Source organism: Fibrella arboris, assembly GCF_041321095.1.
In the GTDB taxonomy this organism is placed as follows: domain Bacteria; phylum Bacteroidota; class Bacteroidia; order Cytophagales; family Spirosomataceae; genus Fibrella; species Fibrella arboris.
Genome location: NZ_JBGGWE010000004.1, coordinates 173,015 through 288,357, shown reverse-complemented (window position 1 = coordinate 288,357; position 115,343 = coordinate 173,015). Strand labels below are relative to the sequence as shown.

General features: G+C 52.4%; 97 protein-coding genes, 4 tRNA genes and 1 riboswitch (2 of these 102 running past the window's edge). Of the genes, 48 read left to right on the top strand and 53 right to left on the bottom strand.

Features of this window, described 5'->3' with window-relative positions; translation table 11 throughout:
* A protein-coding gene (locus tag ACAW75_RS08820) for a PAS domain-containing sensor histidine kinase (RefSeq protein WP_370728324.1) crosses the window boundary here: on the top strand, nt 1–1,478 show its 3' portion. It extends 1,333 nt beyond the left edge of the window; the window shows 1,478 of its 2,811 coding nt (coding positions 1,334–2,811); its start codon lies beyond the left edge, outside the window; its stop codon occupies nt 1,476–1,478.
* 67 nt (nt 1,479–1,545) lie between these two features.
* Here the strand turns inward: ACAW75_RS08820 and ACAW75_RS08815 are convergent, their stop codons facing one another.
* From ACAW75_RS08815 to ACAW75_RS08805, 3 genes are all read right to left on the bottom strand, one after another.
* Entirely contained in the window at nt 1,546–2,691 is a 1,146-nt protein-coding gene (locus ACAW75_RS08815; RefSeq protein ID WP_370728538.1) for a glycoside hydrolase family 43 protein, read from the bottom strand.
* Nucleotides 2,692–2,844: 153 nt separating this feature from the next.
* A complete protein-coding gene (locus ACAW75_RS08810; RefSeq protein ID WP_370728323.1) occupies nt 2,845–4,743 on the bottom strand; it encodes an AAA domain-containing protein in 1,899 nt (632 codons plus the stop codon).
* A 113-nt stretch (nt 4,744–4,856) separates the two neighbouring features.
* A tRNA-Leu gene (locus tag ACAW75_RS08805) sits at nt 4,857–4,938 on the bottom strand.
* A 151-nt stretch (nt 4,939–5,089) separates the two neighbouring features.
* On the opposite strand from ACAW75_RS08805, the gene ACAW75_RS08800 reads away from it, so the two are divergent.
* Nucleotides 5,090–5,494: a DUF3127 domain-containing protein gene (locus ACAW75_RS08800; RefSeq protein ID WP_370728322.1), complete on the top strand. Its 405-nt coding sequence runs from the start codon at nt 5,090–5,092 to the stop codon at nt 5,492–5,494.
* Nucleotides 5,495–5,636: 142 nt separating this feature from the next.
* Here the strand turns inward: ACAW75_RS08800 and ACAW75_RS08795 are convergent.
* A tRNA-Lys gene (locus ACAW75_RS08795) sits at nt 5,637–5,709 on the bottom strand.
* A 72-nt stretch (nt 5,710–5,781) separates the two neighbouring features.
* Between ACAW75_RS08795 and ACAW75_RS08790 the strand changes: the two genes are divergently transcribed.
* The 6 genes from ACAW75_RS08790 to ACAW75_RS08765 all read left to right on the top strand — a co-directional run bounded on the left by ACAW75_RS08790 (nt 5,782) and on the right by ACAW75_RS08765 (nt 11,151).
* Nucleotides 5,782–6,525 (top strand): SH3 domain-containing protein, encoded by a 744-nt coding sequence (locus ACAW75_RS08790; protein ID WP_370728321.1) that lies wholly within the window; start codon nt 5,782–5,784, stop codon nt 6,523–6,525.
* Between the two features lie 10 nt (nt 6,526–6,535).
* Nucleotides 6,536–7,852, top strand: coding sequence for an MFS transporter (locus ACAW75_RS08785; protein WP_370728320.1), 1,317 nt, complete (start codon nt 6,536–6,538; stop codon nt 7,850–7,852).
* Nucleotides 7,853–7,898: 46 nt separating this feature from the next.
* A tRNA-Val gene (locus tag ACAW75_RS08780) sits at nt 7,899–7,973 on the top strand.
* A gap of 205 nt (nt 7,974–8,178) precedes the next feature.
* Complete coding sequence (locus tag ACAW75_RS08775; RefSeq protein WP_370728319.1) at nt 8,179–8,376, top strand: zinc-binding dehydrogenase; 198 nt, start codon at nt 8,179–8,181, stop codon at nt 8,374–8,376.
* A 22-nt stretch (nt 8,377–8,398) separates the two neighbouring features.
* Complete coding sequence (locus tag ACAW75_RS08770; protein ID WP_370728318.1) at nt 8,399–9,484, top strand: Gfo/Idh/MocA family protein; 1,086 nt, start codon at nt 8,399–8,401, stop codon at nt 9,482–9,484.
* Nucleotides 9,485–10,176: 692 nt separating this feature from the next.
* A complete protein-coding gene (locus tag ACAW75_RS08765) occupies nt 10,177–11,151 on the top strand; it encodes a YihY/virulence factor BrkB family protein (protein ID WP_370728317.1) in 975 nt (324 codons plus the stop codon).
* 142 nt (nt 11,152–11,293) lie between these two features.
* Here the strand turns inward: ACAW75_RS08765 and ACAW75_RS08760 are convergent, their stop codons facing one another.
* The gene (locus ACAW75_RS08760; RefSeq protein ID WP_370728316.1) at nt 11,294–13,843 is read right to left on the bottom strand and encodes a bifunctional glycoside hydrolase family 9 protein/polysaccharide deacetylase; all 2,550 of its coding nucleotides are present in this window, start codon (nt 13,841–13,843) and stop codon (nt 11,294–11,296) included.
* Between the two features lie 103 nt (nt 13,844–13,946).
* Between ACAW75_RS08760 and ACAW75_RS08755 the strand changes: the two genes are divergently transcribed.
* A complete protein-coding gene (locus ACAW75_RS08755) occupies nt 13,947–14,873 on the top strand; it encodes a S1/P1 nuclease (protein WP_370728315.1) in 927 nt (308 codons plus the stop codon).
* Between the two features lie 12 nt (nt 14,874–14,885).
* On the opposite strand, the gene ACAW75_RS08750 is transcribed toward ACAW75_RS08755, so the two are convergent.
* Nucleotides 14,886–15,386 (bottom strand): PPC domain-containing DNA-binding protein, encoded by a 501-nt coding sequence (locus ACAW75_RS08750; protein WP_370728314.1) that lies wholly within the window; start codon nt 15,384–15,386, stop codon nt 14,886–14,888.
* Nucleotides 15,387–15,418: 32 nt separating this feature from the next.
* Between ACAW75_RS08750 and ACAW75_RS08745 the strand changes: the two genes are divergently transcribed.
* Entirely contained in the window at nt 15,419–16,411 is a 993-nt protein-coding gene (locus tag ACAW75_RS08745) for a transglutaminase domain-containing protein (protein WP_370728313.1), read from the top strand.
* Between the two features lie 167 nt (nt 16,412–16,578).
* On the opposite strand, the gene ACAW75_RS08740 is transcribed toward ACAW75_RS08745, so the two are convergent.
* The 3 genes from ACAW75_RS08740 to ACAW75_RS08730 form a co-directional block, all read right to left on the bottom strand.
* Nucleotides 16,579–18,501: a hypothetical protein gene (locus ACAW75_RS08740; RefSeq protein WP_370728312.1), complete on the bottom strand. Its 1,923-nt coding sequence runs from the start codon at nt 18,499–18,501 to the stop codon at nt 16,579–16,581.
* Between the two features lie 391 nt (nt 18,502–18,892).
* The gene (locus ACAW75_RS08735) at nt 18,893–19,255 is read right to left on the bottom strand and encodes a hypothetical protein (protein WP_370728311.1); all 363 of its coding nucleotides are present in this window, start codon (nt 19,253–19,255) and stop codon (nt 18,893–18,895) included.
* Between the two features lie 56 nt (nt 19,256–19,311).
* Complete coding sequence (locus ACAW75_RS08730) at nt 19,312–20,535, bottom strand: class I SAM-dependent methyltransferase (protein ID WP_370728310.1); 1,224 nt, start codon at nt 20,533–20,535, stop codon at nt 19,312–19,314.
* Nucleotides 20,536–20,844: 309 nt separating this feature from the next.
* Between ACAW75_RS08730 and ACAW75_RS08725 the strand changes: the two genes are divergently transcribed.
* The 5 genes from ACAW75_RS08725 to ACAW75_RS08705 all read left to right on the top strand — a co-directional run bounded on the left by ACAW75_RS08725 (nt 20,845) and on the right by ACAW75_RS08705 (nt 28,627).
* Nucleotides 20,845–22,191, top strand: a complete 1,347-nt coding sequence (locus ACAW75_RS08725; RefSeq protein WP_370728309.1) for a TolC family protein — start codon at nt 20,845–20,847, stop codon at nt 22,189–22,191.
* A gap of 99 nt (nt 22,192–22,290) precedes the next feature.
* The gene (locus ACAW75_RS08720) at nt 22,291–23,379 is read left to right on the top strand and encodes an efflux RND transporter periplasmic adaptor subunit (protein WP_370728308.1); all 1,089 of its coding nucleotides are present in this window, start codon (nt 22,291–22,293) and stop codon (nt 23,377–23,379) included.
* A 131-nt stretch (nt 23,380–23,510) separates the two neighbouring features.
* Nucleotides 23,511–26,711 (top strand): efflux RND transporter permease subunit, encoded by a 3,201-nt coding sequence (locus tag ACAW75_RS08715; RefSeq protein WP_370728307.1) that lies wholly within the window; start codon nt 23,511–23,513, stop codon nt 26,709–26,711.
* A 225-nt stretch (nt 26,712–26,936) separates the two neighbouring features.
* On the top strand, nt 26,937–27,872 hold the full coding sequence (queG, locus tag ACAW75_RS08710; RefSeq protein ID WP_370728306.1) for a tRNA epoxyqueuosine(34) reductase QueG: 936 nt from the start codon (nt 26,937–26,939) through the stop codon (nt 27,870–27,872).
* Nucleotides 27,873–27,928: 56 nt separating this feature from the next.
* On the top strand, nt 27,929–28,627 hold the full coding sequence (locus tag ACAW75_RS08705; RefSeq protein ID WP_370728305.1) for a TetR/AcrR family transcriptional regulator: 699 nt from the start codon (nt 27,929–27,931) through the stop codon (nt 28,625–28,627).
* Here the strand turns inward: ACAW75_RS08705 and kynU are convergent.
* The gene (kynU, locus tag ACAW75_RS08700; protein WP_370728304.1) at nt 28,601–29,872 is read right to left on the bottom strand and encodes a kynureninase; all 1,272 of its coding nucleotides are present in this window, start codon (nt 29,870–29,872) and stop codon (nt 28,601–28,603) included. The genes ACAW75_RS08705 and kynU overlap by 27 nt on opposite strands.
* 183 nt (nt 29,873–30,055) lie before the next feature.
* Between kynU and ACAW75_RS08695 the strand changes: the two genes are divergently transcribed.
* Nucleotides 30,056–31,066, top strand: a complete 1,011-nt coding sequence (locus ACAW75_RS08695) for a nitrilase-related carbon-nitrogen hydrolase (RefSeq protein WP_370728303.1) — start codon at nt 30,056–30,058, stop codon at nt 31,064–31,066.
* Between the two features lie 150 nt (nt 31,067–31,216).
* Here the strand turns inward: ACAW75_RS08695 and ACAW75_RS08690 are convergent, their stop codons facing one another.
* From ACAW75_RS08690 to ACAW75_RS08680, 3 genes are all read right to left on the bottom strand, one after another.
* Complete coding sequence (locus ACAW75_RS08690; RefSeq protein ID WP_370728302.1) at nt 31,217–31,420, bottom strand: hypothetical protein; 204 nt, start codon at nt 31,418–31,420, stop codon at nt 31,217–31,219.
* A gap of 78 nt (nt 31,421–31,498) precedes the next feature.
* Nucleotides 31,499–31,954 carry a GNAT family N-acetyltransferase gene (locus tag ACAW75_RS08685; RefSeq protein ID WP_370728301.1) on the bottom strand — a complete coding sequence of 152 codons (456 nt, stop codon included), beginning with the start codon at nt 31,952–31,954 and terminating at the stop codon, nt 31,499–31,501.
* Nucleotides 31,955–32,082: 128 nt separating this feature from the next.
* On the bottom strand, nt 32,083–32,709 hold the full coding sequence (locus ACAW75_RS08680; protein ID WP_370728300.1) for an NUDIX hydrolase: 627 nt from the start codon (nt 32,707–32,709) through the stop codon (nt 32,083–32,085).
* A gap of 266 nt (nt 32,710–32,975) precedes the next feature.
* Here ACAW75_RS08680 and ACAW75_RS08675 point away from each other — a divergent pair, with 266 nt between their 5' ends.
* Both ACAW75_RS08675 and ACAW75_RS08670 read left to right on the top strand, forming a co-directional pair.
* Complete coding sequence (locus ACAW75_RS08675; protein WP_370728299.1) at nt 32,976–33,476, top strand: GbsR/MarR family transcriptional regulator; 501 nt, start codon at nt 32,976–32,978, stop codon at nt 33,474–33,476.
* A 100-nt stretch (nt 33,477–33,576) separates the two neighbouring features.
* Nucleotides 33,577–34,335 carry a hypothetical protein gene (locus ACAW75_RS08670; RefSeq protein ID WP_370728298.1) on the top strand — a complete coding sequence of 253 codons (759 nt, stop codon included), beginning with the start codon at nt 33,577–33,579 and terminating at the stop codon, nt 34,333–34,335.
* 199 nt (nt 34,336–34,534) lie between these two features.
* Here the strand turns inward: ACAW75_RS08670 and ACAW75_RS08665 are convergent, their stop codons facing one another.
* The 3 genes from ACAW75_RS08665 to ACAW75_RS08655 all read right to left on the bottom strand — a co-directional run bounded on the left by ACAW75_RS08665 (nt 34,535) and on the right by ACAW75_RS08655 (nt 37,836).
* Complete coding sequence (locus tag ACAW75_RS08665) at nt 34,535–35,203, bottom strand: hypothetical protein (RefSeq protein ID WP_370728297.1); 669 nt, start codon at nt 35,201–35,203, stop codon at nt 34,535–34,537.
* A 101-nt stretch (nt 35,204–35,304) separates the two neighbouring features.
* Nucleotides 35,305–36,174: an alpha/beta fold hydrolase gene (locus ACAW75_RS08660; protein ID WP_370728296.1), complete on the bottom strand. Its 870-nt coding sequence runs from the start codon at nt 36,172–36,174 to the stop codon at nt 35,305–35,307.
* 69 nt (nt 36,175–36,243) lie between these two features.
* Nucleotides 36,244–37,836, bottom strand: a complete 1,593-nt coding sequence (locus ACAW75_RS08655) for an NAD(P)/FAD-dependent oxidoreductase (protein ID WP_370728295.1) — start codon at nt 37,834–37,836, stop codon at nt 36,244–36,246.
* Nucleotides 37,837–38,067: 231 nt separating this feature from the next.
* On the opposite strand from ACAW75_RS08655, the gene ACAW75_RS08650 reads away from it, so the two are divergent.
* Complete coding sequence (locus tag ACAW75_RS08650; RefSeq protein ID WP_370728294.1) at nt 38,068–38,298, top strand: hypothetical protein; 231 nt, start codon at nt 38,068–38,070, stop codon at nt 38,296–38,298.
* A 137-nt stretch (nt 38,299–38,435) separates the two neighbouring features.
* Nucleotides 38,436–39,647 (top strand): acyl-CoA dehydrogenase family protein, encoded by a 1,212-nt coding sequence (locus ACAW75_RS08645; protein WP_370728293.1) that lies wholly within the window; start codon nt 38,436–38,438, stop codon nt 39,645–39,647.
* A 4-nt stretch (nt 39,648–39,651) separates the two neighbouring features.
* Here ACAW75_RS08645 and ACAW75_RS08640 read toward each other — a convergent pair whose 3' ends face one another.
* Entirely contained in the window at nt 39,652–40,773 is a 1,122-nt protein-coding gene (locus ACAW75_RS08640) for an acyltransferase family protein (protein WP_370728292.1), read from the bottom strand.
* A gap of 106 nt (nt 40,774–40,879) precedes the next feature.
* On the bottom strand, nt 40,880–41,602 hold the full coding sequence (locus ACAW75_RS08635) for a glucosamine-6-phosphate deaminase (protein ID WP_370728291.1): 723 nt from the start codon (nt 41,600–41,602) through the stop codon (nt 40,880–40,882).
* A 108-nt stretch (nt 41,603–41,710) separates the two neighbouring features.
* On the opposite strand from ACAW75_RS08635, the gene moaC reads away from it, so the two are divergent.
* Together moaC and mobA are read left to right on the top strand one after the other, a co-directional pair.
* A complete protein-coding gene (gene moaC / locus ACAW75_RS08630; protein WP_370728290.1) occupies nt 41,711–42,181 on the top strand; it encodes a cyclic pyranopterin monophosphate synthase MoaC in 471 nt (156 codons plus the stop codon).
* Nucleotides 42,171–42,800, top strand: a complete 630-nt coding sequence (mobA, locus tag ACAW75_RS08625) for a molybdenum cofactor guanylyltransferase (RefSeq protein ID WP_370728289.1) — start codon at nt 42,171–42,173, stop codon at nt 42,798–42,800. Before moaC ends, mobA begins: the two co-directional genes overlap by 11 nt.
* 4 nt (nt 42,801–42,804) lie before the next feature.
* On the opposite strand, the gene ACAW75_RS08620 is transcribed toward mobA, so the two are convergent.
* Nucleotides 42,805–44,094, bottom strand: a complete 1,290-nt coding sequence (locus ACAW75_RS08620) for a hemolysin family protein (RefSeq protein ID WP_370728288.1) — start codon at nt 44,092–44,094, stop codon at nt 42,805–42,807.
* Between the two features lie 113 nt (nt 44,095–44,207).
* Between ACAW75_RS08620 and ACAW75_RS08615 the strand changes: the two genes are divergently transcribed.
* On the top strand, nt 44,208–44,897 hold the full coding sequence (locus ACAW75_RS08615) for an NUDIX hydrolase (RefSeq protein WP_370728287.1): 690 nt from the start codon (nt 44,208–44,210) through the stop codon (nt 44,895–44,897).
* 205 nt (nt 44,898–45,102) lie between these two features.
* Here ACAW75_RS08615 and ACAW75_RS08610 read toward each other — a convergent pair whose 3' ends face one another.
* Entirely contained in the window at nt 45,103–45,489 is a 387-nt protein-coding gene (locus ACAW75_RS08610; RefSeq protein ID WP_370728286.1) for a RidA family protein, read from the bottom strand.
* Nucleotides 45,490–45,624: 135 nt separating this feature from the next.
* Between ACAW75_RS08610 and prmC the strand changes: the two genes are divergently transcribed.
* Together prmC and ACAW75_RS08600 are read left to right on the top strand one after the other, a co-directional pair.
* Entirely contained in the window at nt 45,625–46,482 is an 858-nt protein-coding gene (gene prmC, locus ACAW75_RS08605; RefSeq protein WP_370728285.1) for a peptide chain release factor N(5)-glutamine methyltransferase, read from the top strand.
* Between the two features lie 104 nt (nt 46,483–46,586).
* Nucleotides 46,587–47,543 (top strand): AAA family ATPase, encoded by a 957-nt coding sequence (locus ACAW75_RS08600; protein ID WP_370728284.1) that lies wholly within the window; start codon nt 46,587–46,589, stop codon nt 47,541–47,543.
* Nucleotides 47,544–47,549: 6 nt separating this feature from the next.
* On the opposite strand, the gene ACAW75_RS08595 is transcribed toward ACAW75_RS08600, so the two are convergent.
* The gene (locus ACAW75_RS08595; RefSeq protein WP_370728283.1) at nt 47,550–48,596 is read right to left on the bottom strand and encodes a GNAT family N-acetyltransferase; all 1,047 of its coding nucleotides are present in this window, start codon (nt 48,594–48,596) and stop codon (nt 47,550–47,552) included.
* 94 nt (nt 48,597–48,690) lie between these two features.
* Between ACAW75_RS08595 and ACAW75_RS08590 the strand changes: the two genes are divergently transcribed.
* On the top strand, nt 48,691–51,132 hold the full coding sequence (locus ACAW75_RS08590; protein ID WP_370728282.1) for an SdrD B-like domain-containing protein: 2,442 nt from the start codon (nt 48,691–48,693) through the stop codon (nt 51,130–51,132).
* Between the two features lie 72 nt (nt 51,133–51,204).
* Here ACAW75_RS08590 and ACAW75_RS08585 read toward each other — a convergent pair whose 3' ends face one another.
* Entirely contained in the window at nt 51,205–52,077 is an 873-nt protein-coding gene (locus tag ACAW75_RS08585) for a Ppx/GppA phosphatase family protein (protein WP_370728537.1), read from the bottom strand.
* A 267-nt stretch (nt 52,078–52,344) separates the two neighbouring features.
* On the opposite strand from ACAW75_RS08585, the gene metH reads away from it, so the two are divergent.
* On the top strand, nt 52,345–56,121 hold the full coding sequence (metH, locus tag ACAW75_RS08580) for a methionine synthase (protein ID WP_370728281.1): 3,777 nt from the start codon (nt 52,345–52,347) through the stop codon (nt 56,119–56,121).
* A 192-nt stretch (nt 56,122–56,313) separates the two neighbouring features.
* Nucleotides 56,314–56,580, top strand: coding sequence for a DUF6970 domain-containing protein (locus tag ACAW75_RS08575; RefSeq protein ID WP_370728280.1), 267 nt, complete (start codon nt 56,314–56,316; stop codon nt 56,578–56,580).
* On the opposite strand, the gene ACAW75_RS08570 is transcribed toward ACAW75_RS08575, so the two are convergent.
* From ACAW75_RS08570 to ACAW75_RS08540, 7 genes are read right to left on the bottom strand one after another with little or no spacing between them, the layout of a single operon-like run.
* Nucleotides 56,552–56,881 (bottom strand): hypothetical protein, encoded by a 330-nt coding sequence (locus tag ACAW75_RS08570; protein WP_370728279.1) that lies wholly within the window; start codon nt 56,879–56,881, stop codon nt 56,552–56,554. The genes ACAW75_RS08575 and ACAW75_RS08570 overlap by 29 nt on opposite strands.
* A 14-nt stretch (nt 56,882–56,895) precedes the next feature.
* Nucleotides 56,896–57,858, bottom strand: a complete 963-nt coding sequence (locus ACAW75_RS08565) for a hypothetical protein (RefSeq protein WP_370728278.1) — start codon at nt 57,856–57,858, stop codon at nt 56,896–56,898.
* A 47-nt stretch (nt 57,859–57,905) separates the two neighbouring features.
* Nucleotides 57,906–58,346, bottom strand: a complete 441-nt coding sequence (locus tag ACAW75_RS08560; protein ID WP_370728277.1) for a hypothetical protein — start codon at nt 58,344–58,346, stop codon at nt 57,906–57,908.
* A gap of 29 nt (nt 58,347–58,375) precedes the next feature.
* Complete coding sequence (locus ACAW75_RS08555) at nt 58,376–60,799, bottom strand: hypothetical protein (RefSeq protein ID WP_370728276.1); 2,424 nt, start codon at nt 60,797–60,799, stop codon at nt 58,376–58,378.
* Nucleotides 60,800–60,841: 42 nt separating this feature from the next.
* On the bottom strand, nt 60,842–61,642 hold the full coding sequence (locus tag ACAW75_RS08550) for a sensor histidine kinase (protein WP_370728275.1): 801 nt from the start codon (nt 61,640–61,642) through the stop codon (nt 60,842–60,844).
* Nucleotides 61,632–62,258: a hypothetical protein gene (locus ACAW75_RS08545; RefSeq protein WP_370728274.1), complete on the bottom strand. Its 627-nt coding sequence runs from the start codon at nt 62,256–62,258 to the stop codon at nt 61,632–61,634. The genes ACAW75_RS08550 and ACAW75_RS08545 overlap by 11 nt, the downstream gene beginning before the upstream one ends.
* Nucleotides 62,259–62,260: 2 nt before the next feature.
* Complete coding sequence (locus ACAW75_RS08540; RefSeq protein WP_370728273.1) at nt 62,261–62,911, bottom strand: hypothetical protein; 651 nt, start codon at nt 62,909–62,911, stop codon at nt 62,261–62,263.
* 293 nt (nt 62,912–63,204) lie between these two features.
* Here ACAW75_RS08540 and ACAW75_RS08535 point away from each other — a divergent pair, with 293 nt between their 5' ends.
* A complete protein-coding gene (locus ACAW75_RS08535) occupies nt 63,205–63,840 on the top strand; it encodes a response regulator (RefSeq protein ID WP_370728272.1) in 636 nt (211 codons plus the stop codon).
* Nucleotides 63,841–63,861: 21 nt separating this feature from the next.
* Here the strand turns inward: ACAW75_RS08535 and crtD are convergent, their stop codons facing one another.
* Together crtD and ACAW75_RS08525 are read right to left on the bottom strand one after the other, a co-directional pair.
* Nucleotides 63,862–65,370: a 1-hydroxycarotenoid 3,4-desaturase CrtD gene (gene crtD, locus ACAW75_RS08530; protein ID WP_370728271.1), complete on the bottom strand. Its 1,509-nt coding sequence runs from the start codon at nt 65,368–65,370 to the stop codon at nt 63,862–63,864.
* Nucleotides 65,371–66,237 carry a PE-PGRS family protein gene (locus tag ACAW75_RS08525; protein WP_370728270.1) on the bottom strand — a complete coding sequence of 289 codons (867 nt, stop codon included), beginning with the start codon at nt 66,235–66,237 and terminating at the stop codon, nt 65,371–65,373.
* A 168-nt stretch (nt 66,238–66,405) separates the two neighbouring features.
* On the opposite strand from ACAW75_RS08525, the gene ACAW75_RS08520 reads away from it, so the two are divergent.
* The 3 genes from ACAW75_RS08520 (at nt 66,406) to ACAW75_RS08510 (ending at nt 70,199) form a co-directional block, all read left to right on the top strand.
* A complete protein-coding gene (locus ACAW75_RS08520; RefSeq protein ID WP_370728269.1) occupies nt 66,406–67,032 on the top strand; it encodes a hypothetical protein in 627 nt (208 codons plus the stop codon).
* A 250-nt stretch (nt 67,033–67,282) separates the two neighbouring features.
* A complete protein-coding gene (gene clpB / locus ACAW75_RS08515; protein ID WP_370728268.1) occupies nt 67,283–69,934 on the top strand; it encodes an ATP-dependent chaperone ClpB in 2,652 nt (883 codons plus the stop codon).
* Nucleotides 69,935–70,028: 94 nt separating this feature from the next.
* Nucleotides 70,029–70,199 (top strand): nucleotidyltransferase domain-containing protein, encoded by a 171-nt coding sequence (locus ACAW75_RS08510; RefSeq protein ID WP_370728267.1) that lies wholly within the window; start codon nt 70,029–70,031, stop codon nt 70,197–70,199.
* Between the two features lie 31 nt (nt 70,200–70,230).
* Here the strand turns inward: ACAW75_RS08510 and rlmB are convergent, their stop codons facing one another.
* The 3 genes from rlmB to ACAW75_RS08495 all read right to left on the bottom strand — a co-directional run bounded on the left by rlmB (nt 70,231) and on the right by ACAW75_RS08495 (nt 74,865).
* Complete coding sequence (gene rlmB / locus ACAW75_RS08505; protein WP_370728266.1) at nt 70,231–71,397, bottom strand: 23S rRNA (guanosine(2251)-2'-O)-methyltransferase RlmB; 1,167 nt, start codon at nt 71,395–71,397, stop codon at nt 70,231–70,233.
* Nucleotides 71,370–72,746, bottom strand: a complete 1,377-nt coding sequence (locus ACAW75_RS08500) for a GWxTD domain-containing protein (protein ID WP_370728265.1) — start codon at nt 72,744–72,746, stop codon at nt 71,370–71,372. Before ACAW75_RS08500 ends, rlmB begins: the two co-directional genes overlap by 28 nt.
* Nucleotides 72,747–72,966: 220 nt before the next feature.
* On the bottom strand, nt 72,967–74,865 hold the full coding sequence (locus ACAW75_RS08495) for a YgiQ family radical SAM protein (protein WP_370728536.1): 1,899 nt from the start codon (nt 74,863–74,865) through the stop codon (nt 72,967–72,969).
* A gap of 168 nt (nt 74,866–75,033) precedes the next feature.
* Here ACAW75_RS08495 and ACAW75_RS08490 point away from each other — a divergent pair, with 168 nt between their 5' ends.
* Nucleotides 75,034–75,804 carry a class I SAM-dependent methyltransferase gene (locus tag ACAW75_RS08490; RefSeq protein ID WP_370728264.1) on the top strand — a complete coding sequence of 257 codons (771 nt, stop codon included), beginning with the start codon at nt 75,034–75,036 and terminating at the stop codon, nt 75,802–75,804.
* 83 nt (nt 75,805–75,887) lie between these two features.
* Here the strand turns inward: ACAW75_RS08490 and ACAW75_RS08485 are convergent, their stop codons facing one another.
* Nucleotides 75,888–76,802 (bottom strand): polysaccharide deacetylase family protein, encoded by a 915-nt coding sequence (locus tag ACAW75_RS08485; protein ID WP_370728263.1) that lies wholly within the window; start codon nt 76,800–76,802, stop codon nt 75,888–75,890.
* Nucleotides 76,803–76,919: 117 nt separating this feature from the next.
* Here ACAW75_RS08485 and ACAW75_RS08480 point away from each other — a divergent pair, with 117 nt between their 5' ends.
* The 3 genes from ACAW75_RS08480 to ACAW75_RS08470 all read left to right on the top strand — a co-directional run bounded on the left by ACAW75_RS08480 (nt 76,920) and on the right by ACAW75_RS08470 (nt 79,347).
* Entirely contained in the window at nt 76,920–77,117 is a 198-nt protein-coding gene (locus ACAW75_RS08480; RefSeq protein WP_370728262.1) for a hypothetical protein, read from the top strand.
* Between the two features lie 24 nt (nt 77,118–77,141).
* Entirely contained in the window at nt 77,142–78,116 is a 975-nt protein-coding gene (locus ACAW75_RS08475) for a glycosyltransferase family 2 protein (RefSeq protein WP_370728261.1), read from the top strand.
* A 397-nt stretch (nt 78,117–78,513) separates the two neighbouring features.
* On the top strand, nt 78,514–79,347 hold the full coding sequence (locus ACAW75_RS08470; protein WP_370728260.1) for a YciE/YciF ferroxidase family protein: 834 nt from the start codon (nt 78,514–78,516) through the stop codon (nt 79,345–79,347).
* Between the two features lie 88 nt (nt 79,348–79,435).
* On the opposite strand, the gene ACAW75_RS08465 is transcribed toward ACAW75_RS08470, so the two are convergent.
* The 3 genes from ACAW75_RS08465 to ACAW75_RS08455 form a co-directional block, all read right to left on the bottom strand.
* Entirely contained in the window at nt 79,436–80,719 is a 1,284-nt protein-coding gene (locus ACAW75_RS08465; RefSeq protein ID WP_370728259.1) for an adenylosuccinate synthase, read from the bottom strand.
* Between the two features lie 69 nt (nt 80,720–80,788).
* Complete coding sequence (locus ACAW75_RS08460) at nt 80,789–81,301, bottom strand: Fur family transcriptional regulator (RefSeq protein WP_370728258.1); 513 nt, start codon at nt 81,299–81,301, stop codon at nt 80,789–80,791.
* Nucleotides 81,302–81,406: 105 nt separating this feature from the next.
* Entirely contained in the window at nt 81,407–83,656 is a 2,250-nt protein-coding gene (locus ACAW75_RS08455) for a RelA/SpoT family protein (RefSeq protein WP_370728257.1), read from the bottom strand.
* A gap of 545 nt (nt 83,657–84,201) precedes the next feature.
* Between ACAW75_RS08455 and ACAW75_RS08450 the strand changes: the two genes are divergently transcribed.
* Nucleotides 84,202–84,283: transfer RNA gene (locus tag ACAW75_RS08450), tRNA-Leu, on the top strand.
* A gap of 140 nt (nt 84,284–84,423) precedes the next feature.
* Complete coding sequence (tig, locus tag ACAW75_RS08445; RefSeq protein ID WP_370728256.1) at nt 84,424–85,782, top strand: trigger factor; 1,359 nt, start codon at nt 84,424–84,426, stop codon at nt 85,780–85,782.
* An 85-nt stretch (nt 85,783–85,867) separates the two neighbouring features.
* Here tig and ACAW75_RS08440 read toward each other — a convergent pair whose 3' ends face one another.
* Entirely contained in the window at nt 85,868–86,281 is a 414-nt protein-coding gene (locus tag ACAW75_RS08440) for a helix-turn-helix domain-containing protein (RefSeq protein ID WP_370728255.1), read from the bottom strand.
* A gap of 235 nt (nt 86,282–86,516) precedes the next feature.
* Between ACAW75_RS08440 and ACAW75_RS08435 the strand changes: the two genes are divergently transcribed.
* Nucleotides 86,517–87,221 (top strand): ClpP family protease, encoded by a 705-nt coding sequence (locus ACAW75_RS08435; protein WP_370728254.1) that lies wholly within the window; start codon nt 86,517–86,519, stop codon nt 87,219–87,221.
* A gap of 218 nt (nt 87,222–87,439) precedes the next feature.
* Here ACAW75_RS08435 and ACAW75_RS08430 read toward each other — a convergent pair whose 3' ends face one another.
* Both ACAW75_RS08430 and ACAW75_RS08425 read right to left on the bottom strand, forming a co-directional pair.
* Nucleotides 87,440–88,447, bottom strand: coding sequence for a homoserine O-acetyltransferase family protein (locus ACAW75_RS08430; RefSeq protein WP_370728253.1), 1,008 nt, complete (start codon nt 88,445–88,447; stop codon nt 87,440–87,442).
* A 107-nt stretch (nt 88,448–88,554) separates the two neighbouring features.
* Nucleotides 88,555–89,859, bottom strand: coding sequence for an O-acetylhomoserine aminocarboxypropyltransferase/cysteine synthase family protein (locus ACAW75_RS08425; protein WP_370728252.1), 1,305 nt, complete (start codon nt 89,857–89,859; stop codon nt 88,555–88,557).
* 170 nt (nt 89,860–90,029) lie between these two features.
* Nucleotides 90,030–90,139: riboswitch (SAM riboswitch) on the bottom strand.
* A 191-nt stretch (nt 90,140–90,330) separates the two neighbouring features.
* On the opposite strand from ACAW75_RS08425, the gene ACAW75_RS08420 reads away from it, so the two are divergent.
* The 3 genes from ACAW75_RS08420 (at nt 90,331) to ACAW75_RS08410 (ending at nt 93,521) form a co-directional block, all read left to right on the top strand.
* Nucleotides 90,331–91,158 carry a rhomboid family intramembrane serine protease gene (locus ACAW75_RS08420; RefSeq protein WP_370728251.1) on the top strand — a complete coding sequence of 276 codons (828 nt, stop codon included), beginning with the start codon at nt 90,331–90,333 and terminating at the stop codon, nt 91,156–91,158.
* 292 nt (nt 91,159–91,450) lie between these two features.
* Nucleotides 91,451–91,927 carry a C40 family peptidase gene (locus ACAW75_RS08415; protein WP_370728535.1) on the top strand — a complete coding sequence of 159 codons (477 nt, stop codon included), beginning with the start codon at nt 91,451–91,453 and terminating at the stop codon, nt 91,925–91,927.
* Nucleotides 91,928–92,099: 172 nt separating this feature from the next.
* The gene (locus tag ACAW75_RS08410; RefSeq protein ID WP_370728250.1) at nt 92,100–93,521 is read left to right on the top strand and encodes a glycoside hydrolase family 30 protein; all 1,422 of its coding nucleotides are present in this window, start codon (nt 92,100–92,102) and stop codon (nt 93,519–93,521) included.
* Between the two features lie 9 nt (nt 93,522–93,530).
* On the opposite strand, the gene ACAW75_RS08405 is transcribed toward ACAW75_RS08410, so the two are convergent.
* The 5 genes from ACAW75_RS08405 to ACAW75_RS08385 all read right to left on the bottom strand — a co-directional run bounded on the left by ACAW75_RS08405 (nt 93,531) and on the right by ACAW75_RS08385 (nt 100,681).
* Complete coding sequence (locus tag ACAW75_RS08405; protein ID WP_370728534.1) at nt 93,531–94,097, bottom strand: chemotaxis protein CheB; 567 nt, start codon at nt 94,095–94,097, stop codon at nt 93,531–93,533.
* Between the two features lie 32 nt (nt 94,098–94,129).
* On the bottom strand, nt 94,130–94,939 hold the full coding sequence (locus ACAW75_RS08400) for a CheR family methyltransferase (protein WP_370728249.1): 810 nt from the start codon (nt 94,937–94,939) through the stop codon (nt 94,130–94,132).
* An 8-nt stretch (nt 94,940–94,947) separates the two neighbouring features.
* Entirely contained in the window at nt 94,948–95,313 is a 366-nt protein-coding gene (locus ACAW75_RS08395; RefSeq protein ID WP_370728248.1) for a response regulator, read from the bottom strand.
* Between the two features lie 172 nt (nt 95,314–95,485).
* Nucleotides 95,486–99,073 (bottom strand): response regulator, encoded by a 3,588-nt coding sequence (locus ACAW75_RS08390; RefSeq protein WP_370728247.1) that lies wholly within the window; start codon nt 99,071–99,073, stop codon nt 95,486–95,488.
* An 18-nt stretch (nt 99,074–99,091) separates the two neighbouring features.
* Nucleotides 99,092–100,681 (bottom strand): sensor histidine kinase, encoded by a 1,590-nt coding sequence (locus tag ACAW75_RS08385; protein WP_370728246.1) that lies wholly within the window; start codon nt 100,679–100,681, stop codon nt 99,092–99,094.
* Nucleotides 100,682–101,166: 485 nt separating this feature from the next.
* On the opposite strand from ACAW75_RS08385, the gene ACAW75_RS08380 reads away from it, so the two are divergent.
* From ACAW75_RS08380 to glgP, 6 genes are all read left to right on the top strand, one after another.
* Entirely contained in the window at nt 101,167–102,153 is a 987-nt protein-coding gene (locus tag ACAW75_RS08380) for a YheT family hydrolase (RefSeq protein ID WP_370728245.1), read from the top strand.
* A 97-nt stretch (nt 102,154–102,250) separates the two neighbouring features.
* Nucleotides 102,251–104,158, top strand: a complete 1,908-nt coding sequence (gene serA, locus ACAW75_RS08375) for a phosphoglycerate dehydrogenase (RefSeq protein ID WP_370728244.1) — start codon at nt 102,251–102,253, stop codon at nt 104,156–104,158.
* 113 nt (nt 104,159–104,271) lie between these two features.
* A complete protein-coding gene (locus tag ACAW75_RS08370) occupies nt 104,272–105,354 on the top strand; it encodes an aminotransferase class V-fold PLP-dependent enzyme (RefSeq protein WP_370728243.1) in 1,083 nt (360 codons plus the stop codon).
* Nucleotides 105,355–105,575: 221 nt separating this feature from the next.
* The gene (locus ACAW75_RS08365) at nt 105,576–106,271 is read left to right on the top strand and encodes a hypothetical protein (RefSeq protein WP_370728242.1); all 696 of its coding nucleotides are present in this window, start codon (nt 105,576–105,578) and stop codon (nt 106,269–106,271) included.
* 116 nt (nt 106,272–106,387) lie between these two features.
* Nucleotides 106,388–107,398 (top strand): SDR family NAD(P)-dependent oxidoreductase, encoded by a 1,011-nt coding sequence (locus ACAW75_RS08360; protein WP_370728241.1) that lies wholly within the window; start codon nt 106,388–106,390, stop codon nt 107,396–107,398.
* A 145-nt stretch (nt 107,399–107,543) separates the two neighbouring features.
* Entirely contained in the window at nt 107,544–109,205 is a 1,662-nt protein-coding gene (gene glgP, locus ACAW75_RS08355) for an alpha-glucan family phosphorylase (RefSeq protein WP_370728240.1), read from the top strand.
* Between the two features lie 56 nt (nt 109,206–109,261).
* Here the strand turns inward: glgP and ACAW75_RS08350 are convergent, their stop codons facing one another.
* From ACAW75_RS08350 to ACAW75_RS08320, 7 genes are all read right to left on the bottom strand, one after another.
* Nucleotides 109,262–110,194 (bottom strand): bifunctional riboflavin kinase/FAD synthetase, encoded by a 933-nt coding sequence (locus ACAW75_RS08350; RefSeq protein WP_370728239.1) that lies wholly within the window; start codon nt 110,192–110,194, stop codon nt 109,262–109,264.
* 94 nt (nt 110,195–110,288) lie between these two features.
* Nucleotides 110,289–110,999 carry a tRNA pseudouridine(55) synthase TruB gene (gene truB, locus ACAW75_RS08345; RefSeq protein ID WP_370728238.1) on the bottom strand — a complete coding sequence of 237 codons (711 nt, stop codon included), beginning with the start codon at nt 110,997–110,999 and terminating at the stop codon, nt 110,289–110,291.
* Between the two features lie 107 nt (nt 111,000–111,106).
* Nucleotides 111,107–111,970, bottom strand: a complete 864-nt coding sequence (locus ACAW75_RS08340) for an undecaprenyl-diphosphate phosphatase (protein WP_370728237.1) — start codon at nt 111,968–111,970, stop codon at nt 111,107–111,109.
* A 186-nt stretch (nt 111,971–112,156) separates the two neighbouring features.
* On the bottom strand, nt 112,157–112,453 hold the full coding sequence (locus ACAW75_RS08335; protein ID WP_370728236.1) for a DUF3098 domain-containing protein: 297 nt from the start codon (nt 112,451–112,453) through the stop codon (nt 112,157–112,159).
* Nucleotides 112,454–112,543: 90 nt separating this feature from the next.
* On the bottom strand, nt 112,544–113,425 hold the full coding sequence (locus tag ACAW75_RS08330; protein ID WP_370728235.1) for a cell division protein FtsX: 882 nt from the start codon (nt 113,423–113,425) through the stop codon (nt 112,544–112,546).
* Between the two features lie 146 nt (nt 113,426–113,571).
* Nucleotides 113,572–114,849, bottom strand: a complete 1,278-nt coding sequence (locus tag ACAW75_RS08325; RefSeq protein WP_370728234.1) for a serine hydrolase domain-containing protein — start codon at nt 114,847–114,849, stop codon at nt 113,572–113,574.
* A gap of 50 nt (nt 114,850–114,899) precedes the next feature.
* Nucleotides 114,900–115,343, bottom strand: the 3' portion of a protein-coding gene (locus ACAW75_RS08320; RefSeq protein WP_370728233.1) for a hypothetical protein. Its footprint extends 321 nt past the window's final position; the window shows 444 of its 765 coding nt (coding positions 322–765); its start codon lies beyond the right edge, outside the window; it ends in the stop codon at nt 114,900–114,902.

The following is a 115,343-nucleotide window of genomic DNA, read 5'->3' as shown; positions in this document are numbered from 1 at the left end:
ATGAGGTCTTTATCAGTGGTACGCCGAGTCAATTGTCTGGAGCAGAAGTAAAAACCGTTCTGGAGGGTGTGGCGACGTACAGGTATTACAATGTCACTTATACGCCTGTTTTCAATACGGAAGAGCAGGTATACGCCATTCTCTACATTGCCATCGATGTAACTGAGCAGATGCTGGCGCAGCAGGCACTGGTAGATGTGGAAGTAGAATTGCGGAATGCCATTGAACTGGCTGAACTGGGCACGTGGATGATCGATGTGGCTACGCAACAGATTGTACTCTCGCCCCGGCAGGCTGACTGGCTGGGGCTGGAAGGGCCCAATCATTCAGTATCGGCAGTGCTTGACTGTATAATTGAGGAAGACAGGGAACGGGTCGAAAAAGCCTTGTTCAGCACGATTCTGCCAGCGGCAGACCCCAATTTTAATGAAGAATTCACCGTTGTGAATGCACGGGAAGGCCAATACCTGATCCTGCACGCTGTTGGTCAGGCGTATATCGATACGAACGGGCTGCCCGTTCGGATTGCGGGCACCACGCAAGACATTACAGGCCAGCGCGACCTCGTACTGGCGCTGGCCAACCAGGTGCAGCGCCGCACGGAAGAACTGGCACTGACCAATGAAGAGCTAGCCGCGACTATCGAGGAACTGGCCGCTACCAATGAGGAGTTGACCGCTACCAACGAAGAAATAACGACGAGTAATGAGGAATACATTACCCTCAACGACGAGTTGCAGATAACCATCGGGTTATTGAATCGATCGAACGACAATTTACAGCGCTTCGCTTATGTGGCCAGTCACGACCTACAGGAACCGCTGCGTAAAATTCAACAGTTCGGCAATCTGTTGAAACTGGAACACTCGGCTGCACTTGGGGACGAATTGGTCTATCTGGACAGGATGCAGGTCGCAGCCGAGCGGATGTCTACCCTGATTCACGACCTGCTGAGTTATTCGCGCATCTCAGCTCAGTCAGAGGTTAGAGAAGCCGTTTCACTCAACCACATCATTGAGCAGGTGATGACAGACCTGGAATTGATTATCCAGGAAACAAAGGCACAGATCAAGATCGGAGCTTTGCCAACCATCATCGGTGATGCCTCGCAACTGGGACAGCTATTCCAGAATTTGTTGAGCAATGCCTTAAAATTCCACCGGCCGGGTGTATCACCAATTGTTGACGTGAGCGCCCACATCATTGCCTACACTGATCTACCTGAACACATCAAACCGATCAAAGCCACTCAGCTTTACCATCAGATTGAGGTCTCAGACAACGGCATTGGTTTTGAACCACAGTACGCTGAGCGGATCTTCGAGGTATTTCAACGATTACACCGAAAACACGAGTATGCCGGTACAGGTATTGGGCTGTCTATAAGCGAGCGAGTCGTGACTAACCACGGGGGAGCCATTTCGGCGACGGGGCAACTTGGGCAGGGCGCCACCTTCACGATCTATTTGCCTGTTTAAGCGGTGGAGGGTTTGAAGATTAGCTGAACTGACAAGTGCCCGGCTTAATGACCCAGTGACACGTATGTTAAAGGCCTGACGGGCGTTTTTGGGGCGTGGTTGTGGGCCCCGAAATCGTGATACGTCCGTTCTTTACCTGCATACGGTCAATAAAGACGACACGTTCGTCGCCTGTTTTGTCTGTTCGGCCATGATACACGCAGAACATGTCTTTCCCGTCGGGCGAGTAAGCGATGCTATTGTGCCCGGTACCGGTCACCGAGCCTCCCCGATCGGTATTGCGCTGTAATATCGGGTTGTTGGCGGCTTTTGAGTAGGGGCCCAGCGGCGATTTGGCCGTAGCATACCCAATGGCATAATACCTGCCGCCAAAATGATTGGCCGAATACATGATGTAATAGGTGTTATCCTTCCTGAACGTGACTGAGCCTTCCGTCCAACGGCGGTTGACTTCGTGGGCCGTTACCGATCGGCTTTCCCACTCTGCCTGCTTATCGCTAAGGCTAACCGGCGGCCGGAGCACCAACACCGGATCGCCAATAACACCCGAAAAATCGGGTTTCAGTTCGATACCATACACCCAGCTTTCTTCAATCTCCTTATACCAGCCTTTCTGCCGGGCCATAGCAGCCACGTCGCTGTCGACTGGATGTTTGTAGCAGCAACGCGAGAAGTAGAGGTACGCTTTACCATTTGTATCGACAAACACATTGGCATCAATAACCGGATAGCCAGGGTCAAAAAGCGGTTTGTCGGTCAGATCGATAAATGGACCGGTGGGCTTATCGGCGACGGCTACACCGATACGGAAATTTTCGGTTTCGTGCGTAGGGTTCACGTTCCATTGCGCGCTGTAGAACAGATAGAATTTTCCGTTCATTTCATACACTTCAGGTGCCCAGTAAGCGCCGCCCCAACTTGCTTTTGGATCGCTCCAGCCATTTTTATTGTCGTGGAAATACACCTGCCCTTCTGCTTTCCAGTTCATCATATCTGTTGAGGAGTAAGCCGAAAAACCTTTATTGGCACCGCCTCCAGTACCGTACATAAAGTATTTGCCGCCTGTATACAAAACGTATGGATCGCCGAACTGAACAGGGAGTGGATTGGTATAGGTAGCCTTGGCAGGGGCGTTCTTCAGCGTTGTTTGTGCCCGGCAAGCTGGTGAAAAAAAGGGAGCAGCGAAGGCCAAAAGAAAGAGGAGCTTGTTCATCATAACGATATTTTTCGGGTGAGCTATACGACCCCCATAGTGAGCGCTGAGCTGTGTACAAAAGCGGATGAAGGTAGTCGGTTAATCAGTGATTTTGATGTAAACGTACCCAGACAGTTTGGATAGCCCTTTAGGGACCATCAGCACAGCAACTTATAACCATTCCCAGGCACTCTGGTAGGCACCCAGCCCTTCGGCATGAGTAATGAAACCGGCATAAAAAGGGTCGCTGGCTAACGTACCGCTGTCGCCGATGATAATCAGTTTCTTACGGGCACGTGTCATGGCTACATTCATGCGGCGAATATCGGATAGAAAGCCAATGTCGCCCCTGTCATTACTACGCGTCATGGAGATATACACAATATCCCGTTCTTGCCCCTGGAAACTATCAATGGTATTGACCGAAATAAAAGCCACATAGGGCTGTAGGTCCGGGACGTGGCTAAGTTGCTCGTTTAGCACTGCCAATTGCTGTTTATAGGGAGAAATAACCGCAATACTGGGAAAATTGACGGACGTGTAAAACTGCCCCAGCTGAGTAACCATAGCCGTCAAATGCCTGACTACCAACGCCGCTTCTTCAGGATTAGTCGAACTGGTACCTGCCAGTTTCTCCTCGAACCCACAACCGGCCGTATCGACAAACAGCAGTGCGCTGTCGCCGGGAAAGAGCGAGTGACTGGCTACCGATGGATGGGCCCGTAATTGGTTGTTATAAAAAACAGAAGACGAATAGGCCATAATGTGTTGATGCATTCGGTACTGTTCATCTAATAAAGAAACGGCCTCGGGGTGTAAGGCTATGCCCTTTTCGAGCAGCGTGAGGATAAGGCCGTTCCGAGCCGCTTCGCTGGATTTGATCGTGGGCGATAGCTGACAATGATCACCCGCCAATACGACCTTCTGAGCTTTCAGAATCGGAATCCAGCAGGCTGGTTCCAGGGCCTGTCCAGCTTCATCGATCACCACGGTATGGAAGTTAAGGTTTCGGATCGTATAATGATTGGCCCCCACCAATGTCGCTGTGATGACCTGTGTTCTGCCCACCAGATCATCAATGATATACTGCTCGGTATTGGTTACTTCCTTCATTATCCGATGGGCTTCGTCGAATAGCGCCTTCCGTTGGTCGCGCTCGGCCTTACCAAAACTGCGTTTGTACTTGTGGGCCATATTCTTGAATTCACTGGCTTGCTTCTTCAGCTTTTTAGCTTCACGCATCAAGCTATGTTCAGTCATTTTATGATCCAGTGTCAGGGCTGTTAATCGCTCGGAAATCCGGCTTGGATGACCAATGCGCAGCACAGTCAATCCCTCATTGTATAGTTTTTCGCTTAGTAGATCAACCGCCGCGTTGCTGGGGGCCACCACAAGAATTTGTTTGTTGTCCTGGTTTATCAGCGTCTTAATGGCTTGGACCAACGTAGTTGTCTTGCCCGTGCCGGGCGGACCATGCACAATGGCTAACTCGTTGGCTGCTAGAATAGTATGCACAGCCCGTTGCTGGCTGTCGTTCAGGCGGGGGATAGGTATGGCTGGTAACTCGGAGTTAAACGTTGGCGATGTCGGCCCCGTCAGTATGTCGATAAGCCGATTGTTGCCCGTTTCGGCAAGGGCATTAGCCTGCTTGAGTGCGTTTTGCATCTCGTCATAACTGGTATCATCGAAGAGCATATCAATGCCCAGTTTACCATTACGTGACCAGTCAGGTAGTTCATCGGTAAGGAGCGAGATCTTGAGTCGATTGCCTTGCTGGTACGATATGGTACCCTCTATCCGGTCGGCCTTGGGGTCGTGATGACTGAACAGTAAGGCCGGCATACCCGTCCGGAGTTGGTGGGGCAGATCCTGATGCGTGGTTCGTTCAACCTCAACCGTCAGGTAGTCGCCTCGGCCCAGTTCAGAGCCGCGAATAGCGACAGGATACCAGGTAAGGCCGTTGGTCCGTCGTTCGGCTACGCTGGTAGACTGGGTAAGCTGTTGGTATTGAGCACGGTCTTCTTCCCGTTCCGTTTTCAGTAGTGCCAACAGCTTGGAAAAATACTCCATTTGTAGTCTTTTCGGTAGCTCCTAACTACCCGTGAGAGCCATGTAAAAGGCAAAAAAAAGCCTGAATAGCAGTGTATTCAGGCTTTTTATTACCACAACTATTGTATACGTTGTGACCACGGGGAGACTCGAACTCCCACATCTTGCGAAACCACCCCCTCAAAGTGGCGTGTCTACCAATTTCACCACGTGGCCGTGTTTTATTGTGGATGCAAAAGTAGGCGAACAAGCGGATAATGTCAATGTAACTACTGAAAATCGGCTAAAATTTCGTAATTTAGGGGTATGAACCTGAATGGTATGGCAACGTACCTGAAGGGCTTTTCAAACTGAATCAATTAAGTATATGGCACTTGAATTAGTGGGCAAGCTGATAAAAACGCTGCCGGAAGTGACGGGTCAGGGTAAAAATGGTACCTGGCAGAAGCAGGAGTTTGTAGTGGAAACTACAGATCAGTTTCCCAAGAAAGTATGCGTGTCGCTCTGGGGCGATAAGGTCAATGACCTGAAGCAGTATGCACCCGGCGATATGCTGAAACTTAGCCTGAACTTAGAGTCACGCGAGTATAATGAGCGCTGGTACACAGAAGCACGCGTATGGCGTATTGAAGCCGCCGACGGCGCAGAAAGTGGCTCTGCAGGCCAGGGTCAGTCGGCTCCGGCCGCCAGCAAACCACGGGCTGCTCAGCCAACTGCCGTGCCGTTCAACTCGTCTTTCGACGATGACAACAGCGGGGATCTGCCGTTCTAAAAACAGTTCTTCTGTTTTCAGTCTTCTGTTGCTTCGATACAGCAGCACCACGTGCCTAAGCAGGGCAACAGAAGACTGAAAACAGAAAACTATAACGAAAAAGGGTTGGTAGCAAAAGCTACCAACCCTTTTTCGTTAGTTGTGATCCGGCTGGGATTCGAACCCAGGACCCATACATTAAAAGTGTATTGCTCTACCAGCTGAGCTACCAGATCGGGCTATTTCAGCAGCAGATTAAATGACCGTTTCCTGAATCGCGATGCAAAATTATTGCGTAATTTGGCCCAATGCAAGCCTTCATCGTAAAAATATTCCTATTTCTAGGGGTTTTGCGGGTAGGGTTCTGGCCCTCAGCAGGATTCGCCCAGGTGGTGCCCAAAGAGAATTATATCAGTCTGGCCGATTCGATGTACCGGATTGGGAACTGGACTGATGCCTGCCGTTATTACGAATCGGCCATGGTAGACGGGCAACCAGTTACAGACCCGATGTTGCTTAAACTGGCCAACGCCTATGAACATCAGGGTGATGTGGCTAAAGTACTCTACTATCTTCAGGTGTACTTCAAACGCCATCCCGACGAGGCTGTTCTACGCAAGATGAATGATTTTGCCCGGGCCAATAACCTGACAGGCTACGAGACCAGTGATTTAAACTATTTCTACCTTTTCTACCGCCAGTATGGTGTTTATCTACTACTGGTTATGCTGCTGCTGGGCGTCTACGTATTCAGTGTTTTGTTGATTAAATCAATGCGTCGTGAACCTACATCTGCGCAGCTGAAAACGCTGATCCTGGTGTATTTCGTGGCGCTGCTCATCTTTATCAACCTACCTGAAGGCTACGATGCCGGCATCACAAACAATAATCAGGTTTATTTGCGTCTGGAGCCATCGGCGGCGGCGCCAGTCGTTACTGTACTTGGGCGCGGCAACAAAATGAATATTCTTGGCAGCACCGATATCTGGTGGCGCGTATTCTGGAATAATCAACTTTATTACGTTCGTAAAGACACACTCTGGATCATCTGACCACCTGTTTATGAAGAATAATCCCCGCGTCATACGCGCCTGGACACTCTACGACTGGGCCAACTCGGTGCATTCGCTGGTCATCGTGTCCAGTATCTTTCCCGTTTACTTTTCGGCCACAGCGCTTAACGACGCGGGTGGTCCGGTGATCGACTTTTTGGGAATGAGCATCAAAAATTCGGTACTTTTCTCCTATACCGTGTCAGCTGCTATGTTGCTGGTGGCGCTCATCAGCCCATTTACGACTGCCATTGCCGATTATAGCGGGAGGAAGAAGGCGTTCATGAAATTTTTCTGTTACACAGGTTCTGTTGCCTGCGCATTGCTTTACTTTTTCACGCAGGAAACGACAACATTCGCCATTTTCTGTTTTGCCTGGAGTCTGGTAGGCTGGAGTGGGAGCATTGTCTTTTATAACTCCTATCTGCCCGATATTGCCACTGAAGACCAGTTTGACCGGGTTAGTGCGCGCGGATTCTCGATGGGGTATATCGGCAGTGTAGCGCTGATGGTGTTTAACCTGATAATGATCCTGAAACCCGAGTGGTTTGGCGGTATTTCGAGTGGCATGGCTTCCCGAATTTCGTTCCTGACAGTTGGCCTGTGGTGGATTGGCTTTGCGCAAATTCCATTTACGGTATTGCCGGATGGCGTCCGAAAAGATAGAACGGTCGGCGATGGCAACTGGCTATTTAACGGTTTTCGTGAACTGAAGAAGGTGTTTACCGAACTGAAATCGCAACCGCTTGCTCAACGGTTTCTGGTCTCGTTTTTTGTGTACAACATGGCTGTTCAGACCGTGATGTATGTGGCTACGTTGTTTGGCACCAACGAACTAAAGATGGAAGGAAGTGCGCTGATCATCACTATTTTATTGATTCAGTTGGTGGCTATTCCGGGTGCATATGGCTTTGCCCGCCTATCGGAGCGCATCGGTAATACGTACGCGATTATGGGAGCTGTAGTCATCTGGATCGGTATCTGCGTAGCTGCCTACTTTGTTAAGACGCAACTGCAGTTCTTTCTTGTTGCCAGCGTGGTTGGCCTGGTCATGGGTGGTATACAGTCGCTTTCCCGGTCCACCTATTCCAAGCTCTTGCCACCAACTACTGATACGGCCTCTTATTTCAGCTTTTACGATGTCTGCGAAAAGCTCTCAATAGTGATAGGTACGTTCATTTATGGGTACGTTGAACAGATAACCGGCAGCATGCGAAATAGTATTCTGGCGCTACTGGTGCTCTTTATCATTGGCTTAGCGTTACTTGCCCGAATCCCATCACAAAAAGTATACGGCCTGCGTTTGGAAAAACCTGAAGTTGCGTAAATTTGCAACCCCGTCTGACTGGCAGACTAGCCAGTCAGACGGAAATAGGATGTTAGCTCAGTTGGTTCAGAGCGCCGCCTTGACAGGGCGGAGGTCAGCGGTTCGAGCCCGCTACGTCCTACGAAGGATACCTCAAAAACCCGCGAATCAGTTTGATTTGCGGGTTTTTCTGTGTTGGGGCTTTATTGAACGGTTGTTTTACTGTGCGTGATGTTTTACACAGTACGAAACATGACAAACTCAGGCCAGGCGGCCTGACATTTGCTATGCTGTACCGGCACGGCGTTTAAAATGCCCGTATGACCACACTCACATCACCAAACCTGATGCAAGTACTTTTCAGGCAAACCAACATTCAGGGTATTGCAGTAGGTCATCTACGAGCAGTTGAAGAGATGAATAAAGCGTTCGACCGGTATCAAATCAAACCGGTGATCGAGAAAGTTTATCCTTTCGAGGAAGCAGTCCCAGCCTATGGGCACCTGGCCAAAGGTGCCTTTGGTAAAATCGTAATCAAACTATAATCAAGTTAGAGAGGGTGAATTTATGAAGGATCAAAAAATTCGTGTGGGTATTATCGGTCTGGGCGGCTGGGCCAAATATGGGCATATCCCCGTCCTGCAATCGCTGGAAGAGTTCGAGATCGTCGCTGTGTCTAGTCGTAGGTTGACGCTTGCCCAAGAGTACGCGGCGACATTCTGCATTCCGCATGCTTTCGACAATGAACAGGCCTTGGCTGCTCATCCTGACGTGGATCTGGTGGTAATTCTGGCCCCAGCTCCTGAACATGCGCGGCTGGTGAAAATTGCCATTGCTGCGGGCAAGGACGTTTATAGCGAATGGCCATTGACGACCAATACCGCTGATTCCGAGGAGTTACTGGCTCTGGCCGAAGCTAAGGGCGTTCGGCACATCGTCGGCCTGCAACGGCGGCATGGGCCAAGTGCCCGTTACCTGCGTGATCTGGTCAAACAGGGGTATATAGGCCAGATCCGATCCGCCAACATGATTGTGAATGCAGACGCCTTCGTGCCCGCCATGTCAGAAAAACACAGCTGGGCTTTCCCGGTGGCGAATTTTTCGCACGTCCTATCTATCTACGGTGGCCACTTTATGGACATGCTTTTCCAGGCCGTGACTTTCCCCAAGAAGCTGACTGCGGTTGTAGAAAACCACTTTCCTCACTTCACTATCGTAGAGACGGGCGAACAGGTGCCAAATGCTACCCCAAACGAAGCAATGATCATGGGCACTTTGGCAGGCGGCGGCCTGTTTTCTGTTCAAATTGAAGGGGCGCAGCAGCACCGCACCGGGCTTCACATTGAGATTACAGGCACGGATGGCGTTTTACGGGTTACCAACGTGCTGGCCTTTCAAAACAAGGAGGACAATGCCATTCAGGGGATGAATGGCGATGCTTTGGCTTTTGCCCCGCTTCCCGTTCCAAATGAATACAAGTCACTTGCCGCCCCGCATCTCGATGCCAGTACCCAGGATATGATCTACCTGTATTCTGCCTATGCAAACGACCGGAAGAACGGAACATCAGAAGCAAGTAATTTTAAAGATGCCGTGCGGCAGCATCAACTTATTGACCAGATCGAACAGGCGTCCGAAGCCTTTTTTAAGTAGATCGGCGGCTCTTGCCTACCCGTTTGTTCAAGTAAGTACGGATGTGCTTGCCTGGGCAGGACCATAGGAGCGTGCCTTTCAGGAATGTCATATACATAACGTGGTATAGTATATATACATTTACGTGTACTATACCACGTTATATGCGCAGTCGATCACTTAGATGGCATTGGTGCTTTAGACCGCCAATGGTGTTTACGATACGAATCCGGGTTAAGCTCGATCATACGCCTGTTCTTCCGTCGTTAGTTTGCCACCTTTGGCTTTCTTCTCAGGCTGATTAACCGATTAGCAGAGTCTTTCGCTAATCCCTGGTAGCCTAAACCTACTTCAATAGAGCGCTCAGAGAACCAAGGCTGGCCGGGCGGGAAGTGGTATTTTAATTGCCGATAACCCTAATGACCTGGCCGTGTAGGCTTTTAAATAGAGCGGGGTTAATAAAAACATACTAGACGGGCAGCTCAGCTTACCTGTGCCGATAGGGCTCTCCTTTGTTGAGCCGGATGGTAGTTGACGAGGAATAAGCCAGGTACTTTTCGGCTTTATTCAGGCTTCTCGGCCCCACTTTTCAACGGTATATCGAGCGTACATCCTAGCGTCTTACCCTAAATTCAGGACAGAATCATCAACAACTTTGCCGGGGGGGAGTTATCTTCTAACAGCTATAACCGGCTATCACCTGATTTATCCTGATGAAAACTCAACCAGACAAGCCGAAAGGAGGCTTTTTTGCTAACGCCTGGATTGTACTACGCGATGCAGGTAGCAGCTTTATGGACGATCGCGGGCTGAAACTAAGCGCCGCACTGGCTTATTATACCATCTTTTCCTTAGCCCCGCTTTTGGTATTGATCATGTCGCTAGCCAGCATCTTTCTGGGCCAGGAAGCCATTCAGGGGCAAATATTCGGGCAGATCAATGGATTGGTTGGTAATGACGCCGCCAAGCAAATTCAGGATATGATCAAGACCGTTGAGTTATCGAATAAAACCAATAGTGCGTTATTTATTAGCATCATTACCCTGCTGATTGGTGCTACCAGTATTTTCGTTGAGATCCAGGATTCCATCAATCTAGTCTGGCGGGTAAAGGCTAAACCCGAGAAAGGGTGGCTCAAATTGCTGAAAGACAGGCTTTTGTCTTCTTCCCTGGTAGTCAGTTTAGGTTTTTTATTATTAGTCTCGCTGTTAATCAACGGCCTGATACTAGCGATGAGCGATCGCCTGAGCCGCTTATTGCCCGGCCTAAGCGTTTATTTACTCAGTGCCATCAATTTTCTGATCAGCACCGTTGTGGTCACAGTATTGTTCGGGGTGATTTTTAAAGTACTACCCGATGCTAAAATTGGGTGGAAAGATGTTCGCTGGGGGGCCCTCTTCACTGCCCTGCTATTCATGCTGGGTCGGTATGTGATCGGCATCTACATCGATACCACGGGCACAAGCTCCTCTTATGGAGCGGCAGGATCGCTGATCGTTGTACTAACGTGGATCTACTATACGGCAGCTATTTTATATTTTGGCGCCGAGTTCACCCAGGCGTATGCGAACCATTTCGGCATAAAGATCGAGCCCGCCGACCATGCGGTCTATGTGGAGCAGGTAGAGCGTGAACGTGATGTGGCAATTATTCCGACCGAACAGAAAGTTGAACAGGCCAAGCAGTAATAGAGGCTACAGATCGGCATCAGCTATAACCATACCCTGACACCGTAGGTACGTTCCACCACCGATACGCCGCTTTTTTGCTGGTCTGCCACCCTTTAATTAATAGTAAATGCGACTGCTCCATACGACCGTTGGGGAGCGGCTACTCATCTACCCTGACAAACTGGTACCCTTTCTGGTGTAGCCTGCTTAGCAGCTCGTCCAGATGAGTATACAGTTTGTCGGTGCGGGCGGGCGATGTGCCCATGTGCATCAAGAGAATAAATCCGTTTAAGCCAGCTGTCTTTTGCTGTTCATAGGCGTAAATAGAGGCCAGAATGGCGGCGCTGCTTCGGTAAGCGCGCTCCTTCGGGATGGTATAATCAGCATGGCTCAACGTACCTGGCGTATAATTAATCAAGTGCGCCCCCGCTGCTTCTGTCCAGGCGGCAATACTGTCGGTGTACCATTCGTAGGGTGGCAGAAACAGCCGGATTGCTTGCTGTGGGTCTGTAAATCGAGCTAAGGCCAGATAATTGGCTTGCAGATCGTCTCTAAACTGTTGGTGACTGACCAACAGGCTATCCCGTTTTGTCCAATCGCAATAGAGCAGATGCTGGTCAGAATGCGGACCGATATAATGCCCTTCCTGCACCAACTGCTTGATGAGCGGTGCGAAGGCGGGTTTTGTCAAAAAGCGGCCGGTCAAAAAAAACGACGCCCGCACATGATGCTTCCCCAAGGCTCGGGCAATGGTCAATCCACCGTCGGCAAATTCGTCGCCGGTGAAAACAAGTGAAAGGCGCCGTTGAGCAGTGTCACCCCTGATCTTGGCGCCTTTAAAATAAGTCGCCGATGGGCTTTTGCGTAGCCTCTCTACGGGGCCTTCAGGTACGTTACGGCGCCTTTTGGGGGGTGTCGACAGTCGTTCTTTATCTTTCGCTGCCAGCAGATAAATAAGCGAAGCGGTGCCATCCATGGTGGGTTCGTTGGTGCTGTAATCGCCGTAATCGTCGTGGTAGACGGCAACGCTGCTTTGAAACAAAGCGTATTCGTCGGGCTCATGCAAGGTTATGCCGATCAGTTTACTGTAGATACTGCCCCGAACAGGCCCATCGACGAGGCCGCCGTCGATGGGGTACTGCTTCAGGTGCGTGAATGCCGAATGAGGGTCGGTGGGCGTGTCTGCGGTGGCGGGAAGGCCATAGACAAAACTTGTTCCCCACGGATTACACCCGAAGAGCCAGTCGAAATTGGCTTGCTCAAAGTCGGCAAACTGCTGATCGCCACTGAGCTGACGGTACCAGAAACACTGTGTAGCAAAGGAAGTGGTGAGGTTATTGCTACACCAGATAAACGGCACGCCCCGGTAAAAAGCATTCTGTTGGGCCCGTTTCCACACGTTTTCGATGCCTAGTTTATAGAAGCCAAGAACGTTTTTTCTGTTCCCGCCCGACAGCCGTTTTGCCAATTCGGCGTGCCCAACATTCACAAACGGATACCACTGATAATGCCGGGCGGTGTCATTGATCATCCAGGGTGTAACCGGCTCTTTAAGTGCATAGTAGAGCGCTGCTTTCTGCCAACTGCCTGCCTGAGTACCTGTTGCCCCGGTTACGTTAAGTTGCTCTACCGTAGCCAGTTCCATGTCATCCGCGTAATTATCTTCTTCGTAGAAGTAGGGCGCTCGCCCAGGCGCAGTCTGGCAGTTCCCCGGTTTGTTTATCCCTGATCTGTACGCCGATTGCGCTCGTTGCCGGAGCTTGTTGGCATAGGGTACATCGTTTTTTCGGATAAGCTGATACCCCAATGCCAGCGCACTGCTTACTTTACCAGCGGTTGACGCGACGCCTGTTGCCCGGTTTTTATACTTGAATAACCCCTGGGGCTGGCCCGTTGCAAAATAAACGGGGCGTTCTGCTCCTTTGCCATATACACTATCTTCTTTAGGAATCCGCATGGATATATGGTCGCGATCGTCGCCAAGCTGATTGAAGAGCCACTGGTCAGTTGGGTGCATCTTCAGCAGCCAGTCAAGTCCCCATCGGGCTTCGTCGAGTACGTCGGCTTGTCCGTTAGAGCCGGCCAACCCGTTGGCCTGGTGCGTATCGGAGAAGGCTGCCGGAAAGTCGCGAAGGGCGGCTAAAAGGTGATAGGTAGCGTTTGCCGAGGTGGTTACGTATTGCAGGTAGTCCGATGCGTCATGCCAGCCACCCGACACATCGATGTGCGTACTATCGGGCATCGGGCCATACATCGTGTAGCCATCATGCGTGTGGCAGGAGTCTTTTAAATAAGGATTGAACCCACTCCGTTGCTGCCGCATATACCGAAGGCAAAAATCGGCGGCTCCTTTGTACACGTCCTCGCCAATGCGGAAAACCGGCGAGCGGGCTCCGTCGGCAGCCAGCAGGTAGTATCGACCGGGCTTGTGGAAAGCGGTGAAATTGAGGCGATACGTTTGCTGAAAAGGACCATACTGCCCATATGCCCGCCCCGCCGATACCTGATAAACGGCCCGATTGGTCTGCTCATCGAGTAGTTGGCAGTGTGTAATGGACTGATCGGTCAAGCTGCCCCAGACCGCTATTTTGGGGCTATCGGGCCGGTAGCCTAGCAGGTTTATGCGAATAACCGCCGAAGGCTCGGTTGAACGAGTCAGAAACGATGGACGTATAACAAGTAGGGCGATCAATACCAGTCGGCTCAGCATAACATCGGTTAGTGGGTGAGTCCGCAAAGATGATAGGCAGGCTGCAAATTGCACAGGTACGTTGTTCATTTTACCTTGCAGCCCTCAACGAAATAAAAAAAGCATGAACCGCTCTGCATTTGTTTTTGCCGCCTATCTGTTGGCATCCGTATTGGTTTCAACGTCGGCCTACAGCTGGAACAAAGCTACACACATGGTAACCGGAGCCATTGCTTATCGGGAGTTGCTGGCCGCATCGCCTCAGGCAACGGCACGCGTTGTGGCTATTCTAAAACAGCACCCATACGTCAAACAGCAGTGGGCCAGTAAAATCAATGAGGCTGCTTTGACCGAAAACGAACGGAATGAGTATCTATTTATGCTGGCCGCCCGCTGGCCCGATGATGTTCGCGGTAACGCCTACGATCACCCAACCTGGCATTATATCAATTACGTATATGCGCCGCAACAGGGAATAGCCCGAACGGATACGACCCTGGCAACGGGTGAGACTATACTTCAGGCGTTTGAGCAAAACAGACAAGTGCTGCGGAGTAATGCGCCCGACAGCGCGAAAGCCATTGCCTTGTGCTGGCTCTTTCACCTCACCGGCGATGTGCATCAGCCCCTACACGCGACGGCACTAATCGACAACCAATTTCCAAACGGAGACCGGGGCGGCAACCTGTTTAAAATCAAGGTACTACTGAGTAGCCAGACAATCAACCTGCACTCCTTCTGGGACGGTATGCTGTTGGGCGAAGATGATCTTCGGTCGGCAAGTAATTTCGCCAGTCAGGTTCGTCAGGCTGTTAGTCGGTCCCAATTGCCACAGCTAGGTAAAAATGACATTGACACCTGGTCGAAAGAGAGCTTTCAGCTGGCGCAGGATAATGCCTATCGCAGTAATACGCTGATGCCTGGAACGGACCAGGAGGGGACAGTTTTACCCCCTGATTATGTGGCCACCGTTAAGCCCATTGCGCAACGTCAGGTCGCGTTGGCGGGCTATCGACTAGCCGACGAATTACTGGCCGATCTGACAAACTAGCCTCAAGTACGTTCATTTTCGTCGCTTACGTCGAATGACCAACTCCTTATAGCCAAAAGTGGGGTCTGGTTCGCGGGTATAGGTTATTTCGGGGAGCAAGCCAATAACCAGTTCAGCAGTAGTGTATATGTTGGTGCCGGCCATCAAATGGCCACCAATAGTTCGGCCAGTTGAGTCGGCAATAGACAGGTGCAAATGGCTGCCATTGATGGACAACGTACCCACCAGTGATACGATCTCGAAATGGCCCAGGTACGTTGTTGTCGTTTCCTGATTGGCCAGCCGGATGCCTGCCTCTGTCAGGCTACCCACGCAGGTAAGCACCAGACCGGCCCCAATCCGCTGTTCACGAACCAGTTTATCGAGCTCAGCTTTTAAATCCTGACCAGGCCTGAATCGGACCGAAATGGTCTGCATGGGCGACAGTTCGCCTGTGTTGGGAACGGCTTGAGCGGTTACGTCTGACATCCTGAACAATTGACTGAGCAGTGAAAACAATAAAACAAAGCGCATACGTGTTACTAGTTGTGTGATTGACTAGAGGTATGCGAAAATACACCCTTCCTGCCATTGTAGCCGCCTTGCTGATAACTGGCTCTACGGCATTGACCCCCAACCCACTACCAGATTCGGTTAGTTCTGCCTACGTTGCGCCTCAGGAGTACGAGGCGATTGATAATTATGCGCGCCGAGCGCCGGATGCGTATGCGAAAAACCTAAAATCGCTGAGCGAATACCTGACGGCACCTGCCCGGTCTGATCTGGCCAAAGCCCGGTCAATCTATGCCTGGATAGTAACGCATATCCGTTATGATGATGCCATGTATACCGGGGGCAATTATTCTTCGGAAGTCGGTTATGCGACCAAGGCGCTACAGAACCGACGGGCTGTTTGTTCTGGATTTGCGTTGCTCTACAAGCATATGCTACTGCAGGCGGGCGTGGAAGCCATTACAGTGAAAGGCTACGCCCGCTATACTGATTCACAAGCAGGGTATTCGACCGGAGGGATCGATCATGAATGGAACGCCGTAAAACTAGATGGCGACTGGTACCTTGTGGACCCCACCTGGGCCAGTACGACGGCGCAAAAAGGAATCCCCAACGATTTCTATTTTCTAACCGATCCCTTAGCCTTTGTTTCGCAGCACCTTCCGCTCGATTCACGCTGGCAACTGTTATCACGTGCCGTGAGTAAAACCGATTTTGATCGGTTTCCGAAATATTACGATGCCTATTTTAATCTTGGTTTCGACCACTATTTTCCGAAACAAGGTGTACTCAGAGCCAACGACGGCGTAGCCATTAACCTGACCAATGAGGGTAATGTTGAGTTCTGGTGTGCGGCTGGTCCGCGTGGCAGCGCATCGTATTCCCGGATTCAGCATGCCGTTACGCGCAACGGAGACAATTACCAGTTACGGGTAAGGATGCCGGGTAGGGGCACCCAGACCCTCTACGTTTTCGCAAAAGAGAAGGCGGGAAAAAGCGAGCGGTATAAGCAGTACGCCGCTATTGCCTCGTTCACCGTCATCTAAGCAGGGACTAATCGTTTTTGGGGAGACAGTTGGCTCTACTTGCCGCCCGGGACTTCCGCGATTCCCCCACTACCGCTGTCTGAATAGGAACTGCCTGTTTACGAATAAATGCAGAAAGCCGGGTCAACTGACCCGGCTTTCTGCATTACTGATGTGTGCGAATCACTCTACCGACGGCGCTTTGCTTTTGGCGCTGGTGGCGTGATGAGCTTTTCGTACTGTTGCGCGTTCAGCGGTTTCAGATCAGTGATCGAATACGTGTTGTCGCTGATGATCGTGTTGAACTGACCAACAACGCGCTCTGGCTGACCGTTGCATGGGAGTTGCGTGACACTAAACACAGCGCGGAAGTACTGCACTTGCGGACGTACCCGACGGTTTTTGAAGCGAATTGCTTTGCCACTTTCGATCTGCGATTTCTCCTGTTGCAGCGTGCGGGCCAGATCACCTGGTAACTCACGGATGTCTAGGATCAAGGCAGTGGTGTCGAAAGTAAATGGCTCTGTAGCCAGTTTCCGGTTCAGCGTACGGTAACGCAGACGAGTAGTTGTGTCACCTACCGACGTGATCTGACCGTTGCAGTAGCAGACATTGGCCACTTCACGCGTATATGGGTTGCGGTAGTACACTTCCAAACGCTCCAGCTTGTGACGGAACTCGCATGGGCCACCTGGTGGGGCAAGTGGTACACGTGGGCCACCCAATACGGCAAAGCTCGACGTGGCTACCTCACTCATACAGTCACCACACTGGGCGGTCTGATGATTGTGTACGGTCACGTAGTAGAACCCGCGAACTGGTTTGCCATTTTGCAGGTACTGCGTTGGGAAGGCCAATGTCGTGTCTTTCGAGTCAACGACCTGGGCAATTACCTGATCGCCAGGCGTGGCGCTGCTAACCGTGTCGGGGCGATAATACAGACGAGCTGTAAACGTCTCGTTTTTCGGATTCAGCGTCGTGCTGCGCCAGCTGATGGTTGGAGCCGATACGTTGTCCGGGATGCTGTCAGCAGCTAACGTTAAGCCATTGAGGGGCGCATTGCGGAACCGGACTGCCAGCGCTGGAATAGAATCGCAGGTTGGGCAGAAAGTTGGCGCTTTGGGGATCAGACGCTTCTGAACGAAGCCCTTCCGGACTGCAACACCTGCCGTGAAGCCGCCATGTAACCGCTGGAATTCGTAGAAGTTATTGGCAACGTTGGTGGTGCCACCGTCAATGATCAGGTAGTTCAGCTTCGTGTAATAACCCTGTGCCTGGATGCCTAGATGCCAGTTATTGCGCAGGGGGAAGAAAACGCCTAACGACGCGTTACCACCCAGGTGCAACAGGTTATTGCTTGGCGCCACAACCCGAATCAACTGTTCGCCAGCCAGCGGAATACCCGTTGGTACGGTAGCGCCGAGGAAGGCTGATTCAGTGCGGTAGAGACCGCCACGAATGGCCGCTTCAATGAACGTACCTGTGGTGATTGGGTTCTTGCGACGCCCAACCTCCCAGGAGAGAACAGGCCCGATCGTCAGGAAGAAATCTTCCTGGGGTTTGTTCCGTAATGTGACACGGTCAGCCGGAAAACCGCGCTGGGCTGCCAGATTCAGGAAGTCATCTTTCCAGACACTGCGGGTATAGAAGTTTTGATACCCTAATGCGGCACTAAGCCCCAGTTTTAGTTTTCGCTCAGGACGTGAGAAAAAGTAATCTGCGTTGAACGTTGTATTGATACCCGTACCATTATACAGGGAATTGTCACGCTTATTCGGGCCAAATGTGGCGTCAAAGCTACCACAGTAGGCAAAGGCTGGGCCGATAAATGCACCAATCCGCCAGGGAGAGATACGACGAACAAGGGCAAAGGTTTGAAGGGTAGTATCGCAATCCTGCAACTCAGTCAGGTTAGGATATTGGCTTTTGAAACTGGCCCGCTGGACAGTGTCAGTATAACCTTTTTTTCCTAAGTCGAAGATTCGCTCACGGGGTGCATAGCGGTCTGTGGCCTGGTTACGGCGCACAGTGTCGGCTTGCTGTGCATAGGTGGACGCCGTACCCGCATAGAGGAACGCAACGCCCGCCATAAGTCGGATAAGTCTGTGCATACGTACAGTTTATTTTTGTTTCGATGGCAAAATACAACTACACTAACTCAAATCAAGGTTTACTCTACGAAAGATTTTAGGCAACGGTCTGATTGTTAAGCTGCTTTTCTCTTCTAATAGGTAGCCTAAGAGGCTGGTAATGGGCCTGATACACGTGTAAGTACGTGCTGATATATTTTTTAACACTAATTGAAACAAGCGCAATCCATATAGAAGAGTTCAGGCTGCGCCAGGGGGAGTGCCGCAGCTCGACCACCATACCCTATACGTATACGCATTGCTTTGTTCATAACTAAGAAGCCAAACTGAACAAAAGTCACACCAAAGGCGCAATTTTTGGTCTGTTAATGGCCTACCAGGTTCACCAGGTTCTTATTGAGTAGTAAGGAGATCACTTATCCCTGCTAAGTTCAACGGCGATATCGTCCATATCTCGGTTGGTGTCCGGCGGTTGCTGAATAGCTTCCAATTCCTGCTGAACCAGGCGAAGTATGCGCGCGACGTAATCAGCCTGCCAGTGCTGGCGTTCGTCGGCTTGCGCTGGCGATGGGTCAAACTGATCTATCTCTGCGCGAGTCAGTATCCCTTTGCTTTCCAGTAGCCGCTCAAGCGTGTCGACCCGTTCGCGGGCAACGGCAAGTTCGCCAGCAACCGCCATTGTGATGTTCAGTACCCGTTCAACCATCGGGTCTCTGAAAAAATAGGCCCTTTGCCCTTTTGCCCGGTTAGAGGCAAGCAACTTCTCGTTTATCATTATATATACGTATTACTATGAAGAATCGGCTGGCTTACTTCAGGTCAGGCGTGTGGTCATGCCGTGACATGGGGTCGCTTCCAGGCGCCAAATACATTCCAGGCAAGCGAGGGAGTGTAATCCTCCGTCTGACTGGGTCTGGTAAAATCATCCCCTTCATCAACGGCCCCGACGCTGAACTGAAGCAGATCGTCTGGGTGAAAGCCGCCACTGACCATCCATTTTTTCATGCCCATCCCATACATGACCGATCGAAACGGCATGTTGGTGAGTTGGGCTTTCCATTCGCGCATGAATTGCTCGAATAAATGAACATCGGGCGTGAACTGAGGCTGCTCGAGGTGAAGCATCAATCCGCCAGGCTTCAACACCCGATAAATTTCCCGGATAATGTGGTCAATAGCCGATTTTGATGTCTCGTGCAGGAAAGAAGTGGTTTGCACCCAATCAACAGATTGATCATCGTAGGGCAGTTGTTCGGCATTGGCCTGTCTGAACGCCACATTGGGTACGTTCAGCGCTACCGATCGGGCATGGCCATAGCGAAGCATGGGCGCACTAACATCAACGCCCGTGACCTGGGCAGCCGGATAGCCAATAGCCAGGGGCAGGGTATTATTGCCGGTACCGCAACCCAGGTCAAAAACGCGGGTAGGATTGAAATCAGGGTAGTTTCGCTTTAACCAGGCGATCAATGCTCTGCCTTGCCCATCGGATAATGTACCTTCACTACCGGCATGACGGGCAAAAAGCCCTGCATCATAATTGGCTGCGCTAGACACGTCGTGCGGTATGTATTCACTATAATATCCACCTGGCATGGCGTGATTATCGGCTATGGTCAGGTACGTTGGCATTGTCACCGATGGGTCCAGCTGCAGGGTCTCCGGTCGCCGAGTGGTATACTGATCTGTCTTGTCGGCCAGGTCATGTAGTTGCCGAAGCACCATGGAACGACCGGCCTGCTGGCGCATTTCGGTGGTTGACCGGTGTAGTGCACTCCACATCTGAAAGGAGGCATCCTGGGCCATCGCTCCGCGCAGATCTTCATGCGTTTGAAAATCGTGCCCTGTCTGGGCAAGGAAATGCGGCTTTACCCGCCGCTCAAACGCCACGCTGTTGCCCGGCATCACCACCGACGAAAGGTACGTGTCGAGGTTGGCGATAAAGTTGTAGCGAGCTGTTTCATCGTGCGACACTTCGGGGAAGACAGGATGCTTGCTGACCTGATTGTAGGGACGCGGTACTGAAGCGGACTTGGCATTCTTTATTTTACCCATTCTGATCGCTAGGCTTACTGGTTCATTTGCTTAACTCCCAAGTTGTATCGGCTGTTTTGGCAGGCTGAAAGTCCACCAGCAAATGGCGATGACAAAGGGAGACACTGACGGTCAATCCAGGCTTCGCCGCGTGAATCAGAGTGTAGCTGGCCTTTATAATGACTGGAGTAGTCTAAGAAACAGCAGGTTGTTCAATGACCTGTTTTGTGAGTGGGCCACTAAAAAACAAAATTGAATTCAGGGAGTTTTTTTGGTAGTACACCCTGTTGACTATCCAGCGCTTGGCGGGTATTTGCTGCATTTAACGTTATGAAAATCAGTTACTTTGTATTTTGTGTAGGATTTTTTGTCTTATTCAGTAGTCGTGCTGCTGGTCAAAATCAGAACTCGCCTGATCTACAGGGAAAACAGGCTTATCTAACCGATTGCGTGCAGTATGCGCTGGCTAACAACCCACTCATTCGGCAGCGATTGATTGATCAGGAGATCGCTGACCGGACTGTACGCAGTGCGCTGGCTGCCTGGTACCCGCAATTGGGTAGCAGCTATAATCTACTTCATTATCTCAAACTTCCGGTCACCCTGATTCCCGATGCTACCACAGGGGAGCGTCGGCCGGTGGCGTTGGGGGCACAAAACACGTCGACCGTCTCCTTCTCGCTATCCCAGAGTATCTTTAGCCGTGATGTATTGCTGGCTAGCCGAACGGCCGATGCCTACCGGATTCAGGCGGCGCAGACTACTGTGAACGACAAGATCGATGTGGTGGTCAACGTGAGTAAAGCATTCTACGATGTGATCCTTACGCAACGGCAGATCGAGATACTGAACGAGGATATCACCCGGTTGCAGCGAAGTTTACAGGACGCTTCGAACCAGTATCAGAGTGGCGTTGTAGACCGTACCGACCCGCAACGGGCAAAGATCGCGCTCAATAATACGCTCGCCCAGCGCAAGCAATATCAGGAGCTGATTGGAGCGAAAGCGCAGGCCCTCAAGCAATTGATGGGGTATCCGCCTACGTCGCAACTGACGTTGACCTATGATACGCTCCAGCTAGCCAATGAAGTATCGCTGGACACTACCCTGCTCGCTAACCCCAAATCGCGGATAGAATACCAGCTGTTACAAACGCAGGGGCAATTGCTGGAGGCTAACGTGCGCTACAACCGCTGGTCATACCTGCCAACCGTAAACGCCACGGCCAACTATAATCTGCTGTATCAGAGCAATATTTTTCCGCAGTTGTACAACCAGAGTTTCCCGAACTCACTGATTGGCCTGTCGGTCGTTTTACCCATTTTTCAGGGGGGACGCCGAATACACCAAACCCGGATCGCAGAGTTGCAGGTGAAACGGTTAGCGTGGGATTTAACGGCACTCAGCAGCGCCGTTGATGCCGAATATGCGCAGGCACTGTCTACCTACAAAGGAAATCTGGCCACCTACGAGGCACTGCGCGAGAACCAGGCCCTGGCCCAGGATGTATACCGGATCATTGATCTGCAGTACCGGTCTGGTATCCGAACGTACCTGGACGTAACCATTGCGCAAGCCGACCTGCAAACCGCCCGACTGAATGTATTCAATGCCCTGTATTCGGTTCTAATCAGCAAGTTAGACGTGCAGCGTGCCCTGGGGCTGATCACCTTCTAAGGGGCACTGAGCCGATACTGTCCGGTGCATTTGGTGAACAGGTTGCCAATAATTAGAGTCAAGAAAATCAACGAAATGAGAACGCGTACAAACACCATAATGCTGCTTGGAACAGTATGTCTGCTTACTGCCTGTGGTGGAAAGAAAGACGACCAGGCACAGGCACCACCGCCCCCTACGCCCGTTACAGCCGTAAAAGCGACAAAGGGTAACGCTACGTATTATGACGAGTATCCAGCCACGGTTACGGCTCTGCTTGAAGTGGATATTCAACCGCAGGTGGCTGGCAATATCACGGGAATTTTTTTTAGAGACGGTCAGGTCGTGCGGAAGGGGCAGAAACTCTATTCCATTGACCCACAACAGTACCGCGCCAACTACGATCAGGCAGTGGCGAACCTGAATGTGCAGAAGGCTAATCTTAACCGGGCGCAGAAAGACGCCAACCGCTATAACACGCTGGCGCAGCAGGATGCCATTGCCCGGCAAGTGGTCGATAACGCGACTGCTACGCTCGAAGCCGCCCAGATGCAGGTAGCCGCCGCCGAGGCCAACATTCGACAAGTGGCGACGAACCTGAAATATACTACCATCTATTCACCGCTGGATGGCACCATCGGTATCTCTCAGGTACGTCTCGGTGCTTCGGTAGCTCCCGGGTCAACGCCCTTGAATACCGTATCGGCCGACAACCCGATTGCCGCTGATATTCAGGCAGATGAGTCGACGATTGCGCGGTTCCTGGCCCTGCAAAAGCAGCCTAACATTGTGCGCGATTCCACGCTGATGTTTAGGCTGACCGACGGTACGGTATACAAGTATCCCGGTACTTTACAGATCATAGATCGGGCCGTTGACCCGCAGACAGGTACGTTACGCGTCCGTATTTCATTCCCAAACCCCGGCAAGCAGCTGAAAGTAGGTATCAACGGAAACATTCGGGTGAAGAACTCGACCAATCAGCCGCAGTTGTTGATCCCGTATCAGGCGGTTACTGAGCAAATGAGCGAATACTTCGTGTTTGTTGTCGGCGACAGCAGCAAGGTGACCCAGAAAAAGCTCACACTCGGGGCACGGATCAACGATAAGGTGGTGGTAAAAGGGGGTCTGAACGAAGGAGAAATCGTTGTGACAGAAGGGACCCAGAAGATTCGGGAGGGGGCCAAAGTGAAGGCCACTGTCAAATAGACTATCATTCCCGCCGGCGCTATCCGGCACAATGGATGCTTCGCTTAAGCCGGGTACGTTAAGGCTAATCAGGAGTTAGGTCTGGCAACGCATCATTTGCACTGGGGGCTACCCGGTGAAACTAAAAAAATATGTTCGCAGAAATATTCATAAATCGACCTGTTACAGCCATTGTAGCCTCTATCGTTATTGTGGCGCTGGGAATACTGGCCCTGCTGAGCTTGCCCGTCAGCCAATACCCGGATATCACGCCGCCGGTAGTGCAGGTCACCGGTACGTATACAGGCGCCGATGCACAAACGGTGGAACAAACGGTAGCCACGCCCATAGAAACCCAGGTGAATGGTACGCCAGGCATGGACTACGTGCAAACCAACGCCACCAACGATGGCCGGATGAGCATGAACGTGACCTTCAAAGTGGGTACCGATGTGAACATTGCCGCGCTCGACGTGCAGAACCGGGTGGGTATAGCCCAGCCGCAATTACCGCAGGAGGTAACCCGCCTGGGTGTTGTGGTGCGCAAGCGGAATCCGTCGCTGTTTATGCTGGTGGCTATTTTTTCGCCTAAAGGCACGCACAATGTATCGTTCCTGGATAACTACACGAACATCTATATTCGGGATGCCCTGCTGCGCGTGCCGGGGGTAGGGGATATTTTCAGTCGGGCCGATGACTTTTCGATGCGGATCTGGCTGAAACCCGACCGCCTGGCCCAACTGGGGATGACGCCCGACCAGGTGGTGGCGGCTTTGCAGGAACAAAACCTGCAGGTAGCCGGTGGGTCGGTAGGAGCCCCCCCACAACCCGGCTCGCAGGCCTTTGAATACTCGGTATTTACCAATAGCCGTCTCAGCAAAGAAGACGAGTTTCGTAAGATTGTTGTGCGCAGCGACCCGAATACCGGCTCGCTGGTGTACCTGGAAGATGTGGCGCGGGTGCAGCTGGGTAAATTCTCGTATGCGAGTAACTCCTTTGTCGATGGGAAGCGGGCGTCATACCTGCTGGTGTACCAGTTGCCGGGCAGCAACGCGCTGGAGACCGCCAAAGGGGTATACGCTGCCATGGATAACCTGAAAAAGACTTTCCCGAAAGACATCGAATACGTGGTGCCTTTCGAGTCGGTATCGGTCATTCAGGTGTCGATATCGGAGGTGGTCGAAACCCTGCTGGAGGCGCTGGTACTGGTGATTCTGGTTGTCTTTCTGTTTCTGCAAAGCTGGCGGGCAACGCTCATCACCCTGCTGGCCATTCCGGTGTCCATTGTCGGTACGTTTGCCCTGTTTGTGCCGCTGGGTTTCACGATCAACACGCTGACACTCTTTGCCTTCGTGCTCGCAATCGGTATCGTGGTCGACGACGCCATCGTGGTAGTTGAGGCCGTGCAGGTAAATCTGGATAAGGGCCAATCGCCCAGAGACGCGACCATAGAAGCCATGCGCGAAATATCGGCACCCGTTATTGCCATTGCGCTCATTTTGGCGGCGGTATTTGTGCCGGTGGGCTTCATTCCCGGTATCGTCGGGCGGCTTTACCAACAGTTTGCCATTACCATTGCCGTGTCGGTATTGATCTCGGCCTTTGTGGCTTTATCACTAACGCCTGCGCTGTGTACGCTGCTGCTCCGGCCAATGCACATCGATGAAAAGGCCACTGGGCTGAATAAATTCTTCTATAAATTCAACCAGTGGTTCGAAAGGGTTACCAACGCCTATTCCAACAGCGTGAACCGCCTTATCAAAGCCACGCCACTGGTCATTGTAGGCCTGATTGTGATTTACATAGGCACGGGCCTGTTGTTCAGGGCCAAACCCACCGGATTTATTCCGACAGAAGATGAAGGGCGGCTGATTGTGACCTACGAAATACCAGAAGCCGCATCGACCACGCGCAGTCTGGAAGTGCTCAATCAGATTATGGGCATCCTGAAAAAGCAGCCCTACGTGAATCATTTCGCGGCATTGGGTGGACTGAATGCGGTTACGTTTGCTTCAAAATCGAACAGCGGAACTGTCTTCATGCAGTTGAAACCCTGGGACGAACGCAAAGAGCGGAACATGCAGGCCGACTCGCTGGTGGTGAAGTTGCAACAGGCGCTGTCGGGTCTGAACGATGCCCGGCCGCAAGTGTTGCAACCCCCCGCTATTCCGGGGCTGGGTCAATCGTCGGGTTTTACGTTCGAGATTCAGCAGCGGGAGAGCAATGATGATGTTCGGGCGTTCGACGGAGTGGTGCAGAATTTTCTGGCCACGGCGAATAAACGCCCCGAAATAGGCCGTGCTTTCACCTATTTCACCGCCAAGTCGCCCGCTTATCGGGTCGATGTTGACCGGGATAAGTGTAAAAAGCTGGGTGTATCGGTCAGCTCGGTTTACACAACCATGCAAACGTTTCTGGGGAGCCAGTACGTCAACGACTTTATCATTTACGGACGCAAGTTCCGGGTAGTGGCGCAGGCGGATACCATGTATCGTACTGACATCAAAAACCTGGGACAGTATTACGTCCGAAATCAGAACGGGCAACTGGTACCGATCAGCGCGGTAATTAAAACGAGCATCATTGAAAACGCCCCGCTGATTTCGCACTTCAACCTGTTTCGTTCGGTTGAGTTGAACGGGGCCGCCAAACCCGGCTTCAGTAGCAGCCAGGCCAACGACGCCCTGCGTGAGGTGGCGGCCAGCGTGTTGCCCACGGGCTATGCTTATGACTTCTCGGGTCTGAGCCGCGAGGAGATCAATGCTGGTAGTAGTTCGATCTATATTTTCATGCTGTCGGTCGGGTTCGTCTTCCTGTTCCTGGCAGCCCTCTACGAAAGCTGGTCTGTGCCATTCTCGGTACTGCTGTCTGTGCCCATTGGGGCGTTGGGGGCTATTCTGGCGCTGACGCTGTTCCCGTATCTGACCAATAATGTGTACGCGCAGATTGGCCTGATCACGCTGATCGGGCTGGCTGCCAAAAACGCCATTCTGATCGTGGAATTTGCCAAGGAGCGGGTCGATAAAGGGGAAGATTTGCTTGAATCGACGATTGAAGCGGTGCGGCTACGGCTGCGGCCTATTCTGATGACGTCGCTGGCCTTTATTTTGGGGGTGTTTCCGCTGGCACTGGCTACCGGTGCAGGTGGCGTAGCACGGGCTACCATTGGCCGAACCGTGTTGGGCGGTATGTTGGCCGCCACGTCGCTGGCTATCTTCGTCGTGCCGGTTTTGTATGTCGGCATTACCAAACTAGCCTACGGTAAAAAAGGCCTCGACGAGTTGAAAAAGAAAAAGGAAGCCACTAAACCTGATGAGAAACCGGGTGAAGAGCCGAAACCGGCGGAGGCATAGCGGGAATTGGCATAGCCACCCACGCAACTAGTTGCCTGCATACGACTTCATCTAAGGGGGCAGGGCTGTCAACACACGCTTGATCTCCCAAGTTACAGCGCCCATCAGGTTCCCGGCTGTAACAAAACCGGCCAGCGGGGCTGACCCACCGCTGGGTGAAACCGGTATGGCAACGTACCCAGCGAGGAGGAGAAACCTATCGGGTCGGCAACGCATTATAGACGTATGATGACCAACGCGCAAAAGATCAAAGCAAAAGCCCTGGAACTGGGCTTTGACTTCTGCGGTATTGCCAAAGCTGAATTCCTGGCCGACGAAGCACCGCGGCTGGAAGCCTGGCTGACCCGGCAGATGCATGGGCAAATGGGCTACATGGCCAACCACTTCGACAAACGGCTCGACCCGCGCCTGCTGGTCGATGAGGCTAAATCGGTGGTGTCGGTACTGTTGAATTATTACCCTGGCGACGAACCCGAACAGCGCCTGCCAGTTGGTGACGACGTGTTCAAGGTCTCGAAATACGCCTACGGTACGGACTATCATTTTGTGCTGAAAGACAAGCTAAAGGCGCTGATGCAATTCATTCAGGCTGAGATTGGCGAGGTAGGCGGCCGGGCCTTCGTGGATTCGGCACCGGTGATGGATAAAGCCTGGGCGGCAAAGTCGGGCCTGGGTTGGGTTGGCAAGCATTCTAATTTGCTGAACCGCCAGATGGGTAGCTTCTTCTTTATTGGCGAGTTGATCCTCGACCTGGAACTCGACCCCGACGGTCCTACCACCGACCATTGCGGTACCTGCACCCGCTGTATCGATGCCTGCCCCACCGAGGCCATTGTGGCGCCTTATGTAGTGGATGGCAGCCGGTGCATTTCCTATTTTACGATTGAGTTAAAAGAGGCCATTCCGCAGGAAGTGAAGGGCAAATTCGAGAATTGGATCTTCGGGTGCGACATCTGTCAGGACGTCTGCCCCTGGAATCGATTTGCCAAACCGCACCAGACGCCGGCCTTTACGTTGACACCGGAATTGGCTGGAATGACCAGAAACGATTGGGAGGAAATAACCGAGGCGGTTTTCAGCGAACAGTTCAAACGGTCGCCCATTAAGCGCACCAAACGGGAAGGAATGCAAAGAAATGTCCGTTATATAACCAAATTATAGCTGGAGAGCACATAATCGTTATGTTTAGCCGGTGCTAGTGCTGGGTTTAAAACTTCTTGAACCAGTTACACATTGGCTTTACCAATATGGTGCGCAACCGACTACGAACGGAACAACGCCTCATCGATACTGTACACGAATTAATTACTGAAGGCGGTTTCGATAAAGTGAAGATTAATCACCTGGCCCAACGAGCCAACGTGAACAAAATTTTGATCTACCGCTATTTCGGTGGGCTGGATGGGTTGATCAATGCTTACTACGAGAAATATAAGCCTATTGTAGCCGCCCCGCCGATTGACGTAGAGCGGTTGAAGGACGCCACCATCGAAGAGTTTTTCAAGGCCTGTGCTGATTTTATCCTCACCGAATTCCGGCTCTTACGCGCCAATCCGCAAGCCCAGGAACTACTGCGAAACGACCTGGTCAACAACAAGCCTGGCGCTATAAATCCGGTAGCTTTTCAGAAAGAAGAGCAGACGCGGATCATGATCGAAAAGCTTGGCGAGATCATTCAGAGTATGTATGGCCGCTCGTTTGCCGCGATTATTATCAGTGGCATGACCATGCTCACGTTCATGGCTCACGATAAACGGACCATGATGGGCATCGATCTGGGTTCTGATGAGGGCTGGCAGGAAATAGAACGAACCATTGAACGGGTTTTTTACGGCGTTGCACTGGCCACCAAAGAACGTCTGGGTAGCAATACGCCACCGGCAACCCCGTCAGCCAATGGCGAGCAGCCTGTGTAGGGCATTGCCCACCTGCCAAACTTCGTCAAACGTGTTGTAGAGCGGGGCAGGAGCCAGCCGAATGCAGTTTGGTTCGCGCCAATCGCCGATGATGCCTTCTTCCGTCAGTTGACTGAATACCGTTTTGCCGTTGGCAGGTATGAGCAGGGAAAGCTGGCAACCGCGCTGAATGGGGTCGGCCGGGGTGATGACGTGTACCAGGTCGCTCACCAGAAAATGGAGGTAGGCCGTGAGTCGTTCGCTCTTCTGGCGGAGGGCAGGCATACTGGCCTGGGCGGTGAGCTGTACGGCAGCGTTGTGGACGGCCATCGCCAATACGGTAGGTGTACTGACCTGCCAGCCATCGGCGCCGGGCATGGGCACAAATCCTTTTGTCATCTCGAACCGCTTCGCCTGATCGTACCCCCACCAGCCGGCCAGCCTGGGTACGTCGGTGTCGGCATGGTGCTTTTCGTGCACAAAAATTCCTGATACACCCCCCGGTCCGGCATTGAGGTATTTGTAGGAGCACCAAAAAGCAAAGTCAACGCCCCAGTCATGCAGGCGAAGCGGTACGTTACCGACCGCATGGGCCAGATCGAACCCCACTGGTACGTGGTGTTGCTGCGCTTTTCGGGCAATGGCCGCCATATCGAACGCCTGGCCGGTGTAGTAGTGTACGCCACTCATCAGCACCAGCGCCAGCTCTTCGGCCTGCTGATCAATGGCTGTCAGGATATCGGCAATCTGCCAGGTTTCTTCGCCCGCCCGTGGGCTGACCTCCACAAGCACCGTAGCCGGGTCGAGGCCACGGCTGCGAATATGCGTTTCCAGGGCATACTGATCCGACGGAAAATCACCGCTTATCGTCAGGATTTTGGTGCGTGTCGAAGTCGGGCGGTAGAATGAGGTTAGCAGCAGGTGCATGTTAACGGTCAGGTTGTTCATGGCACATACCTCGCTCTGGCGACCACCCGTGATATGAGCAAGGGCCGGTTTGCTTTGCGTATGAATAGCCAGCCATGGCTCGTTCTTGCGTGTTGCGTCCCGCTCAAACCAGCCTTCAACGGCCAGGTCTTGCCAAACGGCCAGCTCATGATCGATAGCCGTACGCGCCGCTTTGGGCTGAAGCCCTAAGGAGTTACCGCAGAAATAGAGCAGTGGGTGGCCATTTCGATGGGGTATATGAAACTGCTCGCGGTACAAACGCAGCGGGTCGGTTTGGTCGAGCTGGCGGGCAAAATCGCGGTCGTTGATGAAGTTCATGCTGGAAAGTTAACGCAGAAATCAGGTTGATCTTTGTAATTTGGCCCATGAACACGTACGAACCTTATCCTGTGAAATAGTCGGCAGTGGCTATGAGCAGCGCTGGATTCGTCGGTTACTGGCAGAGTTATTACGTACCTGCCAGTAAGATCCCATTCACCTAAACAACCTGATCGTCAACTTATGTACAAAGCTCTTGCGCTACAGCTCACCTGCCAAACCGTAAATAGTGCCACCAATCGCGACGAAGCCGAAGCGATCATGCTCGCCTCCATCGACCGGATCGACCGGCAAATCGAAGCGTCGATCAATGTGGCTGGCCGCGATACGCTGCTGGTTGTTGTTCCCGAGTATTTCCTGACGGGCTACCCGATGGGCGAAAGCCTGGTGGAATGGCGCGACAAGGCAGCCCTGGAACTGGACGGCCGGATTTATGAGGCCCTGGGGGCGATGGTGCAGAAGCACAAGATCTACTTCTCGGGCAATGCCTACGAGCAGGACCCTTTCTTCCCGGACCTGTATTTCCAGACCAGTTTCATTCTGAATCCCAGCGGCGATGTTATTCTGCGCTATCGTCGGTTGAATTCAATGTCGAGCCCAACCCCGCCCGATGTATGGGCTTACTACTTAGAGGCTTACGGGTACGACTCGATTTTTCCGGTGGCTAAAACCAACATTGGTAACCTGACCTGTCTGGCCTCCGATGATATTCTTTTTCCGGAAGTGGCCCGTTGTTTAGCCATGCGCGGTGCCGAAGTGTTTCTACATTCCACGTCTGAAATTGGCAGCCCGATGCTCACGCAGAAAAACGTAGCGAAAATGGCGCGTGCCATCGAGAACATGGGGTACGTGGTGTCGGCCAACTCGGCGGGTCTGTCGGGCGTTTCCATCCCCTTTGGCTCGTCTGATGCAGGCTCGAAAGTAGTCGACTATAAAGGCCTTGTGCTGGCCGAGGCGGGTTATGGGGAGAGCATGGTTGCCAACGCCGACATTGACCTGAGTGCCCTGCGCCAATACCGGCAACGCTCGGGCGCAGGAAACCTGCTTTCCCGTCAACGATTTGAACTCTACGCCGACAGTTACGCGCAGCACAGCTACTACCCACTCAATACGCTGCTGGCCGAATCGCCGGATCGGGGTATCCTGATCAAAAATCAGCAGGATGTCATCCGTCGCCTCTTCGACGCCAAGTAGGGAAGGAACACGCACAAAAAACGTGTTGGCCAGGCAACGTACCTACGCCTGGCCAACACGTTTTTTGTGCGTTGGAGTGACGGCGCTGGTTGAAGGGCCTGCTGCACGAAGTCGGACCAGGGCCATAGCGAAAAGGCAGGTGTCGCCTATTTATTTGCCCCTGACGTTCCAGGTTGAGAAAGCGGCCAGATATAGTACGAGCAGTACGCCGATGCCGGGTAACAACGCCAGCAAACTAAACCAGGGATTCTGCCCTGATTTCTTTAAGATCGTCCATAGTGGGAAGAGAGGCGCCAGGATGACCAGAAAAACGAATATCATCTCCTGGCCAACTAAACCGATACCTGTTAACATCGTGTAGTGGAGAGTGGGATTTTTGGAGTAGATTGCCTCAAACCTACTTCTGCGTGAGCAAAACACCAACAGAGACGCCTAATAAAGAGGCAGTTTCATGCCCTCGTGTGTGGCGCTGAAGCCCAGGCTCTCGTAAAACCGTAAGGCATCGGGGCGTTTCTTATCGGTGGTAAGCTGGAGTAAATGGGCGCCCCGTTCTTTGGCCCGCTCAATAGCCCACAGGAAAAACTGCCTCCCCACGCCTTTGCCCCGGCAGGATTTATGCACACGAACGGCTTCTATCTGAACCCGTAGACCACCCTGATAAGTCAGGTATTGAAGGAAGCTCAACTGCAGGGTGCCAATGATCGCTGTCGCCTCATTTTCAACCACGATCAACTCCTGATTTGGATCGTTGTTGATACGTTCAAACGCCTGATAATACAAAGCGGGCAACGGTGTGCCGACGGCTTCCCTGGCTTGCCCTAATTCATCGTCAGCGAGTAGCTGAACAATGACAGGGAGATCGGTTTCGGTTGCTTTTCTAAAAGTCATATAATGCTGTTTCTCTCTTCTGGCAGGATAGAGCTACCCTCAGCCTTGTTGCAGCCCCAAACGCGGTTACCCCACTCCACTGGGGCGGCTTTGGCTCAGTGGAGTGGGGTAGGGTGTGAGCTTGTGGGCTACTTCATGACGGCCAGTAACTCGGCGATCATCATGGCGGTGGCACCCCACACGCGGTGGCCTTGTATGTCGTAAAATGGGGCATCAACCGTAACGCCACGTACCTCGATCTGGCTGTCGCCAACGATGGCCTCATCGAGCAGGGTAGCCAGATTTACTTCAATAACAGCGTCTACCTCGCGCGGATCGGGGTAAAAATCGGGTCGGGTGTTGAGCATCCCAACTACGGGCTGTACGTAGAAGTTGCTGGGCGGAATAAATAACTCTGTCAATAAACCAAGCACGGTCACATCCTGCACTTTAATGCCAATCTCTTCCTGCGCTTCACGCAGGGCAGTCTGCGTCAGGTCCCGGTCTGTCCGTTCGGCACGGCCACCCGGAAAAGCCATCTGTCCCGCATGAACACCATCGTATTGCGGTCGAAGAATAAGGGGCAGATAGATTTCCTGCCGGTACGGATAAAACAGGATCAGCACGGCACTGCGCCGGGTACGTTCGTTGGGGCGAATACCGAGTCTGGTCCGGGCCGAAGAGGCCATAGTCTGATGGGCAGATTCGCCTGGTAACGGTTCCTGTAATCGTTGCCGGAGGTGGGCCGTAAGATCAGTGAAAGACTGGGGTACCATGTGGTGGGCTGGTGTGTCTCGGTTGGCAGGACGTTTCGGAATGACCGTACTGGCCCAACTCTCAAATTTAGGAAGAACTACTTCACTCTAACGGTCGCTTCCGCATTTCTGGTGAATTATGGGCACAAAACGTTAGCCTGTTGCGCCAACCAGCAAACACCCCATCTGGAAAGGCTTCGTTACCGGCTATGCCTTGTAAGAGCAACCGATTCGTACTTTATTTTCAATGATTATTGAAAATACGAAAACAGTGTTTACATTTGACCATGGAATTCGCTGAGGCAAAAGACAAGTTTATTCAGGCCTGGGGCACGCTGGCAACGCAATGGGGCATTAACCGGACAATGGCCCAGATTCACGCGCTGTTGATGATCTCGCCCGATTCGCTGGACACCGATCAGATCATGGCTGAACTGCAGATTTCGCGTGGCAACGCCAACATGAATATCCGCGACCTGATGGATTGGGGGCTACTTTTCAAACAGTTGAAACCAGGGGAAAGAAAAGAGTTCTTCTATGCCGAAAAAGACATCTGGAAGGTTGCCAGGCAGGTTGTAAAAGAACGTCGTCGTCGTGAAATAGCGCCGGTGTTGGCCATACTCGATGAAGTAAAGGCTATTCAGGCCGATTCGCCCGAAGCGGCTGAGTTTACGAAAGTGATCGGTAATATCAGTCGGGTAGCCACGTTCGCCGACGCTACAGCCAACGCGGCGCTGAAAGCCGAAGAAACCTGGTTGATAACCAACTTTATCAAACTATTCACCTGATCGGTCGGAGCCTCCCTGCTGGCCAGACCGTTCAGGAATGGCTTTTTTTAGTGTGCTAATTTTCAATATTTTCTGAAATTAAAAGTTAAACTCGTTCGTTATGAACAAGGTTCTGATTTATGACACAGACTGCCCACTCTGTCGTGTGTATACGAAAGGGCTGGTTGCAGCGGGAGCTTTACCCAATGAGGCCCTGCGATCGAATACCGACATTACGGATAGCCAGCTGATTAGCCAGCTTGATCCGGTGCGGAGTAAGCATGAGATTCCGTTGCTCGATCTGGAAACCGGCGAAACGCAATACGGGGTAGACGCAATTCTCACGTTGCTGGGTACGTCCTGGCCGAGGTTTAGCCGATTTGTTCGGGAAACAGTCCTGTTCGACGTAGCACGAAAATGCTACGCCTTCATCTCCTATAACCGTCGGATCATTGTGCCAGCCCCGCCTCAACGCTGGCACCTGATGGACCTGACCCCCGATTTCAACGCAACCTATCGGGTAATTTTTCTGGTGTTACTGTACGCAGCGCTCCTGGTCAGTCATCTGGCCGCAGTAGGGCATATCAACTGGCTGGCCGTGGGGATCATGGCTGTTCAATTCGGTGCAGCCAGTGGGTATATCGTCCGGCATTCAACGCAGACGGCCCTGGCCAATAGCCTCGATTATGCCGGGCATCTGGGCATGAGCATCCTGATCGGTGGCGTCATTAAATCGGTTGGGATGGCGCTGGGCTTGCCGGCGTTGCTCATGTTGGGAACGGCGGTAATGATCTGGCAACACGGTATCCGGCTTCGGGTCATGAACCTGCCCGACTACCTGAACCTGCCATTCATTGCCGCAGTACTTCTGGCCTATTGAGTAGGTCGTTAGTCGGAATGGGCAGATATTGGTCCGCCGATGCGGTAATTATTTCGTGCGCAACAAATTGACCAACAGGTAGTTGCCTGCATATTCTATTTCCTCTGCACGAATAGGTAGGGCTTGTGTTCAGCGGGAAGAACCAGGGTTAACGGGCTGTTTTGCCTGTCGTTTGCCTGGTTCTCCCGGCCGAAAAGAGCTATTGTTTTGCTTTGTCGTCTTTGCCCCAATACACCTTGAACGTACCATTCTCGACTTTGATGTCGTCGGTTTTGTCGCCTTTTTTGGTGTTATCGTGGTCGTGTGGGTCGCCTTTAACGAACATACCACCACCCGCTGCCGTAATCGCTTTATCTTCCAGATTCTGACGAATTCCGAAACCCGACAGCGTGGCCATGACCCGTTTTTTATAGGTCTGTCCTTTCAACGTTCCTGAAAACGTGCCCTCAATGCTGGTGTCGGTAACTTTTGAAATGGTCACGGTGCCTTCATACGATTCGCCATCCTGAAAGGCGTGTCCAAGACCTTTGGTTTCCTCGGTATAGTCGAGTAGGGCATAAACGGCATTGGCGTTCGGGTTATTCTTGTCGAACGTCTCTTTCACCGACCGGTCGTTTTCGGCCAGTATCTTATAGGTGCCGGGCTTCAGGTCGTTCAGGTAAAAGAAACGAAGCCAGAGTTGCACGTCGGGTTTTACGTTCATGCCGGCGATGGCCAGGTAACGCATTGTGCCGGGTAGTGGTAGCTTGAGCCGCTGGCCAGCCGCTTTAAATTCTTTGCCATTGATAGTGGCTGTAAACTGGCTGGTCTGGGCAGTGGAAGCGGTACCTGACAGGAGCAGGAACAGAAGGGGATAAAGTGCGCGCATGAGATTGAGTGTTAACGATGACGCAACCTATCAGAATACCGGGAGTTGGCGAATCTGTAATTGTGTATCCGGTAGTGAATTGGCGAATTAGTGTGCCAAGGTTACTGCGTCATAAAGTCGATCAGGAGTTGGTTGACCAGCACGGGCTCTTCATGCTGGACCCAGTGGGTAGCTGTCTCAACGAAAACTAACCGTCCCTGTTCGCATAAGTCAATACTGGGCTGGGCCATCTCGCTGAGCAGAAAGTTGTCTTTTGCTCCCCAGATCAGGAGCGTTGGTACGCTGATGCGTTCGTGGGCTGGTAGGGGCGGGCGGCATTGCCCGAAAGCGCGGTACCAGTCCACCATCGGTCGGAACGCCGGACCACCTTCGGGGCTAGTTTGCGACCAGGCTTGCCGGTAGAGGGCCAGATCGGCTTCCTGGAACGTACCTGACCGGCTGCTGCGCTGCATGGCGCGGGTCAGTAGCCACCAGTTGCGGCGTTGAAAGAGCCATTCGGGTAACCACGGAAGCTGAAAAAAACCGGCGTACCAGCTTCGCAGCAGTTGACGGGGACTAGTACGCAGAAAACGAAGCATCACCGCATAATGGGGCACGTTCAGACAAACGAGTCGGTTCAGTCGATCGGGGTACGTTGCTGCCAGCCACCAGGCCACCAGAGCGCCCCAGTCGTGACCAACCACGGTCGCTTTTTGCGCACCTGCTGCATCAATCAGTCCAACTACATCGGCCACTAGTCGGTCAATACTATAAGCCTGACAGCCAAAGGGCTTGTCGCTCAAATTGTAACCACGCTGATCGGGTACCCATACACGGAACCCTGCCTGTGCCAGCGCGTCGATCTGGGCGCGCCAGCCGTACCAGAACTCCGGGAAGCCGTGTAGCAGAATGACCAACGGCCCATCAGCCGGTCCGGCCTCCACGACATGCAACCGGATGCCATTGGTCTGGACGTATCGAGAGAAGGACATATCAGGCATCATTGTAAAAGGAGAAGAGCAGTGACCAGTCGATGGCTAAAAGCTGCCGTAAAAGGGTATTCAGGCGTATAGCTGCGCAAGTTCATTGGCACAACGTTCGCCATCCATAGCCGCCGAGACAATGCCGCCGGCATAGCCTGCGCCTTCGCCACACGGAAATAACCGACGTACCTGAACGTGTTCGCAGGTATCGCGGTCGCGGGGAATCCGAACCGGCGACGATGTTCGGCTTTCTATACCGATGAGTTGTGCGTTGTTGCTAACGTACCCACGCATTTTCTGGCCGAAATTGCGAAGGCCCTGCCGCAATGGCTGGGCAATATGGGCAGGCAGTACCTCGCGCATGTCTACCGACACTAGACCCGGCTGGTAGGAGGTGGGCAACAACGAGGCAGACAGGCGCCCATCCACAAAGTCGGCGACGCGCTGGGCGGGTGCCCGCTGCGAGAGCGACCCGTCGGGGGCGCTGGCAATGGCGCAGGCTTTCTGCTCAACAGCCTGTTGGAGCATCAAACCGGCAAGCGGGCCGTGCTGGGCAAAGGGTTTTAGATCGGTGTCGGTAATGGCAACGACCAGGCCGGAGTTGGCAAACTGCGAGTCGCGGCGCGAAGGCGACATGCCGTTGACCACCAGTTCGCCGGGAGCAGTAGCCGACGGAACAATGAACCCGCCGGGGCACATGCAGAACGAAAATACGCCCCGTTCAACCCCACCATATTTAGTCTGTGTAACGAGGCTATACGCCGCCGCAGGCAGGTACGCACCCCGGTCATACGGTTGGCCAAGGTGGTATTGCAGGGTATCGATCAGCGATTGCTGATGCTCAATCCTGACGCCCATGGCAAACGGCTTTGCCTCAATGAGTACGTTGCGCTGATGAAGCAACTGAAATACGTCGCGGGCCGAGTGACCCGTGGCCAGAATGACGCCTTCGCCGCTGAATTCGCGCCCGTCGGCCGTCACGACGCCACGCATCTGTCCGTTGGCCAGTAGCAGATCCACCACTTTCGTGTCGAAATAAACCTCCCCGCCAGCTTCCAGAATCCGTTCACGCAGGGCCGTCACTACGCCCGGTAACTTGTTCGTGCCAATATGCGGGTGGGCGTCTACCAGAATTTGCTCGGTAGCCCCGTGGGCCACCAAAATTTCCAGAATACGGCGAATATCACCCCGTTTGCTCGACCGGGTATACAGCTTACCGTCGGAATACGTGCCCGCACCGCCTTCACCGAAGCAATAATTCGACTCTGGATTGACGAGGTGTTCTTTATTGATCGCCGCCAGATCACGCCGCCGCATCCGCACATCTGAGCCTCGTTCCAGCACAATAGGCTTCAGCCCTAGTTCGATCAGCCGAAGTGCCGCAAACAGCCCCGCCGGACCGGCCCCCACAATGACCACCGATTTGGCCTGATGCACAGCTGGGTACGTTAGCCCATGCCGAATCAGCGGTGGGGGCCCTTCGCCCGCATATACGTCTACGTCGATATGCACTTTCGTTTGCCGCCCCCGCGAATCGATCGACTGGCGGCGTTTGCGGATCACCACGTCGGGCGCCTCGGGAAGTTGTAGCTGGTGAAGCACGAAGGCACGAAAGGCGGCCTCATCAAGGCCCTGTTCCGGTAACAGGGTCAGCGAAAGCGAATGGATCATGGAAAATGGCTGGCCGGTGTTTATCCGGCAACGTACCTGCAAATTTACGAAAAGGCTATTCTAATCAGCAACGGCTGGTTGTCGGGTCAACTAATTGTAACCGTAAATCGCGCCGTAACGCCGGAGTGTATGATTGGGGCAAGCCCTCCATTTAACAGTTGTTTAATAGATACTGCTTAAACTCCCCGGTTATACAGTAGTCTATGAATTGTTGACCAACTTTCATGCGTTATGAACACTCGAAAATCGGCTAAAGCCGCTATCTGCGGCGGTTGTCTGCTTTTACTTTCGCTGTCTGGCTGTGTAGTCCGACCCGTGGCTAGTCGCCCTGCGCCGCCGCCCGCCAGAATAGAAGTTATTCCGGCTGCTCCGCCAGGCCGGTATGTGTGGTCGCCAGGTTATCACCGGTATCGTCGGAGCGGGTATGTCTGGGTACCGGGCCGTTATCGTCGAATTCGCTGATCAGTGGGTACGGATGGGGTACGAAAACACACCAACTGTTTTCGTACCCCATTTTTTTGACTGGCAGGCTGGGGCAATTGCCACCAAAAAACCATCTTGCAGCGTAACAAGCCTCCATGTTTGGGGGTTACCCCGGTATGCAAGCACAACCCGTTCCGACCTCGACCCGATTGAAAGCAGACTCATTCGAGTCACCTGATTTTTACCTGATCGATGATTTGCTCACAGCCGAGCAGAAACTGGTGCGTTCGGCCATGCGAAACTTTGTGAAGCGCGAAATCACGCCGATCATCGATGACTATGCCCAGCGCGGCGAATTTCCAGCGCACATAATTCAGAAGTTTGCTCAGATAGGTGCGTTCGGAGCCACCACGCCGACGCAGTACGGTGGCGGTGGTCTTGACTACATCAGTTCGGGCTTAATGTTGCAGGAAATTGAGCGGGGCGACTCGAGCATGCGCTCTACGGTGTCGGTACACAACTCGCTGACTATGTATCCGATTCTGACCTTCGGGTCCGATGAGCAGAAAGAAAAATACCTGCCTAAGCTGGCCAAAGGTGAACTGATCGGTTGCTTCGGGCTGACGGAAGCCAACTATGGATCGAATCCGGGAGGAATGCAGACCAACTTCATTGAACGGAGCGATTATTACCTGCTCAATGGCTCTAAACTGTGGATCACCAACGGCCCCATTGCCGATCTGGCTGTGGTCTGGGCCAAGAATGAGCAAGGGAAAGTCAAAGGGCTGTTGCTTGAAAAAGGCATGGAAGGCTTTACAACCAACGAAATTGAACGGAAATGGTCATTACGTGCCAGCCGGACAGGCGAACTGGTCTTCAATGACGTGAAAGTGCCCAAAAACCAGATGCTCCCCGACGCCAGTGGCCTGAAATCGCCATTGGACTGTCTCGACCAGGCACGCTACGGCATAGCCTGGGGAGCTGTTGGGGCCGCGATGGATTGCTACGAAACCGCTCGAAAATACGCCTCTGAACGCATCCAGTTCGACAAACCAATTGCCGGGTTTCAACTAGTGCAGAAGAAGCTGGCCGAAATGCTGACCGACATTACCAAAGCGCAACTGGTTTGCTGGCGGCTGGGTACGTTGAAAAATGGCGGATCGGCTACAACAGCGCAGATCTCTATGGCCAAACGCGACAACGTGGCCATGGCCCTGCGGGTGGCCCGCGAATGCCGACAAATTCTGGGAGGGATGGGTATCATGGGCGATTACCCCATCATGCGCCATATGATGAACCTTGAATCGGTGGTGACCTACGAAGGAACCCACGATATTCACCTGCTCATTATGGGGGCTGAAATAACCGGTATGTCGGCCTTTAAGTAGGTGTTTAAACCAGCACCGGACTTGACCGGTTGGGGTAATATTTATTTCGTATACCGAGAAAATAGTCTTCGAGCGTATTGGTCATCAACATACCAAGTGACAAACTGACTGCTGAGGTAACCACAAATAAAACGTACTGATTGAGGTGCATGTATTTCATCAAATAATCGATAAACAGAATATTGATGAACGGATGAACGATGTAGATCGAATACGAACAAAAACCAATTTTGCTGATCAGATTAACAACTGGCGCTGAAAATAAACTGTCGAGCCGTCGGTTTATATCTTTACAGGTAATAAAATAAACCAGGATGATGCCAAACGCTACATAGAGGAGCGTAAATCCAAGCGTTTTTATGAAAAACGAATGAACAGGATTACTAAATGGCGTCCAAAAAAGACCGGCAATGACCAGTGAAATAGCCATCATTTTATGGTTCTCGATCAGGTAAATTAACCGATTCTTCCTGAACTGATACAGATACGAGATTAATACGCCCGCCAGCAGTGAATCGATGCGTAAATGCGTCATGGTGAAGTTCCTGGCCTGCTCGTCTGGAAACGCCAGGTTGCTTGCTATCCGCAGGAACAGGCAAAAAACCATAAGCCCAAGAATCACTTTCTCCAGTTGACTAAAGCCTGTTGCGCGCGTATCTGCTTGCAACGTTAGCTTTTTATGCTTCAGGCTCAGCCACAGTATAAGCGCCAGACCGAAGTAAAAATGCTCTTCCACTGCCAGCGACCAGCTAGCCTCAAACGCATAGCCCCATCCCGAAATATAGTTCTGAATAAAGGTTAGATCGGCCAGTAATTTGCCTGTAGAAATAGTGTGTGACAGGTAAAGCGGAATAAGATAAACGGCATACATCAGATAATAGATCGGATATATTTTAAAACCACGGCGAATTAAGAACGTACTGGGTTTTATATCACCATGTTTTTTGTATTCCCGAAAAAGGAGGCCAGATACCAGAAAGCCACTCAGCACGAAAAAAAGATCGACGCCAATCCAGCCCATGTTGACGGTGAAATCGAATAAATAACAGTGTCTGAAGAGCACCAATAAAATGGCGACACCTCGTAAAAAATCGATCTCTCTTAACCTGCGGAATTCGGCACTCATGTTGAATTGACGACTATTTTTTGTGATGTATGCTTTGGCTTGTAGCACAAAACTACTGGCTGCCGCTGTATTGCAATGCAATTATATTCGTCAGCGATAGGCAATGTCAGAGCGCACTGGCCACTTCATCATCGAGCCAAACGTGTGCCCCGGGCAGCGTCTGGAACAGACTGGCCGGGCATTGCTCGGTCACGGGCCCATGGATAGCCTCTTTCATGGCCGATGCTTTGCGGGGGCCACTGGCCATCAACATAATGTCGCGGGCCTCTACCAGATGCCGTAAGCCAAGCGTAATACCCTGCTCCAGTGGTGTTTGCTGCGTAAAATATTTCTGGCCAACCGAGATCGTTGAGTCGGCCAGCTTAACCACATGACAGCGAAGCTGGAAAGACGTACCTGGCTCATTCAGGGCGATATGCCCGTTTTCGCCCACACCGACCAGAATCAGGTCAAGGCCGCCGAATGAGCTAATAGCCTGGTCGATGCGCTGACATTCGGCTTGAAGGTCTGCGGCCTTTGCATTGAAATAAGTAATCTGGTCGGCCCGAATTTGGGCAGGCGTGAATAGATCACGATAAAGAAAATAGGCGCAGCCGCCCACGTCGTCCGGTCCGAAACCAACCCATTCGTCAAGGCCGATAAAGTGACACTGGCTTAAATCAAGCGCACCGGAACGTACCTGATCGGCAAGCAGGCGATAAGCGCCTGCCGGGGTAGCGCCGGAAGCCACACAGAGAACGGCATTCGGCTTTTGTCGCACGAGGTCGGCAATATGTTGAGCGGCCTGGGCCGACAGAGCGGTGTAGTCAGGGAAGGTACGTAGGATCATGGTTGTAAAATTACCGCCCACAGGCTGGTATCCTGTTGCCCGGTACCAATTATTCATGTGGCCTGCCGTACTTTGTTGTGACAGATACGCTCACAAACCTATTTACATATGCTGACTCACCTGACTCCCGAAGGCAACCCCGCCATGGTAGACGTAGGCGCAAAACCTGTTTCCAAACGCACGGCAAAAGCCCGGAGTATTGTTACGCTGGGAGAAGTTATTTTGCAGCACCTGGAGGCAGGCGATATTCAGACTCGGAAAGGGCCGGTGTTTCAAACGGCGCGAATCGCTGGCACTATGGCCGCCAAACGCACCGACGATCTCATTCCGCTTTGCCATTCGCTGGGCCTCGACGGCTGCTCGTTCGCTATCTGGGCAGAAGGAGCCGACGTGATCATTGAGTGTTCAGTGTCTGTTGAAGGCAAAACAGGGGTCGAAATGGAAGCGTTGGTAGGGGCTTCGGTAGCTGCCTTGACCATCTACGATATGTGCAAAGCCCTCTCACATGATATCGTCATCCGCGAAACGCGCCTGCTCGAAAAAACCGGAGGTAAGCGCGATTTCCGCCATGAAGGCTAAGGAAGTGCCTGCGGATAACGTCCCTGCCGTAACGGCGACGACTGTCTATGGTTTGGTGCTGATGGGGGGGCAGAGTACCCGTATGGGGCAGGATAAGTCGGCGCTTGTCTACCACGGAAAACCTCAGTACGAATACCTGACGGATCTGCTGACCCCACTTTGCCAAACCGTTTATTGGTCGGTGAATGAAACGCAGCGCCAGCAGTTGACCTACACGAATCTCCTGCCCGACAGGTACCCGGAAACGGGGCCGCTGGGTGGCTTACTCACCGCCTATGATACCTACCCAGACGCCGCCTGGCTGCTAGTCCCCTGCGACCTGCCCAACCTCGATGAAGGTACGTTACAAAACCTCTTGACAAGCCGGAATAAAGCGGCGCTCGCCACTGCTTTTTGGGACGCTGACCGGTCGGGCCCAGAACCGTTGGTGAGCTTGTGGGAGCCATCGGCCGGGCCATTACTGCGCGATTGGTTTCAGGCTGGTCAGCGCAGCCTCCGCCGATTTCTGACAACCCATTCCAGCACATGGCTGGACGTACCCGATGCGCGTGCGTTTGAGAATATCAATGACTGGGAAAGCTATAGGAGGTATAACAGCCGAGGCCACACTCATTCCTAGCGGACTATTCTTCTACTGATTGACGGACCAGGATTTTATCAATCCGGTTCTTGTCCATGTCGATGATCTCGAATTGGAATGATTGCCAGCGGAACGTTTCGCCTTCTTTCGGAATGTCTTTTAGAATGTGCAGGGCAAAGCCGCCGAGGGTATCAAAATCGGTAAAATCGCGTCGGGCCTGTGCCGAAAGGGTAAGATCGAAATGCGATAAAAAATCGTCGAAGGGTAACGAGGCGTCGATCAGGTAGCTGCCGTCTTCGCGCTGATGCACATCGTAATTAAACTCACTGGTGTCCGAAATATCGCCTACCAGAGCGTCCAGAATGTCGTTTAGCGTCACAATGCCGAGTACTCCGCCGTATTCATCAACGATGATGCCCGCATACTGCCGCCGTTCGCGGAAGCGTTCGAGTACCTGATAAGCGCGGTTGTTTTCGGGCAAGAACAGTACGTCGCGCTTTAAATCGTTTAGGCGGGTCAGCTCCACATCGAGGTCGGTACCCAGAAAATCTTTCGAATGAATCAACCCCACTACTTCGTCGACGCTGCCGTTGACGAGCGGGTAAACAGCATGCCGGTATTGGAGAATCTGGGCTTTATTTTCGGCGGGTTCAGCTTCCAGGTCGAGGTAAACGATGCTTTGCCGATTGGTCATCAACGAGGTGATTTTACGGTCGCCCAATTGAAACACGTTCTGTACAATCTCGTGTTCAATCTCTTCAATGGCGCCGGCCGTACTACCTTCCTGCACCAGACTTTTGATCTCTTCTTCGGTAACGGCGCTCTCGTTTGGCTTGATCCCCAGCAGTTTAATAAGCAAATCGCTCGAGACAGTGAGTAAGGCGATGAATGGCGATGTTGCTTTAGAGAGCAGTTCCATCGGGGCCGCCATCGCTTTGGCAATCCCTTCCGGGTTCGACAGGCCAATGCGTTTTGGTACCAGTTCGCCCAGTACCAGCGACGTGTAGGTTAACGCCAGCAGGACACCCACCACCGCAATCGAGTGTGAGTAAGGGGCCAGCACGTCGACTTTGGCAACCCAGGCCTGAAAATCAGACGTGATCTTGTCGCCCGAAAAAATACCCAGCAATATCCCAATCAGCGTGATACCGATCTGTACGGTCGACAGGAAACGATTGGGTGAGTTGGCCAGGTCGAGGGCCGTTTGGGCGCGTCGGTCGCCGTTCTTGGCAGCGGTCTCCAATTTTGACCGGCGCGATGAGACCAGCGCTATTTCCGACATCGAAAAGATGCCGTTCAAAATCGTCAGCACCAGAATTATGAGTAGCTCCACGTAGTAGACAATTGTCCTGTTTGCAAAAATAGCAGAACTATTGGGGCCGCAAAAGGTAAAGGGTTCGCTATTTTTGCGTGATTTACGGGCAAAAACACCCTCTTTCGCTTTCCATGATCGTATTTATCGATGACCGCCCTGTGCGGCTTACGGGTTCAAAAAAAGGGGATAAACTCGCCCAGATAGCAGACTTCGACCGGGTAGTTGACGCCCGCCTGGAGACCCTGAAGGCTGAATCGCTGAATGGCCATCTGTTGTTGCTGAATGCTACGCCAGCCACAGCCGAACGGCTGGTTGGGCTACTGGAAGAAGCCGACATCAGCGATCTGCTGTCGGTTACGCTCCAATGCTTAGACAAAGACGCCGTTGAGTCACGCATAAAAAGCTTGTATAAAGTGGTTAAAGCGGCTGGGGGCGTGGTAACACACGAAGGGCGTATGCTACTGATCTTCCGGCGCGGCGTGTGGGATCTGCCAAAAGGCAAACTCGATGACGGTGAGTCATCAAAAGATGGTGCCGTGCGGGAGGTCGAAGAAGAGACCGGCGCAATTGTGGCGCTGGGCGATAAGATCTGCACGACCTACCACACCTATACGCTGAATGGGAACCGCATTCTGAAGCGCACGAAATGGTACACCATGGCCCTGCTCGATGATACCAAACTGGCTCCGCAAGCGGAGGAAAACATCGAAAAAGTAGCGTTTATGGAGCCTAAACAGGCCAAAATCGCCCTGGCCAGTTCGTTCAGCTCCATTCGTCACGTTGTTGAGCAGGCCCTTTTAGTCAAACAGCCAAAGGCGTAGACGGTAGGTGGCCTCTTAACTAGCAGTAAAGAGGAACAGTCAGGCTACCTGGTGGCTCATTAACAGCAGGAAACTGCTAGTCACGATTCGTCTTCTAAAGTGCGAAGCGTATAAGCCAGACGTTAATTCAGCAATTGACAACGGCCTGATTGACTGTTGAACGACTTATAGACGTCGGCAGCCAATCGGGCCTGCTTTTTATTGATCAATCTTCCACAACGGCGGTAAATTCGATCTCGACCAAATACTCGGGACCTACCAATTGGCTGATACCATACATGCCGGTGGTGGGTTTTATGTGGCTGAAAAACTGGCCGTGGGCGCGGGCAATGTCATCGAACCGGCGAATATCTGTGGTGAAAATGCGCGTGCGTACCACGTTTTCGAGGCTGGCACCGGCTTCATCCAGCACCTTTCCGATACGCTCGATGATGTTTACCGTCTGCGCAAAGGCATCGTCAGCCTTTACGGTTGTTCCGTCGACGATGGCAACCGTCCCGGATACCTCAATAAGATTACCAACACGCACGGCCCGGCAATACCCAACTTTATCTTCCCAGGGTGAGCCTGAAAGAATGGTTTGTTTTGTCATGATTTACAGTGAGAAAGCCCCAAAGATACGAGGGTAAGTTACCCGCAAAAACCGGCCGACTGTGCTGGGTACGTTGTTTCCATACCAGCAACCCGGAAAACTTCCCTATTTTTGAGCCAAACACCTATTCGTCGTATGGCCAGTACTGCCCGACCACTTTACCAGCAACTTAGCCGTAACATTACCGCCTACCCACCCGAAGAAGCTCGGGAAATGGCGTTTATGCTGCTCGATCATTATTTCGGACTTCGAAAAGCCGACGTGCTGGCTGACCGTGCGCTGCCCACAAACCGAACAGAACCCGACTGGTTCAAGATAATTGAACGGCTCAACCGGCAGGAACCAATCCAGCATGTGATTGGGACAACTATATTCTGCGGACTTGAATTCGAGGTTTCGTCGGATGTGCTAATTCCCCGGCCTGAAACCGAAGACCTGATACGCCTTATCATGCACGACTTTGCCGACATGACCGAGCGGCCCGTTCGGGTAATCGACATTGGCACCGGGAGCGGCTGTTTGGCGGTAACGTTGGCCCGCTTTCTGCCCCAGTCGGAGGTAACGGGCTGGGATGTATCGAAAGACGCCTTAACCACGGCCCGTCGGAATGCAGAGGCGCTGCAGGCCGATGTGAATTTCGAGCTTCAGGATATTCTGAACGTACCTGAACATACCGTCGGTCCATTCGATTGTGTGGTGAGCAATCCGCCCTATGTAACCCGCTCCGAAGCCGCGCAGATGGACCGGAATGTGCTGGCGTATGAGCCCGACGTAGCACTTTTTGTTGACGATGCTGATCCGTTGATTTTCTACAAAGCCGTGGCTGATTTCGCCGCCAGATACCTGGCAGAAACAGGTATTTGCTACGTAGAGATCAACGAGCGATTCGGTGAGGCAACCAAAGCTGTTTTCGATGAGCGCGGCTTTACCAGCGTGCAGGTATACAAAGACATTCACGGCAAAGACCGCAGCGTGCGGGCAGCGAAAAAATAGTCTTCTGTTTTCGGTTTACCGTTTTCTGTTGCGCTGCGTAGAGACAACGTTTTTCGAGAGCGGAGCAACAGAAGACGGTAAACAGAAGACAGTAAACGTAATTTATGTCCTACCATTCACAAATCAATCAGGCACGTATCGAGATCGGCAAAGTGGTCGTCGGGCAGGATCGCCTCGTCAACCGGCTGCTGATCGGGTTGTTCACGGGGGGGCATATCCTGCTTGAGGGTGTTCCGGGTCTTGCCAAGACATTGACGATCAATACAATGGCGAAGGTGCTGCAACTTGATTTTCAGCGCATCCAGTTCACCCCCGATCTGTTGCCTGCCGATTTGATTGGAACCATGATTTTCAATCAGCGTACCGCCGATTTTGAAGTTAAACAGGGGCCCGTTTTCGCTAACCTGATCCTGGCGGACGAAATCAACCGCTCGCCGGCTAAAGTGCAGTCGGCACTGCTTGAGGCGATGCAGGAAAAGCAGGTGACTATTGGCGAGGAGACCTTTATTCTTGACCGGCCGTTTCTGGTACTGGCCACGCAAAACCCGGTTGAGCAGGAAGGAACGTACCCACTGCCCGAAGCCCAGGTCGATCGGTTTATGATGAAAGTATTCGTCGATTACCTCAGTAAGGATGATGAACTGGAGGTGATGCGGCGGATGTCGAACATGAACTTCGATTATGAAGTGCAGCCGTTGCTCGACAAAGAAGATGTATTTGCCGTTCGGGATGAGATCAACCGGGTCAACATTTCCGACTCGCTGGAACGCTACATTATTGAACTGGTTTTTGCTACCCGTCGCCCCCTCGAATATGGGTTGCGCGATGAGGCCCGGTATATTCAATATGGTGTGTCGCCGCGGGCTAGTATCCACCTGAATTTAGCCGCTAAGGCAGTGGCGTATTTCGATCAGCGCGATTACGTCCTGCCTGAAGACATCAAGGAAGTATGCCCCGATGTGTTCAATCACCGGGTACTGCTGAATTATGAAGCCGAAGCCGATGGCATTACCTCGCTCCAGGTTATCGATTCAATTTTACGGAAAGTCGCCATCGGCTAGAAAGAATCAGAAAGAGGGACGACTTCCGCCTCTTTTGACCTTCTTTTCCCACACCATTTTAGGGGATTCCTGGGCACCCAGATTCCGTTTGAACTGCATTAAACTGGGTTTCGGCAGGCGATGCTCATCGACCGAAACGCCCAGGTCGAGCAGGCCGATTCCTTCCTGTTGGCAATAGGCATATACACTGGCCGTAAGCATAACTGCCGGGCTATATCGGCGATAGGCTAAGTCGTCGGCTGGCAGAAAATTATAGAGAATATCGTGGCGCACCCGAACCGCTACCGTTAAAGCGGCAATGGTAGCGCCATCACGGATGACAAATACAGGATATTGATCCGGAAAAGTCGAGAGCAGGTAAGCCAGGCGGTCCGGCGCGATAGTGAGGGGGTATCCCTGTTGCAGACGGCTAGCCTGTATGAACTGAACCACTGCCTTGACCGGTGGATCGACCCAGACGCCGGCTTTAAAATCAGCTTTTTGGCACTTCAATAACCGCCTGCGTTCCGATTTATGCAGATGGCTACTGAACTGATCATCCGTAATGGTCAAATGAAAGTTGGTCAACTGATCCACTATTCGATACTGTCGCCGTCGCAATGCCCGCATCAGCCGTTCGGCCTGTTCAGGTGCGTAACAATGGGGGTAATTGGTCAGGCGCAGGGCGGGCAGCCCCAGCCGGTCTACCTCTGCTTCCAGAGAGTCTAATAAAGCCGTAAGGGTATGGTCCGGTAGGGTACTGGTGAATTCAACAGAACCAAAAGGGGCCAATTTAGGGCTGATTGCCAACTCATTATCGATGAATACAGCGCACCTGGCGTCGACCTGGTGCGTAGCCATATTCAGCGCTGTCAGCAGGTGGAAGGAGCCATTATCCTGTTGCCTTAACTGATCTTCCTCATTAAAGAAAAAGCCCGACTCGCTATAGGTCGGAATAGGCTGCGTGACGTCTGGATAATGTGTTTGTATGCGATGCATGTAAGCGATAAAGCTGAACAAAGATAATTCGTTTACACAGGCTTCCATGTACACCAGCGTAAAGTATGCATCCATGTTTATAGCACTACGCCGTCAGGGGAAAAGCTAGTTAGTGTGTTTGGCACGGTTTTCGTTGACAGTCAACCAGAACCTGTAAATGTGTGAAAATATGATAACTGGACTTGACACTCCAGTCAGGTACGTTTGTGCCTGTCTCAACGTGATTGCCCACTCAATACCTTCACGTTTTGCACGTAATTCGTTACTAATCATTGGTTTAATAGTATCTGGTTTCTCTGGATTTGCGCAGGTAGTTGGCACCGTTTATCGCGATTATGACCGTAACGGCCTACAGACAGCCACAGCGCCGACCGAATTAGGGGTAGCCGGTATTAAGGTGTGTGCCTATGTCGATGGCGCAGCCCAGTCATTCTCCACCATCACCGCTACCGACGGTTCTTTCGCCTTCTCGTCGGGTATCATTTCTCCGGGTAAGCGAGTACGCATTGAATTTTCAAACCGACCGCTCTATACCTATGACTCGCCCAGCTTAACGGCTGGCAGTGATGTTCAATTTGTGCAGGCGCCCGCTGCGGTGAACTATGGCATAAGCGATCCAGCCGACTATTGCCAGGCCGAGCCGTTGCTGGTAACTCCTGTTTACCAGACAGGTGCCTTACAAAACACAGGTACGTTGGTGACCTATCCGTTTAATGCGGAAGGCCAGCCACTGACGGTTCAGGACATGCCCAGTCAGCTGGCAACCAGTGTGGATATAGGTACTGTCTGGGCTACTGCGCTGCAACGCCAGAGTAACCAGCTGGTGAGCATTGGCTTTCTGAAGCGTCACGCTGCCCTCGGCACACTTGGGTTGGGAGGGATCTATATCACCAATCCAAACACAGCTACATCAACGGCCTACGTTGACGCAGGTCAGTACCTGACGCTGGCCTCACCGGCTGACCTGACTGCTCTTGCTGCACGAACATTACCGCAATCGAATAGCACAGCGAGTGCCGACGCAGTTGCTTTCAGTCTGGTCGGGAAAGTAGGGATGGGAGGAGCCACCTTCACGCCAAGCGAAGACAAGTTATGGGTCATCAACCTATACCAGAAAACACTGGTGCGTATTGAGCTGGGCCAACCCATACGGCCAGCTACCTCACTTACCCCCGACGCGTTTACGAGCTTTACTATTCCGCAGACTTTTTCGACAGGGGTAAATCGGCCCTGGGCAGTGTCCTACTATCAGGGGAAATTATACGTAGGGGTTGTCAATGATGCATCGATCAGCCGGAACCGGGCAGATCTGAAAGCCTGCGTTTATGCCTTCGACCTCACAACAAACACATTCAATACAACACCCGTACTGGTTATCCCGCTTACGTATCGTAAAGGCTGGGCTGTTGCGGGTGCCGATGCTGCCTCGTCGCTGGGTGACTATTGGGAACCCTGGAGTGATACCTGGTCAGAGTATTCGACAAACGTACTCAGCTCGGCTACTACCCCACAGATGCACCGTGTGGTTCGCCCGCAGCCCATTTTGTCGTCGATCGGGTTTGACGCAGAAGGGGCTATAATCGTTGGGCTAATGGATCGAACCGGCCATCAGACATCGCGAAATCAACTGGCACCCACTGAGACATCACCTACCCCAACAACGGTCTACAGCGGCTACACTGGCGGCGACCTGTTACGGGCGGCACTGGTGAACGGAACGTACCTGCTCGAAGCCAACGGATCAGCCGGTTCTAACTCCGGTTGTGGCGTTAACAATGGCCAGGGACCTGTTTATACGGGTCCCGGCAACACAACAGCGGCCGGGGAGTTTTACTGTAATGAGCAGTTCACAACGCTGAACCAGGAAACCTTTGCCGGCTCATTGCTGAGCAATCCGCGGCTGGATAATATGTTCGTCAACCTGTTTAACCCGCTCACGACCTGGTCGGGAGGTACCGCTTTTTTCGATGTGCAGAATGGGGACCTGCTCCGGCGCTATGAAGTATATCGCGATGCACTGAGCGGCCTATCTACGTCAACCCGATCAACCTTTGGAGCGTCCAACGGATTAGGGCAGATCAATGCCCTGTGCGAAGTGGCGCCGGTTTCCGTCGGGAACCGTGTATGGGTCGATACCAATGGCGATGGAATGCAGGGGCCTGCTGAGCCACCGCTGGCTGGTGTTAAATTATCACTGTACTCGGCGTCTGGTATCAGGCTGGCCAGTACGATCAGCGACGCGCAGGGACGGTACAGTTTTCAGTCTGGACCAGCCTTGACCCTCGCCTACAATGTGCCCTACTTCATCGTGATCGGCTCCGATCAGACGTCGCAACAGGTCAACACAACCAGCCACGTGCTGACGGTGAACAGCAAAGGGTACCAACTGACCGGCTGGAACCAGGGAACAGGCGCCAATCCGGCTTCGACTGATTCCGATGCCTTTCTACTGACGGGCTCCAACAATGCTCCGAACCTGAATGGACTACCTGTTATGCAGTTTCAACTGAACGTACCCGGGCAAACCATCAACACACTGGACGTGGGTGTGCAGGAAACAACGCCTTGCCCGTCTGCTTGCCTACAGATCACTGCCCAGCGCATCCGGTAATTCTGTGCGGGCTTTTAGGCTGGGCGAACATAAGTGTATTGAGGCCTAAGCTTAACCAAATCCCAGCCAGACTTATTTGGCCAACTCTTGATAAACGACCTGAAGAATACCGTCTTTCAGGCCCAGGTCTGGCACGGCGATATCGGTTGCGCCTGCCCACTCCATAGCCGAAATATAGATTTGGGCAGCAGGAACGATCACATCTGCGCGGTCGGCATTGAGGCGGAGCTTGTTGATCCGGTCCTCCAGGCTGAAGGTGGCGATGTAATTCTGCATCCGGATTATTTCGGAAAGAGTCGTGGTGGTGTCACTCGTTTTCGACACCAGATTGAACAGCTTGCTGATGTTTCCACCCGTCCCTACGGCAACAACGGGCTGGCTACGGTCAACGTTCTCCTTGATCCAGGCTTCAACTTTCGCCCAGGTGCTTCGCATGTCTTTGCCTTCCAGCAGGCGGACAGACCCAATTTTAAACGAACGCGAAGCCAGTTTTTTGCGATTACGATAGAGATTTAACTCCGTGCTACCGCCACCAACATCGATGTGTAACGTTTGTCGATCGTCGAGGGCCAGTACCACCACATTATTGATCAGCTCGGCCTCTTTCTGACCATCTATGATCTGAATAGGAATCCCTGACCGCAGTTTCACCAGGTCAGCCACGTCACGCCCATTCGTTGCTTCGCGCATGGCAGACGTAGCACAAGCCATAAAGGCCTCAACCTCATGGAGTTCCATTAGAAGCTTGTAGGCCTGCATCAGCTTGATGGTCCGCTGAACACTTTCGGGCGTCAGGGCCCCATGCGTAAATACATCGTGCCCGAGCCGAAGCGGAAAGCGGACATATTCGACCCGTTTGAAGCTGATCACGTCGTCGTTGGTCAGCACGGTCGAAATTTGCATGCGGGCGGCGTTGGAACCGATGTCAATGGCAGCCAGTTTCACTGTAGCGTATATGTTTGTGGGCCGCAAAACTACAAGCAAAACGGATGGGAATGCCGACGAAACAGAGTCGAGCCCGTTTTTTTGACGGACCTGCCCCGGAAAGCGTGTAGAGTCTGGTTAAATGATGGCCTCGCTTCTGTTTATCCTTGTTGTGTGTCCCATATTGAATTCACTTCATGGGGGTTCCCATTGCTTTTCAGTAGATTTGTATTTTTCCGGGTCATAGCCTTTTGCTATTGGCTTTTTTCACGAAAAAGTTAGCTTCTCTTGCAGCACCTTACCGACCTCCTTCAGCAGCGTATTCTCGTCCTCGATGGTGCCATGGGCACGATGATTCAGCGGTATGACCTCACGGAGGCCGATTACCGGGGCGAACGCTTCCGTGATTTCCCCCACGATGTGAAGGGTAACAACGACTTGCTGTCTATTACCCGTCCCGACATCATTCAGGAGATTCACCGCCAGTATTTCGACGCTGGGTCAGATATCGTTGAGACGAATACATTCAGCGGTACGCGTATTGCCATGGCCGATTACCACATGGAGGATCTGGTCTATGAACTGAATTATGAATCGGCCCGGATAGCCCGCGAGGTGGCTGATGAGGTGACGCGTCGAAATCCCGGCAAACCGCGTTTTGTGGCTGGAGCCATGGGGCCAACTAACCGAACGGCCAGCCTTTCGCCCGACGTGAATAACCCAGGTTATCGGGCCGTAACGTTCGATGAACTCGTTGAGGCTTATTATGAGCAGGTCTGCGGCCTGGTAGATGGCGGTTCCGACATCCTGCTGGTCGAAACGATTTTCGATACGTTGAATGCGAAAGCGGCCCTGTTTGCCATCGATACGTATTTCGCCGAAAAGCACCTGTCGTTGCCGATCATGATTTCGGGAACGATCACTGATGCATCGGGACGAACGCTGTCGGGGCAAACAACCGAGGCATTCCTTTACTCGGTATCGCACCTGCCCTTGCTCAGCGTGGGGTTGAACTGCGCGCTCGGCGCTGAACCCATGCGTCCTTATATTCAGACGCTGGCGAAAGAAGCCCCCTTCTTTGTGTCGGCTTATCCGAACGCGGGCTTACCGAATGAATTTGGCGAATATGATGAAACGCCGGAAATGATGGCCGCTCAGGTAGAGGGCTTCATGCGCGATGGATTCATCAATATCATTGGCGGTTGCTGCGGCTCAACGCCCGATCATATCCGGGCTATTGCCAGCGCGGCCGCCCGGTATCAGCCCCGGCCAAAACTTGCACCAGAACCTTACCAAAAACTAAGCGGACTGGAGCCACTGAAAATCACTGAGCTTACCAACTTCGTCAATATTGGTGAGCGCACGAACGTAACCGGCTCGAAAGCTTTTGCCCGGCTCATCAAAGCAGGTGATTACGAAGCGGCCCTGGCCGTGGCCCGGCAGCAGGTAGAAAACGGCGCGCAGGTGATCGACGTGAACATGGACGAAGGGATGCTGGATTCGGCCGAGGTCATGACAACGTACCTGAACCTGATTGCTGCCGAACCCGACATTGCCCGCGTGCCCGTCATGATCGACTCATCTAAATGGGAAGTGATCGAGGCCGGCCTGAAATGCGTGCAGGGCAAAGCCATTGTCAACTCTATTTCGCTGAAAGAAGGCGAAGAAGCGTTTATTGAACGCGCCCAACTGGTGAAGCGCTATGGCGCGGCGGCGGTAGTCATGGCGTTCGATGAGCAAGGCCAGGCCGACAGCTACGAACGCCGGATCGAGATATGCGAACGGGCTTACCGCATTCTGGTCGATAAAGTAGAGTTTGCGCCACAGGACATCATCTTCGACCCGAACATCCTGACGGTTGCCACTGGTATCGACGAGCACAATAACTACGCCGTTGATTTTATCAACGCCACGCGCTGGATCAAAGCAAACCTGCCGTTGGCTAAAGTGAGCGGAGGGGTGTCGAATATATCGTTCAGCTTCCGGGGCAATGAACCCGTGCGTGAGGCCTTTCACTCGGCCTTCCTATACCACGCCATCCGTGCGGGAATGGACATGGGCATTGTGAATGCGGGTCAACTGGCCATTTACGATGATATTCCAAAAGACCTGCTCGAACACGTAGAGGACGTGCTGCTGAACCGTCGCGACGATGCGACGGAGCGGATGGTGACCTTTGCTGAAACGGTGAAGGCGAAAGGCAAAGAGGTAGTTGTTGATGATGCCTGGCGTAACGAGAGTGTTGGCGAACGGCTCAAATACGCGCTGATAAAAGGCATTACAGAGTTTATCGACGCCGATGTGGAAGAAGCCCGTCAGCAGGCCGAACGCCCACTCCACGTAATCGAAGGCCCGTTGATGGATGGCATGAACGTGGTTGGGGATTTATTTGGAGAGGGGAAAATGTTCCTGCCGCAGGTGGTGAAATCGGCGCGGGTGATGAAGAAGGCGGTAGCTCATCTTACCCCCTATATCGAAGCTGAAAAGCAGGTTGGCGAAGCCGCCGGCGCCGGAAAAATTCTGCTGGCAACGGTGAAAGGCGACGTGCACGACATTGGAAAAAACATTGTCGGTGTCGTGTTAGGCTGTAACAACTACGAAATCATTGACCTGGGTGTGATGGTGGCTACCCAAAAAATTCTGGATGCTGCCCGCGAGCATACTGTCGACATCATTGGCCTGAGTGGGCTCATTACCCCCTCGCTCGACGAGATGGTGGGTGTGGCAAAAGAGATGGAGCGGCAGGGCTTCACCATCCCATTGCTGATAGGCGGCGCAACAACCTCGCGGATTCATACCGCCGTGAAAATCGATCCCCATTATTCAGGGCCGGTGATTCACGTGCTCGATGCCAGCCGGAGCGTGCCCGTAGCCGGTCGGTTGACGAGCAATGAAGTGGAAACCCGCGACCAGATCTTCAACGAGATTAAGGCAGAATATGCCAGGCTGCGCGATGACCACGCCAAACGGCAGAAGGAAAAGAACCTGCTGCCTATCGAAAAGGCCCGCCACAACCGGGTTCAAATCGACTGGTCACGCTTTGACGCAACCAAACCAACGTACCTGGGTAATCGCTATTTCGACGAGTATCCGCTGGATGAGATTGCCAAATACATTGACTGGACACCTTTCTTCCAGACGTGGCAACTGCACGGTAAGTACCCCGCCATTTTCGGCGATGCCGTGGTAGGGGCCGAAGCAAAAAAGCTGTTTGACGACGCTAACGCGCTGCTGAATCAGATCATCCGCGACAAGTCGCTCGGTGCCAAAGCGGTGGTTGGATTTTACCCGGCCAATGCCACTGAAGACGATGTATTGATTCATGATTTTGAGGAGGTGACCCGCAACATTCCCTGCGAACGCCACGGCTCGCACCAGCACACCGAATATAAGATAAGCCGGGCTGCTCAGTCGCAAACGGCAGTAACAACCGCCGGCGAACTGCTCTTCGACACCAAAACAGTGCTGCATTTTCTGCGTCAGCAAAACCAGAAAGCGGCGGGGCTACCCAATCTGTGCCTGGCCGATTTTGTGGCGCCCTTAGAGAGCGGCCGTCAGGATTATATTGGCGCGTTTGCCGTGACGGCGGGTATTGGCATTGAAAAGCTGATCGAGAAATACGATCGCGACCATGATGATTACAACAGCATCATGGTAAAAGCACTCGCCGACCGGCTGGCCGAGGCTTTCACGGAGTTGATGCATGAGCGGGTACGTAAGGAGTTCTGGCCATACGCCGCCAGCGAGCAGTTGAGTAATGAAGAGTTGATCCGGGAAAAATACCAGGGTATCCGACCGGCGCCGGGTTATCCTGCCTGTCCTGACCACACTGAAAAAGCAACGCTGTTTGACCTGCTCGATGCGGGGCGGGCGGGCATTGTGCTCACCGAGAGCTTTGCGATGTACCCGGCCTCATCGGTCAGTGGTTTTTACTTCAGTCACCCCGAATCGAAATATTTCGCCACGGGCAAACTGAACAAAGACCAGATCATCGACTACGCCCACCGAAAAGATATGTCAGTAGAGGATGTAGAACGGTGGCTGGCTCCTGTGCTGGCTTATTAATAGAATGATCAACGAGTAGGTAACCACAAAAGGGCCATCTACTTTAGTTTTATGAGGTCTCATAAAACATACTCTTTCAGCAGCGTCTAGGTACGTTCCTTCCTAATTACTGGGCCGATCTGTATTTGTTCATGCAGTAAAGACGGGGTTCCCTCAGACACGCCTGCTTGCATCCGCGATCTGATTGGTCGGATGCAAAAAGAGCCTGTGCGTAATCCACGAGGGAACGTTACTCAATACAGCTATAAAGAACGTATCGTTTATTACGTCCTATTTAACAGTTTGCTGGATGCTAGCTGCAGTTCAATCTGCGCGCCAGACGGCGTTTTTCTGGTGGTGGAGATAGCCGGTGTACCGATTTCCCCCAACCAGCTACAGCCAAGAGACTTATCTGGCAGGATGACCGAAAATAATCGGTGCGTCAACCGATTTATGACAACACCGACACTGCTTTTTTAAGTAGCTTTTCCAGTAGGCCGGCCGCCGATGCCGCCTGTTTGATCGTATCGGCAATGTTGGTGATGGCTACTGTTGTGTCTAGAAGCGTTTGGTTCAGGGCAGCCAACTGCTGATTGGCGTCGTCTACCTGCTTCACACTATCGGCAAATTCAACGGAGAGGGCGCTGATCAGGGAGGCACGCAGTCGCATTCCCTGGGTGAGCATAGAGGCCTGCTGAACAGTGGAGAGGCGTCCGTCCCGTGCCAGAGAGAAACTTTTCTGGGCGGCCCCGGCGAGTTGTTCGGTATCAATCTTTTTCATGGCTGGGTACGTGCTTACGGATGATCGGCTTTGCGCAGTTCATTAATTCGTTGGGCGGCCTTCAGAAATAAATCAACCTGGGTTTCGTAAGCCAGCGCTGCCGCCTGAAATTGCTGAAATGTAGTGGTCTGCCTGGCAACGCCAACCAGGGCCACATGCGCTTTTTTCAACGCCCGTAGTACGTCTGAAGGGCGGTTGGTTCGGGTAAGGCGGAGCTGTTCGGCAGCGCGTTGAATCTCATCGAGTCGTTTTTTTAGCTCATCACGCGGTATAGCCTTACGATTCGCCATGCCGTTATACGCAACCATTAACTGAGCCAATTTCTGATCGTCGCCTGTTTTCTGAGCTAGAAAAACATACTTGTCGAGGTCTTTTGTCAGAAAGTCGAGTAGCTGGTTAATCGGCGCTTCTCCCTGCAAGATGGCTTGTTTCAGCGCTTTTTCGCGTTTGTTGATCAGCGCTGCTTCACCAACGACGGCAATCAACGTGGCGATAGGCGAGAGGTAAGCGGTAGCCTGATCGTCGGCCCGGTTACGAGCCAGCTCGGCAAACTGAGCCTGCATGCTCTCCAGGTTACTACCCAGCGCCATCAGATCTGTGCGAAGTTGCTGAGGAGAATCAGTACCCGCCAGCGCCGAAAGCTGATCGGCATAAGCTGATAGCTGGGCCATCAACGCGATGCGTGCCTGTATGGCCACCGGATCAAAAGAGTCCAGTAGAAGCGGCGTTTCCTTGCCCTGCGCATCGACTTCTTCGACTCGCTGACCAGGATTGAGTAGCAACGTGAGAAAATAGAGGTCGCGCTCCTGCTGATTCAGGGCAGTGTAATAGGCGGTAATGGCCTTGGTGGCCGCAACGGTGTTCTTCTGTAGCGTATCAATAGGCGCTTTGTACGCCCGCTGGCAGGCTACCGAACCAATGAAGAGGAAACAGAACAGGACCAGACGGAGCGGCCGGGGTGTTTGCAAATGAGCCATATGCCAAAGTAGCAACTTGGTCTGGTTTCAGCACCGCCGGTTGCTAATTACTTCACCAGATTCAGCGCCTCAATAGGGGTTGCCAACGATAAAGCCTTGCTCTTGGTAGCGTCGGCGGGCTGACTGGCCACTTTTACCGCAGTAGCCCGCCAGGTCTCACGATCAATTTCAGACGTAAACCATTTGGCACCGGCCGTTCCAACCAACACGGCCCCCATCAGTTGTCCTACCGTGACGGTGGGCACTGCCTGCTGGATTTCCGACGTACCTATCACGTAATTAGCCAGTGGGCCGTATAGCCCCCATGACACGCCCGCCGCCGCTGCGCTGACCAGCATATTGCCCAGTAAACCAGGTTTATACACGGTAACGCCGTCGATCTTCACGAATTTAGGAAGCTCAAAGCCACTCCGATTAAGGAGCGCGTTGATAATCCCGCCCACCGTCCCGGCCAGGCAGATGTAGAACAGAATAAGCCAGATGGTCATGAGTTATAGGGATTGAGTAACAGGCTTACTTAGAGCGCCTTACGGTTAGCTTTTGTATATAGATTGAAAATAGGAATGTCGGCAGTAAGCTTAAGGCCATAACGCCAGGATTGGGGATCAAACACGACGGTGCCATCCTTGATTGCCCGGAGCTGGGGGCCATGCTGCGCGCCAATTCCCAGAGACAATACATTGCTGAAACTATGTATAAAGTACGCGCCCGGGGCTATGATATTCTGCCAGGTTAATTCGGGAAGGTCAGCGGTGTTGGCATCGTTGAGGCGAAAAGCAAAAATGCTGCCTATATCGATGAGTGATACAAAAATCCCGTTCGCCTGGCGGTCTTTGTTTAGAACCTTTACCTGCGATTTTCCCCACCCTGCATAAAAGCCAACTGGCGCCGACGGGGCAATCAATCCCCGGCTTGACTGCTGTAACGCTTTAAAATTAATGCCTCCTTCATTGGCCTGAACACCAGCGTAAACGCCGCCAAATGAATTGATTGAGACAGAAAAATAGGTATTGCGCTTGATTCGGTAACTGCCTACTGGCAACGCTGCCGATTCCAGTGCCAGCAGCATCTCATCTTTAGTTGTCGCATTCACCACCGTGACCATAAACGAGCCATACTTCATCAGGTTACCAACCGCGCCAGTTACCGCCCCGTCGCCGATGGTTTCGCGCACATTGGCAGAAACAGCTGCTGCCCCCACGGTGGCTTTTGCAGTAGCAATTGCCTCGGATAAGGCTTGAACGGGTACGCCTCTGAATGCAGAACGCACCTTGACGTTCAGCTTGTCGGCGTCTTTCAACAACCGTTTCTGTTTACGGGTTAGTGCGGCTACACTGGCAGGAGGTACCGTTTTGAATAACGTTTGTAAGAGTGTAACTGAGTGGCTTAGCGCTAAACCGTATCTTTTTTCCCAGACATTCCGGACAATCGGGATGCACTGGCGACTGATCGCAAAAGCATCTTTACTGGCTACAGGTGTCTGAGCGAGCGTTCCGGCAATGATTGTGTAAAAGTCGAAGCTGTTCTCCAGGATGGTAATGCCCGTTTCAAGCATACTGAGATAATGGGGGGCCAGATTTGGTTTGTTGTTCAAGGCCTGCGCAGCCTGCTGTTCGGCCAGTATACGCTCCTTGGCCAGACGAAACGTTTCCGCCCCCGTAACGACCGACGAAATCACTTTGTAAAATGTGCTCTGGCTAGAGCTAAGATCTTGATTGATAAAGGTATATAATGACTTAGAAGCCGGGCCGGGCCGAACAGTAATTGATTTGAGCAGGGGTTCTTCTTTAGCCAGGATCAGCCCAAGAAACAACTTTAATACCGTGCTATCAGTTGCTAATTGGGCCAACTCCTCCCTTTTAAGAAGCTGTTCGCCCGCTGTATCTGTCGTACTGTTGCGCGCTAGTAAGGAAAGAAGTTGTAGGGCATGTTGTACGGCCGGTTCCTGCATGGATAAAACGGCTCGACTATTGCCTAGCTGACTTAATACGGTCAGTCCGGGGCGACCCTCCTGCAACTCGCCAACTAACTGAAGTGAAGCAAGGGTTACATCGAACAGCACCGGCGAACGAAGTGTCGTTGCCGCCAATTGACGATTGTAAGACAGGTAATTGACGGTATTTTTGGGCAAAGAAGCCAAGTCCTGCTCAAAGGCTTCCTGTAATGACTGTAGAAAACTGGTGTAATTATACGGGTCGGCATTCAGCAAAACCGAATGGCTTTCTGGAAATAGGAGCTTGAGGGAATCTGGATTATTGGTCAGCAACAGTCGAAAGCGCTGGAGAAAGGCAGCGTTGATTTCTTCCTTAAATCGTTTGGCGATGAACGTACCCAGCGCATCTGCAACGAGCGTGGGATTAAGCAGACTTTTCTGGCCAGCCTCCATCACCGTAAACTGCATTGGATCGCCGGGTGATCGGGTAGAAAGTACTGCATTGACGATCAGATCAACAGTGGCCGCACTGCCCAATGCCTGCTTTATGAACGTGTTGGCTGTTATGGCCGCTCGTAGTGAATCTGGATTTCCGTCGACTAACTTGAAATAGGCAAGCAGATATGACTTTATATCAGCGTACCTGGGCGTGGGGCTTAGTAACCTGGCAATCGCCACCGCATCCCTGAACGGGATCATACTAACCGGTAATAAAGCAAAATTCACCCGTGACGGACGTACCTGGACCTCATAGCTACCTGTTTGTTCAGGTAGACAGACCGGATCAGTGCCAGAATGCATGACATGAGCCGTTGTCTGAATCAGTTCAGCATCGTGAGATAAAGCTGCATCAAGTAGTTGAGCATCGCCCCGTTGCCCCAGTGGCCAGACCGTATCGGCGACTGAATAGCCTGTTTCGCAGCCCGGTTCGACTGGCAAAATGGTAAACTGAGCTAGTGAAATGGTTGGAATAAGGCAAGTGAGCAGGGTGAGTAGGGGTGCTGTCATAAAGCGATTGATAGAGGAAAACGCTACAAAAACCTTCAGAGCCTATTCTGGCTGAGTGATTGGCAGAGTCAGCATAACCTGTGTCCCCTGCGTTGGAATTGACATGATCTGACAGGTACCACCAATAAGTTCGGCGCGGCGTTGCATGGTGCGAAGCCCAGCCCCGGACGTTCCCAGCTCCCGATTTTGTAGCTCAGCTATATCGAAACCCTGCCCATCATCGCTGATCTGCAGGGTAAATAAACTGGTAGAGAAAGTAGCCGCTACCGCAATCCGGTTGGCCTGGGCATGTTTGATCGCATTGTTCAGAATTTCCTGCACAACCCGGAACAGAATTATCTCGCGCTGGAAACCCAGCGATTGCTGATTGCCGGTTAAACTAAATTCAGTCGTGAAACGGCCTGTTTGTTCCAGGCGGTCAAGTTCGTGTTGTAGACTGTCGATGAGCCCAAACTGCTCGATAAACTCTTTATCCAAGCTTTTGGTCAGTGAACGTACTTCCCGAATGGCCAGGTCAACGATCGCTCTGACATCGAGCATTCGGTTCGCTACCCATTCCGGGTCATTTTCTTCTTCCAGACTGTTCAGATGAAGCTTTGTCAGGGACAGTAACTGGCCAATATTATCGTGTAGATCGTTGCCTACCTGCTGTAGTGTCTGGTTTTGTACTTCAATCTGTACTTGCAGTATTTCCTGTTCATAAGCAATCTTCATCTCAATCTTCTCCTTCAAATTCTGCAACTGACGCCGTTGAAAAAGCAGTAAAAAGCTGACAATAAAAACAGCTAATACCAGAAAGACTATGGTGCTAACAATAACAACGAGATATAGATTATCTTCCATCTCCAGTCCGACCAGCTACAGTAAAAGCTACTGTAAACATACAATAACGGATGGCGGTAAGTACATAATTTATATAAAAAAGGTTTTTACCTGCTGCTTTGAAACGATCGCTCAGTAGAAAATAAAATCCGGTGACGATGGCACTCCCAGTGCAGGAAAAAAGCAAACTAATAGCAATCCAGAAAAGAGGCTCTCTGCTTATAGTCAACAGTTTATCACTGGTTGCAAGTGACCAGAGATAAAGTAAAATGACTGGTAACAAGAGCAGACACATGACCAGATACAAATTAGTACTTGAGGCGCGATCCTGTAAATGAACTGTAAGCTGGTAAAGCCCCAGGCCAAACAAGCCAATGGCTACTGACCTGAAAATTCGTGGAGGCTTGGGTTTGAATAAATTTATATAAATAGCAAATTCAGCAGGGAGCATTAGGTCATACTGGCCCCTTGTCCAGATACCAGTCGGATCAGGTACTACTTCGAGCAACCCATCAATGAGCAAAGCGAGGCATAAATAAATAAGCAGAGGACGCAGCGAAGATGGGCTGAGGTTGGTGTAATAAAAGACACCAACCCCAACACAAATGACTTCCAATGCTATGATGAATAGCATCATGATTAGTAATCGAAGAGTAGATCATCATCATCGTCTGGACAGTTCGGTGTGCATAAACGATGAGAGGTAAATGGTACTTTCCCTACTCGTTGATAGTCATAAATAGCACAGATTCGTTTTCTTAACTTATCGAGCGTTAACAGAACAATTGGAGTAGGGCTTGACTTGTCGTTATAAATCGTTGCTTCGCCCGAAACTTGTTTTACAAAAACTAACAGGTATTTTAAATCTTTACCATCCAAACATGGATATAATCTGACCGCGTCGTATTGTACAGTATCTCCTGTGATACGGCGTAAGCTAGTTTCATTTATACACAAATGTTCTTCTAGGGTTCCTTTGATGAAGCGCCCGGTTTTTAAATATCTAAAAGCACTATCGCAGAAATTAGCGCCAAATTTCTTTCTGCCTTTCATGGCTTTTTCTTTAAAATTAATATACAGCCTGGCGGCTCTGGCCGAGTCGATCAGTACAGAGTTTGTAGGCGTCTTGAGCATGGTCACTACGCCTCCTGGACAGGGTGGGAGAGGATGGTGCAAAGTTGAGGTTGCCGAGGAATCCACCTGGGTGGTAGACTGATCCGTTTTTTTGGCTTGCTCGCAGGCAATGGCGACAAAGAGGCACAGGCAAATGATTATTACGATTCTGAGCATGTTTGTAGGGTGTTAAGTTGGCACGAAGCACATTGAATACAGGTGAATGCACAACGGGAATTTTCCCGTATTTGTAATGGGTAGTTAAATTGTTTGGTGTGGCGTATAGAGCGGAAAGCAAATGAACTGGGTCAGGCCACAAAACTACATGGCCCATCAGCCCTACTCCATGGGCAATTAACCTGACTTTATCGGGTATTATTACGGTCTGCTTTCCGGGTAATCGATCAGGAATACTTGACTATCAGGTTACTGTAAGTTACCTTTCGTTGCCCTGAATCAACCCGCACCCCATGAAAACCTCTATCGCCATCGTCGACGATCATTACCTGATGGCCCAGGCATTAGCTGAACTAATTAGTCGATTTGAAACCTACGAGGTAACGTTCTGTGCTCAGAACGGCCGTGATCTGATCAATCTGCTGAAACAGCACGCACTGCCTGAGATATTGATTATGGATGTGCATATGGCCGAAATGAATGGCCAGGAAACAGCCCGCTACCTACGCGAAAATCACCCTACGCTGAAGGTGCTTGCTCTTTCTATGCTCGATGACGAAAAGACGATCGCGCAGATGATGCAGCAGGGTGCACGAGGCTATTTGCTGAAAGGGTGCCGGCCGTCTGAACTTCGACAAGCCCTTGATGACATTCGGACCAAGGGCTACCATTACTCTGATTACCTGACCAGTCGGCTCATCAGTCAACTCAGCCAACCCGCTCAGGTTGAAGTCACTAGCCACTTAAATAAGCGGGAGTCGGACTTTATTCGCTGGGCCTGTAGTGAACTGACCTACGTTGAAATTGCCGATAAAATGTGTGTTAGCCCTCGAACGGTAGACGGCTATCGGGAGTCTGTCTTTGAAAAACTGGGTGTTAAGAGTCGGCAAGGATTAGTCATGGAAGCCATTAAACGAGGGCTGGCTTAACAACCGTTCAGTTAACAGACATTACGCGCCCGCTAATTCGGTGGCAATCTTCGCCGATAACAGACAAAGCGGGATGCCCCCACCCGGATGCACACTACCTCCTACGAAGTACAGGTTGTCGAACTGGTGCGAAAAATTAGCATGGCGTAGAAAAGCCGCAAATCGGTTGTTGCTGCTATTCCCGTACAGCGCCCCCTGCGAACTGGAGGTACGTGCCTCAATGCTACGCGGATCAAGAACACTTTCCGTTTCAATGCACTGGGCTACAGCTGTACCCAATACACGGCTTAGCTTGTTCAAGATGTTCTGCCGCGCTTTCTCAATTATAGCGTCCCAGTCCTGGCCGGTATTGTTGGGCGCATTGAGCAGGATAAACCAGTTTTCGCGGCCCGGCGGTGCGTCGTCGGGTTTGTGTTTCGAGGTGATATTCAGGTAAATGGTGGGGTCGTCGTACAGCTTGTTTTGCTGGAAAAGGTGATCGAATTCCGACCGGTAATCCTCGCTGAAGAAGATGTTGTGCAGATCCAGTTCAGCAAAGGTCCGGTTGATGCCCCAGTAGAAAATTAGTCCCGAACTTGATTTGGGTTGCCGCAGAATGCGCTCGGGTTGTTTGGCAGTAGGCATCAGCTTCCGAAAGGCATTGACCACATCCATGTTGCAGACTACCCGGTCGAAAAGCTGGAGGCTCGAGGGAATCATTGCGTCAGGCTGTTGAGGTACAGCGCTGACCCGAAGGCCAGTCACCTGCTTTTTCTCTGTCACGATCTCGTCGACCTGCGTATTGAACCGGAACCGAACGCCTAGTTCCCGGGCCAGTTGCACCAGGCTGTCTGTAATACTGACCATGCCTTTCGTCGGGAAAAAGGCACCGATGTTATATTCCAGATGCGGAATAATGTTCAGCGTCGCTGGCGTCTGATAGGGGTCAGACCCATTATAAGTTGCGTAACGATTGAAAAGCTGAACAAGCTTCGGGTGTTGAAAGCGACGTTCATTGGCAGCATTCATGGTTCCAAAAACGCCTAGTTTAGGTAAGTTCAAATAACCCCGTAAGGCATCACGGCCTAACCACGTACCCAGCTTATGCAGCGATTTTTGTAAGAACAGTTTTTCGGTGACGTCATATTTCAACGCGCTGTCGGCCAGCTGATCCAGTAAATGCTGTCCTGGTTCACCCAGCACAGTTTCAACTTCTCGAGCGAAGCGGGCCTGATCGGCCCAGGCAGTCAATCGGGTTCCATCATCCCAGAAATAGCGACAGGTTTCGTCGAGGCGGATGTATGAGAAATAATCGGAAGGGTTGCGGCCGGCCAGCCGAAACAGGTCCTCTACCAGATCGGGCATGGTAAATAGCGAAGGTCCCGCGTCGAACCGGTAGAGTCCACCGTCGGGAGCTATATCGTCAAACGTTGACAGTTTGCCCCCCGGATAGCTGTTTGCCTCGAATACATCAACGCTATAGCCTTTGGCAGCTAAACGAATAGCTGAAGCGATACCCGCAATACCGGCTCCGATAATAGCAGCTTTCACTTATTTTCTCAGGTAATAATTCAGGGTTGGGTTCACGCCGTTTGCTTTTTCACTCAGCGTAAAATAGCCTTTGTTTCCGCGGTCAAAGCAGATGGCTTCGCCCTGAGGTTCAAGGCGATAGGGAAGATCCCGTGAGGCTGTCAGCTGCATGGCATCGGCTACGGACTGACCGCTTTTGCGGCTCCAGTAAAAGATATTGGTGTAGGTACGTATCACTACTTCTGAACCGTCGGGCGAGAAAGCGCCGCCTGTTACATAGGTATAGGGCAGTTCGCCCAGTAGCTCGGCGGTGAGGAGCGTCGTTGTGCTTTGCGGGTAAGCCAGCCGGTACAGATGCACTTTTGTTTCCCGCTTCGACACGATATACAGATCTTTTGTCTGCGGATCGCACATGAGCGTTTCGGCATCACGGGCGCCGTCAGGGTATTTAAAGTTGATCTTCTCAACAGGCCCCACGGCGCTGGTCAGATTCGTTGGCTCGGGGAGACGGTAAATGGCATATTGGCCGTACTGCGCGTTGTTGTCGCCAATTTCACCAATGTAGAGGTAAGTGGTGCCTGCCTGCGGACCCGGTCCGATGGTCATGTCTTCCCAGTCACGGTTTGTTGAGGTGGGGATCGCCAATTTACCCCTGATGTGACCGTCGTAACCCAGCAGCGCCAGCTCGGCCGGGCTACCACTGTCTTGCTCCACCCATAACGTACCTGGCATACTCCGACTGTCGGCAATGCCCGATGCTTCGTTGATCTGATCCGCATCAACTGGCGTCATGGTCGGTTCAGTGCTAAACTGAACGGGGTTCGGTGATGGGTCCTGGCAAGCAGCAAGTGAGACAATCAGAAGTGAAGAGACAAGAATGCGGTGCATGAAGTGAATGGCTATTTGACTACAAAAGACGATAGTTTCAACCACAATTAGGGCTGCATAGTTATGGAATGTATGAGCGGAAGGTGATATTCACGAACGATTAAACCTTAAACGACACTTTTCACTCTAATCAATACAGCATCTGTTACCGTTGACACGGATTTAATTATGAAGAAAATCGTGCTTTTTGTGCTCCTGGCTCTGCCAGCAATTTTTTACCAGTGCGGTGTTGGCCGCCAGATCGGCGAAGCCAAAGCGCTGGGCGACTGCAAATACAACATCATTTCGGCCGATAGTATGTTGGTGGCTGGCTACGATGTTCGCGAATTTCGGAATATCCGCAAGCTGGAGGATTTCAATCCGATAAAATATCCGCGATTGGCTGCAGGTCTATTGACGAGGAATATTCCGTTTGGCGCCAAGATCAACCTCGAGATTACGAACCCTACGACGAAGCTGGCTGCCTTGAATCAGCTGGAATACAAGGTGTTGCTGGCGGGCAAAGAGCTGGCCAATGGGTTTATTAACCAGCGGATCGAAGTGCCGTCGGCGGGTGGTAAAACTATTGTGCCCGTACACCTGAAAACGAACGCTTATGAGCTGCTGACCGACCCTGCCACCCGCGATGCGTTTACGAACGTGTTCCGCAACCTGAGTGGTGAGCAGGGCAGCACGCCAACGAAAGTGACCATCAAGATCAAACCAACGATCGATATGTTCAACAAAGCCGTGAACTACCCCGGTTACATTACCATTGAACAGGAACTGACTGGAAAGATGTTGGTTGGCGGGTGATAAACTACACCTGAGGGTGTTCTGCCGCCGCGCTTTCAGACCGAAATCCCTAAGCTTCATTGGGCTGATAACCAATAAAAAACGCCGCTCTGCTTAATCGCGGAGCGGCGTTTTTTTGCGCAACCAGGTACGTTATAATTGCCAAAATGGCTGAAATTTAGCCGGAATTCACAATTTTCAGCCATTTTGGCGGAGAAAACAGCGCGGCTCAAGATTTGTTTAGTAGTACGTAACAGCATCCTACTAAACCATGGACTTTAAAAATTACACCATAAAAGCGCAGGAGGTCGTGCAGCAGGCGGCCCAGATTGCGCAGGGCAATCAGCAACAGGCCGTAGAAACGGGTCATGTGCTGAAAGCTATTCTGGATGAAGACCCAAACACAGTCGGTTACCTGGCCAAAAACGTTGGTACCGACATTAGCCGGTTGAATCTGGCACTGAACGCTATTGTAACTGGTTACCCGAAAGTAGTTGTGAGTGGTAGTACCGAGCAAGGTATCTACCTTGGTTCTGATCTCAACTCCGCTCTGCAACGCGCTACAACTTTCCTGAAAGAATTTGGCGATGATTACGTCAGCGTTGAGCTGATGTTGCTGGGGCTTGTCGGCGGGAAAGACGCCGTGGCCACGTTGTTAAAAGACGTTGGCTTCTCTGAGAAATCGCTAAAAGACGCTATTAAGGCCCTTCGGGGTAAAAATAATCCTGTGAAAAACCAAAACGCAGAAGCAACCTACCAATCGCTCGAGCGATATAGTATTAATCTCAACGAGCGAGCCAGTGCGGGAAAGATCGACCCCGTGATTGGTCGTGATGAAGAAATTCGGCGGGTGCTTCAGATTCTGAGCCGCCGTACCAAAAACAACCCGATCCTGCTGGGTGAGCCGGGCGTAGGTAAGACTGCCATTGTGGAAGGACTGGCCCAGCGAATTGTGCAGGGTGACGTACCTGAGAACCTGAAATCGAAGATCATCGTATCGCTCGATATGGGTTTGCTGGTGGCCGGTGCCAAATACAAAGGCGAGTTTGAAGAACGCCTTAAATCGGTGATTAAGGAAGTGACCGACTCGGAAGGGGAGATCATCCTGTTCATTGATGAGATTCATACGCTCGTGGGCGCAGGCGGCGGTGGCGAAGGCGCGATGGACGCGGCCAACCTGCTAAAACCAGCCCTGGCCCGCGGTGAACTGCACGCTATCGGCGCCACTACGCTCAAAGAATACCAGAAATACATCGAGAAGGACAAAGCGCTCGAACGTCGTTTTCAGGCCGTTATCGTTGATGAGCCGGATGTAGCTGATGCCATCTCGATTCTGCGGGGTATCAAAGACAAATACGAGCTCCACCACGGGGTACGTATTAAAGACGATGCTGTGATTGCCGCCGTTGAATTGTCGAACCGGTACATCAGCGATCGTTTCCTGCCCGATAAAGCCATTGATCTGATGGATGAAGCGGCGGCCAAACTTCGCCTGGAAATGGACTCTGTTCCCGAAGAACTCGACGAACTGAATCGCCGGATCATGCAGCTGGAGATTGAACGCGAAGCCATCCGCCGGGAGAACGACCGGGACAAGGAAACAGTGCTGAACAAGCAGATTGCCGACCTTAGCGACGAACGGAATGAACTGAGAGCTAAGTGGGAAACGGAGAAAGAATCAGTCAACGAAAGCCGTAATGCCAAGGAACAGCTCGATCAGCTCCGGTTTGAAGCCGAGCAGGCCGAACGCGCTGGCGACTATGGTAAAGTGGCCGAAATTCGCTATGGTCGGATCCCTGAACTGGAAGCCAAACTAAACGCTGCCACGCAATCGGCGGCGAACGCAGATGGGTCAGACCGGATGATGCAGGAAGAGGTAAATGCCGAAGACATTGCTGAGGTAGTGGCCAAATGGACGGGCATTCCGATGAGCCGTATGGTGCAGTCGGAGCGCGACAAACTGCTGTTCCTCGAAGCCGAACTTGGCAAGCGCGTAGCCGGTCAGGAAGAAGCCATTGAAGTTGTGGCCGATGCCGTTCGCCGCAGCCGCGCTGGTATGCAGGACCCTAAACGGCCCATTGGTTCATTCATCTTCCTGGGCACCACCGGCGTTGGTAAGACCGAGCTGGCCCGGGCCCTGGCCGATTTCCTGTTCAACGACGAAAATGCGCTGGTCCGCATCGACATGAGCGAATACCAGGAGCGCCATGCCGTAAGCCGGCTGATTGGTGCCCCTCCTGGGTACGTTGGTTACGATGAAGGTGGGCAGTTGACCGAGGCCGTTCGTCGGAAACCCTACAGCGTTATCCTGCTCGACGAGATCGAAAAGGCGCACCCGGATGTGTTCAACATCCTGCTGCAAGTGCTCGACGATGGCCGCCTGACCGATAACAAAGGCCGTGTAGCCAACTTCAAGAACACGATCATCATCATGACCTCGAACATCGGTTCGCAAATCATCCGGGAGCGGTTCAGTGACATCGACACCGCCAATCGGGAGGCGGTGATCGACCAGACGAAGGAGGAAGTGTTCGAGCTATTGAAACAGACTGTTCGCCCTGAATTCCTGAACCGGATCGATGAACTGGTGATGTTCCAGCCGCTGACGAAACGCGAGATCCGCAAGATCATGGATATCCAGTTCCGGCAAATTCAGCATCGCCTGGCCGAGCAGGGAATGGTGCTCGAAGCCGACAACGAAGTGCTTGACTTCATCGCCCGCGAAGGCTACGACCCCGTCTTTGGGGCCCGCCCGCTAAAACGGGTAATGCAGCGCCGGATCCTGAATGCGCTTTCGAAAGAAATTCTGTCGGGCCGTATCCAGAAAAATGCGATCGTTGGCATGATGTTGAACGAAGACGAAAACGGGCAGGAGGATATCATCTTCTATAACCTGGATAAGGTGGTACCCGTGTTAGACTAAGCCAATAAACAAAAAAGGGCGGGCCATCAGGTCCGCCCTTTTTTGTTTATAAACAACTAATACGCGATATCCGGTACAAGTCGCAGCTAAACAGATGATGCTAAGTAAACTTACCGAAATGCTCCGGCAATTTTTTACTGGACAGCCTGTACGGCGCGCTTATGTGTTTGGCTCGGTAGCAAGGGGGGAGGCTACAGAGCTAAGTGACGTTGACGTACTGATTGAGCTAGACCACGATGCGTCTTATAACAGTCGCGCTTCTTAAGTATCAGCTTATCGCTTTCCAGGTACGTTGCCTATTCTTCCAATGCGCGTTGCCGAACGACCTCGTACAGCACCACACCCGTAGCTACCGATACGTTTAGTGAACCCACTTCGCCCAAGAGGGGAATTTTTACGTGATTGTCAACCGCCCGCAGAATTTCAGGAGAGATACCGTCATCTTCCGACCCCATGACAATGGCCAGCGGACCTTTCAAATCAGTTGTCTGAGCAAACAGGTCGCGGTGCGATTTCTCGGTGCAGGCCACTACCTGAACGCCTGATTTTTGCAGGTAACTGACCGTATCGGCCAGATCGAATTCGCGGCAAACCGAAATATGGTTTAGCGCGCCCGACGAGGTTTTCATGGCATCGGAGTTGATGGCAGCTGATCCCTTTCCGGGGATAACGATGCATTGCACACCCGCGCACTCGGCCGTACGGGCAATGGCGCCGAAATTACGCACGTCGGTAATCCGGTCGAGCAGGAGGAGGAAAGGCACTTCACCGCGCTCATATACGTCGGCCATCACGTTCGACAGCTTCACGTATTGTACCGCAGCTACGAGACAAACAACCCCCTGGTGATTTTTACGGGTCAGGCGGTCCAGCTTTTCGGTCGGTACGCGCTGAATGGTCACCCGATTCTGAAAAGCAAGTGACTGAATATCCGGGTTGCTCAGTTCCTTCTCCATGTACAGCTTATCAATCTGCTGCCCGGACCGTAGCGTTTCTATGACCGACTGGATGCCATACACCATCTCCTCCGATTCTGGGCGGGATGAATGTTGCCGAAACTCAGAACGCGGTTTGTCGTAACCGCCAGATCGGGGCGGGCGCGAACCTGACGGCCGGGCGTCAGACGAACGCGGGGCTGATGGAGCCGGACGCTCCGGACGGGCCGTTGGTTGTTCTTCTGTCAGATGATCGTCAGACGCTTCACGAGCTGGTTGTCTGAATGGGCCACGGCCTTCTTCCCGGCGACGATCAAAAGACCGTCCCGACGGGCGCTCGGTGGAACGAGTGGCTGGGTTCCGGTCAGGTACGTTCCTGTCGAAGGTGGGGCGCGCAGAACGGCCTACAGGCGATGACGATCGTTCTGGCTCGTCTGGCCGGGTAAAATCGCGGGGACGGTCATCATCGAATGATTCGTCAGAACGATTGGTGTCTCTGTTTACTCGCGAATTGCGCCGGTTCTCCATGCTTCTACTATTGGGTACCAGATGGGCTGATATTCGGTGTAACGAACCAGCTCATAATGGTCCTCGACAAATTGATTTTGCTTTCTATTAAAGGTAAAATTCACTTCCGACAGGTTATTCCGGCGGTTGTAGACCCACACCTCCCGGTCGCGGCTCCGCTGAACCCGGTCGGGCGAACCCAGAATAATGTAGATCATGCCTTTATCTGTTTTCCAGCCTTCTTTATAGGTCGTAAACAGTTGGTTGGCTTCTTCCACACGGTTATAATAGGCGCGAATAGCCTGCTTAGCCACCTCTTCGTTACCCGCCATTAACGAGAGCCAGTAGCGGTCAAGTGATTTTTTCGCCTCCTTCGTATTGTTCAGTTCAGCGATTTCTGTGCCCGTACTCATGTACAACAAGGGTTTCACCAACCGCTCGGGGCGGGTCATCTTCGGAAACCGCATGTCAGTGGCCATCACACCAATACCAAACTGATCACTTGTATCAGCCACAAAATAATAGAGCCCTTCGCCAGGTAGCCGGATAGGTTCATTGGTCGACACCATCATGGTCGTGTCGATAGCCAGTGTCCTCGGTGCAGGCCGTTGGGTCGACGTCATAGGGGGCAGGGCAGGATCAAACTCATGTTTGTAGCGGTATACATACAGGTTTCTCCGGGTGCCCATAACGTCACGAATCATGATCGTGTCCTGCGCTCGCGTAAAGTTACGCAGTTGAGGCTGGCGGCCAGTGGCGTCGAAAAGAGCAAACTGATCGGATAGTTTGGTTGGCTTGAACCGGAGTGGTAAATCGTTGAGTGCTTTTTTGCCTGTGCCTGTCTCCGATAGTTCAGTCAATAGAATAGCATTCGTTGCCCCTTTTGGCCGGTTCAGCGTAAAAGTAAGCATGAGCTGATTCCCTATTGTCGTTACCGATTCGGCGGTGAGCGGAACGTTGCCATACCCCAAACGCTCCCTGTTGTTGTAGTCAGGGTAGATGACATAGTTGGCAATGAAACGGTCCCGAAATGTGTCAACTGACATGGGTTGACCATTCGGCTGCGTTGTCGAGATGTTCAGAAACACCCGTACGGCGGTGGTATCGATAGCCAGAAATTTACCTTTGACGGCCGTAACCACCCATTCACTGCGTGGTTGCTCAGGACTAGTTGGCGCAGCGCCTACAGCCGTGGATGGGGCAGATCGTGCACTTGTATTGGGCCGCGAGGGCGTAGGATCTGACGAGATGGGTCGGGTACGAGTCGGTTGTTGCGCCGTAGCTGACCGGTCGGGCATGGGAAATTGCGGCTTCTGCGGAGCGCAGGCCGCTAGCAACGCCAGAATCGGAAGTAAAAGATAACTACGCATGAAAAAAGATTGTGTCAGTGTTGGTCATGCCTTGTTGGTTAAAACCAGCTGGTCGAGGCAAAGCTAGCTACAATTGTAGGTGCCTGCTAGCTAAACGAATAACTCAATCCGTTTCGTTTGGTTAGCCGGTGTTTTGACCTGCTGGTGTGTTGCGATGAACGAGCTATCGACAGCACCAGCAACACGCCAGTAGTGGCCAAATCCATAACCAACAGACCTGTTAATTCCTGAACTTTCTGAATTTACCCTTCGACTTTTTAATCGCGGGCATCTCCGGAAGCTCAGCGCGGTTATCGCCGAGGAGCTTTTTCGCCAGATCAGGGCGGTTCAGCTTGGCGAGGCGATTTTTGATCCAGCCTCTGAACTCGTTTTTGTACCAGAAGAAGTAATTATTCTGATTCTGTTTTTCCTCCTTGGTTTTGGCCGTATGAACAGGCTGTAGCGTATACGGGTGAACGCCGGTATAATAGATCACCTCGGCCACGGTCATTGGCGTAGGGGTAAAGTCCTGCACCTGCTCGAGCCGGAAGCCCAGATCTTTCGTTTCGGCCGCCAGATTGGCCATGTCCTGCTCCTCGCAACCCGGGTGCGAACTGATGAAATACGGGATCAGGGGCTGGTTCAGGTTGTGCTTGTCCTGGATCTGGTCGTATTTCTCCTTGAATTTCCTGAAATACTTGAACGACGGTTTCCGCATCACCTTCAACGTGGCATCGGAGGTATGTTCGGGGGCCACCTTCAACCGACCCGATACGTGGCGCGTAACCAGTTGCTCCATGTACTCGTCGTGGTTGCCGTCGGCGTTGTTCTTGTTGAAGTCGTCGACCAGCAGATCGTAACGTACCCCCGAGCCAACGAAGGCTTTTTTGATGTCGGGGTGAGCGTCTACTTTCTGGTAAATGCTCGTGAGCGGTTTGTGCGACGTATCGAGGTTCGAGCAGATCACCGGGTTGATGCAGCTCGGAGCCTGGCATCGCGCGCAGATCGACTCGTCTTTGCCCTTCATTCGGTACATGTTGGCCGATGGACCGCCCAGGTCCGAAATGTAGCCTTTAAACTCAGGGTGTTTCGCAATCTCATCGACCTCCTTCATGATCGACTCCTCGGAACGCGACGCGACGAACTTGCCCTGATGCGCTGAAATGGTGCAGAAGCTACAACCGCCGAAACAACCCCGGTGCATGTTCACCGAGAACTTGATCATGTCGTAGGCTGGAATAGGCCCCCGGTTTTTGTATTTGGGGTGGGGGAGACGCGTGTAAGGCAGATCGAATGATTTGTCCATCTCAACCTCGTCCATCGTTTTAAACGGCGGATTGATCACCAGTGTCCGGCTACCTACTTTTTGCAGAATCCGGTTCGCCTGCCACTTGTTCGATTCTACTTCAACGATCTTGAAGTTGGCGGCATATTTCAGCTTATCCTGCAAACAAACCTCGTGGCTCGCCAACGAAACCGTAGACCAGCTTTCGTGTTCAGGTACGTCGGTCGTGTTGTCCATGTACGCGATCTGGTTCACGTCACGTACCTGATTGAGGGGCACGCCGCTTTTTACCAGCCGCAGGATCTCGCGTAACGGTTGTTCACCCATGCCGTACACAAGCAGGTCGGCGCCCGAATCTTCCAGGATCGTCGGCATCAGCCGGTCCTGCCAGTAATCGTAATGAGTGACCCGACGGAGCGACGCCTCGATACCACCGATGAGAACGGGTACGTCGGGATAAATTTCTTTCAGTATTTTGGTGTAGACCGTGGTGGCGTAATCGGGCCGGAAACCCGCTTCGCCACCGGGGGTGTAACTATCGTTGGAACGGAGCCGTTTGTTGGCTGTATAATGGTTCACCATCGAATCCATACAGCCAGCCGTCACGCCGAAAAAATACTTGGGCTTACCCAGTTTTTTGAAATCCCGAAGGTCGTCGCGCCAGTTCGGCTGTGGAATGATGGCGACTCTAAACCCTTCACTCTCAATGATTCGCCCAATAACGGCTGTGCCAAACGAAGGATGATCGACATAGGCATCGCCAGAGATCAGAATAACGTCTACTTCGTCCCAGCCACGCTGTTCAACCTCTTTCTTTGTAATGGGCAACCAATGAGTAATTGGCCGTTCGCGGATTGTGATCATTCGATAAGTAATGGTTTGCAGACCCCCGCACTATGCGCCGATAGCGGGGAGGTACATGCAGATGAAGTTGTTCACGATGCACGGGTAACAAAACTCCGTGCAACTCCGTGCCACTTCCGTGTAACTCTGTGGCTTAAATCGTCGTAATTTTGCCTTATTATGTACAAGACCACGGAAATAACCTCCGCCGACATTGCGTCGGACAATCCCGTTCATCAACGGCTGCTGTTTCCTTACATGGAAGCGGCAAAGATCGTGAGCGGCAACGTACTCGAAATTGGCTGCGGCTGGGGGCGTGGCCTGCACCTGCTCACCGAGGCGGCCGACCGGTATACGGGTATCGACAAAAACGCGGAGCTGATCAACGCGCTCGGAAAAGCGTACCCTGAATCGACATTTATCCAGGCGAATATTCCGCCACTGACTGGCCTTCCCGACAATACATTCGATTACATCGTGACGTTCCAGGTGATTGAGCATATTGAAAACGATGACCTGTTCGTGAAAGAATGCTACCGGGTGCTGAAGCCGGGCGGGCAATTGCTGCTGACAACGGTAAACAAAACGTTTTCGCTGACGCGCAATCCCTGGCATGTGCGCGAATACGTAGCCGACGAGTTGAAAAGTCTGATGCGCAAATATTTCCCAGCGGTGGAAACACGGGGTGTTCACGGTAATGAAAAGGTGATGACCTACTACGCCCAGAACAAGGCATCGGTCGAAAAGCTAACCCGCTGGGACCTGCTCGATCTGCAACATCGGCTCCCCCGTCGTCTGCTCCAGATTCCCTACGACCTGATGAATCGGCTAAACCGCAACCGGCTCCTGCAACAGGATGGCCTCGCCGCTGAAATAAACTATACCGATTACATGGTCAGCCAGGACCCCGCCGGTAGCCTGGACTTCTTTTTTGTAGGAATCAAGCAGTAAGCGTCAGGAAACAAGAAGGCTTCGCTAACAAACGGATGTTGTTGTTAGCGAAGCCTTCTTGTTTCCTGACGCTTACTGCTTAATTACCCTTTAAAGCTTCCCACCATGGCGTTGTGCAAGGTTTTGGGCGACCAGTAGCCGCTGGCAATGATGCGGCGAATGCTCTGGAGTGGGTATTGTCCGTCCCGCTTTTTCTCCGATAATTGGTACGAAGCCAGATAACCGATTTTCTGGAGTTCAGCAGCGGCTTCGTGGTTCCACAAGCCAAATGGGTACACGAAATACTTAACGGGCTTGCCGGTAATGTCTTCCAGTTTCTTCTTGGGTTCTACGGCCTGCGTCACCCAATCAGCGGCGGTGTATTTCTTGGTATTATGGTGATCCCAGGTGTGGCAGCTCACTTCATGCCCCCGGTCAGCCAGGTCTTTGATCTGCGTTTTGTCCATATACGGTTGCTTACCCCGCCGCCCAATCGCCACTGTCATGATGCCAAACATAGCCTTGAACTTGTGCTTGTCGAGTACAGGCAGGGCATTCTCGTATTGATCCAGATCGCCATCGTCGAATGTCAGGAACACGGGCTTTTCAGGCAGGGCGGCCCCCGTCGTGAGGTACGCATACAACTGATCGGCGGTGATAGCGGTATATCCGCTGTCGGCTAGCATCTGCATCTGCTGGGTGAAGACACTCGTTGGACAGATGTAATCTTTCGCACTTTTCGAGTCAGAGCCACGCCAATCGCGAATCTGGTGATAGCACAGAATAGGTACCTGCTTACGGCTCAAGATAGTCGCCGCATCGGCGATTTTTCCGGCTGGTACCGTCGGCGCAGGTACGTTGGCCGACTCGTTTTCGGTGGTAGCTGATGTCGTGGTGGTGGCCGTCTCGGTGGGTACGGTGGTGGCAGCAGAGGCGCCCTCGTCAACATTTTTACTTTTTACGCTGCACCCCAGCGCCAGCGAGGCTAGCAGGGCGGTGGTCAGAAGAGGTCTGTACATGAATCGGAATGAATACGTTTAGCCAAAATTAGCGAAAACTATATCGGGCATATATAATCTATGAAGTTTAAATAGTTGTTCGGCCATGCCCGACTTACTGGCCGGTTAACCGGTCGCATGAAACGTGCCAGATCGAAGTGGTTAAGGCACAGCCTGAAGGCGTTTTTAGCTTCTGCCACGCTTATACAGGCCACCGCGTTCGTGTCGGTCAGTACCACCAGGAGCCTCCCGGCGCTGGCTTATAAAGAGCACCCGTCTCTGTCGCCCGACCCGCTAGATAGCTTGGGTAGTGAACAAGCCAGCGCGTTTCAGTAGTATATGAAACAGACAACGAATACCATGACTCCTCAAATCTCCGTCATAATCCCTACCTATCAGCGACCTGATTTGCTGCGTAAGTGCCTCGACGCACTGGCGCGGCAGACCATATCGTCAGACCATTTTGAAGTTTTGGTTGTTGACGATGGCGACCAGCCCCTAACGGCGTTAACCGTGCGCAAAGCCATGCAGGAAACGGGTCTGTCGATCCGCTATCTGGCGCAGCCCGAGCGTCGCGGCCCTGCCGCTGCCCGTAACCGGGGCTGGCGGGTAGCGCTGAGTCCACTGATCGCCTTTACGGATGACGACTGCCTGCCCGACCCGAACTGGTTATCGGCTGCCCTGGCCCGTTTCGAGCAGGGGGAGACCGTACTCACCGGACAACTGACCATGCCGCTGCCGAACAAGCCAACGGCGCACGACCGCACAATGGCCTTACTCGAAAGGGCTGAGTTTATCACGGCCAACTTATGTTGCCGTCGGTCGGCACTCGAAGCGGTGGGTGGTTTCGATGAAGATTTCGATAGTGCCTGGCGGGAAGACAGCGAGCTTCAATTCAAGTTTCTCCGAATCGGAACCCCCATTACCCGCTGCCCCGAAGCTGTGATCGTGCATCCACTGCGCCCGGCCCCCTGGTACGCTCCCCTGCGCGATGAACGGAAAAATCGCTACGATGCCCTGCTCTACCGCAAACATCCCGATCTTTTCCGCCAGCGAATTCCAACATATTCATCACTGGTTCGCCGATATTACCTGACGGTTAGCGCCGCACTGGTAACGATGATGGCGGCGCTGATGGGCCAGTGGACAATGGTGACGGCGGGCCTCATTGGCTGGGGTTTACTCACGCTCCTGCTGCTGGTTGAACAGATAGCTGGTCAGCCTTTAAACTGGCGGTCGGTTGGTCGTGCGTTTGTATTAAGCGTAGCTACGCCGTTCTGGGCCGTCTACTGGCGGTTATACGGAGCGGTAAAATACCGGGCCCTGTACTTATGAACCCTGTGCCGAGGCATTGCTTCGCTAGAGTGATAGCCGAATAAAACGACCCAAGCCAGCTCCCTGGCGCTGATAAGTAGGGAGCGCGTGAAGTGTATCAGCACGTGTATGAGCAGGTGGTCGAGGAAGCCCTGTTGCCGTTGAGTGTGGCCCAGGCCAATGCGGTTTTAAGGCAAGACCCAGGCAAGATGATCCTGTTGGTCAGTGTGTCATTTGTAATGGACTGCGTAAGGATATACCAACGGATGGCCATTTATTCTACTATTTCTGTAGAATAAATTACGCACAACTGTTTCTTTAAAAAACCTAACTAGCACAGGATCAGCATGTGGTACAGTAGTTGCCACTTAACGATTCTGTAATCAACTAATACCTACAACAAACTCAACTTAAAGTTATGGCAACTATTGGCAAACAGATTGCAGATTTTTTCTCGGGCGGTTCCACAGTAGACAATGATGAAGGCCTGCGTAGCCTGTTCATTAGCGAGTTAAGAGGCATGTATTACGCTGAGAAGGCACTTGTAGATAACATGCCTGCTATGGCCGATGCTGCAACGACGGATCAGGTACGTCAGGCGTTTCAATTGCACCTGGAAGAGACCCGCAATCAGGTAACTCGTCTGGAACGCGTTTTCCAAAGCATCAACGAAACACCCGACACAATGACGTGCAACGCCATCGATGGGTTAGCTGATGATGCTGATAACGTCATTAGCAATACGGATTCTGGCTCGTTAACGCGCGATGCCGGCCTGATCATTGCTGGTCAGAAAGTAGAGCATCATGAGATCGCGGCCTACGGCTCATTGCACGCGTTAGCTCAGTTGCTGGGCTACACGGAAGCTGCTCAACTGATCGAGCAGTCGTTGCAGGAGGAGAAAAATACCGACAAAAAATTGACTCAGCTGGCCGAAACGTTTGTGAACGAGCGGGCGAAGGCAGAAGGGAATAATGAGTCGACGTACTCAAGTCCTAACCGTCGTAATTATTATGATGATAACGACGACGACAATGACAATCGGATCGACACTATTTCTGGAAGTGCCAGCAGAACTGGAAATACCGCAGGTTATGCAAGCGGAGCCAACTATCAGAGTGGAGCCGCATCGGGTGATTCAACCACATACGCCAGCGAGAACACGACAAGCAACTCGGGTACGATGGGCTATTCACCAACCCGCGAGGGATCATCAGGCAACGCCACATCTGGCGGTACACTTGGTGTGTAAAGATGCTTTTCGGCGCTTTCCTCTATACTAAAAGCGGCCCCTCCTACAGTAGGAGGGGCCGCTTTTCATGCTCAGGTACGTTGTCCGCTTATACGCCAACAGTTTCGCGATGAACCAGGGCCTCCCGGTCAGGCCCTGTCGACACAAACGTGATGGGCAAGTTCAGTTCAGCTTCCAGGTAGCTAACGTAACTGGCTAACTCAGCGGGCATGCCGTCAAAGGCACGAATGCCATCCAGGGAAGTTTCCCAGCCTTTAAACTCTTTGTAAACCGGCACAACTTCAGTGTCACAGAGGTCATAAGGGAGTTGCTCCGTCACGCTGCCATCCGGCAATTGATAGTGCGTGCAGACACGGATTGTGTCGAATATATTCAGCACGTCGGCTTTCATCATCACCAGTTGCGTAACGCCGTTCAGCATAACTGCGTACTTCAGCGCGGGCAAATCGAGCCAGCCACAACGGCGGGGACGTCCCGTTGTGGAGCCGAATTCACGGCCTTCCTGGCGCATCCGTTCGCCGGTCTCTTCCAGCAGTTCGGTTGGGAAAGGGCCACTACCAACGCGGGTGCAATACGCTTTGAAGATGCCGTACACTTCACCAATCTGTCCGGGTGCAACGCCCAGACCTGTGCAGGCACCAGCAGCCATCGTATTTGAGCTGGTTACAAAGGGGTATGAACCAAAGTCGATGTCGAGCAGCGAGCCCTGCGCGCCTTCGGCCAACACACGCTGTCCTGCTTTCAGGGCGGCATTGACTTCGTATTCGCTATCGGTGAGTTTGAAGGTCTTCAAAAATTCGACGGCCGAGAAAAACTTCTCTTCCGACTCGGCCAACACGGCATAATCGAAACTGAGGCGATCCAGAATGACTTGGTGCGCCTTCACCAGCGCGTCGTATTTCTGCCGGAAGTTTGGGGAGAGCACATCGCCAACACGGAGGCCCTGCCGGGCAACCTTGTCCTGGTAGGTTGGGCCTATCCCCCGTAGCGTTGAACCAATTTTAGCGGCTCCTTTAGCCTGTTCGTAAGCTGCATCGAGCAGGCTGTGGGTAGGCACGATCAGCGAGGCTTTTTTCGAGATAATCAGGTTATCGCGCAACGCCAGATTAAACTTCGCCAGTCCGTCAATTTCCCGGCGGAAAACAATGGGATCAAGCACCACCCCGTTGCCGATAATGTTCAGGGCATCGGGCCGGAAAATGCCGGATGGAATTTGATGGAGCACGTGTTTAAACCCGTCGAACTCAAGCGTATGGCCCGCGTTTGGACCACCCTGAAAACGGGCAACAACCTGATATTGGGGCGCCAGTACGTCCACAATCTTTCCTTTCCCTTCGTCGCCCCATTGGAGGCCCAATAATACATCTACCATTACAATTCAGAATAACTCGGAACGCTCCGCTACGCGTCCATTTTTATTTAAGCGAAAGAAGAATGTGTTTTATACTTCTGCCTGACTGGCTGGTTCGCCCTGCCGGTCTTTCTCACCTTCCCGGCGATTATCGCATGGGTCGCGTTGGCAAGAGCCGTAAAAAATCAGCGAGTGGTGCATGACGTTGAACTTCAGCATATCGCCCACCATGTTCTGGATATTCTGTACACGAGGGTCGCAAAATTCCATCACTTTGTGGCAGTCCGTGCAGATCAGATGGTCGTGCTGCCGGTAGCCATACGATTTTTCATATTGTGCCAAATTCCGGCCAAACTGGTGTTTGGTCACCAGGTCGCAGTCGACCAGCACGTCGAGCGTATTGTACACGGTGGCCCGGCTGACGCGATAATTCTTATTTTTCATGGAGATATACAGCTCATCCACGTCGAAATGGTCGGCGCGATTGTAGATCTCCTCCAGAATGGCAAACCGTTCTGGCGTCTTCCGGAGTCCTTTATTTTCCAGATACGCTCTAAGAATGGTCTTTGCCGAGTCGATATTCGCTTGATTGGGAGCAGGCATGTGGCAAAAGTAATGGGTTCAACGGTCAAAGTCTAAGGTTAAAGGCTGCTTTGCTTACCAGCAGTGCGCCGCTGACCCTTAAACATTGACCATAAACCTGTTAGATTAGTCGAAGCGCACTACATCAAAGACGCCATCGACGCGTTCGAGCTTGCGCATGAGTATATCCAGGTGGCTGGTATCATGAACATACAGCTTGATGTTCCCTTCAAAAATGCCATCCTTGGAATCAATCGTGACGGACCGCATATTGATATTTAATTCATTGCTAATCACCCGGGTTACGTCGTTGACCAAACCCATTCGGTCGGTGCCCGTGATGCGCAGGCCCGCCAGAAACGCCAGCTCTTTCTGTGATGTCCATTTAGCCTTGATGATCCGGTTGCCGTGGTTCGACATCAACTCGACGGCGTTGGGGCAGCTTACCCGGTGAATTTTGATACCGTCCATAACGGTCACAAACCCGAATACGTCGTCACCAGCAATCGGGTTACAGCATTTCGACAGTGTATAGTCGATCTTGTCCATATCCTCACCGATGAGGAGGGTATCGCTGTCGGTACGTTCGCCGTGAATTTTCTTGAGCTCTCTGGTTACCGCTTTGCCGTCCTGGGCGCCATCGGTATTCACTTTGTTGGCGCGATTTTCCTTGGCTTCCTTATCGGCCTTGAACCTGGTCAGTTCTTTTACTTCAATGTGCCCTTTACCAACGCGGTAGTAAAAATCGCTGGTCGTTTTTGAGCCGAAATAAGCGCGGATCTGATTGACCAGCTCATTGGTCATCTCCATGCGCATTATTTTCAGGCGCTTGGCAATCAGGTCTTTACCGTCAGTGATGTAACGCTTGTTCTCCTCCTTGATCAGATCTTTGATCTTGGTTTTGGCTTTCGAGGTAACCACGAACCGAAGCCAGTCTTCATTGGGCTTCTGCTTGTTCGACGTTATCACCTCCACCTGATCGCCGTTCTGCAAAACGTGGCTCAGCGGCACGAGCAGATTGTTCACCTTGGCAGCCATGCACTTTGCGCCGATCTGCGTGTGAATGTCGAACGCGAAGTCGAGCGCAGTGGCTCCGCGCTGTAACACTTTTAATTCGCCTTTTGGTGTGAAAACGAATACTTCCTCGCTATAGAGGTTACTCCGAAAGTCGTCGAGGAACTCGATCGCGCCGGTTTTGTCGCCTTTCTCGGCTGTTTCCAGCATTTCACGTACCTGGCCAATCCACGAGTCGATGCCAGCGCCGGTGCGGGTATCGTTGCCTTTGTATTTCCAGTGGGCGGCATACCCCTTCTCGGCTATCTCGTTCATCCGCTCGGTTCGAATCTGCACTTCCACCCACTGGCCTAACTTACTCATGACGGTCGTGTGTAATGATTCGTAGCCGTTGGCGCGGGGCGTACTGATCCAGTCTTTCAGCCGGTCGGGGTTGGGTTTATAGTGGTCCGTAACGATGGAATAAGCCCGCCAGCAGGCCGCTTTTTCCTGATCGAGCGGTACGTCGAGAATAATGCGGACGGCAAAAAGGTCATAGATCTCCTCAAACGGCTTCTTCGACTTGTTCAGCTTGTTCCAGATTGAATAGATCGATTTGGGTCGCCCCTTGATCACATATGGATAGCCCGACGCGATGAGGTCATCTTCAATGGGCTTGATGAACATGTTGATGAACCGATCCCGCGAAGTTTTGGTCTCGCGCAGTTTCTTCGCCGTGTCTTTATACGCTTCCGGTTCAACATATTTCAGATACAGGTCTTCAAGCTCCGATTTAATGGCGTTCAGACCAAGCCGGTGTGCCAGCGGGGCGTAGATGTAAATCGTCTCTGAGGCAATCTTGAGTTGCTTATCGCGGGGCATTGAGTCCAGCGTACGCATGTTATGCAGCCGGTCGGCCAGTTTGATCAGGATTACCCGCACATCGTCGGACAGTGTGAGGAGCATTTTCCGGAAGTTCTCGGCCTGCTGCGAGGTGCCGTACTCGAAGATTCCCGATATTTTGGTCAGGCCATCAATGATCCGGGCCACTTTCTGACCGAAGCCGCGTTCAATGTCGGTGATGGTGGTGTCGGTGTCCTCAACCACATCGTGTAGCAGGGCCGCTACAATAGAGGTTGTTCCGAGGCCAATTTCCTCAACAGCAATCTGGGCAACGGCAATCGGGTGGTATATATAAGGCTCACCCGACCGGCGACGCATGTCTTTATGCGCCTCAGCCGAGGTATTAAATGCCTTTTTGATCAGTTTCGCGTCATTTTCTTTCAGATACGGTTTAGCTGATCGGAGCAGCCGACGGTATCGTTTTAAAATTTCCTGTCGTTCCAGGGTCAAATCGATGACAGGTTCAGAAGCTACAGTCATATCGTTGGTGTCGTTACGCCGTGAGAGGTTTTGTTGGTTGTACTCAACCTCAATGTACATGGTAAAAACAAAATATCTGGCCTCTTAGATCATAAAAAATATGCACGAAGCGAAATTTCGCCAGGTACGTTGGTGTCGACGACATAAGCCAACAAAACAGTGACAAGTGAGCAGGGCGATTAGCAAGTCACCGAAGACTGGCTACGGTAGAGCAACCAACACGGTGAACGCGGTGAGCAAAAATGGGGTGTTGCCTGCCGTGAGAATTTTATTGGGCAGGGTATTCTCAAGACCATTTTTGCCCGGTCCCTCATGCCGCTTATCTACGAATACGGCCAGCGGTACTACCTGCCCTGGGTAGAAACGAATGTGATCCTATGAAGTCAGTAGCCCTGTGCTGTTTATGCAGTTGCTTACTCCAAAAAGTAAATAGGGAAGAGCATGGGGCCAGTAAAAAATCGACGGATAAATTTGACCACCTCAAAGTTCTTCGTACTTTTGCAGTCCCAAATCGATTAAAGTTAGCCAAATCGATTGGTCTACCTGCGGGCGTGGCGAAATTGGTAGACGTGCCAGACTTAGGATCTGGTGCCGCAAGGCATGGGGGTTCGAGTCCCTCCGCCCGTACAAGAACAGAAAGAGTGATTGAGCGAAAGAGTGAAAGAGTGAGTTGCCATGCCGATGCCAAATCGTGACAGAAGCCAGACAAACCACTCTTTCGCTCTTTCATTCTTTCGCTCTTTATCATTTTAAACCGAACCAAACTAGTGGATATAGCCCTCGAAAAAGCCAGTGACACCAATGCGTCGCTGATCATCACGCTCAAACCAGAAGATTATAAAGCTGAAGTTGACAAGAAACTGAAGCAGTATGGCAAGCAGGTTTCGCTAAAGGGCTTCCGCCCTGGCCACGTACCTGCCTCGTTGGTGCAGAAAATGTATGGTAAAGGCATTCTGGTTGAAGAGGTGAATGGCCTGCTAAGCAAGAGCGTAACCAACTACATCCGCGAGAACAAACTTCAGGTTGTAGGCGACCCAATGCCGAACCGGGAAGAAGCCGATGCCATCGACTGGGATTCGCAGGACGAGTTCAAGTTTAGCTATGAACTGGGCCTGGCCTCCGATTTCGACGTTGACCTGTCTGCATTGGACTCTGTTAACCGGTATGAAATTGAGGCGGGCGAGAAAGAAGTAAACGAGACCATCGAGAACCTGCGCACCCAGTTCCACTCGCATCAGCATGCTGAAGAAGCAGGTGAAGGCGATACGATCTTCGGTGAACTCACCCAACTGAACGCACCCGAAGGAGCTGCGCCCTTTGTAACGAAAACAGCCCTGCCATTGGCTAAGGTTGCTCCTGATGCGCTGGGTACGTTCCTGGGTAAAAAGAAAGACGAAACCTTCACGTTTGTGATGGAGGCGGCTTTCCCTGACGAAAAAGAACGGGCGCTGGCAACGGGTGCCAAGAAAGAAGAAGCCGGTAACCTGACCGGTGATTTCTCATTCACGATTGAAGATGTAACCCGCCACGCACCTGCCGACCTGAACCAGGAGTTCTTCGACAAAGTATTGGGTGTTGGTGCGGTGTCTGATGAAGAAACCTTCCGCACGAAAGTGAAGGAGATCATCGGTCAGAACTACGGTCGTGAGTCAGACAACCTGCTGCGTAATGATATCGAAAAGGCGCTGCTCGACCATATCCTGATCAGCCTGCCCGACGAGTTCCTGAAGAAGTGGTTGCTGGAGATGAACGAAGGCAAATTCACGCCCGAGCAGATCGAGGAGCAATACCCTGATTTTACGAAGTCGGCCAAGTTGCAGCTGATCAAAAATCGGATTGCCGAGAAGAATGAGCTCAACGTGAATTTCGAAGAAGTAATGGAAGCTACCCGTCAGATGGTACGCGACCAGTTCGGCTTCGCTGGCAGCGACGGTGGCGAGATGGATGAGACCATCGACAAAATAGCCCGGAATTACCTGATGGACGAGAAGAACAACGGCCAGAACTACACACAGACGTTCAACCGGGTGTTTGATGATAAGGTGATCGACTTTATTAAATCGCAGCTGACAATTGTTGACCAGACGGTATCGCTCGATGAGTTCCGCGAGCGGGCGCAGGGTTAATGCAGGTGTCTCATGAAGCTCCTGAAAAATGCCTCCCGATCGATCGGGAGGCATTTTTTATGGTATACCGCGAAACAGGCACTACTTAAAATCCAATTTTGGGTCGTTCCTGTTTCTGGCCAATGGCCCAGGCCAATTCGAGGGCTATACGCTCATCGTAGCGGCGTTTATGGTAGTCAACCTCAAGCCGAAGTTTATCCAGCTCGAGTTGTTGCCGTTCAACGGTATTGCGAAGTCTTTCCAGCTCATTAGGCGCCAGTACAGTGGGTTCAAGGGCGGCAGGTACGTCGGCAATCAGCTCCATAACGGTCGTTTGGAGCACATCGGCGATATGGGCTAAGCGGCTCAGGGTGAGTTCTGTTTTGCCGCGTTCAATATCGCCATAAGCGGTAGTTGACAGGCCCAGCAGGTCGGCCATGTTTTCCTGCGACAGGCCCTGCTGGAGGCGGGCCAGTCGAATACGATCTGGAGTGGGCTGAGAGGCGCTTGACTGCTTCATAACAAGGAATAGCGAGGAAATCTCAAGAAAAAACGACAGGGATTCTCCAGTCTACAACACAACTTTGTGGCGGATAAGTTTTGAAACTTACCATCTGACTCGTTCGTTACATTTTTAATAAACCGTTTGATGGTTTGCGTTTGCTAGTTAAGTTGTGACACTGGCTTGCTTCCGTGCAGGCCAGACAGGGAGCGTTAGCCAGCAGATCCAGACCGTCGAACCTTTAATCACACACATGCATTACGGAGACGAATTTCGCAAGTTTGCCGTCCACCACATGGGCCTCAATGGCCTGACGGTCGACGGGTATGTTAAGCACACCGTTAACAACCACCATGTTGAGAACATGACACGGTCGGTTATTGAAGAGCGGCCAATGAATTTCCGGGAAGTTGACGTGTTCTCACGTTTGATGGCCGACCGGATTATTTTCATGGGCATGGGCGTCGATGACAACATCGCCAACATTATTGTGGCTCAACTATTGTTCCTGGAATCGGCTGACCCCCGGAAAGATATTCTGATGTACATCAATAGCCCTGGTGGTTCGGTGTATGCCGGTTTGGGTATTTATGATACCATGCAATACGTTCGGCCCGATGTGGCTACCGTCTGCACCAGCCTGGCTGCCTCGATGGGGGCTGTATTGCTGGCTGGTGGTGCGGCTGGTAAGCGGTCGGCGCTGCCACACGCACGGGTCATGATTCACCAGCCATCGGGCGGTGCGCAGGGCCAATCGGTCGATATTGAAATCACGGCGCGTGAGATCGTGAAGCTGCGCGAAGAGCTGTATCAGATCCTGGCCGACCACACGGGAAAATCGTTTGAGCAAATCGAGAAGGATTCGGACCGTGACAAGTGGCTCCGCGCCGATGAAGCCAAAGAATATGGCCTGATCGACGAAGTACTCCGCCGCGAACGGACTATCGGCGAGAAATAATTGATGCCAGCCTACACTGGTTTGGCCAGATGGAAAGCTGTTACTACGAATGGGCGGGCCTGGCCGCAATAGGCTGCGCCTGTCCATTCGTAAGCGCATGGCGACCGCTACATTTGGAACAGGCTACCTAGCCGTACTAAATGTAGCGGTCGCTTTTTTAGTACCGATCCATTGCGCAATCGTTCAGCGATCGCGTTGAGCCCGAGAGGGGACCACCCCTAAACTACCCACTTTCGGATGATCTGGGCCAAGGGCTTGAATTCGATCAGGAAGCCGTCGTGACCATACAGAGAGTTTATCTCTTCGTAGACCGCGTTGGGAATATGGCGAGCGATAAATTGCTGTTCCGAGGGCGGGAACAACACGTCGGAGTGAATACCGACAACCAGTGTTCTGGCTTCAATAAGACCCAGTGCATTCGGAATACTGCCCCGGTTCCGGCCAACATTGTGCGAGTCCATCGCTTTGGTTAACAGCCAGTATGTAAACGCGTTGAATCGGCTAACCAGCTTTTCGCCCTGGTATTGCTGGTAACCCGCGGCTTTGTACTGATCGGTCTGCTCGTTGTTGTCAAGCGCCTGCGTAAAGGCGTAGGTTTCGTAGTTTCGGTAAGAGAGAAGGGCAATAGAGCGGGCGGCTTTCAGACCGCGTTGCCCGGCGTCAGGTACGTTGTCGGCCCATGTTGGATCGGCTTCCAGCGCCATTCGCTGCGATTCGTTGAAGGCGATACCCCAGGGCGAGAATACAGCGTTAGTGGCGATCAGGATCAGGTTCCTGATCAGCTTGGGCTGCATAATGGCCCACTCAATAGCCTGCTGGCCACCCACCGATCCGCCGACGCAGGTATGAATCTGTTCGATACCTAATTCCTGCCGTAACAGATCCAATGCCCCCACCATGTCGCGAATGGTAAGGGTAGGAAAATGATGGCAAAACGGTTCGGCCGTCTCTGGATTTAGTGATAACGGCCCCGTAGACCCATAGCAACCACCCAATACATTGGCGCAGATGATGAAATACTGCGCAGGATCGTAGTATTTGCCCGGGCCAACCAGTCCGCTCCACCATTCGCCGGGATCAGCGTTGCCGGTTAGGGCATGACAGATCCAGACAACGTTGCTGTCGTCTTCGTTGCGGGTACCGCGTGTTGTATAGGCCAGTCTGAAACCGGGCAATGCCTCCCCCAATTCAAGGGAGTATGAAAACTTATAGTCGAAGTAGTGCAAGAGAGGAAATGAGTTTTCTGTTTACAGTTTGCCGTTTACCGTTGCGCTGCTTGAAGTCGAAAACGTATGTCTGGCAGCGCAACGGTAAACGGCAAACTGTAAACTGATTAACTTTTTATGGCTGCGAATGCCTGCTCAAAGTCAGCTTTGATGTCGTCAATGTGTTCGATGCCCAACGAAACCCGAAGCAGGCCCGGCTCTACACCGGCTGCCGTCTGGTCATCGGTCGATAATTGGGAATGGGTAGTGCTGGCTGGGTGAATGATCAGGGTTTTGGCATCACCTACGTTGGCCAGGTGACTCACCAGCTTAAGGGAATTCACGACGGCATCGCCTGCTTGCTGGCCGGCTTTTAGTTTGAATGAGAGCACACCACCCGCCCCACGCGTTAAATATTTCCTGGCAAGCGCATGGTATTTGCTGCTGGCCAGACCGGGGTAGTTCACGTATTCGACCAGATCGTGCTGTTCCAGCCATTCGGCCAGGGCCAGCGCGTTTTCGCAGGTACGTTCGGCGCGTAACGATAACGTTTCGAGTCCCTGAATGAGCAGCCAGCTGTTGAATGGGCTTTGTGAGGGCCCCCAATCGCGCAGCCCTTCAACCCGGGCACGGATAATGAACTGAATATTGCCGAACGGGCCGCCAAGGCCAAAGACATCGTTCATTACCAGGCCATGATAACTGGGCGATGGCTCAGTGAACTGCGGATACTTGCCATTGCCCCAGTTGAACGTACCTGCATCCACAATAACGCCGCCCATGGTAGTACCGTGGCCGCCGATCCACTTCGTGGCTGATTCAACGAGTATATGTGCCCCCAGCTTCAGAGGCGCGCAGATAGCGCCGCCTGCTCCAAACGTGTTGTCAACGATTAAGGGCAGGTCATACTTGTTGGCCAGGGCTACAAAGGCCTCGAAATCGGGAATGCTGAAACTGGGGTTGCCAATCGTTTCGAGATAGATGGCCTTCGTTTTGTCGTCGATCAGCGGCTCAAAACTGGCTGGATTGTCTCCGTCGGCAAACCGGGCCTCAACGCCAATGTTTCGAAACGAGTTTTTAAACTGATTGTAAGAACCTCCGTAGAGAAACGACGTCGTAACGAAATTGTCGCCTACCGATGTGATGTTGTTAATGGCCAGAAACTGCGCGGAGTGCCCCGACGACGTTGCCAGCGCTGCCACACCACCTTCCAGCGCCGCCACGCGTTTCTCGAAAACGTCGGTGGTTGGGTTCATCAGGCGGGTATAGATATTGCCAAACTCCTGAAGCGCGAACAGACGGGCTCCGTGCGCTGAGTCATTAAACTGGTAGGCTGTGGTCTGGTAGAGTGGCACCGCGCGCGAGTGCGTCACTGCGTCGATCTCCTGCCCGGCGTGGAGCTGAAGTGTCTCAAACTTGGGTTGATTAGCCATAATAAACGAAGAGAGTCAGCCGGGTTAAGGCTGAGTTTGTGGTAGCCAGAGGCGTTAGGGAGTTAAAATAGGGATACCGATCAGAGCCCTATCGGCCTGATGATGGTGACGTTAACAGCCCATTACGGGCATACGGCGTCGGAAGCTTGAGCAGCGCATAGGGTCAGTTTGGTTTATATGTCCCGCGAACACCTTGTTGCGGGCAGGACGTAGCACCTTGCCGATCGGTAGGTTGCCTGAGGTTCGCAGAGCCTGATCTCTCCCCTCATCTCTATAAATCAACGGGTGGTCTGTGATCCCTGGCGGGCAGCACCGTATTGACTTGATGGTGCAAGTATACGGCGGAAACGGCGGTTGCGCAAAGCGATGAACCGGTTGGCCGGTCTGTTGGCTGTGTGAATGGTAATGAATTTACTGCGTGGCAACGTTGTTTTTAGGGTAGGTTCCAGCATAAAACCACCGACTTTATATATGGCTTCTTTTGGCAGTATTGGCCTTCTGCTCGTTGTGGTAACCAGTCTGATCACGTTCAGCGCCTTTCGCCGCGACTCGCTGATGTCGCGTTATCTCTTCTCGGTTGAAGGCATTTTAGTGCGACGGGAATATAGCCGCCTGATCTCGTCAGGTTTTGTCCATGTGAGCTGGACACACTTGCTAGTCAACATGTATTCGCTGATGGCATTTGCCGGCACTCTGGAACAGCTAGCCGGGCCGTGGCCTATGTTGCTAATTTATTTTGCCAGCCTGCTCGGCGGAAACGTACTGGCACTGTATATCAACCGAAACAACAACGGGTATCAGGCAGTGGGCGCATCGGGCGCTATTGCCGGGATCATCTTCGCAGTCATTGTGCTCTATCCGGGTATCTCCATTAGTCCGCTGTTTCTGCCGTTTCGTATGCCGGCCTGGATCTACGGCCTGGTTTACACGCTGTTTTCCATTTATGGCATCAAGTCGCGGAACGATACTATTGGTCATGAAGCGCACTTGGGCGGTGCCTTGGCTGGTGTGATCAGTATGTGTGTCATCGAGCCTGCTGTGTGGCAAGTCAACTGGCCGATCGCGCTGCTGTTGACCCTGCCTACTCTTGGTTTTTTGCTATTTCTGATCAACCGTCCCGAGTGGCTGTACATCAATGGATTTTCGATAAAAAGTACGTCGCATGAAACGAAAGACGAGCGGTACAACGGCGAAAAATTTCGACGACAACAGGAGATCGACCGAATTCTGGATAAGATCAACCAACGCGGGGTAGGGAGCCTGACGGAGGACGAACGCGATGTGCTGGAAGGAAAATAGACGACAGCAACGTACCCGGTTCACAGAATTTTAATACGGACGCTGGTCGTCTATAAGTCAGTAGGTTAACAATAGTTGTGGTGGAAATTCCACACTATTGTAGAAAGTAATCAGCATAAAAAGCAATCATTTGTTTGGTCGTATGGCGGGTTGACCATAGATTAGCTGCTGTAACTACGACTTAACCCGTCCGTTTATGCTGAAGAAAGTGCTCCTGACAGCGTGTTTCGCTGTCTCGTTTGGCATCACCCAGGCCCAGACCAACGCCGAACTAGCGATGGTAACGGTTGACATGAAGCCGGTTGTTTCTGCTGACAAAGCATCCTCAACCAAGTCAGAATCCGCTTCATTTTACGACGATATCCCTATTGTGAGCGACGTCATCGGGTTTGCCAAAAAGCACCTCTCTATCCGCTACCGTTCTGGTGGCACTACACCCAAAGGGTTCGATTGCTCTGGTTTTACACGTTTCTGCTTTAGTCAATTTGGGATCAATCTGCCTCACTCAAGTGCCGCACAGGGAAATGTTGGCCTGAAAGTAGAGCGTGAATCGGCAAAGCCCGGCGATCTCATTTTCTTTAAAGGACACTCATCGGGCGGCAGCCACATCGGCCATGTCGGGCTAATCACCGAAGTCGTTGGCGATCAGATAAAATTTATTCATTCGGCCTGGGGCGGCGGTATTCGGTTCGATTACCTACACGCTGACTATTACCGGAACCGCTTCATGGGTATTCGCCGTGTAGCCCGGATGGTGGCCGAAAAGTAGCTTGCCTACCGTATTCTTGTGAGGTCGTTGCTTAACGGGCAGCGACCTTTTTTTGTGCCATTCAGATCGGGCTACTCCGATTGGCGTGTGGCTGCATGGCGGGGGTAGCAGGAAAGTAGTAATGCCGGACTTAGCCGCTTTTCAGTACATCTGAACCCGCCTTTGCATCCTCATGAAACAACCATCCACTGCGCTAAACCTGATACTGCTTATCCTGCTGATGACTGGTAGCAGTTATTACCGCCCATTGTCTGGCCAGCCGGTTCCCCGGCCAGCCCAGCTCTGGCTAACTGATCCAGGCCGGTCAGTGCTTTTCGCCAGGCAACCCGGTACGTTGCCGTTTGTAAAAGCAGCCACGACAAGTCGATCGATCGATATCGATGCCGCGCAGACGTTTCAGCCCATTGATGGCTTCGGCTATACGCTGACGGGCGGAAGTGCCATGCTCATCCACCGGATGGATGCCAACGCACGAGCGGCGTTGTTGAAGGAGCTTTTTTCAACGGCAGGCAATAGCATTGGTGTGAGTTACCTGCGGATTAGTATCGGAGCATCAGACCTCGACGATCGCGTGTTCTCGTATGATGATCTTCCCAGCGGCGAGACCGACCCAACACTGGCGAAGTTTTCGCTGGCACCCGATCAAACGTATCTGATTCCCCTTCTAAAGCAGATTCTGGGGATTAATCCCAACATAAAGCTGCTAGGCTCACCGTGGTCGCCGCCGGTCTGGATGAAGACCAACGGAAACACGAAAGGAGGTAGCCTGAAACCCGACTGCTATGCAGTCTATGCGCAGTATTTTGTCAGGTACGTTCAGGCGATGCGCGCTGAGGGCATTCCAATTGAGGCTATTACCATCCAGAACGAGCCGCTGCATCCGGGCAATAATCCCAGTCTGCTGATGTTGCCTCAGGAGCAGGCCCTGTTTATCAAGAAGCACCTGGGACCGGCCTTCAAGCAAGCGGGGATTACCACCAAAATTATTCTGTACGACCATAACGCCGACCGGCCCGACTACCCCATTTCGATACTTGATGACCCGGGGGCTAAACCCTACATCGACGGATCGGCGTTTCACCTGTATGGGGGCCCTGTATCGGCGTTGAGTGAGGTGCATAATGCCCATCCCGACAAGAACCTGTATTTCACCGAGCAGTGGATTGGCGCCCCCGGGAACCTGAAAGGCGATTTGGGGTGGCATGTTGCCAACCTGATCATTGGTGCCACCCGAAACTGGAGTCGTACTGTACTGGAATGGAATCTGGCGGCCGATCCCAAACAGGAGCCGCATACAATTGGGGGCTGCACGCAATGCCTGGGCGCCATCACCCTGGATAGTAATACCGTGACCCGCAATCCTGCCTATTACGTGATAGCCGCCGCCTCAAAATTCGTGCGGCCGGGTTCTGTTCGTATCGCGAGTAATGTTCTGGATGGCTTACCCAATGTGGCCTTCAAAACGCCAAATGGCGGCATTACGCTCATTGTACTGAACACCAGTAAAACGGCTCAATCCTTTACGGTTCATTACCGGGCCAGGTCGCTTCGTTGTGTGCTTCAGGAAGGGGCCGTGGGTACGTATGTATGGTGAAATCAGTGCTTACCGCTGTGCCAGATTGGCGTTGTTCAACTGCCTGATAAACTGTGTCAGTTCAGGAATGGCAAATACCCAGTCGACGGCCTCACTGTCGATTGCCTGCTGGGGCATATACCCTACCTGTGCGGTTGCCGGGTCCTGGGCTACTGTGATACCGCCCGCTTTTTTAATAGCCATCAGGCCCTTTGTGCCGTCGGCATTAGCGCCTGACAGTAATATACCAACAACGGCAGGGCCGTACACATCGGCAACCGATTCAAAGGTGACGTCGATGGCCGGCCGACTGTAGTGGATTTTCTCAGAGTCGTCGAGCGAAAAGAAACCGTTCTGCTCAACCAGCAGGTGGTAATCGGCGGGGGCCAGGTAGATGTGGCCTGGTGTCAGCACATCCTTGTCGTCTACTTCCTGAACGGGCAGGGTTGTTTTGATCGACAGCAGGTTGGCCAGCGTGGTATTGGCCGTATTTTTTCGGTGCACAACAAGCACCAGCGCAAAGGTTAGCGGTGGTTGTAGTGCTGTCAGCACGGGTATCACTACATCGAGGCTGCCTGTAGAGCCTCCGATGACCATCACACGACAGCCCGGCCTGGCCGCGGAACCAATCACCCGATTTTCCGCCATATCTTTTCAAGCGTCACCTGCTTGTAGTTAGCCTGGATACCCGAGAGTTTTATCGTTTCCCTGGAGCCCAGCGCCAGGTAGCTGAGCGGCCCCAGGCTTTCGTCGAACAAGCGCAATACACGCTCCTGAAGCGCTTTGTCGAAATAGATCAGCACGTTGCGGCACATAATGAGGTCGAATTCATTGAACGAATGATCAGACACCAGATTATGCGTCGAGAAAACCATTCTGGTGGCCATTTCTTCGTTGAACTTCACGTAATCGTAATGGGCTGTGTAATAGGCAGAAAAATCGCGAAGGCCTCCCGAAAGCTGGTAATTCTCGGAATACTGTTTCATGGCACCAAGGGCGAAAATGCCACGGCGGGCTACGTCGAGCACATCGGGATTCAGGTCGGTAGCATACAGCAGTGATTTATGTAGCAAACCAGCTTCCTGTAACAGAATAGCCATCGAAAACACCTCTTCGCCGGTTGAGCAGCCAGCGTGCCAGAAACGGATAAACGGCTTCGACGCCAGCGTAGGCAGTATGTCTGTACGCAGGCATTTGTAGAACGCAGGATCCCGAAACATCTCGGTCACATTGACCGTGAGCTCTTCAACGAAACGTTTCAGGTAGGCTGCGTCGGAACGTACCCGGTAGCGCAATTCCGCGAAGCTCGGAAACTTGTCGATCAGCCATAACCGGTTGATCCGACGTTTGAGCGATGCCCGGCTGTAGTGCGTAAAATCGTAGCCGTAAAGCTCCAGAATATCGTTCAGCAACAACGTAACCTCTTCCTCCTCAATCATACTTCCTGTCAAATCTCCGCCAGTAGCCCCATCAGTCGGTCAACGTCGATAGGCTTGGCCACGTACTCGGTAGCGCCGGCTTGCAGGCATTTCTCCCGGTCACCGACCATGGCCTGAGCCGTCACAGCGAAAACGGGGGTATCCTGGCGACTACTTATGTTTTTGATGCGTGGAATGGCGTCATATCCGTCCATCTCAGGCATCATCATGTCAATTAAAATAGCGTCGATGACCGCATCGGTCTGTAGCAGATCAAGCGCTTCCTGCGCACTCAGGCACGAAAGGCAGTCGAACCCTTTAGCCCGCAACGTCGCTGTCAGCGCAAAAATATTCCGTGGGTCATCGTCAATCAGTAAGACTCGTTTTTTTGACATACTGTTTGGGGTTATCGCTTGTCATTTCGTAAAAAGGTAGCAACGCGTAATAAGGTCTTTAAACGTCTGCTGCTTTCTGACACGTAGTCAACTGGTTTCCGCAATTCTTCTGGTGCCTTTTGCTGGCTACCCAAAGCCCAGTGTACGGTTCATGTAACCCCGAACCGGGCGGCTACTTGTAAAGCCAGACGCGGAGCAGGGAAACCAGCTGGTCGATATCAACGGGTTTGGTGATGTAGTCCGATGCGCCAGCCTGAAGGCACTTTTCCCGATCGCCCGTCATGGCTTTGGCGGTTACGGCAATAATGGGGAGGCTTTTCCACCGGAATTCTTCCCTGATGTGGCGGGCCGTTTCGTAGCCGTCGAGTTGTGGCATCATCATGTCTAGCAGCACCAGGTCGATCTCCGGGTGCTCGTTCAGCTTTTGCAGGGCTTCTTTTCCATCCAGGGCCGCAATGACTGTCATGTTGTACTGCTCGAGGGCCTTCGACAGCGAAAAAATATTCCGCACGTCGTCGTCGGCTACCAAAACCGTTTTGTCCGAAAGTACCTGACTCAGCGCGCCTAATTTCTTGGCGCCTCCGTTGTTGGTTACCGACTTGTTTGTCTCTACCAGGTGCAGGAACAACGACACTTCATCGAGCATGCGCTGATAGGAGTGTGCCGTTTTAACGATGATCGAATCTGCGTACTTTTTGATCTTCATCTCCTCGGCCATCGACAGGCTTTTGCCCGTAAAGATGATGATCGGCAGGTTTTCCAGGCCCGGGTTCCGGCGCGCCTCTTCAAGCGTTTCGTAGGCACGCTGGTCGGGAACGCCCATATCCAGAATCACGCAGTCTACTTCCCGGCGTTGCAGGGCGTCGATGCCCTCGGTGACATTGCTCTTTAGTTCCGAACTGATGTTGAAGGTTTCCAGGAAGTAAGCCAGCGCTTTGGCATGCCTGGGGTTGTCCTCAATGATCAATACTTTCTTGGGCTCGCGGGTCAGCACATCTTCCAGTTTTTTGAAGACTGTCTGCATCTGCTCAAAGGCCATCGGCTTATCCACAAAATCGATGGCGCCTTTTAACCGACTTTCGTTCTTCAGCTTGTGCGACGACATGATATGTACCGGAATGGGGCGCGTCTGCGGGTTGGCCTTCAGGGCATCCATCACTTCCCAGCCACTCATCACCGGCAGCTGAATGTCGAGCAGAATACCAATCGGTTTATAGCGGGCAGCCAGTGCCAGGCCGTCATCACCCCGAACGGCCACAATGCCTTTGTAGCCTTTCTGGCGGGCGTAGTCGAGCAGGGATTTGGCAAAGTGGGTGTCATCTTCAACGATCAGGATCACTTTGTCGGCTTCCGAAATTGCGTCTCTATCATCGGGCACATCGTCGGGCACCTTGCTGCTGATGTACCGTTTGCTGCTTTCGGTTGGAATAGTGGCGGGGAGCGTTGGCTGGGCGACCAGCACGGGCAACGCTGTGTCGGGGGGCGCGGGCAACGTACCTGCCAGGGGGATATTGACCGTAAACGTGCTGCCTTCATTGATCTGGCTCTTCAGGGTGATTTCGCCACCCAGTAGTTTCGCCAGCTCCCGGCTGATGGAAAGACCAAGACCGGTGCCCCCATATTTTCGTTTGGTAGATCCGTCGGCCTGTTGGAATGCCTCGAACACAAGCGGCTGTTTCTCCGCCGGAATACCAATGCCCGTATCGATCACCGAAAAAGAAAGGACCTCTGCGCTGGGCGACTGGCGCTGGATAGTCAGGCTTACCTGGCCACTGGCCGTGAATTTGAGCGCATTCGACAGTAAGTTTTTCAGAATCTGACCAAGGCGCATCCGGTCGGTCTCGATGGTGGCAGGTACGTCGGGGGCAACGGTGATCGATAAATCCAGTCCCTTCTCTTTCGCCAGCAGACCGAACAGTGACTGCAACTCATCCACCAGCTCAGAGAGGGCTACTTTCTGGTAGTCGAGTGTCATCTGGCCCGCTTCGATTTTCGAAAGGTCCAGGATTTCGTCGATCAGCCCCAGCAGGCCATTCCCCGACGACTGAATAACCCTGGCGTATTCGACCTGGTCATCGGTCAGGTTCGTTTCGTTATTCTCGGCCAGCAGTCGGCTCAGCAGCAGAATCGAGTTAAGCGGTGTGCGCAACTCGTGCGACATGTTGGCCAGAAACTCCGATTTGTAGCGGGTGGCCAGTTCGAGTTCATCGGCCTTCTTCTGAATGTCGGTATTGCGCTCTTCGAGCAGCAGGCCACGTTCTTCCAGTTCCGTATTGGTTTGCTGTAGTTCTTCCTGCTGCACCCGCAACTCTTCTTCCGACGCCTGTAGTTTCTGGGCCTGCATCTCCAGTTCGGCGTTCAGGTTTTCCAGTTCGCTGTGCTGCGCCTGAAGTTCTTCGGCCTGTACCTGCGTTTCCTCCAGGAAATTCTGCAACCGGACAAAATCCAGCGCGGCATTGACGCCCATCGCCATGACCTCGCCGTTCTGTTCCAGAAATTGAATGTCCAGTGGCGTCGGCTCCCGAAGCATCCCCACTTCAACGGCGCCAACGCAGGTGCCATCATAGACCAGCGGCACAACCGTCACCGACGTGGGGCGGCTTGCTCCGAGGGAGGAACGTACCTGGCTGTAAGTATCAGGTAAATTGGTGATAGTCAACGCTTTTTTGTTGGCAATTGCCTGCCCGACCAGCCCCACGCCGGTGCTCACGGTCTGCGGTGCCTGATCGGTGGCGTAGCTGCCAGCCAGCCTGTAGGCCCCGTCGGTATCAATCAGATAGACCGTGCCGAGCGGTGCGCCGAGGTACTCAGCAATGGCAGTGATAAGCCGGGCGCCCAGGCTCGTCAGTCGTTTTTCGCCCCGTATGGCATCGTTCAGCTTCACAATGCCCGTCTGTAGCCAGTTTTTATTGTTCAGGTCAGTGAATGTTTGCTCCAGCGAATTGGCCATCACGTTGAGCGCCCTGGCAATACGCCCCAGCTCGTCGTCTTTATCGTCGGCACTGCGAACGGCATACTTCCCGTCGGCAATTTGCCGGGTGATGCTTTCCATGATGTTGATCCGCCGGTTCGTTTCGGCATACTCCAGTTCAGCCGCTCGTTGCTGGGCAAGCCGATGGTCCATATCCGTTTTGATCCGCCGGTACGTGAAGGCCGTGATCAGCATGGAGATAGCGGCAGCCAGCACCAGCAACAGGGGCGTGTAGGTGACATAGAACTGCTGCTGTTGCAGCCGTTTCTGAAGCAGGTTACTTTCTTCCCGCTGTACCTGGCTGATTACTACCCGAAGGGAGTCCATGGCCACTTTACCCACTTTCATGGTGGCATAGCGCTGTGCCGAATCCTGACGGAGCTGGTTGCGCTGGTTGCGGGCCAGGCTACGGCGCATGATCGAGTACTTGCGCTCATAAAGGCGTTTTACTTCATCCAGTTTCTGTTGCTGGGCCGGACTGTCGGCTGTCAGCTCCTGAACCTGTTCATAGCTCTTCGTTACTTTCTCGTAGCTATTGTTATAAGGCTGCAGAAAGAGCGGATCGAGCGTGAGCAGAAAACCACGCTGCCCTGTTTCCGCATCTTTCATGTACGAAATGATGTTCTCCGCCTCAATCAGCACCTGATTGGTGTGGTTCACCAGCTGCGTGTTACTGATGAGCCGCTGAATACTATAGAAGGACGCTACCAGACTGACCAGCAGAAGTAGCGTCGACAGGGTGAAGACGACCTGGAGTTGTCGGATAACCGAGTTTGTCAGTTGCGGCATAGTAGTAAATAGAAACGTCTATAAAGTCAGCGAGGCCGAAGCCTGCCTGGGCTGAATAATGGGTAGAACGAGGAGGAACCGAGCGCCTTCGCCTTCGCTGCTTTTGGCGGAAATGAGCCCATGGTGTTTTTCGATATTCTTCTTGGCAATGGCCAGGCCAATACCGGTACCTTCCACGCTGGTTTTATCCAACCGTTGGAACAGGACGAAGATGCGGCTCGAAAATTTCTCGTTGAACCCAATGCCATTATCCTCGACAACCAGCCGGTAATACGCACCCGTTGGCGAAACGGGACTGTCGATGTCTTTGTGTTCGATGCGTTCGGCCGATATGCTGATGATGGGAGGGACGTTCTGTCTGGCGAACTTGAGGGCATTACCAACCAGATTCTGAAACACCTGCCGAATCCGCCCCGGAATGGCATCCAGTGTGGGTAACGGGCCCACGGTAACGGTGGCCTGCTGGCGGCTGATACTTTCGTCGAAATCAAGCAGCAGTTCCTCCATCAAGGTATTCAGGTCGGTTGGCTGGAACAATTCGGGGGTCGACAGTTGGGCGTAGGCCAGCAGGTCGTTGATCAGGCTGGTCATACGCGCCGACGCCCGGATAGACCGGTCCAGGTACGTTCTTGCTTCCTGATTGTCGGTGAGGTACTGTTCCTTGATCAGGTCACTTAGAAACTGGATCTTTCGGAGTGGCTCTTTCAAATCGTGCGATACCACCCAGGTAAACTGCTGTAGTTCGTGGTTGGTGCGCTCCAGCTCCGCATTATTGAGCATCAGCTCGTGGGTACGTTGCATAACTTCCTGTTCAAGCCGGTCGGCGGTCTGTTTCTGATCGTCGATGTCGGTGAACGTGCCGATCCAGCGAACCAGCTGGTCGTGGTTGCGGATGGGTAGGGCGCGTAGCAGGTGACAGCGGTACTGGCCAGTAGTCACTTCTTTCAGCCGTACCTCTCGGGTGATTTCCCGGCCACTGGCTAGCGCGGATTCCCAGTCTTCGGAGAAATGATCATCGGGATGTGCCTCCGGGAAAGCCGTGTCGGTGCCCGTGTAGCGCAGCCAGTAGGCATTGACGTATTCGATCTGACCCGAGGGCCAGACCGTGAAGGCCATTTGCGGAATAGAGGCAAGCACGATCTGAAGGTCCTGCACCTGCGAGGCCAGGGCCAGTTCGGCCTGTTTCCGAACCTCGATCTCCTGGCGCAGCGACTGCTGCGTGGCTCGCAGCTCCTGTTGCTGTTCATACAGTTTCTGGAGCGTCTTGACTTTCAACACCAGAATATCAGGATCAACAGGTTTGATCAGGTAATCGACACCACCGGTCGTGTAGCCCTGCGTAATGAAGCGTTTTTCGGTATTCACCGCCGACAGAAAGATGATGGATGTATCGCGGGCTTTGCCGAAACCAGAGATGGCACTGGCTACCTCGAAACCATCCATGTCGGGCATCTGTACGTCCAGTATAATTACTGAATAAGCCGTGGTCAGCACTTTACGCAGGGCTTCTTCCCCCGATTCGGCCGTGTCAACCTGGAAGCGATGCAGCTCGAGAATCTTCTGCAGAGGAAGAATATTTTCTCGTCTGTCATCAACAATAAGAATCATGCTAGACTGGTGGTTAATGCGGCGATGCTGGGGATTTTCCGTAAAGATAGCGTAGGTAGGTAAGCGCTACCAGTCGGGGGACCTTATGGGTCATAAATAGTAAGGATCGGCAATATGGATAAGAGCGAGCCGGATAACAAGCCAACTGGTACAGATGGCATAAGGCTAGGAAGATGCAAGGCCAAGCCTCGCGTTTATGCTTCTTGGTAAATTTATATCTTTGACAATCAATAAGTTACGCAAAAACTGGTGTTATGCTGTGCGGCTAATTTCGAGCTGGAGCAAGGTTAATCCGATGCGCTCGGCAGCGCATACGTAAAAAAAGGCGGCACGGATTTCTTTCTGGAAAATTAATGTCGCGGCCATTCATCAACTTACCCAATGGCCCTAAATAGCGCCTGGCGGCTAGAAACGCCTGCCAACCGGCGCATAAACCGTACCTTTGCCAGGTCGCTACGCCACTCGTAGCGACCTTTTTTGTTGGTATGCCGCTGATCGCCCCTTCTTCGTACCGCTCGCCCGCTTACCTGTGGAATGGTCATTTACAGACCATCATCCCCTCGCTGTTTCGGAAAATACCCGTCAGGTACGTTCGCCAGCGTATCGATACGGCCGACGATGATTTTCTGGATCTGGACTGGTGTGAAGCGCACCGGCAACAGCCGTCGGTGAAAAATCCGCTGGTTATTCTGTCGCATGGCCTCGAAGGTGACTCTACGCGGCAATACGTAGCTGGCACGGTTCGGTTGTTGAACCAGCACGGGTTCGATTGTTTGGCCTGGCACTACCGGTCTTGTTCGGGCGAGATGAACCGGCAGGCACGTTTTTACCACATTGGCGAAACAGGCGACCTGCATACGGTTGCTCAACAGGCGCTGGCGGCTGGTTATGAAACAATCTATCTGGTTGGCTATAGCGCGGGCGGCAACATCACGCTCAAGTACCTCGGCGAACGGGGTTCGTCTATCAATCCGGCCATTAAACGGGCTGTTGCCATCTCGGTGCCGCTCGATCTGATGACCACCGCCGACCGGCTCGAGGCCTGGGACAGTATGGTATATAACCGCCGCTTTCAGAAAACGCTCAAAGAAAAAGTAAAGCTGAAAACAGGTACGTTGCCTGAGGCGATCCGGGCTACCGATCTGAGCCGGATTCGCTCGCTTCGGGAATTCGATGACCTCATTACGGCCCCCCTACACGGTTTTGCGGGCGTAACCGATTACTATACCCGGAACAGCTCACTGCTTTTTTTGCCGAAAATAACTGTGCCTACATTAGTCCTGAATGCGCAGAATGACCCATTTTTGTCCCCTGAATGCTTTCCAACGGCTTTAGCAAAGGAACTCACCTGCGTTTGGATGGAGTTTCCAAAACAGGGTGGCCATTGTGGCTTCCCGTCGGCCAGCGGTTTACAGGCACCGAATTACGCCGAAGAGCGAGTGCTTCAGTTTCTAACGCAATCGCTTGGCTAGCGGCCCAACACTTCATCGCAAGAGTCAGTCTGGTACTGACCACAATTCAATACTTGATCGCTGTATACACTATCCTGATTACTAATTTCTCTTGCTGATGACTACGCAAACGCTTGCTGATCAAACCTTTTACGTTATCGATTTCGATAGCACCTTCACCAAAGTAGAGGCGCTGGATATTCTGGGCGAAATCTCACTGTCGGGCCGACCCGACCGCGACGGGGTGCTCGATCAGATCAAAACGATTACGGACCGGGGCATGTCGGGCGAGCTATCACTGGCGCAATCCATTCAGATGCGCCTGAAATTACTGAACGCCCATCGCGATCAGCTACCCGCTCTGATTGAACGGCTGTCGACGATGGTGTCTGATTCATTTCAGCGCAATCAGGCTTTCCTGACCGAGCATGCCAATCAGATCTTTATCGTGTCGAGCGGCTTCAAAGAGTTTATCGTGCCCATCGTGACGGCGCTGGGTATCAAAGCCGAGAACGTGTATGCCAACACGTTTGAGTTCGATGAAGAAGGGCGTATTGTAGGCTGTGATGAAGCCAACCCGCTGTCGCAGGACAAAGGCAAGGTGAAGCTGATCAAAGAACTGAATTTCGACGGTGATGTGTATGTCATCGGCGATGGCTATACCGATTACGAGATTCGGGAGTCGGGCCTGGCCAACCGGTTTTATGCTTTTACGGAAAACGTAACGCGCCCCAAAGTGGTGGCTAAGGCCGACCACATTGCGGCATCGCTGGATGAATTTTTATTCGATAATAAATTGAGCCGTAGCCAGTCATACCCCAAGAGCCGGATTAAAGTGCTCCTGCTCGAAAACGTGCACCCCATTGCGGTTAGCCTGCTCGAAAAAGAAGGTTTCAGCCTCGATATCCGCAAAGGCGCCCTCGACGAAGATGAGCTGATCGAGGCGTTGCAGGGCGTTCATATTCTCGGCATTCGCTCGAAAACGAACGTAACGCGCCGGGTTCTCGAAAACTCACCCAAGCTGATGACCATCGGCGCGTTCTGCATCGGCACCAATCAGATCGATCTGACTGCTGCTACCGAAAAAGGTGTGGCTGTGTTCAACGCGCCGTACAGCAACACCCGGTCGGTCGTGGAACTGGCAGTCGGCGAAATGATCATGCTCATTCGCGGTATTGTGCCGAAAAGCAATAAAATGCATGCAGGCGTTTGGGACAAATCGGCATTGAACAGCTTTGAGGTACGTGGCAAGAAACTCGGCCTCGTCGGATACGGCAACATCGGTACGCAGCTGTCGGTGGTGGCTGAGGCACTGGGCATGGAAGTGTACTTCTACGATGGGGTGGATAAGCTGGCGCTGGGCAACGCCCGTAAATGCCAGAGTCTGGATGAGCTACTGGCCGTTTCAGATGTGATCAGCCTCCACACCGATGGGCGGAAGGAAAACACCAACCTGATTGGTGCCCGTGAATTCGGGCTGATGAAACAGGGTGTCATTTTCATGAACCTCTCGCGCGGCCATATCGTGGATATTCCGGCACTGGTTGATGCCATTAAATCCGGGAAAGTGGCCGGGGCCGGTATTGACGTGTTTCCATATGAGCCAAAGACCAACAACGAAGCGTTTGTCAATGAACTGCGTGGCCTGCCAAACGTCATACTGACGCCCCACGTGGGTGGAAGCACCGAAGAGGCCCAATTCAACATTGGTCAGTTTGTGCCGGGAAAATTAGTGAGCTACATGAACAACGGAAGCACCTACGGCAGCGTAAACTTCCCTGAGTTGCAGTTGCCGCTCCTGCACGATTCGCACCGGCTGCTGCATATCCATGCCAACGTACCTGGCATCCTGGCAAAGATGAACAACATATTTGCTAAATATCATATTAACATTCAGGGGCAGTATCTGAAGACCAACGAAACCATTGGGTACGTTATCTCCGACATCTCGAAAGATTATGCTGACGAGGTTGTTCAGGAACTGAAAGACATTGACAACACGATTCGATTCAGATTGTTATACTAAAAAGGAGGAAAGGGAGGAGGGAGAAAAGGAAGAAAGAGATGCTCCGTTAGCAGCGCATACGCCTGTGTAAAGTCCTCTCCTCCTTTTCTCCCTCCTCCCTTTCCTCCCCGCATATGAGCAACACTTACTTCACGCCTGGTCCGGCAGAGTTGTATCCGACCTTTAGCCAGCACCTGCAAGCGGCGCTGGACGAACAGATTGGTTCTATTTCGCACCGAAGTCAGCGGTTTCGGGATATCTACCGGTATACCGATGAGCAACTGCGCGCCCTGCTGAACATACCGGCAACACACGGAATCTATTTTACCGGGTCGGCCTCTGAAGTTTGGGAACGTGTGCTGCTCAACTGTGTCGAACACGAGAGCTTTCACCTGGTGAATGGGTCATTCTCGCGTAAGTTTTATGATTATGCGCTAGGCCTGCACAAGTTTGCTCACATCAACGAAAAGCCGTTTGGCCAGGGGTTCGATACGGCCGAAATCGACGTGCCTGATTATGCCGAACTAGTAGCCATCACCCACAACGAAACCTCGTCGGGGGTGCAGTTTCGGCCAACGGAGATTCATAAGCTCAAGCGGAAATACAGCAAAAAGCTGTTTTGTGTGGATATGGTGTCGTCGGCTCCGTACCCTGATCTCGATTTTTCGCTGGTCGATTCGGCGTTCTTTTCGGTACAGAAAGCCTTTGGTATGCCGGCTGGTTTAGGGGTCTGGATTGCCAACGAGGCCTGTCTGGAAAAAGCAGAGCGGTTGCAACAGTACGAGTCGATGACCATTGGTGCGCATCATACGCTGCCCGTGCTGAAGAAACACTACGAGACGTTTGAAACCCCCGCCACGCCGAATGTGCTGTTCATTTACCTGCTGGGTAAAATAGCTGCCGATATGAATCGGACGGGTATTGCAGCCATTCGACGCCAAACGGAAGAGCGGGCCAAACAGATTTATCGTTTTCTGGAGTCGAACGATGGGTACACGCCCTTTGTGAAAGAAGAACGCCACCGGTCGCAGACGGTCATCGTGGCCGAAACGACCCGCCCGGCGGCCGACGTTATGGCCGCTGTGAAAGAAGCAGGTATGATTGTGGGTAGTGGCTACGGCAAGTTCAAAGACGGGCAGATCCGTATCGCCAATTTCCCGGCCACCTCTGCCGAACAGGTCGGTAAGCTACTGGCCCGTTTGAAAGAAGTAGGGTAGAGTCCTGTTTTAAGGCTGAAGTTTCAGGTTTCAGGTTCCAGGTTTCAGGTTTCAAGTTCCAGGTTTCATGTTTCAAGTGCTCCGCTGACTCACCATTAGTTGATCAGCGGAGCACTTGAAACATGAAACCTGGAACCTGAAACCTGGAACCTGAAACTTTTTAAGCCAAACCAAACGGACTCTACTTGGTTAGTAGAGAAATTACTTTACTCAACTCAACGATGAAAACGATTCTTTACGCCGCCGCCCTTATTGCCGTTTGTACGGCAAGCGGCTTTGCCCAGGACACCCGTACCCCGCCCGATTCTGCTTCCCGGCGCGAACGGATTAACCAAAAAGCCGACGAAGTGAAGCAGGATGTGAATCAGGCGACCGACAAGGCCAAAGTGAAAGTCCGGGAAGAATATGAAGAAAGCCGGTCGTATCAGGAACAGAATCAACTCACCTGGTTTCAAAAAGGAAGCATCATGGGTGCTGCCTCACTTGGGTTCGGTACCGGATCGGGTAGTGGAACGTACCTGGCCTTTTCGCCCCGTGCTGGCTACTTCTTCAACACGGGTCTGATGGCTGGTCTTCAGTTCAGCTTCGACAGCCGCCTCAACACAAGCTACCGGGCCAATCAGACGGGCGTTTTCCTCCGGTATTACCCATTCCGTACGCGCATCAGCGGGTTTGGTGGCGTAGGCTACAATTTTGGCACCGAACACTCGAGCAATATCGGCGCGGATCAGAAAGCCAGGTATCAAAGTGTCAACCTCGAAATCGGAACCATGCTTTGGATCCGGCGTAATCTAGGTGCTGAACTGGCTCTCGAAAGCAATTATTTCAGCCAGACTGATGCCTTGGCGGGCCGCAACAAAGGTGGGCGTTTTCGCTTTGGCATCAACTACTTCTTTGGGCGGCCAAATAGACAATAATCTGTAGTACCGAAACGGTCCGCCGCTGCGGCTCCAGCTTCGGTAGTTCAAGCAATTATCTCTTACCGAAGCTAGCGCCGCAGCGGCGGACCGTTTCGGTACTACACATCAACGTTATGAATCAGAAAAAAGGAACCGGCAAAACTGCCCTCATTACAGGGGCGTCGAGTGGAATAGGTCAGGAATTGGCCAAATTATTTGCCCAGGATGGGTTCAATCTCGTTCTGGTTGCCCGCAGCGAAGAAACACTGCACCGCCTGAGCGAAGTGTTCGAGTTGAACTACGGCACTGAAAGCGTTACGGTTATTGGTAAGGATCTGTCGGAAGAAAATGCCGCGCAGGATGTTTACGATCAGGTAAAAGCGAAGGGCATCACGGTCGATGTGCTGGTGAATGACGCCGGCGTGTCGACCTACGGGAAGTTTGCCAACGAAACGGATTGGGAAGCTGAGAAATCGCTGATCCACCTGAACGTGCTGACGACCACACTGATGACCAAGTTGTTTTTGAAAGACATGGTGGCGAGGAACGAAGGGAAGATCCTGAATCTGGCTTCATTGGTTTCCATCACTCCGTTTCCCCTACAGGCGGTCTACGCGGCTACGAAGTCATACATCTGGAATCTGACGCAGTCGCTGGTGAACGAGTTGAAAGACACCAACGTGACGATTACGGCGCTGATGCCCAACGCTACCGATACCGATTTTTTCAATAAAGCTGGTGCGGCCAATACCCTGGCAACGGATATACTCGACGATGCTGCGATGGTAGCCAGGGATGGTTACGAAGGACTGATGGCTGGTAAGGCCAAAGTAGTACCCGGCGGTGTGAAAAATAAAGTGACTGAAATGATGGCCTATGTAGCGCCGCAAGCGATGCTGGCCGGTCAGATGCGAACCTTGAATACACCCAAAGAGCAAGTCGCTGAGGAGAGCAAGGAATCAGCCTGGACGATCGGTCTAAGTCTGGCGGCTATTGCCGTGACGGGCATTGCCCTGGCGGCGATTTATCGGAACGTACCTGAGCTTGATAAGCTGAAGTACAGGTACCAATACGGGAAAGCGAAGTACAAGGCCGGAAAAGCCTATGATGGTGTACAGGAAGCAGTTAGTAAAGTACTGGCTTAGGTACCGACAATGAAGCAGTCAACGTAAAGGGTCCAACACGATTCGCTCAGACAATCGATGTCAACAGGCGAACTTGTTGGGCCCTTTCGCGTTAGACCCAGGCCCGTTAGCGCATTCCTTTATTGTTTATTCCCAACGGTAATCTATGGCAACTACCTTACCTGCTGCTTTCCAGCACCCATACAGTTTTGATCCTCGTTTTTCTACGTCGGTGGCTTATTTCTCGATGGAATTCGCTGTTGATCAGGCCTTGAAGACCTATTCGGGCGGATTGGGTTTTCTGGCTGGGTCGCACATGAAAAGCGCCGCTGACCTGAAGCAGAATCTGATTGGTGTTGGCATGCTCTGGAAACAGGGCTACTACGATCAGGTACGTATGCCCGACAACTCAATGGGCGTTCTTTTTCGGGAGAAGATCTACTCGTTTCTGCAAGACACGGGGGCTTACTTCACGATCAACGTCTTCGGACGGCCAATCTGGGTACGGGCCTTTTATCTGGACCCGAAGCACTTCAATACCGTTCCTATGTTTTTTCTGACTACCGACGTGGACGGGAACGATGAGCAAGCCCGGTCAATCTCATACCGGCTCTATGATAATGACCCTAGCCTTAAGGTGGCACAGTGTATGGTGTTGGGGCTGGGTGGCGCTAAATTTCTGGACGAAATTGAGTACAGCCCGGATGTATATCATTTCAACGAAGCCCATGCCGTGTCGGCCGCATTCCATCTGTACCAGCAGTTTGGTAAGTCGAAAGAGACACTTCGGGAGCGGATCGTTTTCACAACACATACACCGGAAGAGGCTGGTAATGAGAAGCATAACATCCATTTTCTGGATAACATGAGTTTTTTTGGCGGTTTGTCGCTGGCCGACGTGCGTGAACTGACGGGTATTCACGACGATGTGTTCAACCATTCGCTGGCCGCCTTACGTATGGCGCGCCGGGCCAATGGCGTATCGAAACTGCACGGAGAAGTAGCCCGCAAAATGTGGGGACAATACCCGGATATATGCGAGATTAAACACGTAACCAACGCCCAGAATCATCGGTATTGGGCCGACACCCAACTGGCCGAAGCATACCGCCATAAAGATGCTGAAGGCATGGCAAGGCGAAAGCGGGCAATGAAACAACCGCTATTGAACATCATTGCTGATCAGGCGGGAAAACTGTTCGATCCCACGGTGCTGACCATCGTTTGGGCACGTCGGTTTGCGGCCTATAAACGACCTGACCTGTTGCTTCACGATGAGGAACGGTTTATGCGTTTGCTGAATAACCCGAACTATCCGATCCAAATCATTTGGGCCGGGAAACCGTATCCGTTTGACGAAGGGGCTAAACAGAACTTCAACAAACTGCATTACCGGAGTCACCTGCATCCGAACATGGCTGTGCTGACGGGTTACGAACTGGCTTTATCGAAGGCGTTGAAAGATGGGGCTGATGTGTGGTTAAACACACCGGTTGTCCCTCGTGAAGCCTCGGGTACGTCGGGTATGACAGCCGCTATGAATGGAGCCATCAACCTATCGACCAACGATGGCTGGATTTGCGAATTTGCGAAGCCAAACGTGAACAGCTTCATTGTACCGGAAGCCGACCCTCAGGCCACTGCCGACGTACGTGACGCACACGACCGGGACGGTTTTTTCGATCTGCTGGAACACCAGATTCTGCCTGTGTATTACGACCACCCAGCCGACTGGCAGGCATTGGTAAGCCAAAGCCTGACCGATGTACTCGCCTACTTTGGCGCCGACCGTATGGCGCAGGAGTACTATGAGCAGGTATACGCCTGATTGTATACACCGGTGTTGTCTAGCTCGCGAAGCCTGCAACGCGAAGCAAGACAACATCAGTGTTTCAATTCCAGCCGCGCCTGTTGCTCGTCTTGTTGGAGCTGTTCTACTAAGGCGGGTAAGCCGTTGAATTTCTGCTCGGGGCGGAGAAAAGCCCTGAATTGCAGAGTCATGTGCTCACCGTAGATGTCTTTACTGAAATCGAAAATGTGCGTTTCGATCGTCTGGTGCTCACCCGCCACAGTAGGCCGGAAACCGATGTTCAACATGCCCCCCAGCGTTTGTCCGCCCTGGATCACATCGACGACATAGACGCCATTGGCCGGGATCAGCTTCACGGCATCATCAACCTGTAGATTGGCCGTGGGGAAGCCGATCGTGCGGCCAAGCTGACGACCTTTCACAATCGTACCTGTCAGTGAATAGGGGCGGCCCAGAAAGCGATTGGCTGCGTCGATATTGCCTTCGATCAGGGCGGTTCTGATCTTCGATGAACTAATACCGACGGCTTCAATATCCTGCCGGGGTATTTCTTCGACTTCAAAACCATAGTCGGCCTGATGCGCCTGAATATAATCGAAGCCACCCTCGCGGTCACGGCCGAACCGATGATCGTAGCCAATCACCAGTTTCTTCGTACCCAGTCGATCAACCAGTACCTGCTGAATAAACTCTTCCGAACTAAGTTGCGAGAAGGCCCGGGTGAACGGAATCACGACCAGGTGGTCAACACCTGCCTGTTCCAGCAAGTCAATTTTCTCGTCCAGCGTACTCAGCAGACGCAAGTCCTGGCTATCGTTAGACACCACCGTGCGTGGATGAGGCCAGTAGGTCATCACCACCGATTGCCCGTCAGGGTGCGCGCGTGCCACTTCGTTGAGACGCGTGAGAATGGTCTGGTGCCCCAGATGAACCCCGTCAAAGGTGCCGCTCGTAACAACGGCGTAGGGGAGAGGCGATAAGCTGTCGATGCCGCGATGGACGATCATAATAAGACAATGTCAGTTAGTATCCTTGGGTGGTCATTCCTTGTCAGTAAACAGTTAAGTGTTGCCACGAGTAACTGCTTACTGACAAGCTCAACTACTGACCACCTGATGACCCGTTTAAATAGTGGTCAATGAACCCCTCAACAGTATAAGCCTCTTTCACATCGAATTCGCCGATGCGGGTACGGCGCAGCACAGACATGTACGCGCCATTATGGAGCAACAGGCCTAAATCACGTACCAGACTGCGGATGTAAGTCCCTTTCGAACAGACAATTCGGAAGTCGATCACCGGGAAATCATTCGTCATTACGTTGAACGTTGAGACAGTGACTGTGCGGCTTTTAATCCCGCCCTCAACCTGATCGGCCGTTTCGCCCCGTCGTGCCCGTTCGTAGAGCCGTTCGCCATTGACCCGAATCGCGGAGTAGATAGGCGGAATCTGCTGGATCTCACCCGTCAGCTGGGCGGCGGCGGCACGTACCTGCTCATGCGTAATGCCCGACGTGTCGAACTCCCCATCGAAGTCTGTTTCCAGATCGACGGAAGGTGTGGTTTTGCCCAGCACCAACGTACCTGTGTACTCTTTCTCCTGTGCCTGGTAGCTGTCGATCTGCTTGGTCATCTTGCCGGTACACAATATCAGCAGGCCCGTAGCCAGCGGATCCAGCGTGCCGGCATGTCCGATCTTCTTGATCTTACAGGCCCTGCGTATCTTGTTAACCACGTCGAACGATGTCCATTCGCGCGGTTTGTCGATCAGAATGAGTTGACCGGGGTCGGGAGCGGGTTGGTTTGGATCCATAGGTTGTTCAACCGCCAGGTCGCAAAGGGAATCGCAATGACGCAACCAAACGAAAAAGTGCCTTTGGCGCCCTTGCGTTTCCCTCTGCGACTGGGCGATCAACTGATTTACAGAATGTCGATTTTCACCCCGGCGGCCAGTAGCCCAAGTATAGCCAGGCCAACAATGATGCGGTAGTAACCGAAGACTTTGAAGCCATACTTGTTCAGGAAACCGACAAATCCCCGAATAGCTAGCAGCCCCACCAGAAAGGCAATGCCATTCCCAATCAGCAAGGTCTGATAGTCAGCGGGTTGCAGGAGTTTGTACGTTTTCAGGAGCTTATAACCCGACGCCGCCGCCATGGTTGGCACCGCCAGGAAAAATGAAAATTCGGCCGCCTGCTGGCGTGTCAGTCCCTGGGTCATTCCGCCAATGATCGTGGCCGCTGAGCGCGAAACGCCGGGGACCATGGCGATACACTGAAAGAAACCAACCTTGAGGGCTTCGGGGAATGTAATATCGTTATCACGGTCAACCTGTTTCTCGATGATCCGGTCGATGAATACCAGGATGACGCCACCAATCACGAGTGAAATAGCCACTACTACCACGTTTTCGAGTAGGCTATCGATGAAATCGTTGAGTAGAAAGCCAATGACAGCGGCGGGCAGGAAAGCGACCAGCAATTTCAGGTAGAAATCAAGTTGCCCTGAAACGGGGCTAACCAGCTTCTGTGCAAAGTCTGGGAGCGCGTTGTACCAGGCCATGTCGGCACGGGTACGTGTGTCGCGCAGAAAACGACGGTAATAGAGGACTAACACTGACAGGATGCAGCCAAACTGAATATCGACGGTATAAAGCTTGGTGAACTCGTCGCTACTGATACCAGCCAGTGATGAATAAATAATCATGTGTCCGGTCGACGACACGGGTAGAAACTCAGTCAGGCCTTCAATGATGGCCAGCATAATGGCATGGAACAAACTCATAGAAATAGCAGCAGTGGGGGATGGTTGAAGGCAAGTGAGCGATAGAGGACAAATAGGATGGCTGGTTGAACCGGGCGCAAAGCTACAATGAACAGAACCGGCTACCTACAAAAAAAGGGAACACAAAGCGAGCGGCCTAACCAGGCTACTCACTTTGTGTTCCCCAAACGGGTGACTAAAGACCACTTAACTGGCCGATTCCGCTGGTTTTTTCAGAATGGCGAAGAATTCGATGACGAACCCTGCGGCTACGATCAGCGGACCGAGTGTGAGGCCGAAGAAGCCAAACCCGAACGGTTCAGTATCGATCGTCATGATAAAGAAGCCAACGAGGATCGTTACGATACCGGCAATCATCAGCTGGAAATTAACCTTCCCGAACGGCATTGCAGGCACATACGAGGGCGTGGGCTTGGCCGGGATCGGAGTTGGAATACCCGTAGCGGGCGCAGCTTTAGGCGATTTTGGGCGAACAGATTCCATAATAATAAACGATTGAACTGTTGAATGTGTCATCATCTGTTTCGGACGAATAAGCAACGTCAAACGCCGAACAGGTAACGCGAACTACGATTAGTATAACTCGTCGAGCGAGAGGTCCAGGTACCGATGAACGGCCTGTAGGGTACTTAACAAGCCAATGATCATCCCGAGAACGATCAACCCACCCGCCAGCATAAGCAGTTGCATGGCGTCGGTAAGGGTGCTCAACTCAGGTAAACTCAATACAGCAGCATACCAGCCAATGAACAAAACGATAGCCGCAATAATACCGGCCATAAACCCCTGCGTTAAACCGCGTGTCAGAAACGGGCGGGTAATAAAGCCGTTTGTTGCCCCCACCAGTTGCATACTCCGAATCAGCAGCCGTTGCGAATACAACGCCAACCGAATCGTGTTGTTCATCAGAACGACAATGATGATCAGTAATACCAGCGCAAATACGGCCATGACGGCATAAATTTTGGTGATGTTCCGGTTGATATTGTCGACCATATTTTCGGGGTAAACGACCTCGAAAACACCTTCCATCTTTTCCAGACTGGCTTTTACTTCCTTCAGTTTGTCTTCGGCAAAGTAATCTTCCCGAAGACGAATCCGGTAGCTCGCGTGGAGCGGGTTATCGGTCAGAAACTGGGTAAAGTCTTCCTTCGTTTCAGCAATAAATTCTTTGGCCGCCTCTTCTTTCGACACGTACCTGAGTTGCGGCTGCCCCGCCGTAATGACCACAAACGGCTGACTGGCAATGACGGAGGCCAGTTTCAGCCGGTCTGTCGAATCCAGATCGTTATCCAGAAAAGTCCGTACCTCATTACCCTCCCGAACATTGGTAACCAGCCGTTTCGACTGGATCGCCAGCAGCCCACAGGCACCAATCAGGAGCAGGGCCAGCGTCAGACTGAACAGGATTCGGCCGGTTGGGTAGGCCCCCACATTTTTTTTCTTACGCGCCATCGAACAAAAATAGCCTTTTTCACTCAACGAGCGCCTGTAGGCAATCGTGTGCGAGATATGAATTAGGAAAAATTAACGGGGAGGAGAAATAGTTTACTGTTGCGCTGCTAACCCAAAGTCTGGTAGATCAGCAGCGCAACAGTAAACTATTTCTCCAGCGCCTGATACACCAGCACCCGGAACTTGTCGTTCAGGTCGCCGTAGGAGTTTGGGGATTTCTGGGTCATGATGACACCAATAATACCTTTTTCAGGATCGGCCCAGTAGCTGGTGCCGAAAAACCCGCCCCAACTGAAAATACCAACCGATACAGGAAGTTTAGCGGCGGCTTTTTCGGTAGCAATTTCAAAGCCAAGGCCAAATTTATTGTCACCCACGTTCAGCGCACCAATCTGGTTCTGGGTGATCAGGTGTACCGTGGCTGGCGCCAATAAGCGCTTACCACCATATTCGCCGCCGTTCAGCATCATTTGCAAAAAAACCGCATAGTCGTAAGCCGTTGATGAGAGGCCCGCCCCGCCCGAGTAATACGTACCTGCTTTAGTGGGATAATCGCCCGAAATGCCCCCCGGCTGTACGGGCATCGGTACAACGGCTCTCGTCGCTGGCACTTCCGTATAGAGTGTTGCAAGGCGAGATGCTTTACTGGCCGGCAGGTAGAAGTATGTATCGTTCATGCCCAGCGGTTCAAAAATACGGGTACGAAAAAACTGGTCGAGCGATTGGCCTGAGATGACCTCAACGAAATAGCCCAGTACGTCGGTGCTCAGGCTGTAGGTCCACTTTTCGCCGGGCTGATTCACCAACGGCAGTTTCGCCAGGGCCGGCATGGTTGCCGACAGGCTGTACATGGGCGTGCCGATGCCGCTCGGAATGCCTGCTTTGGCGTAAATGGCAACGGCTTCTTTGGTGCCAATACCTGCGTAACTTAAGCCGGATGTGTGGGTAAGCAGTTGCCGAATAGTGATTTCGCTCCGGGCTGGTTTCGTCGTGTAGGTCGTGTCTTTTTCGTTGAAGGTATCGAGCACGACTGGTTTTTTAAAGGCTGGAATGTATTTCGAGACAGGGTCATCGAGCAGAAAACGACCCTCTTCGTACAACATCATCACAGCCACACTGGTAATTGCTTTGGTCTGCGAGGCAATACGCATGATGGCATCCCGCTGGAGTGGTGCTTTGGTAGTCGTCCCGTTCTCGCCGAAGGCTTTATGGTAGACGACCTGCCCGTTCCGAACCACCAGCGCCACAATGCCCGCCTGCTTTCCCTGATCGACATATTCTTTCAGCACGCGGTCAATCCGTTGCAGGCGATCGGCATTGATACCCACCGTTGCCGGTGATTTGGTGTCGGCCAGTTTATACGGTTGGGAAAGAGCCACCGTGAGTGAGGCGATCAGTAATGCCGGTGAAAGCAGGAAGCGCATGGGGAGATTGGTTAGGAATAGAGGGAACGGGATAAATTGAATTAATCAAGCTATAGGCGGGCATAATGCTTTTTAGCCAGTTCAGCACAAAGGAAAGGAGCTGCACTAAACAGAGCCATCTCGAAATGATATAGTTCTTTACCAGGGAAGTATTTCTTCATGGTGTTAAGTAGGTGAAGGTAGGTTGAATAAGTATGATCTGGCTCAACTTCAGTCCATTTCCGGATTCCACTGGCTATCTCTTTCTTCGTGCCAACGAGCGTTTCTTTCGAGAAAATTTTTATGAAATTATCTTCCCGACCATACGATTTGAATTCGCCATTGCGGCTGGGAATGTAGCGAAAGAACACTGGGCTCTTCGCTTCTGTATATAACTGTACAGCGTTCAAACAGGCCGCCACGCGAGCGTCATAAATAGCATACTTCTTACAGTCAACAACTGACAGTATTTTGGAGTAGCTAGCTACGCCTTTAAGTGGCTTATTGCTGTTTTC

Bases quoted from the DNA above. Each gene is read 5' to 3' on its own strand.
- ACAW75_RS08670 (WP_370728298.1), top strand. From the start codon at position 33,577: ATGAACAAGGTTCTGATTTATGACACAGACTGCCCACTCTGTCGTGTG.
- ACAW75_RS08750 (WP_370728314.1), bottom strand. From the start codon at position 15,386: ATGCGCTTTGTTTTATTGTTTTCACTGCTCAGTCAATTGTTCAGGATG.
- ACAW75_RS08410 (WP_370728250.1), top strand. From the start codon at position 92,100: ATGAAACAACCATCCACTGCGCTAAACCTGATACTGCTTATCCTGCTG.
- ACAW75_RS08770 (WP_370728318.1), top strand. From the start codon at position 8,399: ATGAAGGATCAAAAAATTCGTGTGGGTATTATCGGTCTGGGCGGCTGG.
- ACAW75_RS08600 (WP_370728284.1), top strand. From the start codon at position 46,587: ATGTCCTACCATTCACAAATCAATCAGGCACGTATCGAGATCGGCAAA.
- ACAW75_RS08565 (WP_370728278.1), bottom strand. From the start codon at position 57,858: ATGGCTCATTTGCAAACACCCCGGCCGCTCCGTCTGGTCCTGTTCTGT.
- ACAW75_RS08650 (WP_370728294.1), top strand. From the start codon at position 38,068: ATGAACACTCGAAAATCGGCTAAAGCCGCTATCTGCGGCGGTTGTCTG.
- ACAW75_RS08330 (WP_370728235.1), bottom strand. From the start codon at position 113,425: ATGGCGCGTAAGAAAAAAAATGTGGGGGCCTACCCAACCGGCCGAATC.
- ACAW75_RS08470 (WP_370728260.1), top strand. From the start codon at position 78,514: ATGGCAACTATTGGCAAACAGATTGCAGATTTTTTCTCGGGCGGTTCC.
- prmC (WP_370728285.1), top strand. From the start codon at position 45,625: ATGGCCAGTACTGCCCGACCACTTTACCAGCAACTTAGCCGTAACATT.
- ACAW75_RS08490 (WP_370728264.1), top strand. From the start codon at position 75,034: ATGTACAAGACCACGGAAATAACCTCCGCCGACATTGCGTCGGACAAT.
- ACAW75_RS08800 (WP_370728322.1), top strand. From the start codon at position 5,090: ATGGCACTTGAATTAGTGGGCAAGCTGATAAAAACGCTGCCGGAAGTG.
- ACAW75_RS08715 (WP_370728307.1), top strand. From the start codon at position 23,511: ATGTTCGCAGAAATATTCATAAATCGACCTGTTACAGCCATTGTAGCC.
- ACAW75_RS08385 (WP_370728246.1), bottom strand. From the start codon at position 100,681: ATGATTCTTATTGTTGATGACAGACGAGAAAATATTCTTCCTCTGCAG.
- ACAW75_RS08790 (WP_370728321.1), top strand. From the start codon at position 5,782: ATGCAAGCCTTCATCGTAAAAATATTCCTATTTCTAGGGGTTTTGCGG.
- ACAW75_RS08520 (WP_370728269.1), top strand. From the start codon at position 66,406: ATGAAGAAAATCGTGCTTTTTGTGCTCCTGGCTCTGCCAGCAATTTTT.
- ACAW75_RS08500 (WP_370728265.1), bottom strand. From the start codon at position 72,746: ATGCGTAGTTATCTTTTACTTCCGATTCTGGCGTTGCTAGCGGCCTGC.
- ACAW75_RS08660 (WP_370728296.1), bottom strand. From the start codon at position 36,174: ATGTCCTTCTCTCGATACGTCCAGACCAATGGCATCCGGTTGCATGTC.
- moaC (WP_370728290.1), top strand. From the start codon at position 41,711: ATGCTGACTCACCTGACTCCCGAAGGCAACCCCGCCATGGTAGACGTA.
- ACAW75_RS08560 (WP_370728277.1), bottom strand. From the start codon at position 58,346: ATGACCATCTGGCTTATTCTGTTCTACATCTGCCTGGCCGGGACGGTG.
- ACAW75_RS08360 (WP_370728241.1), top strand. From the start codon at position 106,388: ATGAATCAGAAAAAAGGAACCGGCAAAACTGCCCTCATTACAGGGGCG.
- ACAW75_RS08395 (WP_370728248.1), bottom strand. From the start codon at position 95,313: ATGTCAAAAAAACGAGTCTTACTGATTGACGATGACCCACGGAATATT.
- ACAW75_RS08635 (WP_370728291.1), bottom strand. From the start codon at position 41,602: ATGATCCTACGTACCTTCCCTGACTACACCGCTCTGTCGGCCCAGGCC.
- ACAW75_RS08485 (WP_370728263.1), bottom strand. From the start codon at position 76,802: ATGTACAGACCTCTTCTGACCACCGCCCTGCTAGCCTCGCTGGCGCTG.
- ACAW75_RS08325 (WP_370728234.1), bottom strand. From the start codon at position 114,849: ATGCGCTTCCTGCTTTCACCGGCATTACTGATCGCCTCACTCACGGTG.
- ACAW75_RS08545 (WP_370728274.1), bottom strand. From the start codon at position 62,258: ATGATGCTATTCATCATAGCATTGGAAGTCATTTGTGTTGGGGTTGGT.
- ACAW75_RS08425 (WP_370728252.1), bottom strand. From the start codon at position 89,859: ATGGCTAATCAACCCAAGTTTGAGACACTTCAGCTCCACGCCGGGCAG.
- ACAW75_RS08695 (WP_370728303.1), top strand. From the start codon at position 30,056: ATGTACAAAGCTCTTGCGCTACAGCTCACCTGCCAAACCGTAAATAGT.
- ACAW75_RS08680 (WP_370728300.1), bottom strand. From the start codon at position 32,709: ATGGTACCCCAGTCTTTCACTGATCTTACGGCCCACCTCCGGCAACGA.
- ACAW75_RS08690 (WP_370728302.1), bottom strand. From the start codon at position 31,420: ATGTTAACAGGTATCGGTTTAGTTGGCCAGGAGATGATATTCGTTTTT.
- ACAW75_RS08540 (WP_370728273.1), bottom strand. From the start codon at position 62,911: ATGCTCAGAATCGTAATAATCATTTGCCTGTGCCTCTTTGTCGCCATT.
- ACAW75_RS08645 (WP_370728293.1), top strand. From the start codon at position 38,436: ATGCAAGCACAACCCGTTCCGACCTCGACCCGATTGAAAGCAGACTCA.
- ACAW75_RS08765 (WP_370728317.1), top strand. From the start codon at position 10,177: ATGAAAACTCAACCAGACAAGCCGAAAGGAGGCTTTTTTGCTAACGCC.
- ACAW75_RS08350 (WP_370728239.1), bottom strand. From the start codon at position 110,194: ATGATCGTCCATCGCGGCATCGACAGCTTATCGCCTCTCCCCTACGCC.
- ACAW75_RS08340 (WP_370728237.1), bottom strand. From the start codon at position 111,970: ATGAGTTTGTTCCATGCCATTATGCTGGCCATCATTGAAGGCCTGACT.
- rlmB (WP_370728266.1), bottom strand. From the start codon at position 71,397: ATGGAGAACCGGCGCAATTCGCGAGTAAACAGAGACACCAATCGTTCT.
- ACAW75_RS08400 (WP_370728249.1), bottom strand. From the start codon at position 94,939: ATGATTGAGGAGGAAGAGGTTACGTTGTTGCTGAACGATATTCTGGAG.
- ACAW75_RS08640 (WP_370728292.1), bottom strand. From the start codon at position 40,773: ATGAGTGCCGAATTCCGCAGGTTAAGAGAGATCGATTTTTTACGAGGT.
- ACAW75_RS08815 (WP_370728538.1), bottom strand. From the start codon at position 2,691: ATGAACAAGCTCCTCTTTCTTTTGGCCTTCGCTGCTCCCTTTTTTTCA.
- ACAW75_RS08615 (WP_370728287.1), top strand. From the start codon at position 44,208: ATGATCGTATTTATCGATGACCGCCCTGTGCGGCTTACGGGTTCAAAA.
- ACAW75_RS08730 (WP_370728310.1), bottom strand. From the start codon at position 20,535: ATGGGTAAAATAAAGAATGCCAAGTCCGCTTCAGTACCGCGTCCCTAC.
- ACAW75_RS08475 (WP_370728261.1), top strand. From the start codon at position 77,142: ATGACTCCTCAAATCTCCGTCATAATCCCTACCTATCAGCGACCTGAT.
- serA (WP_370728244.1), top strand. From the start codon at position 102,251: ATGACTACGCAAACGCTTGCTGATCAAACCTTTTACGTTATCGATTTC.
- ACAW75_RS08725 (WP_370728309.1), top strand. From the start codon at position 20,845: ATGAAAATCAGTTACTTTGTATTTTGTGTAGGATTTTTTGTCTTATTC.
- ACAW75_RS08535 (WP_370728272.1), top strand. From the start codon at position 63,205: ATGAAAACCTCTATCGCCATCGTCGACGATCATTACCTGATGGCCCAG.
- ACAW75_RS08570 (WP_370728279.1), bottom strand. From the start codon at position 56,881: ATGAAAAAGATTGATACCGAACAACTCGCCGGGGCCGCCCAGAAAAGT.
- ACAW75_RS08760 (WP_370728316.1), bottom strand. From the start codon at position 13,843: ATGCTGAGCCGACTGGTATTGATCGCCCTACTTGTTATACGTCCATCG.
- queG (WP_370728306.1), top strand. From the start codon at position 26,937: ATGATGACCAACGCGCAAAAGATCAAAGCAAAAGCCCTGGAACTGGGC.
- ACAW75_RS08380 (WP_370728245.1), top strand. From the start codon at position 101,167: ATGCCGCTGATCGCCCCTTCTTCGTACCGCTCGCCCGCTTACCTGTGG.
- glgP (WP_370728240.1), top strand. From the start codon at position 107,544: ATGGCAACTACCTTACCTGCTGCTTTCCAGCACCCATACAGTTTTGAT.
- ACAW75_RS08595 (WP_370728283.1), bottom strand. From the start codon at position 48,596: ATGGATGCATACTTTACGCTGGTGTACATGGAAGCCTGTGTAAACGAA.
- ACAW75_RS08550 (WP_370728275.1), bottom strand. From the start codon at position 61,642: ATGGAAGATAATCTATATCTCGTTGTTATTGTTAGCACCATAGTCTTT.
- ACAW75_RS08755 (WP_370728315.1), top strand. From the start codon at position 13,947: ATGAACCGCTCTGCATTTGTTTTTGCCGCCTATCTGTTGGCATCCGTA.
- ACAW75_RS08435 (WP_370728254.1), top strand. From the start codon at position 86,517: ATGCATTACGGAGACGAATTTCGCAAGTTTGCCGTCCACCACATGGGC.
- ACAW75_RS08440 (WP_370728255.1), bottom strand. From the start codon at position 86,281: ATGAAGCAGTCAAGCGCCTCTCAGCCCACTCCAGATCGTATTCGACTG.
- ACAW75_RS08785 (WP_370728320.1), top strand. From the start codon at position 6,536: ATGAAGAATAATCCCCGCGTCATACGCGCCTGGACACTCTACGACTGG.
- ACAW75_RS08455 (WP_370728257.1), bottom strand. From the start codon at position 83,656: ATGACTGTAGCTTCTGAACCTGTCATCGATTTGACCCTGGAACGACAG.
- ACAW75_RS08370 (WP_370728243.1), top strand. From the start codon at position 104,272: ATGAGCAACACTTACTTCACGCCTGGTCCGGCAGAGTTGTATCCGACC.
- ACAW75_RS08735 (WP_370728311.1), bottom strand. From the start codon at position 19,255: ATGATAAACGAGAAGTTGCTTGCCTCTAACCGGGCAAAAGGGCAAAGG.
- clpB (WP_370728268.1), top strand. From the start codon at position 67,283: ATGGACTTTAAAAATTACACCATAAAAGCGCAGGAGGTCGTGCAGCAG.
- ACAW75_RS08720 (WP_370728308.1), top strand. From the start codon at position 22,291: ATGCTGCTTGGAACAGTATGTCTGCTTACTGCCTGTGGTGGAAAGAAA.
- ACAW75_RS08810 (WP_370728323.1), bottom strand. From the start codon at position 4,743: ATGGAGTATTTTTCCAAGCTGTTGGCACTACTGAAAACGGAACGGGAA.
- ACAW75_RS08685 (WP_370728301.1), bottom strand. From the start codon at position 31,954: ATGACTTTTAGAAAAGCAACCGAAACCGATCTCCCTGTCATTGTTCAG.
- ACAW75_RS08745 (WP_370728313.1), top strand. From the start codon at position 15,419: ATGCGAAAATACACCCTTCCTGCCATTGTAGCCGCCTTGCTGATAACT.
- ACAW75_RS08610 (WP_370728286.1), bottom strand. From the start codon at position 45,489: ATGACAAAACAAACCATTCTTTCAGGCTCACCCTGGGAAGATAAAGTT.
- ACAW75_RS08390 (WP_370728247.1), bottom strand. From the start codon at position 99,073: ATGCCGCAACTGACAAACTCGGTTATCCGACAACTCCAGGTCGTCTTC.
- ACAW75_RS08405 (WP_370728534.1), bottom strand. From the start codon at position 94,097: ATGGTCATCGGAGGCTCTACAGGCAGCCTCGATGTAGTGATACCCGTG.
- ACAW75_RS08415 (WP_370728535.1), top strand. From the start codon at position 91,451: ATGAAGCCGGTTGTTTCTGCTGACAAAGCATCCTCAACCAAGTCAGAA.
- ACAW75_RS08365 (WP_370728242.1), top strand. From the start codon at position 105,576: ATGAAAACGATTCTTTACGCCGCCGCCCTTATTGCCGTTTGTACGGCA.
- ACAW75_RS08590 (WP_370728282.1), top strand. From the start codon at position 48,691: ATGATAACTGGACTTGACACTCCAGTCAGGTACGTTTGTGCCTGTCTC.
- mobA (WP_370728289.1), top strand. From the start codon at position 42,171: ATGAAGGCTAAGGAAGTGCCTGCGGATAACGTCCCTGCCGTAACGGCG.
- ACAW75_RS08575 (WP_370728280.1), top strand. From the start codon at position 56,314: ATGCAAAAAGAGCCTGTGCGTAATCCACGAGGGAACGTTACTCAATAC.
- ACAW75_RS08655 (WP_370728295.1), bottom strand. From the start codon at position 37,836: ATGATCCATTCGCTTTCGCTGACCCTGTTACCGGAACAGGGCCTTGAT.
- ACAW75_RS08460 (WP_370728258.1), bottom strand. From the start codon at position 81,301: ATGCCTGCTCCCAATCAAGCGAATATCGACTCGGCAAAGACCATTCTT.
- ACAW75_RS08675 (WP_370728299.1), top strand. From the start codon at position 32,976: ATGGAATTCGCTGAGGCAAAAGACAAGTTTATTCAGGCCTGGGGCACG.
- ACAW75_RS08465 (WP_370728259.1), bottom strand. From the start codon at position 80,719: ATGGTAGATGTATTATTGGGCCTCCAATGGGGCGACGAAGGGAAAGGA.
- ACAW75_RS08665 (WP_370728297.1), bottom strand. From the start codon at position 35,203: ATGCGCGCACTTTATCCCCTTCTGTTCCTGCTCCTGTCAGGTACCGCT.
- ACAW75_RS08525 (WP_370728270.1), bottom strand. From the start codon at position 66,237: ATGCACCGCATTCTTGTCTCTTCACTTCTGATTGTCTCACTTGCTGCT.
- ACAW75_RS08775 (WP_370728319.1), top strand. From the start codon at position 8,179: ATGCAAGTACTTTTCAGGCAAACCAACATTCAGGGTATTGCAGTAGGT.
- ACAW75_RS08510 (WP_370728267.1), top strand. From the start codon at position 70,029: ATGATGCTAAGTAAACTTACCGAAATGCTCCGGCAATTTTTTACTGGA.
- ACAW75_RS08740 (WP_370728312.1), bottom strand. From the start codon at position 18,501: ATGCACAGACTTATCCGACTTATGGCGGGCGTTGCGTTCCTCTATGCG.
- kynU (WP_370728304.1), bottom strand. From the start codon at position 29,872: ATGAACTTCATCAACGACCGCGATTTTGCCCGCCAGCTCGACCAAACC.
- ACAW75_RS08420 (WP_370728251.1), top strand. From the start codon at position 90,331: ATGGCTTCTTTTGGCAGTATTGGCCTTCTGCTCGTTGTGGTAACCAGT.
- ACAW75_RS08555 (WP_370728276.1), bottom strand. From the start codon at position 60,799: ATGACAGCACCCCTACTCACCCTGCTCACTTGCCTTATTCCAACCATT.
- truB (WP_370728238.1), bottom strand. From the start codon at position 110,999: ATGGATCCAAACCAACCCGCTCCCGACCCCGGTCAACTCATTCTGATC.
- ACAW75_RS08480 (WP_370728262.1), top strand. From the start codon at position 76,920: ATGAAACGTGCCAGATCGAAGTGGTTAAGGCACAGCCTGAAGGCGTTT.
- ACAW75_RS08335 (WP_370728236.1), bottom strand. From the start codon at position 112,453: ATGGAATCTGTTCGCCCAAAATCGCCTAAAGCTGCGCCCGCTACGGGT.